The sequence below is a fragment of the Streptomyces sp. NPDC127190 genome (assembly GCF_042672505.1).
Taxonomy (GTDB): Bacteria; Actinomycetota; Actinomycetes; order Streptomycetales; family Streptomycetaceae; genus Streptomyces.
The window spans coordinates 1-94,987 of sequence record NZ_JBHXVE010000009.1; the positions used below are offsets into that span (position 1 = coordinate 1).

The 94,987-nt window shown below is 71.8% G+C and carries 84 protein-coding genes, 1 tRNA gene and 1 pseudogene; 47 read left to right on the plus strand and 39 right to left on the minus strand.

Annotated features, from left to right (window positions below; all coding sequences use genetic code 11):
- Positions 1 to 389: 389 nt before the first annotated feature.
- The gene (locus ACFVIU_RS15880; RefSeq protein ID WP_385843036.1) at positions 390 to 929 is read right to left on the minus strand and encodes a GNAT family N-acetyltransferase; all 540 of its coding nucleotides are present in this window, start codon (positions 927 to 929) and stop codon (positions 390 to 392) included.
- 169 nt (positions 930 to 1,098) lie between these two features.
- On the opposite strand from ACFVIU_RS15880, the gene ACFVIU_RS15885 reads away from it, so the two are divergent.
- The 4 genes from ACFVIU_RS15885 to pyk all read left to right on the plus strand — a co-directional run bounded on the left by ACFVIU_RS15885 (position 1,099) and on the right by pyk (position 6,710).
- Positions 1,099 to 2,529, plus strand: a complete 1,431-nt coding sequence (locus ACFVIU_RS15885) for a pyridoxal phosphate-dependent decarboxylase family protein (RefSeq protein ID WP_385843301.1) — start codon at positions 1,099 to 1,101, stop codon at positions 2,527 to 2,529.
- Entirely contained in the window at positions 2,526 to 3,935 is a 1,410-nt protein-coding gene (locus ACFVIU_RS15890; RefSeq protein WP_385843037.1) for a lysine N(6)-hydroxylase/L-ornithine N(5)-oxygenase family protein, read from the plus strand. Before ACFVIU_RS15885 ends, ACFVIU_RS15890 begins: the two co-directional genes overlap by 4 nt.
- A 52-nt stretch (positions 3,936 to 3,987) precedes the next feature.
- Positions 3,988 to 5,136: a GDSL-type esterase/lipase family protein gene (locus tag ACFVIU_RS15895; protein WP_385843038.1), complete on the plus strand. Its 1,149-nt coding sequence runs from the start codon at positions 3,988 to 3,990 to the stop codon at positions 5,134 to 5,136.
- Positions 5,137 to 5,273: 137 nt separating this feature from the next.
- Positions 5,274 to 6,710: a pyruvate kinase gene (pyk, locus tag ACFVIU_RS15900; RefSeq protein WP_385843039.1), complete on the plus strand. Its 1,437-nt coding sequence runs from the start codon at positions 5,274 to 5,276 to the stop codon at positions 6,708 to 6,710.
- Positions 6,711 to 6,776: 66 nt separating this feature from the next.
- On the opposite strand, the gene ACFVIU_RS15905 is transcribed toward pyk, so the two are convergent.
- Positions 6,777 to 6,851, minus strand: a tRNA-Leu gene (locus ACFVIU_RS15905).
- A 146-nt stretch (positions 6,852 to 6,997) separates the two neighbouring features.
- Here ACFVIU_RS15905 and ACFVIU_RS15910 point away from each other — a divergent pair.
- The gene (locus ACFVIU_RS15910; protein ID WP_385843302.1) at positions 6,998 to 7,609 is read left to right on the plus strand and encodes an ANTAR domain-containing response regulator; all 612 of its coding nucleotides are present in this window, start codon (positions 6,998 to 7,000) and stop codon (positions 7,607 to 7,609) included.
- A gap of 50 nt (positions 7,610 to 7,659) precedes the next feature.
- Here the strand turns inward: ACFVIU_RS15910 and ACFVIU_RS15915 are convergent, their stop codons facing one another.
- The 7 genes from ACFVIU_RS15915 to ACFVIU_RS15945 all read right to left on the minus strand — a co-directional run bounded on the left by ACFVIU_RS15915 (position 7,660) and on the right by ACFVIU_RS15945 (position 16,580).
- Positions 7,660 to 8,376 (minus strand): ABC transporter ATP-binding protein, encoded by a 717-nt coding sequence (locus tag ACFVIU_RS15915; RefSeq protein ID WP_385843041.1) that lies wholly within the window; start codon positions 8,374 to 8,376, stop codon positions 7,660 to 7,662.
- Positions 8,373 to 9,233, minus strand: coding sequence for an ABC transporter ATP-binding protein (locus ACFVIU_RS15920; protein ID WP_385843042.1), 861 nt, complete (start codon positions 9,231 to 9,233; stop codon positions 8,373 to 8,375). The genes ACFVIU_RS15915 and ACFVIU_RS15920 overlap by 4 nt, the downstream gene beginning before the upstream one ends.
- A 6-nt stretch (positions 9,234 to 9,239) precedes the next feature.
- Positions 9,240 to 11,012 (minus strand): branched-chain amino acid ABC transporter permease, encoded by a 1,773-nt coding sequence (locus ACFVIU_RS15925; RefSeq protein ID WP_385843303.1) that lies wholly within the window; start codon positions 11,010 to 11,012, stop codon positions 9,240 to 9,242.
- A gap of 5 nt (positions 11,013 to 11,017) precedes the next feature.
- A complete protein-coding gene (locus ACFVIU_RS15930; protein ID WP_385843043.1) occupies positions 11,018 to 11,947 on the minus strand; it encodes a branched-chain amino acid ABC transporter permease in 930 nt (309 codons plus the stop codon).
- Positions 11,948 to 12,075: 128 nt separating this feature from the next.
- Positions 12,076 to 13,302 (minus strand): branched-chain amino acid ABC transporter substrate-binding protein, encoded by a 1,227-nt coding sequence (locus ACFVIU_RS15935; protein ID WP_385843044.1) that lies wholly within the window; start codon positions 13,300 to 13,302, stop codon positions 12,076 to 12,078.
- Positions 13,303 to 13,689: 387 nt separating this feature from the next.
- A complete protein-coding gene (locus tag ACFVIU_RS15940; protein WP_385843046.1) occupies positions 13,690 to 14,178 on the minus strand; it encodes a hotdog fold thioesterase in 489 nt (162 codons plus the stop codon).
- A 53-nt stretch (positions 14,179 to 14,231) separates the two neighbouring features.
- The gene (locus ACFVIU_RS15945) at positions 14,232 to 16,580 is read right to left on the minus strand and encodes an FdhF/YdeP family oxidoreductase (RefSeq protein ID WP_385843047.1); all 2,349 of its coding nucleotides are present in this window, start codon (positions 16,578 to 16,580) and stop codon (positions 14,232 to 14,234) included.
- A gap of 221 nt (positions 16,581 to 16,801) precedes the next feature.
- Here ACFVIU_RS15945 and polA point away from each other — a divergent pair, with 221 nt between their 5' ends.
- The 5 genes from polA to ACFVIU_RS15970 all read left to right on the plus strand — a co-directional run bounded on the left by polA (position 16,802) and on the right by ACFVIU_RS15970 (position 23,535).
- Positions 16,802 to 19,528 carry a DNA polymerase I gene (gene polA, locus ACFVIU_RS15950; RefSeq protein WP_385843049.1) on the plus strand — a complete coding sequence of 909 codons (2,727 nt, stop codon included), beginning with the start codon at positions 16,802 to 16,804 and terminating at the stop codon, positions 19,526 to 19,528.
- Between the two features lie 271 nt (positions 19,529 to 19,799).
- Positions 19,800 to 20,165 (plus strand): hypothetical protein, encoded by a 366-nt coding sequence (locus ACFVIU_RS15955; RefSeq protein ID WP_385843050.1) that lies wholly within the window; start codon positions 19,800 to 19,802, stop codon positions 20,163 to 20,165.
- 303 nt (positions 20,166 to 20,468) lie between these two features.
- Complete coding sequence (locus ACFVIU_RS15960; RefSeq protein ID WP_385843051.1) at positions 20,469 to 22,235, plus strand: lytic transglycosylase domain-containing protein; 1,767 nt, start codon at positions 20,469 to 20,471, stop codon at positions 22,233 to 22,235.
- A gap of 142 nt (positions 22,236 to 22,377) precedes the next feature.
- Positions 22,378 to 22,512 carry an SPW_0924 family protein gene (locus tag ACFVIU_RS15965; protein ID WP_385843052.1) on the plus strand — a complete coding sequence of 45 codons (135 nt, stop codon included), beginning with the start codon at positions 22,378 to 22,380 and terminating at the stop codon, positions 22,510 to 22,512.
- A gap of 27 nt (positions 22,513 to 22,539) precedes the next feature.
- The gene (locus ACFVIU_RS15970) at positions 22,540 to 23,535 is read left to right on the plus strand and encodes a DUF3068 domain-containing protein (RefSeq protein WP_385843053.1); all 996 of its coding nucleotides are present in this window, start codon (positions 22,540 to 22,542) and stop codon (positions 23,533 to 23,535) included.
- Here ACFVIU_RS15970 and hrpB read toward each other — a convergent pair.
- Both hrpB and ACFVIU_RS15980 read right to left on the minus strand, forming a co-directional pair.
- The gene (gene hrpB / locus ACFVIU_RS15975) at positions 23,525 to 26,098 is read right to left on the minus strand and encodes an ATP-dependent helicase HrpB (protein WP_385843054.1); all 2,574 of its coding nucleotides are present in this window, start codon (positions 26,096 to 26,098) and stop codon (positions 23,525 to 23,527) included. The genes ACFVIU_RS15970 and hrpB overlap by 11 nt on opposite strands.
- A gap of 70 nt (positions 26,099 to 26,168) precedes the next feature.
- Positions 26,169 to 27,053 (minus strand): class I SAM-dependent methyltransferase, encoded by an 885-nt coding sequence (locus ACFVIU_RS15980; RefSeq protein WP_385843056.1) that lies wholly within the window; start codon positions 27,051 to 27,053, stop codon positions 26,169 to 26,171.
- A 320-nt stretch (positions 27,054 to 27,373) separates the two neighbouring features.
- On the opposite strand from ACFVIU_RS15980, the gene rpsA reads away from it, so the two are divergent.
- The 4 genes from rpsA (at position 27,374) to ACFVIU_RS16000 (ending at position 31,218) form a co-directional block, all read left to right on the plus strand.
- Entirely contained in the window at positions 27,374 to 28,864 is a 1,491-nt protein-coding gene (gene rpsA, locus ACFVIU_RS15985; protein WP_385843057.1) for a 30S ribosomal protein S1, read from the plus strand.
- Between the two features lie 195 nt (positions 28,865 to 29,059).
- On the plus strand, positions 29,060 to 29,998 hold the full coding sequence (locus ACFVIU_RS15990) for a PAC2 family protein (protein ID WP_385843058.1): 939 nt from the start codon (positions 29,060 to 29,062) through the stop codon (positions 29,996 to 29,998).
- 125 nt (positions 29,999 to 30,123) lie between these two features.
- On the plus strand, positions 30,124 to 30,735 hold the full coding sequence (coaE, locus tag ACFVIU_RS15995) for a dephospho-CoA kinase (RefSeq protein WP_385843059.1): 612 nt from the start codon (positions 30,124 to 30,126) through the stop codon (positions 30,733 to 30,735).
- Between the two features lie 102 nt (positions 30,736 to 30,837).
- On the plus strand, positions 30,838 to 31,218 hold the full coding sequence (locus ACFVIU_RS16000) for a tetratricopeptide repeat protein (RefSeq protein WP_385843061.1): 381 nt from the start codon (positions 30,838 to 30,840) through the stop codon (positions 31,216 to 31,218).
- Between the two features lie 26 nt (positions 31,219 to 31,244).
- Here the strand turns inward: ACFVIU_RS16000 and ACFVIU_RS16005 are convergent, their stop codons facing one another.
- Together ACFVIU_RS16005 and ACFVIU_RS16010 are read right to left on the minus strand one after the other, a co-directional pair.
- Positions 31,245 to 31,541, minus strand: coding sequence for a DUF6343 family protein (locus ACFVIU_RS16005; protein ID WP_385843062.1), 297 nt, complete (start codon positions 31,539 to 31,541; stop codon positions 31,245 to 31,247).
- 92 nt (positions 31,542 to 31,633) lie between these two features.
- Positions 31,634 to 32,254 (minus strand): RNA-binding S4 domain-containing protein, encoded by a 621-nt coding sequence (locus ACFVIU_RS16010; RefSeq protein WP_385843063.1) that lies wholly within the window; start codon positions 32,252 to 32,254, stop codon positions 31,634 to 31,636.
- A 159-nt stretch (positions 32,255 to 32,413) separates the two neighbouring features.
- Between ACFVIU_RS16010 and ACFVIU_RS16015 the strand changes: the two genes are divergently transcribed.
- Positions 32,414 to 33,109, plus strand: a complete 696-nt coding sequence (locus tag ACFVIU_RS16015; protein WP_385843065.1) for a uracil-DNA glycosylase — start codon at positions 32,414 to 32,416, stop codon at positions 33,107 to 33,109.
- A 44-nt stretch (positions 33,110 to 33,153) separates the two neighbouring features.
- Here ACFVIU_RS16015 and ACFVIU_RS16020 read toward each other — a convergent pair whose 3' ends face one another.
- Together ACFVIU_RS16020 and ACFVIU_RS16025 are read right to left on the minus strand one after the other, a co-directional pair.
- Positions 33,154 to 33,606: a GNAT family N-acetyltransferase gene (locus ACFVIU_RS16020; RefSeq protein WP_385843066.1), complete on the minus strand. Its 453-nt coding sequence runs from the start codon at positions 33,604 to 33,606 to the stop codon at positions 33,154 to 33,156.
- Positions 33,603 to 34,028: a RidA family protein gene (locus ACFVIU_RS16025; RefSeq protein ID WP_385843067.1), complete on the minus strand. Its 426-nt coding sequence runs from the start codon at positions 34,026 to 34,028 to the stop codon at positions 33,603 to 33,605. The genes ACFVIU_RS16020 and ACFVIU_RS16025 overlap by 4 nt, the downstream gene beginning before the upstream one ends.
- A gap of 207 nt (positions 34,029 to 34,235) precedes the next feature.
- Between ACFVIU_RS16025 and ACFVIU_RS16030 the strand changes: the two genes are divergently transcribed.
- Positions 34,236 to 35,036 (plus strand): nucleotidyltransferase domain-containing protein, encoded by an 801-nt coding sequence (locus ACFVIU_RS16030; protein WP_385843068.1) that lies wholly within the window; start codon positions 34,236 to 34,238, stop codon positions 35,034 to 35,036.
- A 13-nt stretch (positions 35,037 to 35,049) separates the two neighbouring features.
- Here the strand turns inward: ACFVIU_RS16030 and ACFVIU_RS16035 are convergent, their stop codons facing one another.
- Both ACFVIU_RS16035 and ACFVIU_RS16040 read right to left on the minus strand, forming a co-directional pair.
- On the minus strand, positions 35,050 to 35,217 hold the full coding sequence (locus tag ACFVIU_RS16035; RefSeq protein WP_385843069.1) for a hypothetical protein: 168 nt from the start codon (positions 35,215 to 35,217) through the stop codon (positions 35,050 to 35,052).
- The gene (locus ACFVIU_RS16040; protein WP_385843070.1) at positions 35,214 to 35,573 is read right to left on the minus strand and encodes a hypothetical protein; all 360 of its coding nucleotides are present in this window, start codon (positions 35,571 to 35,573) and stop codon (positions 35,214 to 35,216) included. Before ACFVIU_RS16040 ends, ACFVIU_RS16035 begins: the two co-directional genes overlap by 4 nt.
- A 287-nt stretch (positions 35,574 to 35,860) precedes the next feature.
- Between ACFVIU_RS16040 and ACFVIU_RS16045 the strand changes: the two genes are divergently transcribed.
- The 4 genes from ACFVIU_RS16045 to ACFVIU_RS16060 all read left to right on the plus strand — a co-directional run bounded on the left by ACFVIU_RS16045 (position 35,861) and on the right by ACFVIU_RS16060 (position 40,129).
- Entirely contained in the window at positions 35,861 to 37,744 is a 1,884-nt protein-coding gene (locus tag ACFVIU_RS16045; protein WP_385843071.1) for an FUSC family protein, read from the plus strand.
- A gap of 116 nt (positions 37,745 to 37,860) precedes the next feature.
- The gene (locus ACFVIU_RS16050; RefSeq protein WP_385843072.1) at positions 37,861 to 39,027 is read left to right on the plus strand and encodes a cytochrome P450; all 1,167 of its coding nucleotides are present in this window, start codon (positions 37,861 to 37,863) and stop codon (positions 39,025 to 39,027) included.
- A 130-nt stretch (positions 39,028 to 39,157) separates the two neighbouring features.
- Entirely contained in the window at positions 39,158 to 39,805 is a 648-nt protein-coding gene (locus ACFVIU_RS16055; protein ID WP_385843073.1) for a DUF899 family protein, read from the plus strand.
- 153 nt (positions 39,806 to 39,958) lie between these two features.
- Positions 39,959 to 40,129, plus strand: coding sequence for a hypothetical protein (locus ACFVIU_RS16060; RefSeq protein WP_385843074.1), 171 nt, complete (start codon positions 39,959 to 39,961; stop codon positions 40,127 to 40,129).
- Positions 40,130 to 40,219: 90 nt separating this feature from the next.
- Here ACFVIU_RS16060 and ACFVIU_RS16065 read toward each other — a convergent pair whose 3' ends face one another.
- The gene (locus tag ACFVIU_RS16065) at positions 40,220 to 40,618 is read right to left on the minus strand and encodes a hypothetical protein (protein ID WP_385843304.1); all 399 of its coding nucleotides are present in this window, start codon (positions 40,616 to 40,618) and stop codon (positions 40,220 to 40,222) included.
- Between the two features lie 317 nt (positions 40,619 to 40,935).
- Positions 40,936 to 41,526: pseudogene (locus ACFVIU_RS16070) on the minus strand (ATP-binding protein); the annotation flags it as partial.
- A 199-nt stretch (positions 41,527 to 41,725) separates the two neighbouring features.
- Here ACFVIU_RS16070 and ACFVIU_RS16075 point away from each other — a divergent pair.
- Both ACFVIU_RS16075 and ACFVIU_RS16080 read left to right on the plus strand, forming a co-directional pair.
- Positions 41,726 to 42,586 carry a helix-turn-helix domain-containing protein gene (locus tag ACFVIU_RS16075; protein WP_385843075.1) on the plus strand — a complete coding sequence of 287 codons (861 nt, stop codon included), beginning with the start codon at positions 41,726 to 41,728 and terminating at the stop codon, positions 42,584 to 42,586.
- A complete protein-coding gene (locus ACFVIU_RS16080) occupies positions 42,587 to 42,841 on the plus strand; it encodes a DUF397 domain-containing protein (protein WP_385843076.1) in 255 nt (84 codons plus the stop codon).
- Positions 42,842 to 42,877: 36 nt separating this feature from the next.
- Here the strand turns inward: ACFVIU_RS16080 and ACFVIU_RS16085 are convergent, their stop codons facing one another.
- The gene (locus ACFVIU_RS16085) at positions 42,878 to 44,365 is read right to left on the minus strand and encodes a glutamate synthase subunit beta (protein WP_385843077.1); all 1,488 of its coding nucleotides are present in this window, start codon (positions 44,363 to 44,365) and stop codon (positions 42,878 to 42,880) included.
- Between the two features lie 99 nt (positions 44,366 to 44,464).
- Entirely contained in the window at positions 44,465 to 45,160 is a 696-nt protein-coding gene (locus ACFVIU_RS16090) for a DUF2293 domain-containing protein (RefSeq protein WP_385843078.1), read from the minus strand.
- Between the two features lie 224 nt (positions 45,161 to 45,384).
- Here ACFVIU_RS16090 and ACFVIU_RS16095 point away from each other — a divergent pair, with 224 nt between their 5' ends.
- Entirely contained in the window at positions 45,385 to 46,017 is a 633-nt protein-coding gene (locus tag ACFVIU_RS16095) for a uridine kinase (RefSeq protein ID WP_385843079.1), read from the plus strand.
- 21 nt (positions 46,018 to 46,038) lie between these two features.
- Here ACFVIU_RS16095 and corA read toward each other — a convergent pair whose 3' ends face one another.
- The 3 genes from corA to ACFVIU_RS16110 all read right to left on the minus strand — a co-directional run bounded on the left by corA (position 46,039) and on the right by ACFVIU_RS16110 (position 49,251).
- Positions 46,039 to 47,166, minus strand: coding sequence for a magnesium/cobalt transporter CorA (gene corA / locus ACFVIU_RS16100; RefSeq protein ID WP_385843080.1), 1,128 nt, complete (start codon positions 47,164 to 47,166; stop codon positions 46,039 to 46,041).
- Between the two features lie 256 nt (positions 47,167 to 47,422).
- The gene (locus ACFVIU_RS16105; protein ID WP_385843082.1) at positions 47,423 to 48,346 is read right to left on the minus strand and encodes a carbohydrate kinase family protein; all 924 of its coding nucleotides are present in this window, start codon (positions 48,344 to 48,346) and stop codon (positions 47,423 to 47,425) included.
- Positions 48,343 to 49,251 carry a pseudouridine-5'-phosphate glycosidase gene (locus ACFVIU_RS16110; RefSeq protein ID WP_385843083.1) on the minus strand — a complete coding sequence of 303 codons (909 nt, stop codon included), beginning with the start codon at positions 49,249 to 49,251 and terminating at the stop codon, positions 48,343 to 48,345. The genes ACFVIU_RS16105 and ACFVIU_RS16110 overlap by 4 nt, the downstream gene beginning before the upstream one ends.
- A 99-nt stretch (positions 49,252 to 49,350) precedes the next feature.
- On the opposite strand from ACFVIU_RS16110, the gene ACFVIU_RS16115 reads away from it, so the two are divergent.
- Positions 49,351 to 49,782: a VOC family protein gene (locus ACFVIU_RS16115; protein WP_385843084.1), complete on the plus strand. Its 432-nt coding sequence runs from the start codon at positions 49,351 to 49,353 to the stop codon at positions 49,780 to 49,782.
- Between the two features lie 49 nt (positions 49,783 to 49,831).
- Here the strand turns inward: ACFVIU_RS16115 and ACFVIU_RS16120 are convergent, their stop codons facing one another.
- The gene (locus ACFVIU_RS16120) at positions 49,832 to 50,386 is read right to left on the minus strand and encodes a methylated-DNA--[protein]-cysteine S-methyltransferase (RefSeq protein WP_385843085.1); all 555 of its coding nucleotides are present in this window, start codon (positions 50,384 to 50,386) and stop codon (positions 49,832 to 49,834) included.
- Positions 50,317 to 51,300 (minus strand): glycerophosphodiester phosphodiesterase, encoded by a 984-nt coding sequence (locus ACFVIU_RS16125; protein WP_385843086.1) that lies wholly within the window; start codon positions 51,298 to 51,300, stop codon positions 50,317 to 50,319. Before ACFVIU_RS16125 ends, ACFVIU_RS16120 begins: the two co-directional genes overlap by 70 nt.
- A 279-nt stretch (positions 51,301 to 51,579) precedes the next feature.
- On the opposite strand from ACFVIU_RS16125, the gene ACFVIU_RS16130 reads away from it, so the two are divergent.
- The 5 genes from ACFVIU_RS16130 to ACFVIU_RS16150 all read left to right on the plus strand — a co-directional run bounded on the left by ACFVIU_RS16130 (position 51,580) and on the right by ACFVIU_RS16150 (position 58,632).
- On the plus strand, positions 51,580 to 52,458 hold the full coding sequence (locus ACFVIU_RS16130; protein ID WP_385843087.1) for an MHYT domain-containing protein: 879 nt from the start codon (positions 51,580 to 51,582) through the stop codon (positions 52,456 to 52,458).
- An 84-nt stretch (positions 52,459 to 52,542) separates the two neighbouring features.
- Positions 52,543 to 54,690 carry an excinuclease ABC subunit UvrB gene (gene uvrB / locus ACFVIU_RS16135; RefSeq protein WP_385843088.1) on the plus strand — a complete coding sequence of 716 codons (2,148 nt, stop codon included), beginning with the start codon at positions 52,543 to 52,545 and terminating at the stop codon, positions 54,688 to 54,690.
- Between the two features lie 168 nt (positions 54,691 to 54,858).
- Positions 54,859 to 55,437, plus strand: a complete 579-nt coding sequence (locus tag ACFVIU_RS16140) for a TerD family protein (RefSeq protein WP_385843089.1) — start codon at positions 54,859 to 54,861, stop codon at positions 55,435 to 55,437.
- A gap of 62 nt (positions 55,438 to 55,499) precedes the next feature.
- On the plus strand, positions 55,500 to 57,443 hold the full coding sequence (locus ACFVIU_RS16145) for a TerD family protein (protein WP_385843090.1): 1,944 nt from the start codon (positions 55,500 to 55,502) through the stop codon (positions 57,441 to 57,443).
- A gap of 199 nt (positions 57,444 to 57,642) precedes the next feature.
- Positions 57,643 to 58,632, plus strand: a complete 990-nt coding sequence (locus tag ACFVIU_RS16150) for a TerC/Alx family metal homeostasis membrane protein (RefSeq protein WP_385843091.1) — start codon at positions 57,643 to 57,645, stop codon at positions 58,630 to 58,632.
- A gap of 7 nt (positions 58,633 to 58,639) precedes the next feature.
- Here ACFVIU_RS16150 and ACFVIU_RS16155 read toward each other — a convergent pair whose 3' ends face one another.
- Positions 58,640 to 59,164, minus strand: a complete 525-nt coding sequence (locus tag ACFVIU_RS16155; RefSeq protein ID WP_385843092.1) for an EF-hand domain-containing protein — start codon at positions 59,162 to 59,164, stop codon at positions 58,640 to 58,642.
- Positions 59,165 to 59,357: 193 nt separating this feature from the next.
- Here ACFVIU_RS16155 and ACFVIU_RS16160 point away from each other — a divergent pair, with 193 nt between their 5' ends.
- Positions 59,358 to 60,458 carry a calcium:proton antiporter gene (locus tag ACFVIU_RS16160; RefSeq protein ID WP_385843093.1) on the plus strand — a complete coding sequence of 367 codons (1,101 nt, stop codon included), beginning with the start codon at positions 59,358 to 59,360 and terminating at the stop codon, positions 60,456 to 60,458.
- On the opposite strand, the gene ACFVIU_RS16165 is transcribed toward ACFVIU_RS16160, so the two are convergent.
- On the minus strand, positions 60,448 to 61,752 hold the full coding sequence (locus tag ACFVIU_RS16165; RefSeq protein ID WP_385843095.1) for an MFS transporter: 1,305 nt from the start codon (positions 61,750 to 61,752) through the stop codon (positions 60,448 to 60,450). The two genes, ACFVIU_RS16160 and ACFVIU_RS16165, sit on opposite strands and share 11 nt — an antisense overlap.
- A 176-nt stretch (positions 61,753 to 61,928) precedes the next feature.
- Here ACFVIU_RS16165 and aroQ point away from each other — a divergent pair, with 176 nt between their 5' ends.
- A complete protein-coding gene (aroQ, locus tag ACFVIU_RS16170; protein ID WP_385843096.1) occupies positions 61,929 to 62,402 on the plus strand; it encodes a type II 3-dehydroquinate dehydratase in 474 nt (157 codons plus the stop codon).
- An 8-nt stretch (positions 62,403 to 62,410) separates the two neighbouring features.
- On the opposite strand, the gene ACFVIU_RS16175 is transcribed toward aroQ, so the two are convergent.
- The 5 genes from ACFVIU_RS16175 to ACFVIU_RS16195 form a co-directional block, all read right to left on the minus strand.
- Positions 62,411 to 63,169, minus strand: coding sequence for an amino acid ABC transporter ATP-binding protein (locus tag ACFVIU_RS16175; protein WP_385843097.1), 759 nt, complete (start codon positions 63,167 to 63,169; stop codon positions 62,411 to 62,413).
- Positions 63,166 to 64,077 carry an amino acid ABC transporter permease gene (locus ACFVIU_RS16180; RefSeq protein ID WP_385843099.1) on the minus strand — a complete coding sequence of 304 codons (912 nt, stop codon included), beginning with the start codon at positions 64,075 to 64,077 and terminating at the stop codon, positions 63,166 to 63,168. Before ACFVIU_RS16180 ends, ACFVIU_RS16175 begins: the two co-directional genes overlap by 4 nt.
- Positions 64,074 to 64,958 (minus strand): ABC transporter substrate-binding protein, encoded by an 885-nt coding sequence (locus ACFVIU_RS16185; RefSeq protein ID WP_385843101.1) that lies wholly within the window; start codon positions 64,956 to 64,958, stop codon positions 64,074 to 64,076. The genes ACFVIU_RS16180 and ACFVIU_RS16185 overlap by 4 nt, the downstream gene beginning before the upstream one ends.
- Before the next feature lie 294 nt (positions 64,959 to 65,252).
- A complete protein-coding gene (locus ACFVIU_RS16190; protein WP_385843102.1) occupies positions 65,253 to 65,909 on the minus strand; it encodes an MBL fold metallo-hydrolase in 657 nt (218 codons plus the stop codon).
- 44 nt (positions 65,910 to 65,953) lie between these two features.
- A complete protein-coding gene (locus tag ACFVIU_RS16195; RefSeq protein WP_385843104.1) occupies positions 65,954 to 66,640 on the minus strand; it encodes a maleylpyruvate isomerase family mycothiol-dependent enzyme in 687 nt (228 codons plus the stop codon).
- A 225-nt stretch (positions 66,641 to 66,865) separates the two neighbouring features.
- On the opposite strand from ACFVIU_RS16195, the gene uvrA reads away from it, so the two are divergent.
- A complete protein-coding gene (gene uvrA, locus ACFVIU_RS16200; RefSeq protein ID WP_385843105.1) occupies positions 66,866 to 69,892 on the plus strand; it encodes an excinuclease ABC subunit UvrA in 3,027 nt (1,008 codons plus the stop codon).
- Between the two features lie 212 nt (positions 69,893 to 70,104).
- Here uvrA and ACFVIU_RS16205 read toward each other — a convergent pair whose 3' ends face one another.
- Both ACFVIU_RS16205 and ACFVIU_RS16210 read right to left on the minus strand, forming a co-directional pair.
- Positions 70,105 to 71,016 (minus strand): carbohydrate kinase, encoded by a 912-nt coding sequence (locus ACFVIU_RS16205; RefSeq protein WP_385843106.1) that lies wholly within the window; start codon positions 71,014 to 71,016, stop codon positions 70,105 to 70,107.
- Positions 70,997 to 72,100: a LacI family DNA-binding transcriptional regulator gene (locus ACFVIU_RS16210; RefSeq protein WP_385843108.1), complete on the minus strand. Its 1,104-nt coding sequence runs from the start codon at positions 72,098 to 72,100 to the stop codon at positions 70,997 to 70,999. The genes ACFVIU_RS16205 and ACFVIU_RS16210 overlap by 20 nt, the downstream gene beginning before the upstream one ends.
- Before the next feature lie 338 nt (positions 72,101 to 72,438).
- Here ACFVIU_RS16210 and ACFVIU_RS16215 point away from each other — a divergent pair, with 338 nt between their 5' ends.
- Positions 72,439 to 72,864, plus strand: coding sequence for a Rieske (2Fe-2S) protein (locus ACFVIU_RS16215; protein ID WP_385843109.1), 426 nt, complete (start codon positions 72,439 to 72,441; stop codon positions 72,862 to 72,864).
- A 78-nt stretch (positions 72,865 to 72,942) separates the two neighbouring features.
- Here the strand turns inward: ACFVIU_RS16215 and ACFVIU_RS16220 are convergent, their stop codons facing one another.
- A complete protein-coding gene (locus ACFVIU_RS16220) occupies positions 72,943 to 73,890 on the minus strand; it encodes a hypothetical protein (RefSeq protein ID WP_385843110.1) in 948 nt (315 codons plus the stop codon).
- A 413-nt stretch (positions 73,891 to 74,303) separates the two neighbouring features.
- Between ACFVIU_RS16220 and uvrC the strand changes: the two genes are divergently transcribed.
- The 11 genes from uvrC (at position 74,304) to ACFVIU_RS16275 (ending at position 86,744) form a co-directional block, all read left to right on the plus strand.
- Positions 74,304 to 76,397 carry an excinuclease ABC subunit UvrC gene (uvrC, locus tag ACFVIU_RS16225; protein ID WP_385843111.1) on the plus strand — a complete coding sequence of 698 codons (2,094 nt, stop codon included), beginning with the start codon at positions 74,304 to 74,306 and terminating at the stop codon, positions 76,395 to 76,397.
- Positions 76,394 to 77,458, plus strand: coding sequence for an RNase adapter RapZ (rapZ, locus tag ACFVIU_RS16230; RefSeq protein WP_385843112.1), 1,065 nt, complete (start codon positions 76,394 to 76,396; stop codon positions 77,456 to 77,458). Before uvrC ends, rapZ begins: the two co-directional genes overlap by 4 nt.
- Positions 77,455 to 78,546, plus strand: a complete 1,092-nt coding sequence (yvcK, locus tag ACFVIU_RS16235) for a uridine diphosphate-N-acetylglucosamine-binding protein YvcK (RefSeq protein ID WP_385843113.1) — start codon at positions 77,455 to 77,457, stop codon at positions 78,544 to 78,546. Before rapZ ends, yvcK begins: the two co-directional genes overlap by 4 nt.
- Positions 78,537 to 79,526, plus strand: coding sequence for a DNA-binding protein WhiA (gene whiA, locus ACFVIU_RS16240; protein WP_030605113.1), 990 nt, complete (start codon positions 78,537 to 78,539; stop codon positions 79,524 to 79,526). The genes yvcK and whiA overlap by 10 nt, the downstream gene beginning before the upstream one ends.
- A 405-nt stretch (positions 79,527 to 79,931) precedes the next feature.
- Entirely contained in the window at positions 79,932 to 80,939 is a 1,008-nt protein-coding gene (gene gap, locus ACFVIU_RS16245) for a type I glyceraldehyde-3-phosphate dehydrogenase (RefSeq protein ID WP_385843115.1), read from the plus strand.
- Between the two features lie 144 nt (positions 80,940 to 81,083).
- On the plus strand, positions 81,084 to 82,295 hold the full coding sequence (locus ACFVIU_RS16250; protein WP_385843116.1) for a phosphoglycerate kinase: 1,212 nt from the start codon (positions 81,084 to 81,086) through the stop codon (positions 82,293 to 82,295).
- Positions 82,296 to 82,301: 6 nt separating this feature from the next.
- Positions 82,302 to 83,078 (plus strand): triose-phosphate isomerase, encoded by a 777-nt coding sequence (tpiA, locus tag ACFVIU_RS16255; protein ID WP_385843117.1) that lies wholly within the window; start codon positions 82,302 to 82,304, stop codon positions 83,076 to 83,078.
- A 114-nt stretch (positions 83,079 to 83,192) separates the two neighbouring features.
- On the plus strand, positions 83,193 to 83,423 hold the full coding sequence (secG, locus tag ACFVIU_RS16260) for a preprotein translocase subunit SecG (protein WP_385843305.1): 231 nt from the start codon (positions 83,193 to 83,195) through the stop codon (positions 83,421 to 83,423).
- Positions 83,424 to 83,628: 205 nt separating this feature from the next.
- The gene (locus tag ACFVIU_RS16265; RefSeq protein ID WP_010352468.1) at positions 83,629 to 83,964 is read left to right on the plus strand and encodes an RNA polymerase-binding protein RbpA; all 336 of its coding nucleotides are present in this window, start codon (positions 83,629 to 83,631) and stop codon (positions 83,962 to 83,964) included.
- Between the two features lie 205 nt (positions 83,965 to 84,169).
- Positions 84,170 to 85,822 (plus strand): glucose-6-phosphate isomerase, encoded by a 1,653-nt coding sequence (gene pgi / locus ACFVIU_RS16270; RefSeq protein ID WP_385843119.1) that lies wholly within the window; start codon positions 84,170 to 84,172, stop codon positions 85,820 to 85,822.
- A gap of 91 nt (positions 85,823 to 85,913) precedes the next feature.
- The gene (locus tag ACFVIU_RS16275) at positions 85,914 to 86,744 is read left to right on the plus strand and encodes a hypothetical protein (protein WP_385843120.1); all 831 of its coding nucleotides are present in this window, start codon (positions 85,914 to 85,916) and stop codon (positions 86,742 to 86,744) included.
- A gap of 25 nt (positions 86,745 to 86,769) precedes the next feature.
- On the opposite strand, the gene ACFVIU_RS16280 is transcribed toward ACFVIU_RS16275, so the two are convergent.
- From ACFVIU_RS16280 to ACFVIU_RS16290, 3 genes are read right to left on the minus strand one after another with little or no spacing between them, the layout of a single operon-like run.
- Positions 86,770 to 89,064, minus strand: a complete 2,295-nt coding sequence (locus ACFVIU_RS16280) for an FtsX-like permease family protein (RefSeq protein WP_385843121.1) — start codon at positions 89,062 to 89,064, stop codon at positions 86,770 to 86,772.
- Between the two features lie 2 nt (positions 89,065 to 89,066).
- Positions 89,067 to 89,819: an ABC transporter ATP-binding protein gene (locus tag ACFVIU_RS16285; protein WP_385843122.1), complete on the minus strand. Its 753-nt coding sequence runs from the start codon at positions 89,817 to 89,819 to the stop codon at positions 89,067 to 89,069.
- The gene (locus tag ACFVIU_RS16290; RefSeq protein ID WP_385843123.1) at positions 89,816 to 90,322 is read right to left on the minus strand and encodes a PadR family transcriptional regulator; all 507 of its coding nucleotides are present in this window, start codon (positions 90,320 to 90,322) and stop codon (positions 89,816 to 89,818) included. The genes ACFVIU_RS16285 and ACFVIU_RS16290 overlap by 4 nt, the downstream gene beginning before the upstream one ends.
- 130 nt (positions 90,323 to 90,452) lie before the next feature.
- Between ACFVIU_RS16290 and ACFVIU_RS16295 the strand changes: the two genes are divergently transcribed.
- The 3 genes from ACFVIU_RS16295 (at position 90,453) to ACFVIU_RS16305 (ending at position 94,834) form a co-directional block, all read left to right on the plus strand.
- Positions 90,453 to 91,724: an ABC transporter substrate-binding protein gene (locus tag ACFVIU_RS16295; protein WP_385843124.1), complete on the plus strand. Its 1,272-nt coding sequence runs from the start codon at positions 90,453 to 90,455 to the stop codon at positions 91,722 to 91,724.
- A gap of 145 nt (positions 91,725 to 91,869) precedes the next feature.
- Positions 91,870 to 93,480 carry a glycoside hydrolase family 13 protein gene (locus ACFVIU_RS16300; RefSeq protein WP_385843125.1) on the plus strand — a complete coding sequence of 537 codons (1,611 nt, stop codon included), beginning with the start codon at positions 91,870 to 91,872 and terminating at the stop codon, positions 93,478 to 93,480.
- Positions 93,481 to 93,508: 28 nt separating this feature from the next.
- Positions 93,509 to 94,834, plus strand: a complete 1,326-nt coding sequence (locus ACFVIU_RS16305; RefSeq protein ID WP_385843127.1) for an ABC transporter substrate-binding protein — start codon at positions 93,509 to 93,511, stop codon at positions 94,832 to 94,834.
- Positions 94,835 to 94,987: the final 153 nt, after the last annotated feature.

Consider the following 94,987-nt stretch of genomic DNA (forward strand, 5'->3'; position numbering starts at 1 on the left):
GCCCGGCACGCCGCCCGGCCCGGCACGCCGCCCGGCCCGGCACGCCGCCCGGCCCGGCACGCCGCCCGGCCCGGCGCGTGGCCTGGCCGAGGCCGCGGCGGTGCAGCGGCAGGGCTCCGTCGTCGCGGCCCGCGAGCCAAGGCAGCAGTGAGCGGCCGTACTCCTGGAAGACCGCCCCTGCGCGCCCTCTCCCGGGGACGCCGCCCCGCTAGGGTGCCGCCCCCTGCGCGGCCTCTCCCGAGGGCGCCGTCCGGCGCAGTACCGCCCGGTGTACGCGCCCTTCGCACGGGGCCCGGGGGCGCTGCCCCGCTAGGGCCCCGCCCCGCTAGGGCACCGTCCCGCTAGGCCGTCGCCCCGCTAGGGCACCGCCCCGCTAGGGCACCGTCCCGCTAGGCCGCCGCCCGGCGCAGTACCGCCCGGCGTACGCGCCCCTCGCGCGGGCCTGGGCGGCGGTTGCCCGGCTCCTCCTGGGGTGGCGAGCCGGTGTCCAGGCTGAACCCCAGCCGCTCCAGGAAGCGTTCGCCGGAAGGCCAGCCGGGGGGCACCGTCGCCGTCACCGTCGTGGTGTCCCCGGCGCGGGCCAGCAGCGACGCGGCGAGCAGCCGGCCGAGCCCCCGGCCCCGCGCCCAGGGGGCCAGCAGGAACAGCCCCACCGCCACCGCGCCCGGCTCCGGATGGTTCCGTACGGCGTCCACCACGCCCGCCACCACCCCGTCCCGCTCCAGCACCAGCAGCACCTTGTCGTCGGGGCTCGCACCCTCCGGCAGCGCGTAGTACAGGCCCTGCACATCGCCCGGCCCGGACGGCAGCCCCGTCGCCGCCAGGAACCAGTCCTCGCACTCCTCGAACAGCCTCAGCAGCGGCCCCTCGTCCGCCGGGCCCAGCTCCCGCACCAGCACCCGCTCACCGGGCACGTCGATCGTCCACACGCACACCACCGCCCCAACGCGTTTTCCCCGTACGGGAATACCCACTTTCGGGTTCTGTTCGCCGGACTTTCGGGACGTGCGCTCCACTACCGGTACAAGCTGGAACTCCGGCCGTACGCCCAGAGCCCCGCACCCCGCCCGAGGAGGGTCCATGAGCGCAGGAGAGCCGTTGTCCATCCCGCCCCTCGCCGCAGGCCCCGGCGGCCCCGACGCACTGCGGCCGCTGCTCGGCACCGTGCTGGACGCGCTCGCCGCCGGCGGCCGGGCGCGCGGCGGGCCGCTGCCCGCGGGCGGACCGCAGGCCGTCGCCGCGCGCGTCGCCGACGCCCTCGGGGACGTCCTGCCGGACGACGGCGACCCCGACGCCCTGCGCACCCTGGTGCACGCCCTCGCCGAGGGCGCCGCCGACCCCGCCGACCCGCTGTGCGCGGCCCATCTGCACTGCCCGCCCCTCGCCGTGGCCACCGCCGCCGACCTCGCCGTCAGCGCCCTCAACCCCTCGCTGGACTCCTGGGACCAGGCCCCGGCCGCCTCCGTCCTGGAGGCCGAGGTCACCCGGGCCCTGGCGCGGCAGGCCGGGCTGGCCGACGCGGTGGTCACCACCGGCGGCACCGAGGCCAACCAGCTCGCCCTGCTGCTCGCCCGCGAGGCGCACGGCGGCAGCGTCCGGCTGGTCTGCGGGGCCGGCGCCCACCACTCGCTGCCGCGCGCCGCCTGGCTGCTCGGCCTGCCCGACCCGGTCGTCCTCCCGACTCCCGGCGGCACCCTGGACCCCGCCACCCTCGACGCCGCCCTCACCGTCCTCTCCGGCCCGCTGCTGGTCGCCGCGACCGCCGGCACCACCGACGCCGGCCTCATCGACCCGCTGCCCGAGATCGCCGGGCTGTGCACCGCGCACGGCGCCCGGCTGCACATCGACGCCGCCTACGGCGGAGGCCTCCTCTTCAGCGACCGGCACCGGGAGAAGCTCGCCGGGCTGGAGGCCGCCCACACCGTCACCCTCGATCTGCACAAGCTCGGCTGGCAGCCGGTCGCCGCCGGGCTCCTCGCCGTCGCCCGCCCCCGCGAACTCGCCGCCCTGCACCAGCGCGCCGACTATCTGAACGCGGACGACGACACCGAGGCCGGCCTCCCCGACCTGCTGGCCCGCTCCCCGCGCACCACCCGGCGCCCCGACATCCTCAAGATCGCCGTCACCCTGAGAACCCTGGGCCGCCGCGGACTCGGCGCCCTGGTCGACCAGGTCTGCGCCCGCGCCCGGGAGTTCGCCGCCCTGGTCCAGGACGACCCCGGCTTCGAGCTGTACGACCGGCCGGTGATCAGCACGGTCCTGTTCCGGCCGTACGCGGCCGCCGACGCCGACGTGGCCGCCGTACGCCGCACGCTGCTGCACGAGGGCCGGGCCGTCCTCGGCCGCGCCCGCCTCGACGGCCGGCTCTGGCTCAAGGCCACCTTCCTCAACCCCCACACCCGCCCGGCCGACCTCGCCCACCTCCTCGAACTCGTCGGGAAACACGCCGCAGAAGCCGCCGCAGAGCCCGTCGTAGAGCCCGCCGAAGACCTTGTGGAACCACCCGTCGAAGGAAGCCCCCTCAGATGACCCACCCCCCACGGCACGAGCCCGAGTCCCCCCGTGACCTGGTCGGCATCGGCATCGGGCCGTGCAACCTCTCCCTCGCCGCCCTCGCCCACCCGCTCGCCGAACTCGACGCCGTCTTCTACGAGCAGCGCCCCGGCTTCGACTGGCACCCCGGCCTGCTCATCGAGGGCGCCACCATCCAGGTGCCGTTCCTCGCCGACCTGGTGACCCTCGCCGACCCCACCAGCCCCTGGAGCTTCCTGAACTACCTGCGCGGCCGCGACCGGCTGTTCCCCTTCTACTTCGCGGAGCGCTTCCACATCCACCGTGCCGAGTACGACGGCTACTGCCGCTGGGTCGCGCAGCAGCTGCCCGGACTCCACTTCCGCCACCAGGTCGACGCCGTCCGCTGGAACCCCGAACGGGACGTCTTCGAGGTCGACTTCACCCAGCTCGACAGCGAGGGCGAGGCCGAGGCCCTGGGCCGTACCTACACCCGCAACGTCGTCCTGGGCGTGGGCACCGCACCCCATGTGCCCGACCCGCTCCAGCCCCTCGTGGACGCCCCCGGCGTCCCGGTGATCCACGCCGCCGACTATCTCGGCCACCGCGCCGCCCTGCTCGCCGCCGGGCATGTCACCGTCGTCGGCTCCGGCCAGTCCGGCGCCGAGATCTTCCTCGACCTGCTGCGCCACCGCCCGGCCGGCCGGGAGCAGCTGCACTGGATCGGCCGCAGCGAGGCGTTCGCACCGATGGAGTACTCCAAGCTCGGCCTGGAGCACTTCACCCCGGACTACACCCGCTACTTCCACGCCCTCGCCGAGCCCGTCCGGGACCGGCTGGTCGCCGCCCAGTGGCAGCTGCACAAGGGCATCGACGCCGACACCGTCGCCGCCATCCACGACGAGCTGTACCGGCGCACCCTGGACGGCGGCTGGCCCGACGCCGTGCTCACCCCGGGGGTCCGGGTCCGTACGGCCGGCCGGATCGCCACCACCCGGATCGAACTGCACCTGGAACACCTCCAGCAGAGCAGCCGCTCCCGGCTGACCACCGACGCCGTCGTCCTCGCCACCGGCTACCGCGAGCGCCCCCTCGGCCGCATCCTCGCCGGACTCGACCCCTACATGCGCCGGGACAGCAGCGAACGCCCGCGCATCGACGAGGAGTTCAGGATGGTCCTCGACCCCTCCGTGACCGGCGCGGTCTACGTCCAGAACGCCGAGCTGCACACCCACGGCATCGGCGCGCCCGACCTCGGCCTCGCCGCCTGGCGCAGCGCGAGCATCCTCAACTCGCTCACCGGCAAGGAGCCGTACCCGCTGCCGGTCCGAACCGCCTTCACCACCTTCGGACTTCACCAGGAACCCCGGGTTCCGCAGGCCCGGCAGGCGAAGCGGCTGACCCCGCTGACCGACGGGAGGTGAGAAAGCCGGCCATACCGGAAGAACGAGCCGCCCGGCGGTGTTGGGGGCTGCCATGAACACGACTTGGATCGCCGCCCGCCGTGCCGCCGCCGTCAGCCCGTACGAGAGTTCCGCGCTGGCCCCGAGTCGGGGATTCGCCGGACAGACCCTCCGTCAGTATCTGCGGCTCGCCGGGGGAGGGGAGGCGGTGCGGATCACGCTCAGCAACCGCTACGGCAAGGAGCCCCTGGAGATCGGCGCCGCCCGCCTCGCCACCCGCGCCGCCGGCCACGGCATCGACCCGGCGACCGACACCGCGCTCACCTTCGCCGGGTCCGCCACCGTCACGATCCCGGCGGGCGAGGACACCGTCAGCGACCCGGTCGAGCGTGCCGTCACCGCCGGCCAGGAACTCGCCGTCAGCCTCTATCTGCCCGGTGACACCGGCCTGACCACCTTCTCGATGGTGCCCTACGACACCGGCCACGCGGCCCCCGGCGACCAGGCGTCCGCCGCGCGGCTGCGCGACGCCGAGGAGGTGCCGACCGGCCACTTCGGCATCGGCGCCGATGTACGGGCGCCCGAGGGCACCCGGATCGCGGTGGCCTTCGGCGACTCCTGGATCGAGGGCACGGGCACCACGCCCGGCCGGGACGGCAGCTTCCCCGCGCAGCTCGGCCGCCGGCTCGGCCGCGGCTGGATCGTCAACCAGGGCATCGCCGGCAACCGCCTGCTCACCGACGAGATCGGCGAGCGCCTGCTCAGCCGCGTCGACCGAGATGTCCTCGCGGTGCCCGGGGTGAGCCATGTCCTGATCCACATCGGCCTCAACGACCTCGGCATGCCCGGCTTCCGCGCCTTCCCCGCACCCGCCGAGGGCGCCGGCGCGGCCGACCTCATCACCGGGCTCACCGCTCTCGCCGAGCGCCTGCGGGCCGCCGGCCTCACCGTGATCGGCTCCACCATCGGCCCGTACCGGGGCACGGTCTACGAGGGGTACGACACCGAAGCCGGCCAGGCCGCGCGGCGCGAGGTCAACGCCTGGCTGCTCAGCGACCGGAACCCGTTCGACGCGGTGGTGGACGTGGCCGCCGCCGTCGCCGACCCGGAGCAGCCCGAACGGATCCGCCCGGAATTCGACAGCGGCGACGGTCTGCACGTCAATGACGCCGGCGCGAAAGCGATCGCCGACGCCGTGGACGTCCGTCTGTTCGACCTCTAGAACGAGAAACCGGGAAATCGCTCAAAGGAGCGGGCTGTCGCCCAATTCAACACTTGTCAATAAGCCTTTACCCAGAGTCTGTTGAGTGGACATACGGTGCCGATTCTCTACCCGCGGGTAAGCCATAGGCTCGACTCATGCGCCGAGCAAAGATCGTTTGTACATTGGGGCCCGCCACCGACTCGTACGACCAGATCAAGGCACTGGTCGAAGCCGGAATGGACGTCGCCCGTTTCAACCTCAGCCACGGCACCTACGCCGAACACGAGGAGCGTTATCAGCGCGTACGGAAAGCGGCCGACGAAACCGGCCGCAGCGTGGGAATCCTCGCCGACCTTCAGGGTCCGAAGATCCGCCTCGGCCGCTTCCGCGAAGGACCGGTACTCCTTGAACGCGGGGACACCTTCACCATCACCGTCGAGGAGGGCGTCGAGGGCGACCGCCACCAGGTCGGCACCACCTACGCCGGTCTCGCCGCCGACGTCACCCCCGGCGAGCGCGTCCTCGTCGACGACGGCAAGGTCTGCCTGGAGGTGACCGCCGTCGACGGCCCCCGGGTGCGCACGGTGGTGGTCGAGGGCGGCATGGTCTCCGACCACAAGGGCCTCAACCTCCCCGGCGTCGCCGTCTCCGTCCCCGCCCTCTCCCCGAAGGACGAGGACGACCTGCGGTGGGCGCTGCGCACCGGCTTCGACGTCATCGCCCTCTCCTTCGTCCGCAGCGGCGACGACGCCAGGGACGTGCAGCGCATCATGGCCGAGGAGGGCCGCCGCCTCCCGGTGATCGCCAAGATCGAGAAGCCGCAGGCCGTCGCCGACCTCGACTCCATCGTGGCCGCCTTCGACGGGCTGATGGTCGCGCGCGGCGACCTCGGGGTGGAGATGCCGCTGGAGCAGGTGCCGATCGTGCAGAAGCGCGCGGTCAAGCTGGCCAGGCGCAATGCCAAGCCGGTCATCGTGGCCACCCAGATGCTCGACTCGATGATCGAGAACTCCCGGCCGACCCGCGCCGAGGCCTCCGACGTGGCCAACGCGGTCCTCGACGGCGCGGACGCGGTGATGCTGTCCGGCGAGACCAGCGTCGGCAAGTACCCGGTCGAGACCGTGCGCACCATGGCGAAGATCGTCGAAGCGGCCGAGGAGGACATGCTGGCGGCCGGTCTGCCCCCGCTGACCGAGCGGAACAAGCCCCGCACCCAGGGCGGCGCGGTCGCCCGGGCCGCCGCCGAGATGGGCGACTTCCTCGGGGCGCGGTTCCTGGTGGCCTTCACCCAGTCGGGAGACACGGCCCGCCGGCTGTCCCGGTACCGGTCGCCGATCCCGCTGCTCGCCTTCACCCCGGAGCCGGCCACCCGCTCCCAGCTCAGCCTGACCTGGGGCGCCGAGACCTTCCTCGGCCCCCATGTCGACTCCACGGACGCCATGGTGGCCCAGGTGGACGAGCTGCTGCTGCGCTACGGCCGGTGCCGCAAGGGCGATGTCGTGGTCATCACGGCGGGTTCACCGCCCGGGGTCTCCGGCTCGACCAACATGGTCCGGGTGCATCACATCGGCGAGGACGACAGCCCGAAGTGAACGCGAAAAGGGCCCCTCTTCGAGAGGGGCCCGCAAGAAGTGCTGACCTTGGGATCCAAGGAAAAGTGCCCCGGGTCGGACTCGAACCGACACTGTACGGGTTTTGAATCCGTTGCCTGCTGCCAATTGGGCTACCGGGGCTCGCAGAATCCAAGGTTTCCCCCGACCCTCCGCGCGTCCACCATACCGTAGCTAGGTAGGCTCTTGTCAGCAGTACCCCTGCCCCTGAACGAGGAGCCCCCGTGACCGCCGAGTCGCCCCAGCCCGCAGACGCGCCCGACGACGAGATGTCGCACGTGCCTCCGCTGACGACCCGTGTCGTCATCGCCGAGGACGAGGCCCTGATCCGGCTCGACCTCAAAGAGATGCTGGAGGAGGAGGGGTACACCGTCGTCGGCGAGGCCGGGGACGGTGAGCAGGCGGTCGAGCTGGCCCGTGAGCACCGGCCGGACCTGGTGATCATGGATGTGAAGATGCCCAAGCTGGACGGCATCTCCGCGGCCGAGAAGATCGCCGAGGAGTCCATCGCCCCGGTTCTGATGCTCACCGCGTTCTCGCAGCGCGACCTGGTGGAGCGGGCCCGCGACGCCGGCGCCATGGCCTACCTGGTCAAGCCGTTCAGCAAGAGCGACGTCGTCCCGGCCATCGAGATGGCCGTCTCCCGCTTCACCGAGCTGCGCCAGCTGGAGAAGGAGGTCGCCGACCTCACCCTGCGGCTGGAGACCCGCAAGCTGGTCGACCGCGCGAAGTCCGTCCTCCAGACCGAGTACGGCCTGACCGAGCCGGCCGCGTTCCGCTGGATCCAGAAGACCTCCATGGACCGCCGGATGTCGATGCAGCAGGTCGCCGAGGCGGTCATCGCGGACAGCCAGGAGAAGAAGGCCGCGAAGAAGGGCTGACCGATGATTCCCCGCGCCCCTGCCGAGGCGCGGGGAAGCCGGCGTTCTTCTCAGTCCTCGCCCAGGTACGCCTTGCGTACCGACTCGTCGTGCAGCAGGTCCTGGCCGCTGCCCGACAGGACGACCGAGCCCACCTCCATGACATGGCCCTGGTCGGCCAGGGAGAGCGCCGCCTGGGCGTTCTGCTCGACCAGCAGAATCGTCGTCCCCTGCGACTTCAGCTCCGCGATCGTCGCCATGATCTTCTGCATCATGATCGGCGACAGGCCCATGGACGGCTCGTCCAGCATCAGCAGCTTCGGCCGGGACATCAGTGCCCTGCCCATCGCCAGCATCTGCTGCTCACCGCCGGAGAGGGTGCCCGCGGCCTGCTTGCGCCGCTCGCCCAGGATCGGGAAGAGGTCGTAGGCCCGCTGGATGTCCTTCTCGATGCCGTCCTTGTCCTTGCGGAGGAAGGCGCCGAGCTGGAGGTTCTCGGCGATGGTCAGGCGCGGGAAGATGTGCCGGCCCTCGGGGGAGTGCGCGAGCCCCAGGGCGACGATCTTGTGCGCCGGGATGCCGGCGAGCGGCTTGCCGTCGAAGACGATCTTTCCGGAGACCGGCTTCAGCAGACCCGACAGGGTGCGCAGGGTCGTCGTCTTGCCGGCGCCGTTGGTGCCGATGAGGGTGACGACCTGGCCGGCCTCGACGCTGAACGAGATGCCCTTGACGGCCTCGATCTTGCCGTAGGCGACCCTGAGGTCCTCGACCTCGAGCAGTGCGGTCACGGGGCCTCTCCCTCGGTGGTGCTCGTGCTCTCCGTGGCGGCGTCGGCCTCCGCGGCCTCGACCTCGGCGGCCTCCGCCGTACCCGGGTCGCCCTCGAACGGTTCGCCCAGGTAGGCGGCGACGACCCGCTCGTCGGCCTGGACGACGTCCGAGGTGCCCTCGACCAGCTTCTCGCCCTGGACGAGGACGGCGACCCGGTCGCACAGGTTGAAGATGAAGCGCATGTCGTGCTCGATGACGAGGACGGCGATGCCCTTGTCCCGGATGGCGAAGACCAGTTCCTCGGTGGCCCGGGTCTCCTGCGGGTTCATGCCGGCCGTCGGCTCGTCGAGCAGCAGCAGCCCCGGCTCGCTGGCCAGCGCCCGGGCGATCTCCAGCTTGCGCTGCTCGCCGTAGGGCAGGTTGCGGGCGAGGTGCTCGCGCTTGCCGGCCAGGCCGACGAACTCCAGGAGTTCCATGGCCTTCGCCTCGGACTCCTTCTCCGCCTTGCGGAAGCCGGGGCCGCGCAGCAGCGCCGACCACAGCCCCTCCTTGGTGCGGGTGTGGCGGCCCACGAGGACGTTCTCCAGAACCGTCATGTTGGCGAAGAGCCGGATGTTCTGGAAGGTACGGGCGATGCCCGCCTGCGTCACCAGGTGCGGCTTGGGCGGCAGCACCTTGCCCTGGTAGGCGACCGTGCCCTCGGTGGGGACGTACAGACCGGTGAGGCAGTTGAAGAACGTCGTCTTGCCGGCGCCGTTGGGGCCGATCAGGCCGACGATCTCGCCGCTGTTGACCGTGAAGTCGACGGACCGGACGGCGGTCAGGCCGCCGAACCGCATGGTGACGTCACGGGCTTCGAGTACAGGTGTCGTCATGGTTCCTCACGCCCCTGCCTTGGTGACGGCCGCTTCGTCGGACAGCGTCGCCTGCTGGGGTACGTCGAGCTGGCCGGTCTCGTGGAACTCCAGCTGACGGCGGCGGTTGGCGATGATGCCCTCCGGCCGGAACCGCATGAGCAGGATCAGCGCGACACCGAAGGCCAGCAGCTCGTAGTTCTGCATGAACTGGAGCTTCTCCGGGATCAGATAGAGCAGGCTGGCGCCGAGCAGCGGGCCGCTGACGGTGCCCATGCCGCCGAGGACGACGGCGGCCAGCAGGAACGCCGAGTTGGGCGGGGCGGCACCGGCGAACTGGTAGGGCTGCGGGTTGACGCTGTAGTTCACGTGGGCCATCACGGTTCCGGCGAGACCCGCGAGGGAGGCGCCGAGGGCGAAGGCGATGAGCTTGACGCGGAAACCGTTGATGCCCATGGCGGTGGCGGCGGTCTCGTCCTCGCGGATGGCGATCCAGGACCGGCCGATCCGGGAGTCGGCGGCGCGGGTGAAGACGAGCACGACGACGGCCGTGATGATCAGCATCAGGAACAGGTAGTTGGCGAACCGGCCGAGCGTGAACGAGCCGATCTGGTGGGCGTCGCCCAGGTTGAACCCGAAGATGTTGATGTCGGGGATCTGGGTGATGCCGTTGGGGCCGCGGGTGACGTTCGGTCCGGAGTCGCCGTCCAGGCTGTTGACGGTGATCCGGAAGATCTCTCCGAAGCCCAGGGTCACGATGGCCAGGTAGTCGCCGCGCAGCCGCAGCGTGGGACCGCCGATCAGCACACCGAAGACCAGCGAGGCGGCCATGCCGGTGAGCGCGGCGGCCCAGAAGGGGAAGTGGACGTCGAACGGCGAGTACTCGGAGCCCGAGACCAGCGCGGCCGCGTAGGCGCCGACGCCGAGGAAGGCGACGTAGCCGAGGTCGAGCAGACCGGTGAGACCGACGACGATGTTCAGGCCGAGGGCCACGGTGGCGAAGATCAGGATGTTCACGCCGATGTTGGCGTTGTGGTCGTCGCTCTGGGTGAACGGGAAGATCACGGCGGCCACGAAGGCGAGCGTGGTGGCGAAGCTCCGGTGCCGGGCGGACATGGCCGCGTAGCGGTCGAGGAGACCCGCGTGCACCAGGCCCCAGGCGGCGAACACCAGGACCAGCAGGAAGCCGATGAAGGTCTCGCTGTCGTCGTCGTTGATGCCGATGCCGTAGGTGAAGACCACCAGGCCGAGGGCGGTGCCGACGGTGACGGCGGCGCGCTCCGCGAGCGGCGACAGGCTGCCGTGGTGCGGCTGGTCGGGCTTGGTGAGATAGCCCTTGATGCCGGTGCCCGGCGCCGGGTGGGGCAGGGCGAGGGCGCCGATGAGCGGGAGCGCGGAGGCCGCCATGGCCACGAAGCCGCCCGGCTCCAGGTTGACCAGACCGCCGAGGTCGACGGCGATGGCGAGGCCGGTGAACCAGCAGACCGCGAACGCGGAGAGGCTGGTCAGGACGACGGGGGTGGTGGCGCCCGAGGGGTTGAGCCAGCCCAGCCCCTTCACGTTCCACAGGGTGAGCCCGTACAGCAGGGTCAGCGCGCCGGCGACCAGGGCCAGGATTTGCAGACCGGCCGGATAGCCGTAGATGGTCAGGTCGCCGGGGAAGTCGGGCGTCCAGGTCCAGCTGAGGAAGGTGCTGGCGATGGTGCCGACGGCGCCGGCCGTGATCAGCAGCCGGGCGGCCAGGGGCGGCAGCGGTATCGGACCGCGCTCGGCGGGGGCCTGGGTGGTGGTGTCGGTCATGCTGCTCACGCCCTGTCCGCGACGCGTTCGCCGAGCAGGCCCTGTGGCCTGAAGAGGAGTACGAGAATCAGGAGGACGAAGGCCCACACCGGGGCCCAGCTCATGCCGCCCAGCTGGTGCATGCCCGGGACGTCGGAGATGTAGGCGGTGGCCATGGCCTCGGCGAGACCGAGCACGAGACCGCCGAGCATGGCGCCGTAGATGTTGCCGATGCCGCCGAGGACCGCCGCGGTGAAGGCCTTGAGGCCGGCGAGGAAGCCCATGTCGTAGGAGACCGAGCCGTACTTGAGGCCGTACGCCGTGCCCGCGACCGCCGCGAACAGGCCGCCGATGGCGAACGCGATCACGATGATGCGGTTGGTGTCGATGCCCATCAGCTGCGCGGTGTCCGGGTCCTGCGCGGTGGCCTGCATGGCGCGGCCGGTGCGGGAGAGGCGGACGAAGAAGGCGAGGATCGCCATGCAGACCGGCGCGGCGATGATCAGGAAGACGTCACCGCTCTGCACCGTGACCGAGCCGAGGTGGTACGGCCCGAACGGCAGCTGCGGGAACACCCGGGCGGTCTTCGCGTTCGGGTAGAGGTTGAACACGAGCTGCTGGAGGGCGAGCGAGAGGCCGATGGCCGTGATCAGCGGGGCGAGCCGTGGCGCGCCCCGCAGCGGCCGGTAGGCGAAGCGCTCGGCGCCCACGGCGATCAGTACGGCGATCAGCGCGCCGCCGAGGAGCATCGCGGGCAGGGCTATCCACATGGATATGCCGTCGGGCAGGGCGAGATAGACCGTGAGGGCGCCGAAGCCGCCCGTCATGAAGATCTCGCCGTGGGCGAAGTTGATGAGCTGGACGATGCCGTACACCATCGTGTAGCCGATGGCGATCAGCCCGTACATCGAGCCGAGGAACAGCCCGTTGGCCAGCTGCTGCGGCAGGGTGTTCACCGCATGGCCTCCATGTGGTGGGGAGAGTCAAGGGGAAGGGAACGGACGGGCCGCGCGGTGACGGTGGTCAGTGCCGCGCGGCCCTGGTGGTGCGGTGGTGCCGTCGGTGCCTCGGTCGGCCGGACCCGTTACTTCGGGTTGGCCAGGCCGCTCTTGACGGACTTCCACTCCCCGTTGGTGACCTGGTAGACGGTCAGCTGCTTGTTCGTGGTGTCGCCGAACTGGTCGAACGAGATCTTGCCGGAGATGCCGTCGAAGGAGGTGTTCTGGACGGCGTCGACGACCTTCGAGCGGGCGTCGTCCGGGAGCTTGCCGTCCTTCGCGACCTGGCCGACGGCCTTGATGATGGCGGTGGTGGCGTCGTAGGCGTACGAGCCGTAGGTGCCGTAGTCACCGGGGTACTTCTTGGCCTTGTAGGCGCTGACGAAGTCCTTGGCGGCGGGCAGGGTGTCGACCGGGACACCGATGGAGGTGACCAGGTCGCCCTCCGCGGCCTTGCCGGCGGTCTTGATGTAGGTCGGGGTGAACATGCCGTCGCCGCCGAACAGCGGGATCTTGGCCCCGGCGTCCTTGAGCTGCTTGGTCAGCACCTGGGACTCGTCGTACTGGCCGCCGTAGTACAGCAGGTCGGCACCCGAGTTCTTGATCTTGGTGACCAGGGTGGAGAAGTCGCGGTCGCCGACGCTGACGTGGTCGGTGCCGATGACCTTGCCGCCCTGCTTGGCGAACTGCTCCTTGAAGATCTTGGAGAGGCCGGCGCCGTAGGTCTGCTTGTCGTCGACGACGAACGCCTTCTTCTTGTGCAGGCCGTTGAAGGCGTAGTCCGCGGCGAACGCACCCTGGAGGGCGTCGGTGGTCGCGGTGCGGAAGTACGTCTTGAACGGACGGGACTTCTTGGTCTGCCAGTCCTTGCCCTGGGTCAGCTCCGGGGCGGTGTTGGACGGGGAGATCTGCACCAGGTTGGCGGTGGCGAAGACCTGCTGCATCTGCGTGGCCACACCGGAGTTGAGCGGGCCGACCACGCCGAGGACGCTCTTGTCGGAGACGAGCTGGGTGGCGTTCTGCTGGCCGGTGGCCGGGATTGCCTTGTCGTCCAGGGCCTTGATCTTGAAGGTGACGCCGGGGACGGTCTTGTTCTTGTTGGCGTCGTCCACGGCGATCTGCGCGCCGTACTGGATGCCGAGGCCCGTGGCGGAGTTCTGGCCGGTCAGCGGGGCGTCGACGCCGATCGTCACCGTCACGTTGCCGTTGTCGCCGCTGCCTTTGCCGTCGCTGTTGCGGGAGCCGCAGGCGGTGAGAGTCAGAGCTCCGGTGGTCAGCACGGAGGTAAGAATCACCAGAGAACGCTGTCGCACAATCGATCCTTTCCGCAGGCACACCAGTCCCCTGAAGGGTCAGCGGGTGCCGCGCCGGTACCGAACTCCCGTTGGAGCGGTGACTGGCCGTGACTCTAAGCCCGGTGTGGAGACCTGGGCAGCGCCGTGCGCTTCCTTGTGACTTTCTTGTTATGACGACGTGGACGCCTGACTTCCGGCCAGGAAGGTCTCGGCCGGTTTGGCGGAATTTCCGCGCGCTCCAGAAAGATCCATAAGGGCGCATCTTTGCAGAGGAGAAGGCCGTGTGTATTGCACGCACGTTACGGAGTGTTACACCCGGAAAAGAGAAATTCCCCAGCCAAAAGGGCCCGGTCCGGCTCCTGTTGGGGAGCGGTACCGGGCCCGTGCGGCGGGGTGCGGCGGGGGTCAGGCCGAGGCGCTCGCCCGGTCGCCGTCCTGCGGACGCACATCCCGCAACAGGCAGGTCAGCCGGGCCGTGCACACCCGGCGGCCCTCCTCGTCGCTGATCACGATCTCGTACGTCGCCGTGGACCGGCCCCGGTGCACGGGCGTGGCCACGCCGGTCACCAGGCCCGAGCGGACCCCGCGGTGGTGCGTGCAGTTGAGATCCACACCGACCGCGATCTTGGAGCTGCCGCCGTGCAGCATCGAGCCGACCGACCCCAGGGTCTCCGCCAGCACCGCGGAGGCGCCGCCGTGCAGCAGGCCGTACGGCTGGGTGTTGCCCTCTACCGGCATGGTCCCGACGACCTTCTCCGCCGAGGCCTCCAGGATCTGCACACCCATCCGGGTGCCCAGGTGCCCGGCCGAGAACAGGGCCGGGAGGTCGACGCCGAGCGCGGCGTACTCCTCGAGGACCTCCTGCGGGAACTTCACCTGCTGCTGCTCACCCATCGGCCCTGCTCCGTTCGTCGTACGGCTCTCACATCGCGGCGCTGAGCAAACGCTCAGTCGGTCGCTGATTGTTCCAGACGGCCCTCCGCGCGCGCCTGGCCGTCCTCCGCACGTGCCTCGCGGCCGTCCTCCGTGCGCGCCTCCAGGCGTACGACGACGGACTTGCTGGCCGGGGTGTTGCTGGTGTCGGCGGTCGCGTCCAGCGGCACCAGGACATTGGTCTCGGGGTAGTACGCCGCCGCGCATCCCCGGGCCGTCGGATAGAGCACGACCCGGAAACCGGGCGCACGCCGCTCCACCCCGTCCCGCCACTCGCTCACCAGGTCGACGTACGCCCCCTCGGCGACCCCGAGCGCCCGCGCGTCCTCCGGGTTCACCAGCACCACCCGGCGGCCGTTGCTGATGCCCCGGTAGCGGTCGTCGAGCCCGTAGATCGTGGTGTTGTACTGGTCGTGCGAGCGCAGCGTCTGCAACAGCAGCCGCCCCGCGGGCAGTTCGGGGAACTCCACCGGCGCTGCCGTGAAGTTGGCCTTGCCGGTCGCCGTCGGGAAACGGCGCTCGTCGCGCGGGGCGTGCGGCAGCGTGAAGCCGCCGGGCCGGGCCACGCGCGCGTTGAAGTCCTCGAAACCGGGGATCACCCGCGCGATGCGGTCGCGGATCGCCGCGTAGTCCTTCTCGAACTCCTCCCACGGCACCACACTCCGCTCGCCCAGCACCCGGCGGGCCATCCGGCACACGATCGCCGGCTCGGACAGCAGCCGCGGACCCGCCGGCGCCAGCCGGCCGCGCGAGGCGTGCACCATGCCCATGGAGTCCTCGACCGTCACGAACTGCTCGCCGCCGGCCTGCACATCCCGCTCGGTGCGCCCCAGCGTGGGCAGAATCAGCGCACGCGCGCCCGTGACGACGTGCGAGCGGTTCAGCTTGGTCGACACATGAACCGTCAGCCGCGCGCGCCGCATCGCGGCCTCGGTGACCTCCGTGTCGGGGGAGGCCGCGACGAAGTTGCCGCCCATCGCGAAGAACACCTTCGCCGTGCCGTCGCGCAGCGCGCGGATCGCCCGGACCACGTCGAAACCGTGCTCGCGCGGCGGGGCGAACCCGAACTCCTTCTCCAGCGCGTCCAGGAAGGCCGGCGCGGGCCGCTCGAAGATGCCCATCGTGCGGTCGCCCTGCACGTTCGAGTGGCCGCGCACTGGGCACACACCGGCACCCGGACGGCCGATGTTGCCGCGCAGCAGCAGGAAGTTGACCACCTCGCGGATGGTCGGCACGGCGTGCTTGTGCTGGGTGAGCCCCATCGCCCAGCAGACGATGGTCCGCTTCGAGGCGAGCACCATGGCGAGCGCCCGCTCGATCTCCGCGCGGGTGAGGCCGGTCGCGGTCAGCGTCTCGTCCCAGTCGGCGGCCCGGGCCGCCTCGGCGAACTCCTCGAAGCCATGGGTGTGGTCGCGGACGAACTCCTCGTCGACCGCGCCCTCCGTCTCCAGCACCAGCTTGTTGAGGAGCCGGAAGAGGGCCTGGTCGCCGCCGATGCGGATCTGGAGGAACAGATCGGTGAGCGCGGCACCCGTGAGGAGTCCCTGCGGGGTCTGCGGGTTCTTGAACCGCTCCAGGCCCGCCTCGGGCAGCGGGTTGACGCTGATGATCCGCGCCCCGTTCGCCTTGGCCTTCTCCAGCGCCGACAGCATGCGCGGATGGTTGGTGCCCGGGTTCTGGCCGGCGACGATGATCAGGTCGGCCTTGTACAGGTCCTCCAGCAGGACACTGCCCTTGCCGATGCCGATGGTCTCGCTCAGCGCCGAGCCGGACGACTCGTGGCACATGTTCGAGCAGTCCGGCAGGTTGTTCGTGCCCAGCTCGCGCGCGAAGAGCTGGTACAGGAACGCCGCCTCGTTGCTGGTGCGGCCCGAGGTGTAGAAGACGGCCTCGTCGGGGGAGCCGAGGGCGGCGATCTCCTCGGCGATGATGTCGAAGGCACGCTCCCAGGTGACGGGCTCGTAGTGCTCCCCGCCCTCGGGCAGATACATGGGGTGGGTCAGCCGGCCCTGCTGCCCCAGCCAGTACCCGCTCCGGCCGGCCAGGTCGGCGACGGGGTGCGCGGCGAAGAACTCGGGGGTGACCCGGCGCAGGGTGGCCTCCTCGGCCACCGCCTTCGCGCCGTTCTCGCAGAACTCCGCCTTGTGCCGGTGGTCCGGCTCCGGCCAGGCGCAGCCCGGGCAGTCGAAGCCGTCCTTCTGGTTCACGCGCAGCAGCGTCAGCGCGGTGCGCTTCACACCCATCTGCCGCTGGGCGATGCGCAGGGTGTGCCCGATGGCCGGCAGCCCGGCGGCCGCATGCTTCGGCTCCGCGACCTGCGGCGCGTCCTGAACCGGGTCTCCCTTGGGCGGCTTCGTCGCCATCGCCCGCTCCCCTTCGGCTGGGTGTGAGAAGTACGCCGACGATCCTCCCACGAGGCACCGACAACGGGCCCGGGCGGGCGTGCGGGGACCGGAACCCTTGCCCGCCGCACCGGTGGACTCGCGCTCCGGGCCGCCGCCGGTCCGCCGGTCCTGTGGCGCCCCTCACAGCCGCCGGAGCCGAGCGGCCCGGACTGTCAGTGCGGCGTGGCAGGATCGGGGACGTGGCAGAGACAGCACCGAAGCAGACCGACAAGACCCCCGGCGGCACCCGTCCCCGGCTGATGCTCATGGACGGGCACTCGCTGGCCTACCGCGCGTTCTTCGCGCTGCCCGCGGAGAACTTCACGACCGCGACCGGCCAGCCGACGAACGCGATCTACGGCTTCGCGTCGATGCTGGCCAACACCCTGCGTGACGAGGAGCCCACGCACTTCGCGGTGGCCTTCGACGTCTCCCGCAAGACCTGGCGCTCCGAGCGCTTCACCGAGTACAAGGCGAACCGCTCCAAGACCCCGGACGAGTTCAAGGGCCAGGTCGAGCTGATCGGCGAGCTGCTGGACGCCATGCACGCGCCGCGCTTCGCCGTCGACGGCTTCGAGGCGGACGACGTCATCGCCACCCTCGCCACCCAGGCCGAGGCCGCGGGCTTCGAGGTGCTGATCGTCACCGGTGACCGCGACTCCTTCCAGCTGGTCACCGACCACATCACCGTGCTGTACCCGACCAAGGGCGTCTCGGAGCTGACCCGGTTCACCCCGGAGAAGGTTTTCGAGAAGTACGGCTTGACGCCCGCCCAGTACCCGGACTTCGCGGCGCTGCGCGGCGACCCGTCCGACAACCTGCCGGGCATCCCCGGCGTCGGCGAGAAGACCGCCGCGAAGTGGATCAACCAGTTCGGGTCCTTCGCGGAGCTGGTCGAGCGGGTCGACGAGGTCAAGGGCAAGGCCGGGCAGAACCTCCGCGACCACCTGGAGGCCGTCAAGCTCAACCGCGTCCTCACCGAGCTGGAGCGCCAGGTCGAGCTGCCCAAGACCGTCGCCGACCTGGAGCGGGCGCCGTACGACCGCAAGGCCGTCGCGATGATCCTGGACACCCTGGAGATCCGCAACCCGTCGCTGCGCGAGCGCCTCTTCGCGGTCGACCCCAGCTCCGAGGAGGCGGAGACCACCCCGGTCGCCGCCGACGGCATCGAGCTGGACGGCGCGATCCTCGGCAGCGGCGAGCTGGCCGGCTGGCTCGCCGAGCACGGCACCGGCACCCTGGGCGTCGCCACCGTGGACACCTGGGCGCTGGGCGCCGGCTCGGTCGCCGAGGTCGCGCTCGCCGCGGCCGGGGGAGCGGCCGCCTGGTTCGACCCCGCCGAGCTGGACCAGACCGACGAGAACGCGTTCGCCGCCTGGCTGGCCGACGCCGGCCGCGCCAAGGTGTTCCACAACGCCAAGGGCGCCATGCGCGTCTTCGCCGAGCACGGCTGGAGCGTCGAGGGCGTGACCATGGACACCGCGCTCGCCGCGTACCTGGTCAAGCCGGGCCGCCGCTCCTTCGACCTGGACGCGCTCTCCCTGGAGTACCTGCACCGCGAGCTGGCCCCGGCCGCCGCGGCCGACGGCCAGCTCGCCTTCGGCACGGACGAGGGCGCGGAGGCCGAGGCCCTGATGATCCAGGCCCGCGCGGTGCTGGACCTCGGCGAGGCCTTCGAGGCCCGTCTGGAGGAGGTGGGCGCCGCGGACCTCCTGCGGGACATGGAGCTGCCCAGCTCCGCGCTGCTCGCCCGCATGGAGCGGCACGGCATCGCGGCCGACCGCGCGCACCTCGAGGCGATGGAGCAGATGTTCGCGGGCGCCGTGCAGCAGGCCGTGAAGGAGGCCCACGCGGCCGCCGGCCACGAGTTCAACCTGGGCTCGCCCAAGCAGCTCCAGGAGGTCCTCTTCGGCGAGCTGGCCCTGCCCAGGACGAAGAAGACCAAGACCGGCTACACCACCGACGCCGACGCCCTGGCCTGGCTCGCCACCCAGACCGACAACGAGCTGCCGGTGATCATGCTCCGGCACCGTGAGCAGGCGAAGCTGCGGGTCACCGTCGAGGGCCTGATCAAGACCATCGCGGGCGACGGCCGTATCCACACCACCTTCAACCAGACGGTGGCCGCGACCGGCCGTCTCTCCTCCACGGACCCGAACCTCCAGAACATCCCGGTCCGCACGGACGAGGGCCGGGCGATCCGCCGGGGCTTCGTGGTCGGCGAGGGCTTCGAGTCCCTGATGACGGCCGACTACAGCCAGATCGAGCTGCGCGTGATGGCCCACCTCTCCGAGGACGAGGGCCTGATCCGGGCGTTCACCTCCGGCGAGGACCTGCACACCACGGCCGCCTCCCAGGTGTTCGGCGTCGAGCCGGCCGCGGTCGACGCGGAGATGCGCCGCAAGATCAAGGCGATGTCGTACGGTCTGGCGTACGGCCTGTCCGCCTTCGGCCTCTCCCAGCAGCTGAACATCGAGGCGGCGGAGGCCCGCGCCCTGATGGACGCCTACTTCGAGCGCTTCGGCGGGGTCCGCGACTACCTGCGCCGGGCGGTCGACGAGGCCCGGGCCACGGGCTACACGGCGACGCTCTTCGGCCGCCGCCGGTACCTCCCCGACCTCAACAGCGACAACCGCCAGCGGCGGGAGGCGGCCGAGCGCATGGCCCTCAACGCGCCCATCCAGGGCACGGCGGCGGACATCGTCAAGATCGCCATGCTCAAGGTGGACAGCGCCCTGCGGGCGGCGGACCTGAAGTCCCGCATGCTCCTCCAGGTCCACGACGAAATCGTGCTGGAGATCGCCCCCGGCGAGCGGGCGGCCGCGGAGGAGATCGTCCGCCGCGAAATGGCGAACGCGGTCCAGCTCAGGGCCCCCTTGGACGTCTCGGTCGGCGTGGGCCCGGACTGGGAGTCCGCCGCACACTGACCTGCGGCGCCTCAGCCCGGGGGTGCGGGCCCCGCCTCCACCCCCGGGCCCCGGCCCCCGCGCGGGGCCCTTTGGTGCGTGGGCAAGCCCCCCGCCGAGCCCCCCGCCGAGCCCCGCCCGCACCCCACAACCGGCCGGACCCCTACCCGCACCACACAACCGCCCGGACTGCCACCCCCGCCTCCCAACCGGCCGGACCCGCGGAGGGGGCTTCACTCACGTGGCCCCCGTCAAAACGCCCCGGGGCGTCCGCAGCCGCAACACTGCGGGCATGGGTATACGCATGCTCCACCGCCGGACGCCCAAGGCAGTCACCCGGGCCTGGGCGGACACCGCCTCGGCGTGGGCCCTGCCGGCCTCGCCGGTGGCGGCCCTCGCGGCCGACGCGAGCACCGCCCGCATCCCGGCCGACCGCGCCGCGACCGTCCGCCGGGCCGCCGCCGGTCTGCGCCGCCCCCTCCGCGCGGTTCGCAGACCCGACTGGCAGCAGTGGGCCGACCTGGCCCGCGGCTATCTCGCGCTCGCCCTCACGCTCGTCCCGCGCTCCCGCCCCCGGCCCACCGTGACCGTCTTCGTCGCGTCGCTCGGCGAGCGGCCGGCCGCTGCCCGGCCGTCGGAACCGGACCCCGGAGCCTGACCCCGCGCCGGCGCACGGAAGCACCCCGCCCGCCAACGCGCCCCGCGCCCCCAACCGTTGATCATCGGGCCGTCCGGCATATGGGACGGCGGTCCACACACGCATGGCAACGACAAGTTGGCCAACTGGTGAAAATCGGGCAGGAATGGCTGTCCGTGTCAACCAAGTTGTCGTAGGGTCACCTGGGCCCCCGCGGGAGGCACGGAAACAGGGGCAACCACAGCACCACGTCAACCGTCACACCAGAGCGAGGCAGACAGGCGGAAGACGGACGCACGGACGTCCACGGGAGGGGTTCACTCTATGGCGGCGCACTTCGGCAGGCGGCTGCGCAAGGGAGCGGCGACCACAGCGGTGGCCGCGGCGGCGGTAGCGGCTCTCTCCGCGTCCCAGGCTCCGGGAGCGACCGGCGAGGACCACGGCAGACAGACGACCGCCGGCGCCTCCACCCCGGTACCGGACCGGACCTCCGACGACAACGCCACCGGCAACTCGCCGTACTACACGGACCTCCCCCCGCTGCACAGCCCCAAGCCGAGCCCCTCGCCGACCACCGGCCTGCCTCACGGCACCGGAACCGGCGAGGCGGGCATCCCGGCCACGGTCCTCGACGCGTACAAGAAGGCGGAGGCCGAACTGCGCACCGCCAAGCCCGGCTGCAACCTGCCCTGGCAACTCCTCGCCGCGATCGGCCAGGTGGAGTCGGGCCAGGCGCGCGGCGGGCGCGTGGACGCCGACGGCACGACGCTCCGCCCGATCCTCGGCCCGGTGCTCGACGGCAACGGCTTCGCGCTCATCAAGGACACCGACCACGGCGCGTACGACGGCAACAGCCAGTACGACCAGGCCATCGGCCCCATGCAGTTCATCCCGTCCACCTGGGCCTGGGCCGGCCGCGACGGCAACGGTGACGGCAAGAAGGACCCCAACAACGTCTACGACGCCGCCCTCGCCGCCGGCCACTACCTGTGCCGCAACGACTGGGACCTGTCCAGCACGGCCGGCCTGCACAGCGCGATCCTCAGCTACAACAACTCGCAGGACTACCTGAACACCGTCCTGTCGTGGATGGAGTACTACCGCAAGGGCACCCACTCCGTGCCCGACGGCACCGGCGACGTCCCGTCCCACCGCAGCGACAGCGGCAGCGGCACCCCGCACACGAAGTCCCCGAAGTCCTCGGAGCCGCACGGCGGGAAGCCGGCCCCCAAGCCGCATCCCAAGCCGGACCCGAAGCCGGCGCCGGACCCGAAGCCGGATCCCAAGCCGGACCCGAAGCCGGTCCCGACGCCCCCGCAGACCCCCACCGACACGGTGGACCACCTGACGGACGCGGGCACCGGCAAGCTCACCGCGCGGACCGGCGACGCCTTCACCGAGCAGATCGCCACCCGTGCCGAGACCAAGGCCGGCGCGTCCGTCGGCAAGGTCAGGGTCAGGTTCACCATCGCCGGGGACACGGACGCGACCTTCACCGGCGGCGAGACCGTCGCCACGGTTGTCACCGACGCCCACGGGGTGGCCAAGGCTCCGGCGCTCCAAGCGGGCCGGAAGACCGGCGACTTCAAGGTCGTCGCCACCGTCGTGGGCCGCGCGGTCAGGGGCGTCGCCTACACCGCCACCGTCACCGAGCGGGTCGCCGACACCCTGGCCCGCACCAGCGACACCGACCTGACCTGCACCCCGGGCGGCGAGTTCGCCGACCAGGTCCAGGTGAAGGCGACGTACAAGGGCGCCGTCGCGGACCGGGTGGCGGCCACCGCCACCCTGATCAAGTCCACCGACGACCCCACGGAGAACGACAAGGGCCCGTACTTCAAGGACGCCCACGGCAAGCCCGTTCGCACCCTGACCGGCCTGACGACCGACGCCAAGGGCCTGCTGACCCTGCCGAAGCTGTACGCGGACGACACCACCGGCACCTTCCTGCTCCGCATCACCACCCCCGGCGGCGGCACGCTCACCGTCGAGCTGAAGGTCTCCGCGGACGACACCTCGGCGAGCCCGAGCCCGAGCCCGAGCCCGACTCCGACTCCGACCGCGTCCCCGTCTCCCTCCGCCTCGTCCTGACCGGCGGCTCCAGGGCGCCCTCTCCGCACCGGCGGGGAGGGCGCCCTCGCTCGTGCGTGCAGCGCTGTTCTCATCTCGCCCGCCCGTTGCTACGGTGCCGGATCTGACACACCATCAGGAACGCTCCGCCGGGAGGCCCCGCATGCGCGCCCTCATCGCCGCCGCGACCGGTCTCGCCCTCGCGTTCGCCCTGGTCCTCACGATCTGCGCGACGGGCGCGCCGACGGGCCCCACATCCCCCAAGCCGCTGCTGACGACCGTGCCCGCGCACCCGTGACCGGGCCCGTCCGGGAGGGAGGCCGGAATGCGCCGCAAGGCCAGCCTGGTCCTGCTCGCCTGTGCCGTGTTCTGCGCGGCGCTGTCCCCGCTGCTGCGCTGGTACGCCTTCCCGCGCCTGGCCAGGATCCCCGCGAACCAGTACCAGGACATGGTCCTGGAGGCGAAGGACGCCACCCTGCTCGACTACGGCACCATGCGCGCGAAGAAGGTCTCCAAGGTCACCATCGTGCAGACCCTCAAGGGCGACACGGCGGCCGCGCGCAGGATCGGGAAGGCGGCGGGCCGGCCGGTCGTCGTCTGGGACGGCCTCTCCTACGTCCAGGGCCCCGACGGCAGGATGGTCTCCCGGATACCCGAGCGCTACATCTTCGACGCCCACAGCCAGGACCCGGTGCACGCCACCGGCGAGATGGTCGACGGCGACCCGGTCAGGCGGGACGGCATCGAGTTCAAATGGCCCTTCCTCACCCGGAAACGGGACTACGAGTACTTCGACGCGCAGACCCGCACCACCCGCCCCATCCACTACGAGGGCACCCGGACCTTCCGCGGACTGACCGTCTACGTCTTCGAGCAGACCGTCCCCTGGACCAAGGTGCCCTTCCCGAAGGCCATGCCCGTGCAGGGCATCACCCCCGAGTCGGTGGCGAGGACGGGCACCACCCGCTGGTACACCACCGTCCGCCGGTTCTGGGTCGAGCCGGTCACCGGGGCGCCCGTCTACGGCGAGGAGATCCACCGGGAGGAGCTGCGCGGCGGCACCCTGCTCGGCGGCCGGGACCGGGTCACCGCGTTCGCCGGGCACGTGAAGATGCGCGAGGACTACATCGAGCACACGGTCGCGCTGGTCAGGCACAACCGCACCCTCGTCCTGACGCTCACCGCGTACGTCCCCCGGGGCTCGCTGCTCCTCGGCCTGCTGCTGTTGTCCCTGTCCCTCTACCTGGAGGCACGCGGCCGGCGCCCCCGGGACCCGGCGGACTCCGCACCGCGCGCGGAAGCCGAACCGGTCAGCGCCTGAGCCGCGCGTTGGTGTGCCGCGTGGGTTCCGCGGTCGCCGGGTCCTCCGGCCAAGGGTGCTTGGGATACCGGCCGCGCAGCTCCGCCCGTACGCCCTTGTAACCGTCCTTCCAGAAGGACGCGAGATCGGCCGTCACGGCGACCGGCCGCCCGGCGGGCGAGAGCAGGTGCACGAGCAGCGGCACACCCGCGACGACCGGCGTCTCCTCCAGGCCGAACATCTCCTGGAGCTTCACCGCGAGCACCGGGCGCTCGGGGTCCGCGTAGTCGATCCGGATCCTGGACCCGCTCGGTACGGCGATCCGTTCGGGCGCCAGCTCCTCCAGCCGCGCGGCGTCCCCGCTCGCCCACGGAAGCAGCCGCGCCAGCCCCTGCCCGGCGTCGATCCGCCCGAGATCGGCCCGCCGCCGGGCCCGGCCCAGCTCCGGCTCCAGCCACTCGTCCACGCGCGCGTGCAGCGCCTCGTCCGACACGTCCGGCCAGGGCGCACCGAGATGCCGGTGCAGAAACGCCAGCCGCTGCCGCAGCCCGACCGCCTCCGGCGCCCAGCGCAACAGCCCGAGCCCGTCCTGCCGGAGCCCGTCCAGCAGAGCGGCGCGCACCAGACCGGGCTCGACCTCCTTCAGGGGGCGTACGGCCAGCTCCACGGCGCCCAGCCGTTCGACGCGCCGGGCCACGACGTCCCCGTCGGCCCAGTGCACCTCGTCCCGCTCCGTCAGCAGCGCCCCGGCCGCGGCCCGGGCGACGTCCTCGGACACCGCGGCGCCGATCCGCACGCGCGCGTGGCCTTTCCCGGCGGGCCGGTCGGCGACGGCGACGACGATCCAGGGCGCCCCGCGCAACGCCGACCCGTCCACCGGCTCGGCCCGTGTCCCGGACACCATGAGGTACGACCCTCCGTCGAGCCTGGCGACCCGCTCGGGAAAGGCCAGCGCAGCCACGACTCCGACAAGCCGCTCCTCACCACCACCCGCCACCCCGACGGCTCCGGCCGGGCCGGCGCCGTCCCGCCGACGGTCCCGCGTGGGCGAGTGGGAAAGCCCGACCGGATGGGAAGGCTCCGCCGGGTGGGAAAGCTCCCTCGACAGGGCCCGCAGCCGCCGCACCTCAGCGGCCCAGCGCTCCGCGTACGCGTCACCCCCACGCCGCGCCCGCCGCAGGGCCCCCGCGAGATCATCGCCGTACTCCCGGGGCACTTCCTCGGAGAGCAGGGCGACCACCTCGGCACCCGCGCCGGAGGTGTCGAGCAGCGCCCGCCCGAGCCGAGGGTGCACCCCCAGCCGGGCCAACCGCCCCCCGACCTCCGTGGCCCGTCCGGCGGAGTCCACCGCCCCCACCGCCGCCAGCGCGGCGCGCGCCGCCGCCATCGCCCCGCCCGGCGGTGGATCCAGCAGGGCCAGCCCCGAGGCGTCCGGATCGCCCCAGCACGCCGCCTGAAGGGCGAACGCGGTCAGATCGGCCACCTTGATCTCCGGCGCCGGAAACGCCGGCAGCCGCCCGTCCTCGGCCTCCGACCAGCACCGGTACACCGCCCCCGGCGCCTCACGCCCGGCCCGGCCCGCCCGCTGCCGCCCGGCCGCCCGCGACGCCCGTACCGTCGTCAGACCGCTCAGCCCGCGCGCGTGGTCCACCCGCGGCTCCCGCGCGAGCCCCGAGTCGACCACCACCCGCACCCCCGGCACGGTCAGCGACGACTCCGCCACCGACGTGGCCAGCACCACCCGGCGCCGCTCCCCGGGTGCGAGCACCGCGTCCTGCACGGCGGCCGGCGCCCGCCCGTGCACCTGGAGCACGTCGACGTCGCCCAGCCCGCCCAGCTGTCCCGCCACGCGCGCGATCTCCCCGACCCCGGGCAGGAAGCACAGCACGTCCCCGTCCCGCTCCGCGAGCGCCCGCCGCACCACCGACGCCACATGGGCCAGCAGCGCCGGATCCACGCGCATCCCGTGCGGCGGCCGCACCGGACGGGCGGGCGGGGCCCACACCACCTCCACCGGATGGGCGACCCCCGCCGCCTCCACCACCGGAGCCCCGCCGAGCAGCCGCGCCCAGCCCTCCGCGTCCGTGGTCGCCGACGCGGCCACCAGACGCAGCTCCGGCCGCAGCGCCTGCCGTACGTCCCACAGGAAGGCGGCCGCCGTGTCCGCGTCCAGATGCCGTTCGTGGCACTCGTCGAGCACGACGACGTCCACCCCGGCCAGTTCCTGGTCCCGCTGCAACCGCTGGAGCAGCACGCCGGTCGTCACGACCTCCACGCGCGTGCACCGGCCGGCGACCCGCTCCCCGCGCACCGTGAAGCCCACGCTCTCGCCGGGCCGCTCGCCCAGCAGCCACGCCATCCGCCGGGCCGCCGCACGCGCCGCGATCCGCCGCGGCTCGGCCACCACGACCCGTCGCGCCGGACCGTCCCCGACCAGCCCGGCCAGCACCAGCGGCACCAGCGTCGTCTTGCCGGTGCCGGGCGGCGCCACGAGCACGGCGGTGCCGGCGCCGTCCAGGGCGTCGGTCAGGGCGGGCAGGGCGGAGCGCACGGGCAGCGCGTCCAGGGCGTCGTAACGGATCACGCCCCCAGTGTCGTACGACGGCGGAAACGGCCCCTACGCGCGTGTGCCCCCGATGATCCGCAGAGGCCGGTCAGTCCCGCTCGCACACGAAGATCGCCGTCCCCGGGATCAGCCGGCCGCGCAGCGGGGACCAGCCGCCCCACTCCGCGGTGTTCCAGGCCGGCCACTCCGGCTCCACCAGGTCCACCAGCCGGAACCCGGACGCCACGACGTCCCGGACCCGGTCGCCGACCGTCCTGTGGTGCTCCACGTAGACCGCGCGGCCCTGCTCGTCCTGCTCGACGTAGGGCGTGCGGTCGAAGTAGGAGGCGGCCACCGACAGACCCTCGGGGCCCGGCTCGTCCGGGAAGGCCCACCGGATCGGGTGCGTCACCGAGAACACGAACCGGCCGCCCGGCCGCAGCACCCGGCGCACCTCGCGCAGCACCAGCCGCGGGTCGGCGACGAAGGGCAGCGCCCCGTACGCCGAGCAGGCCAGGTCGAAGGTGCCGTCCGCGAAGGGCAGCGCGGACGCGTCCGCGCAGACGAGCGGAAACGATCCGCCGATGCGCAGCGCGTGCTGCAACTGGCGGTGCGAGAGGTCCAGGGCCACCGGGCGGGCGCCCTGCGCGGCCAGCCAGCGCGAGCACTGCGCCGCACCCGCGCCGATCTCCAGGACCGCCCGGTCCTTCAGCTCCTCCGGCGGGCCGAGCAGCTCGGCCTCCACCTCGTCCAGCCCCTCCGGGCCCCACACGAAGCGGTCGTCCCCGAGAAACGTGCCGTGCTCGACCTGGTACTCGTCCGCGTTCCGGTCCCACCAGCCCCGATTGGCCCGCGCGCTCTCCGTCACACCGGCGTCACGCCGGGTGGCCTCCGGTTCGGACCCCTCGGGCCCGCCGTGCTGTTCCGTCTCCGACTCTTGGATGATCGGCTCCCTCGTCGTACTCTTCCGTCCAACCCGCCGGGGGTGTCTCACGGAAGGGTTGCCCAGGCCTGCGCGGCCAGTTGGGACGTTTTTTCCGCCGGGAATGCGGCGATCCGCCCTGGGGTGCGCTGTCGCGCATTGACCCTGTCCGGCTGCCCCCGTATGCTACAAGTTGCGCTGCGGGCCTGCGCACCTCAGACCTAGCAGGCTGCGCTCGCATCTGTTGTATGTCCCCTCGGTTCTCGAGGCGCCACCGGGCACCCGGTGCTCAAGTGGCGCTTCCTTGGCTGTCCGGCTTCATCAGAGCGAAACGGGCTCCCGGCGTAAGCAGTACCTACGACTTCAATGTCCGTACCGGAGCCCTTTCCCACATGACGAGCAGCACCGAGACCACCGCCACCACCCCGCAGGTAGCGGTCAACGACATCGGTAACGAGGAAGCCTTCCTCGCCGCGATCGACGAGACGATCAAGTACTTCAACGACGGCGACATCGTCGACGGCGTCATCGTGAAGGTCGACCGGGACGAGGTCCTGCTCGACATCGGTTACAAGACCGAAGGTGTCATCCCGAGCCGCGAGCTCTCGATCAAGCACGACGTCGACCCGAACGAGGTCGTCGCCGTGGGCGACGAGATCGAGGCCCTGGTCCTCCAGAAGGAGGACAAGGAAGGCCGCCTGATCCTCTCGAAGAAGCGCGCCCAGTACGAGCGTGCCTGGGGCACCATCGAGAAGATCAAGGAAGAGGACGGGATCGTCACCGGTACCGTCATCGAGGTCGTCAAGGGTGGTCTCATCCTCGACATCGGCCTCCGTGGCTTCCTTCCGGCCTCCCTGGTCGAGATGCGCCGTGTCCGCGACCTTCAGCCGTACGTCGGCAAGGAGCTCGAGGCCAAGATCATCGAGCTGGACAAGAACCGCAACAACGTGGTCCTGTCCCGCCGTGCCTGGCTCGAGCAGACCCAGTCCGAGGTCCGCCAGACGTTCCTCACGACCCTCCAGAAGGGTCAGGTCCGCTCCGGCGTCGTCTCCTCGATCGTCAACTTCGGTGCCTTCGTGGACCTGGGTGGCGTCGACGGTCTGGTCCACGTCTCCGAGCTGTCCTGGAAGCACATCGACCACCCGTCCGAGGTTGTCGAGGTCGGCCAGGAGGTCACCGTCGAGGTTCTCGACGTCGACATGGACCGCGAGCGTGTCTCCCTGTCGCTGAAGGCGACCCAGGAAGACCCGTGGCAGCAGTTCGCCCGCACCCACCAGATCGGCCAGGTCGTGCCCGGTAAGGTCACGAAGCTGGTTCCGTTCGGTGCGTTCGTCCGCGTGGACGAGGGCATCGAGGGTCTGGTCCACATCTCCGAGCTGGCCGAGCGCCACGTGGAGATCCCGGAGCAGGTCGTCCAGGTCAACGACGAGATCTTCGTCAAGGTCATCGACATCGACCTCGAGCGTCGTCGCATCAGCCTCTCGCTGAAGCAGGCCAACGAGTCCTTCGGTGCCGACCCGATGGCGGTCGAGTTCGACCCGACCCTGTACGGCATGGCCGCGTCCTACGACGACCAGGGCAACTACATCTACCCCGAGGGCTTCGACCCGGAGACCAACGACTGGCTGCCGGGCTACGAGAAGCAGCGCGAGGAGTGGGAGCGCCAGTACGCCGAGGCGCAGACCCGCTTCGAGCAGCACCAGCAGCAGGTCGTCAAGTCCCGCGAGGCGGACGCTGCCGCTGCCGCCGAGGGTGGCGAGGCTGCCGCTCCGGCCGCGACCGGCGGTTCGTACTCCTCCGAGGGTGCGGACACCTCCGGCGCGCTGGCCTCGGACGAGGCGCTGGCCGCGCTGCGCGAGAAGCTGGCGGGCGGCCAGAGCTGAGCGCCTGCCGCTCGGCCTAGCCGATAGCTGGTCCTGAGGGGCCGCACCTTTCGAGGTGCGGCCCCTCGGTCTTTTCCGCCCGCGCAGCTCTCCGTGGACCGGGGACCACCGCTCCCTGATCAAGAGGGCGTCCGCGGGAATGTCTGCTCCCGAAGCCGTGTTGTCGATGAACGGACACGAGGAGGAGCGGTCACAGTGCTTGATCCGCAGGGTTTGTACGCATGGGAGCCGAAGGGCCTCGCCGTGGTCGACATGGCGCTCGCCCAGGAGTCGGCCGGCCTGGTCATGCTCTACCACTTCGACGGATACATCGACGCGGGCGACACCGGCGAACTGATCGTCGACCGGCTGCTCGACTCACTGCCCCACCAGCTCGTCGCGCGCTTCGACCACGACCGGCTCGTGGACTACCGGGCCCGCCGGCCCCTGCTGACCTTCAAGCGCGACCGCTGGACCGACTACGAGGTCCCGGCCATCGAGGTCCACGTCGTCCAGGACGCCACCGGCGCCCCCTTCCTGCTGCTGTCCGGTCCCGAGCCGGACGTGGAGTGGGAGCGGTTCGCCGTGGCGGTACGGCAGATCGTGGAGCGGCTCGGGGTGCGTCTCTCGGTCAACTTCCACGGCATCCCCATGGGCGTCCCGCACACCCGCCCCGTGGGCCTCACCCCGCACGGCAACCGCACCGACCTCGTCCCCGGCCACCGCAGCCCCTTCGAGGAGGCCCAGGTACCGGGCAGCGCCGAGTCGCTGATCGAGTACCGGCTGATGGAGGCCGGACACGATGTCCTGGGCGTCGCCGCGCACGTCCCGCACTACGTCGCGCGTTCTCCGTACCCGGACGCCGCACTGACCGCCCTGGAAGCGATCACGGCCGCCACCGGACTGGTCCTGCCCGGCGTCGCCCACGCCCTGCGCACCGACGCGCACCGCACACAGACCGAGATCGACCGGCAGGTCCGGCAGGGCGAGGAGGAACTCACCGCCCTCGTCCAGGGCCTCGAGCACCAGTACGACGCCGCGGCGGGCGCCGAGACCCGGGGCAACATGCTCGCCGAGCCGGCGGACCTCCCGTCGGCGGACGAGATCGGGCGCGAGTTCGAGCGGTTCCTGGCGGAGCGCGAGGGCGAGAACTGACCGCCGCCGGTTCGGCCGCCGGCGGCAGGGCCTAGGGTCCTTCTTTCGGATCAGGTCGGCTGCCGCGCCGGCGCCTTCTGGGCGACGCCGGCAAGATCCGAAAGAAAGGGCCTAAGCTTCCGCTCATGCTGACAGTGGGTCTGACCGGTGGGATCGGCGCCGGCAAGAGCGAGGTGTCGCGGCTGCTCGTGGAGCACGGGGCCGTGCTGATCGACGCGGACCGCATCGCGCGCGAGGTCGTGGCGCCCGGCACCCCGGGCCTCGCGGCCGTGGTCGACGCCTTCGGGACGGACGTCCTCGCCGCCGACGGCAGCCTGGACCGCCCCCGGCTCGGCTCGATCGTCTTCGCCGACCCCGACAAGCTCGCGGTCCTCAACTCGATCGTGCACCCCCTGGTGGGCGCCCGCTCCCGCGAGCTGGAGGCCGCCGCGGCCGATGACGCCGTGGTCGTCCACGACGTACCCCTGCTCACCGAGAACGGTCTCGCGTCGCTCTACGACCTGGTGGTCGTCGTGGACGTGAGCCCCGCGACCCAGCTCGACCGGCTCGTCCGGCTGCGCGGGATGACCGAGGAGGACGCACGCGCGCGCATGGCGGCGCAGGCGACCCGGGAACAGCGCCGGGAGATCGCGGACATCGTGATCGACAACGACGTGCCGCTGGACGCGCTGGAGAAGCGGGTCGCCGAGGTGTGGGACACGCTCGTCCGCCGGGCACACGAGGGCGCCGCGCGGTAGGCCCGCAGAGGTCCGGGGCGAAGGTCCGGGGCAGAGGTCCGGGGCGGAATACCCGTTCCCGCTGGGGCGTTGAACCGGCGCAGCGAGGGAAGGATCTCTGCCGTGCCCGAGACCAGCGGTTCCACCGGAAGCAGTCCGGAGACGCATGTCATCGACTTCCGTGCCGCCGAGCAGTTGCTCAACGCACGGGACCCGCGGGGTGCGGTGAAACTGCTCGACGGCGTCATCGCCGCGCACCCCGAGAACACCGCGGCCCGCCTCCTGCGCGCGCGTGCCTTCTTCGCCGCCGCGCAACTGCGGCCGGCGGAGCTCGAGTTCACCATCGTGCTGGAGCGCGAGCCGGACAACGCCTTCGCGCACTTCGCGCTGGCCCGCACCTATGAACGGCAGGGCCGCCCCGACCAGGCCAGACGGCACTTCCGGCTGGCGGCCGCGCTGGACCCCAACCCGGACTACCTCAAGGCGGCCCGTTTCGAGGACTGAGCGGGTCTGTCGGACATGCGGGGCGGTCAGGGGTGCCGGTGTCGTGGCGGTCCGGGATACGGAGGTCCGCTGTCCGGCGGCCGGTACGGCGGGATGTCCCGGCCCGGCTGGTAGTGCGGGCCCTGCCGGATATGTCTGACGATCATGGTCAGGTCGACGGTGGCCACCAGCCACAGCACCCCGCAGGCCGCGGCCCAGCCCGGGCGGCCGGCCAGCGCGAACGCCGTTGTCCCGAAGATCGCCCAGGTCACACCCCATACGCTCAGCCAGAACCGGGCCCGCAGAGCACTGCGCGCGGTCGCCGGTTCACTGCCTGTACGCATCGGATCACCACTCCTCCCTGCAACGTACTCTTCGAGAACGCGGCGCAGCAACGGGCTGCGGGAGGACTGGGAGCGAGGCGTGCCGGGCCGGCTCAGCGGCCCCGGCGTGTTCCCTCGCCGCCACCGGATCCGCCCGGACCGTCGGGGCCGGCGGCGCCGGTGAACCCGGTCGTGCGGCCGAAGGCGGCGAGGCCACGGAGGCGTTCCATGTCGCGGCGGTCCCGCTTGGTGGGGCGGCCGGCACCGCGGTCGCGCAGACCGGCGGGGGCGACGGCCTCCCGGGGCGGCGGCGGAGGCGAGTTGTCGACATAGCACTGGGTGGCCACGGGCGCCCCGACCCGCTTGCGGATCAGGCGCTTGACGATCACGACCCGTTCCCGGCCCTCGTGGCGCAGCCGGACCTCGTCCCCGATGCGCACCGAGTAGGCGGGCTTCACCCGCTCGCCGTTCACATGCACATGCCCGCCCCGGCAGGCGGCGGCGCCCAGGGAACGCGTCTTGATCAGGCGTACCGCCCAGATCCAGCTGTCGATCCGGACCGTCTCACCGGCTGCGGGTCCCGCGGCCTCGGCGGCGGCCACCGCCGCGGCGATCTTGGGGTCGAGCGGCTGCCCGTCGGAGGCACCGGGGGCCGCGGCGTCCGGGGCGGCCTTCACCTCGCCCGGTGTGCCGGTCCCACGGTTGTCGTTCTCGTCCGCGTTCTCGGAAGCCATGGTCCGACCTTAACGCGCCGAGCCCGGCGACCCGGACGGGTTTTCCGGCGACCCGAGTTGAAGAAGGGGCCCCTGCCGGAGAAGAGAAAGGGGCCGGTGCCGGGGAAAGGCATCGGTGCCAGGGAAGGGACCGGCGGAGATCGGGCATACCGTGGCCGTATGGACGACAGCAGCGCCCTTGCCCGGCTCGATCGGCGCATCGCGGGCTGCCGGGCCTGTCCCCGGCTGGTCGAGTGGCGGGAGGAGGTGGCCAGGACCAAGCGCGCCGCGTTCGCCGACTGGACGTACTGGGGGCGCCCGGTGCCGGGCTTCGGCCCCGCCGACGCCCGGCTGGCGATCATCGGGCTGGCCCCGGCCGCGCACGGCGGCAACCGCACCGGCCGGATGTTCACCGGCGACCGCTCCGGAGACGTGCTCTACCAGGCGCTGTACGACGTGGGGCTGGCCTCGCAGCCCACCTCGGTCCGCGTCGGCGACGGCCTGGAACTGTACGGCGTCCGCGTCACCGCCCCCGTGCACTGCGCCCCGCCGGCGAACAAGCCGACCCCCGGCGAACGCGACACCTGCCGGTCCTGGCTGGTGCAGGAGCTGACCCTGCTGCGTCCGACGCTCCAAGCCGTGGTCGTGCTCGGCGCCTTCGGCTGGCAGGCCGCGCTGCCCGCGCTCGCCGAGGCGGGCTGGACCGTGCCCCGGCCCCGCCCGGCGTTCGCGCACGGCACCCGGGTCGCGCTCGACGGGCTGGACCTCTTCGGCTGCTTCCATGTCAGCCAGCGCAACACCTTCACCGGCCGGCTCACCGCCGAGATGCTGCGCGAGGTGCTGCGTACGGCGGCGGGCGCGGCGGGGCTGCCGTAGCCCGCCGGTTGCAGGGCACAGCGGGCGGTTCGCCGGGGGAGCGCTCAGGGCCGCCAGACGTAGCGCACGTCCGGCTCGCGCTCCTCGTTGCCGCTCCCGTCGGTGGACTCGACGGCCGTGAAGCCGTGCCGCTCGTAGAAGCGGTGGGCGGGCTTGTTGACCTGGAAGGTCCACAGGGTCAGCCCGCCCGGGGAGCGCTCCTTGGCCAGCGTGACGAACCGGTCCCCGAGACCCCGCCCCCGCCACTCGGGAGCAAGGTACAGCTGGGACAGCAGCTCGCCGTCCAGCACCAGCACACCGACGATCCCCGCGCCGGCCGCCTCCGCCACCCAGGTCTCCCGCAGCGGCACCACGACCCGACGGAAGTGCTCGCGCACCTCGTCGTCGGTGCGCGGCCGGACGACCGTCGGCAGGGCCGCGGCGAAGGACCGCAGCCAGACATCGGCGGCGGCGGGCGCGTCGGCCGCGACGGCCCGCCGGAGTACGGCCTCGGTCATGACGGCGTCCCCTGTTCCCGTTCCTCCGGCACCACGGCCGTCGCCGTGATCTCCACCAGCTGCTCCGGGTAGCCGAGACAGCTGACGCCGAGCAGCGTGGAGGAGTGTGGTCCCGTGCTCAGGCCCGAGGCCTCGACCACCTCCCAGACCGAGGACAGCACCGCGGGCTGGTCGGTGACGACGTAGACATCGGTCGTGACCACGTGCGCCAGGTCGCTGCCGACGGCGCGCAGCTGCTCCGTCAGATTGGCGATCACCTGCCCGGCCTGGACCACCGGGTCACCGGGGCCGACGATCTCCCCCTTCTCGTCGAGTGGCACGGCCCCCGCCAGGAACGCGAGCTTCGTCCCCGCCGCGACGACCGAGGCATGGGAGTAGACGGGGGGCGGGAACAGAGCGGGGGCGGTGACGCGTCGGATCACTGGGCTGCTCCTCGAACGGACGGCGGGCAACCGTCCGAGGATCGCCTTCATCGCCCGCGACCGCATCCGGATTTCCTGCGCACCCGGCCCGCTGCGAGCGGCCCCCGTGCCCCCGTTCCGTCGGGCTCGCCGCCCGGAAAATGCCCGCCGGCACCGCTGACAGGGGCGTACGCTCCGGCGGGAATCCGACCGACCCGCGGAGTGTCCATGCCGTCCCTGCCGTGCACGCCGTCCGATCCGTCCGACCCCGACCGGGACTTCCTGGCCGCCACCGCCGACCGCCTCGCCGCCCTGCCCACCGTCCGCGCGGTCGCCCTCGGCGGCTCCCGTGCCCAGGGCACCCACCGCCCGGACAGCGACTGGGACCTGGCCGTCTACTACCGCGGCCCCTTCGACCCGGACGACCTGCGCGCCCTCGGCTGGGCGGGCGAGGTCTTTGAGGTCGGCGGCTGGGGCGGTGGCGTCTTCAACGGCGGGGCCTGGCTGAGCATCGACGGCCGGCGGGTCGATGTGCACTACCGCGACCTCGACGTGGTCGAGCACGAGCTGGCCGAGGCCGAGCAGGGCCGCTTCCGGGTCGAACCGCTGCTCTTCCATCTCGCCGGGATCCCCACCTACCTGCTCGTCGCCGAACTCGCCCTCAACCGGACCCTCACCGGCGATCTGCCCCGCCCGGCGGCCTATCCGGAGAGGCTGCGCCGGACCGCGAGCGAGCGCTGGCACGGCACCGCCCGTGCCACCCTCGCCTACGCGAAGGCGAACCACGCCCCCTACGGCCGCCTCACGGAAACCGCCGGCGCCATCGCCACCGCCGCCGCCCAGACCGCCCATGGTGTCCTCGCCGCCCGCGGGGAGTGGGTGACGAACGAGAAGCGGCTGCTGGAACGCGCCGGCCTGCGCACCGTGGACGGCATCCTCGCGGCACTCTCCCAGGGACCGGAGCCGGACACCCTGACCGAGGCGGTCGCCCGGGCCGAGGCACTCGTCGAGCGGGCCGACCGCCCGTGAGCAGGGGATGAGGTCAGGCGGGGGAGGACGCCTGCGGTGTCCGCGGTCCGACGACGCCCCGGACCGCCGTACCCCGCGCCGGTTCCTCGCCGCCGGTCGCCATCGCGGCCGTGATGTGGTGCACCGCCGCCAGGACGTGCGACGGCTCCTCGTCCAGCTCCAGGGCGTGCTGGACGATCACCGTGCCGGTGCCGGTGCCGGTGCCGGTGCCGGTGCCGGTGCCGCGGACCGTGTGCCGGGTCTCGGGCGCGCCGCCCCGGGCGTGGACCAGATGGCCGCATAGGCGTAACCCAGCTGGTGCGCCCGCCAGTAGGTGAAGGCCTGTCTGCCCCTGGCGAAGAACCCCTCGGGGTCGGAGTGGGTCTTCAGGCGCTGCCGGGCGAGGCCGGTCGCCGACCGGATGCCGTTGCGTTTGACGAGCATTCCGGCGAGCACACAGTCGGAGGTCTGCCACACCCAGGTGTTCTGCCCCTTGGTCTCGTTCGCCGTCGGGCGGACCTCCAACTCGTCGGGATCGAGCGGGAAGTCGGCGACCACGCGCTGCCGGAGTTCGCTGAAGTGCTGGCGGGCCGGGCGGGCGCGATGAGCCGGCTCACCGCTGACCGCGTCCGATTGCGTTCAGGATTGCGTTCATAAAGAAACCACCCCGTCCCGCCACCTTTCACGCCTCCGAAACATGATCGCCCCGTTCCCGCCGGGTAGGGGACCTACCGTGGAAGCACGGCCCGCCGGCCACCGTCGTCCGAAGGCCCCGCCCGCCCTCGTACGACCTGAACCGTGCCCCTCGTACGACCCCGAGCCCCGACGCTCGTACGACCCCAACCGTGAACAGGAGCCCCGTGTCCCGGCCCGCCGCACCCCTCTGGCTCACCCATGCCCTCCGTGCCCAGCGCGGACCCGTGCCATGGAACGCGGTGACCCGGGGTGCGCTCGCCGCCGGGCCGCTGGCGCTCGCCGGAGTGCTCACCGGCCGCGTCTCCCACGGCGTCATCGCCGCCATCGCCGCGATGCTCGCCGGCATCAACGACCGTCCCGGCAGCAGGCGTGCCTCCGTCAAGCGGCTCGGCGTGCCCGCGCTGGCCGGTGCGCTGGGGCTGCTCGTCGGCTCGTACGCCGGTCAGCTGCTCGGCGCCGTACCGCTCACCCTGGTGCTCACCGGGCTCGGGCTGCTCGCCGGCGGCATCAGCGCCGTCGGGCCGGTCGCCTCCGCCGCCGGCACCCAGCTGCTGGTCACCGCGGCCATCGGCGCCGGGACTCCGGCGGCCGACAGCGGCTGGCAACGGGCCCTCGCCTTCACCGCCGGGGCCGGCTGGCTGCTCCTGCTGCGGCTCGCCCTGCCCACGCCCGGTTCGCTCGCCGGGGACTTCCGGTTCGACGGGGAGCGGTCGGCGGTCGCCGCCGTGTACGACGCGATCGCCGCGTTGCTCGACGCGGCCGGCGGTCCGCAGGCCACCGCCCGGCGGGCCGCGCTCACCGCCGCCCTCGACCACGCCCAGGACGCCCTCGCCGGACCCCGGCTGCGCCGGTACGCCAGTTCCGCCGCCGAGCGCCGGCTGCGCGCCCAGTACACCGCCGCGCTGCCCCTCGCCGAGGCCGCCACCGCCCTGTTCTGGGCCGGGGAGCCCGTCACGCCCCGCGCCGCCGAGGGACCACGCCGGCTCGCCGCGGCCGTGCGCGGCAACACCGGCACCGGCCCGCTGCCCGCGCCGCACCGGTCCGCACCCGCCCTGCGCGCCCTGGACGACGCCCTGTTGCACGCCGCCGAGGCCTTCGACGGGGGCACGGCCGCCGATCGCGAACCGGTCGGCCGCCCGCGCGGTCTCCGGGACGCCGCGCGGGCCGCGTACGGAGTCGGCGGACGCGAGTACGGGCTGCGCGTCGCCCTGTGCTTCGGCGCCAGTGCCGCCATCGCCCAGGCGCTGCACCACACCGGCTGGTACGGCCACCACCAGCACTGGTACTGGCTTCCGGCCACCACCGTCTTCCTCGTCAAGCCCGACCTCGGGCCGCTCGTCTCCCGGGTGCTGTGCCGGGCCGCCGGGACCGTGCTGGGCGCCCTGGTGTTCGCCGGGTTCGCCGCGCTGCTGCCCCGCCCGGCCGGGCTGATCGCGCTGGTCGCGGTGTGCGGAGCGCTCGTACCGGTGGCCACCCGGCACTTCGCCGCGCTGACCGCCGTCGTCACCGTCCTGGTGCTCGCCCTCGTCATGGTCGGCGGTGAGCCGCAGGCCTCCGCCGGCCGGATCGGCGAGACGCTGCTCGCCTGCGCGCTCGTCCTGGTCGTCGGACATCTGCCGATGCCGGGCGAGCGGGGCGCCCAGGTCCGGGCCCGCCTCACGACGGCCCGGAACGCCGCGCACGCCTATCTCACCCATGTCCTCGGCGAGTACGAGTCCGGAGCACCCGCCGAGGACGGCGGGTCCGGCGACACCCGCACCGAACGCTGGGCGCTGCGCCGCGAGGCCTACCGCACCCTCGGCGAGGCCCGCACCGCCATCGCCCTCGCCGCCGCCGAACTGCCCGCCCTCGCCCGGCACACCGAGGGAACGGAGACGGTGGCCGACGCCCTGGAACGGCTCGTGGACACCACCACGGCCTGCGCGGTCCATCTCGACGACACCGGCCGCCTCACCCCCCGCCACCTCCGGCAACTGCGCCAGGCACTCGAGGCGTTGGGGGAGCGGGAGGTGCCGCTGCCGATCGCGGCCTAGCCCGGGCACGGTCTGCGCACCGCCGATGTGGCCGCCGCCGCAGGGGAGTTGGCGGCCGACGACGGCCCGGGCGGCGTGGTCGGAAGCGCGCCACCCGAGCCCGTAGGCTCCCTGCCATGGACCTCACGGACGGCCTCATCGAGCACCCCTACGACGCCTACCGGCGCCTGCGCGACACCGCGCCCGTCCACCGCATCACCGGACCCGACGGCACCCCCGCCTGGCTCGTCACCCGGTACGAGGACGTCCGGACCGCGCTCGCCGACCCCCGTCTCTCCCTGGACAAGCGGCACGCCGCACCCGGCACCTACAAGGGCTTCGCGCTGCCTCCCGCCCTCGACGCCAACCTCCTCACCATGGACCCGCCGGACCACACCCGCATCCGGCGCCTGGTCGGCCGCGCCTTCACCACGCGCCGGGTCCAGCAGTTGCGTGCGCCCATCCGCCGTACCGCCGACCGGCTCCTCGACGGGCTCGGCCCCCACGGCAGCGCCGATCTCATCACCTCCTACGCCGCCCCGCTGCCCATCACCGTCATCTGCGACCTGCTCGGCGTGCCCGAGGAACACCGGCTGGACTTCCGGATCTGGACCGACACCCTCGTCGCCCCCGACCCGGCACGCCCCGAGGCGGCCCGCGAGTCGGTCGGCGCCATGCTCGACTTCTTCACCCACCTGCTCGCCGCCAAGCGGGCCGCCCCCGCCGACGACCTGCTCTCCGACCTGATCGCGGTACGCGACGAGGGCGACCGGCTCAGCGAGGACGAGCTGATGTCGCTGGCCTTCCTCATCCTCTTCGCCGGGTACGAGAACACGGTCCAGCTCATCGGCAACGCCGTCCTCGCCCTCCTCGACCACCCCGGCCAGCTCGCCGCCCTGCGCAAGGACCCGGCGGGCGTCCCGGCCGCCGTGGAGGAACTGATCCGCTACGAGGGCCCGGTCCTGCTCGCCATCCGCCGCTTCCCCGTCGAGGACGTGACCATCGCCGGGGTCACCATCCCGGCGGGGGAGACGGTCTGGGTGTCACCGTCCGCCGCCAACCGCGACCCCCACCGCTTCCCCGACCCCGACCGGCTCGACCTTTCCCGCGACGCCGCCGGCCATCTCGCCCTCGGCCACGGCATCCACTACTGCGTCGGCGCGCCCCTGGCCCGCGCCGAGACGGAGATCGCACTGGCCGCCCTGCTGGAGCGGTTCCCCCGACTGGCACCGGCCGAAGGGGAGGCGCGGTGGCGCCCCTCGATGCGCGCGCGGGGGCTGATGGCTCTGCCGGTGACGTACTGATCATTCCCGCAGGGCGACCGGAAAAACTCCGCGCGGCGACCGGAAAAACTCCGCGCGCGCCGATGAGTTCCCCGCCCGCCGACGGTCACCACCTCGGTCCGACCGTCGGACAGAGGGCACAGGAGGGCTCATGGCGCTTCCGGGGATCGTCTCGCGTGAGCAGTGGCGCGCGGCGCGCGAGGAGTTGCGGCGCAGGGAGGAGGCGGTCAGACGGGCGCGGGCGGCGCTGAGCGGCGAGCGGCGGCGGCTTCCCATGGTCGAGGTCGACCCGGAGTACGTCTTCGAGGGCGGCGACGGCAAGGCGACCCTCCTCGACCTCTTCGAGGAGCGGGCCCAGCTCGTGGTGCACCACTTCATGTTCGCGCCGGAGTGGGAGACCGGCTGCCCCTGCTGCGCCGGCTTTCTGGACCAGGTCGGGCATCTCGCCCATCTGCGCGCCCGGAACACCTCCTTCGCCGTGGTCTCCCGGGCGCCGTTCACCCGGATCCTGCCGTTCAAGGCACGGATGGGCTGGGCGGTGCCCTGGTACTCCTCGTACCACAGCGACTTCAACCGCGATTTCGAGGCGACCGTCGAGGCCGACGGCGGCGGCCCGGCCGAGCGGCCGGGCCTGAGCTGCTTCCTGCGCGACCGCGACCGCGTCTTCCACACCAACTCCGTGTACGACGACGCGCTGGACGAGCTGGGCACCACCGCCGGGCTGCTCGACCTGACCGTGCTCGGCCGCAACCCGGCCGGGAGCGACCGGCTGCGCCTTCACGACGAGTACGACTTCTGATACGGATGGTGCCATCGGTGTCGTAACGTGACCGGATTATCACGGTCCGCGCCGATTCGGTGTCGGCATTGTCTCAGTCCCGTCATCCGGCGAGCCGTTCGTCTTCTCCAGGGCGTTCACTCCTATGAGAACGACGTTTCCTGGAGGTGCGAGATGGTGAGCGGGCGAACGGTGCTCGAACGCTTTCCCGCCGGTGGTCCGCGCGGATCCTGGCCCGCCGAGGAGTTCGCGCACGCGCGGCGCCTGGAGGGCATGCCCGCCGAGGTCGTCATGGACCTCGCGACGGACACGTTCCTGGTGATCGTGCGCGAAGCCGCCGACTGAGCCGCCCGGGTGCGCGGCGGCAAGGGCCTTTCTTTCGGATCAGGTCGGCTGCGGGGTCGGCGCCTTCTCGGCCGACCCGAGAGAGAGGCCCTAGGCCGGCATCGCCCTCGACCAGTCCGGGGCGGTCCCGGTCGCCCGGCACAGCGCCAGGTACAGCGGGATCGGCGGGGTGTACGGGACTGTGCCGTCCGGGCGATGGATGAGCCGCGCGGTGCCGCTGACCAGGGCGCCGGGGGCGTAGTGGGCCGGCTCCGGCCAGGGGAGCGCGTAGTCGGAGTCCGACGGCACGATCCACCACCAGCGGGAGCCGTCGGCGTACACACAGCCCAGCCGGGGCAGCCGGGGCACGACAAGAGGCCCCAGTCGGTCGGGCACGGCCACGGCGTCGAAGCCGAGCGGAGCCGTCATGCCGTCCGGGATCCGCAGCCGTCGGGCGTTCTCCGCGGCGGGCCGCCGACGCTGCAAGCGCACCAGGGTGTCCAGCCCGATCGACTGCTCGGACCCGGCCGCACCCGGCCGCTCGGCGCGTACGACGTCAGGCCGGCCGGTGCCGCTGGTGCCGGTCACGACTGCTCCCGCGGCCGGTGCTGTCCCGGAGTGCGGTGCAGCGGCTGCCCGGACGTCCCGAACCGCGGCCGGCCGGCGCCGCCATGCGTACGGTGCTCCGGGCCGTCGTGCGCGGGGTGCACGGGCTCGCCGTGCGTGGGGTGCGCGGAGTCGCCGTGGGTGGGGTGCTCCGGGCCGTCGTGACCGTGGCGCTCTTCGCCGGCGCACCCGGGACGGCGCTGTCGCGCTGTTCCGTCCGGGGTCTCGGTGGCCCCCTCCTCGCCGGAGTCCTGCGGGCGGCCCGGCTTGGGACGCGCGCCCCAGCCGAGGTCGGCGCGGGGTGCGGCATCCTCCTGGGCCGGGTCGGCCTGCCGGGCCAGCTCGGCCCAGACCAGCAGTCCGGTCCCCTGCTCCTGGGCGCCCCAGGCCTGGCACAGCGCGTCGACGAGAAACAGCCCCCTGCCGTGCTCGTCATCGGGGCGCTGCGGCGACGGATGCGGTTCGCCGGGGGAGCAGCCCTCGTCGCGTACGGCTATGCGCACCATGTCGTCGTGGTCGTGCAGCTCGCACACCACACGGCTGCTCGCCGTGTGCACGATCGCGTTGGTGACCAGCTCGGAAATGACCAGGGCCGCGTTGTCGCAGGTGTCCGCGCCCACCGCCCAGCCGGCGAGCCGGGCGTGCGCCAGGCGTCTCGCCCGGGCCACGGAACCCGGATGCGCGGCCAGTTCGAAGCGGAACCGGCGCTCGGCAGCGTCCCGTGCAAGGGGGGCTCCCGGTGCGGCGCCGAGGCCGGGAAGGCCTGTGGCGGCGTCTGTTCCTAAGGGCGCGGACGGAATCACGCTTGCCACTATCTCCCTGCCCGGAACACTTGGCAAGTGTCACTCTGAAAATTGCAGAGTGCTGTGTGACTCGGTGGGAGGCCGTGGCACACTGCTCGCAACAGCATGTTGAGCGGCGCCAATTGGGACCACCGGAGTCCGACCCGGTCTTCGAATGAGTCTTCGAACGGCGCCGCAGGGCTGTCCGGATACTTGTGGAGGTGGGAGCGTGAGCGAACCGCGGTCCGCGCCGACCGTTGGCCAGGTGGTCCTCGGCCGGCGCCTGATGGACCTGCGGGAGCGCGCCGGGCTGAAGCGTGAGGAGGCCGCCCGTGTCCTCCATGTCGCTCCCGCCACCGTCCGCCGCATGGAGACGGCCGAGGTCGCTCTCAAGATCCCCTATGTGCAGCTGCTGCTGAAGGCGTACGGCGTCCCCGCCGACGAGGCCGAACTCTTCGTCCGGCTCGCCGAGGAGGCCAACAGGCCCGGCTGGTGGCAGCGGTTCCACGACATCCTGCCGGGCTGGTTCTCGATGTACGTCAGCCTGGAGGGCGCGGCCTCCCTCATCCGCTCCTACGAACCGCACTTCGTCCCCGGCCTGCTCCAGACCGAGGACTACGCACGCGCGGTGCTGAAGTCCGGTGCCGTCGGCCAGACCAGCCCGGACGACATCGAGCGCCATGTCGCGCTGCGCATGCAACGCCAGGAGCTGCTCAACCGCCCTGACGCGCCCCGCTTCTGGGCGGTGATCGACGAGACCGTCCTGCGCCGCCCGGTCGGTGGTCCGGAGGTGATGCGCGCGCAGATCGACAAGTTGCTCGAGGCCACGAAGCTGCCCCATGTGACGCTCCAGGTCGCCCCGTTCGCCAACGGACCGCACCCGGGGACCTACGGGCCCTTCGTGCTGTTCCGATTCGCCATGCCGGAACTGCCGGACATGGTCTACAGCGAGTACCTGACCGGCGCGGTCTACCTGGACGCGCGCATCGAGGTGGCGACCCACCTGGAGGTCATGGACCGCATGGCGGCACAGGCCGCTACGGCACAACGCACGAAGGAGATCCTCGGCGATCTCCGCAAGGAGCTGTGAATGGATCGCATAGAGCCCCGCGGTCACGTCTACAACGGCATGCCCGCGCGGGAGTTGGGCAGCGAGGGCTGGCACAAGCCCTGGAGCGGCGGCAACGGCGGAAACTGCCTGGAGGCGATGAAGCTGGCCGACGGCCGGATCGCCGTACGCCAGTCCACCGATCCGGACGGGCCCGCACTGATCTACACCACGGACGAGATGACCGCGTTCATCGAGGGCGCCAAGGCGGGGGTGGCCGACTTCCTGCTGTCCTGACCCCCTGCCGGTGGGCGCCCGCCGTCCACCCGTCTCTCACACCCGCATCGGGCGGTCCGTCGGTGCGATCGGAGCGGGCAGCCGGCTGCTTCCCATGAGGAAACCGTCCACGGCCGCCGCCACCGCACGCCCCTCCGCGATCGCCCAGACGACGAGCGACTGTCCCCGCGCCGCGTCCCCGGCGGCGAACACCCCCGGGACGTTCGTCGCGAAGCCGCCGTCCCGGCTGATCGTGCCCCGCTCCTCCAGCGCCAGCCCCAGCTGCTCGATCAGCCCGTCCTCCCGGTCGGGGCCGGTGAAGCCGAGGGCGAGCAGCACCAGGTCGGCGGGCAGCTCCCGCTCGGTCCCCGGCACCGGAAGCCGCCGCTCGTCGACCTCCTCCAGGTGCAGGGAACGCACCCACCCCCTCTCGTCTCCGGTGAAGCGGAGCGTGGACGCCGCGAACAGCCGCGCGTCCGCGTCCGCCTCCGGTGCCGTCCGCAGCTCCCGCGCCTCCTCGTGCGCCGCCGACAGCCGATAGATCTTCGGGTACGTCGGCCACGGGTCGGTGTCCTCGTCCCGCTCGGCGCCCGGCTGCGCGTAGATGTCCAGCTGGGTCACGGACGCGGCCCCCTCGCGCACCGCCGTCCCCAGACAGTCGGCACCGGTGTCCCCGCCGCCGACGATCACCACATGCCGGCCGGCGGCCGACAGCGGCGAGACCTCCAGATCGCCCTCGCACACCCGGTTGGCCAGCGGCAGATACTCCATCGCCTGGTGTATCCCGTCCAACGTCCGGCCCGGCACCGTGAGTTCCCGCCAGGCGGTGGCGCCGGTGGCGATCACCACCGCGTCGTACCGGGACCGCAGCTCCGCCGCGGAGACGTCCCGCCCGACGGATGTCGAGGTGCGGAACTTCGTCCCCTCGGCCCGCATCTGCGCCAGCCGCCGTTCCAGATGGTGCTTCTCCATCTTGAACTCCGGGATGCCGTACCGCAGCAGCCCGCCGAGCCGGTCGTCCTTCTCGTACACCGCGACCGTGTGACCGGCCCGGGTCAGCTGCTGTGCCGCGGCGAGTCCGGTGGGCCCGGAGCCGATGACCGCGACCGTCTTCCCGGACAGCCGGTCGGGCGGCAGCGCCGGTGTGAAACCCTCCTCCCAGGCCCGGTCGGCGATGGCACACTCGACGTTCTTGATGGTGACGGCCGGCTGGTTGATCGCCAGCACACACCCCGCCTCGCAGGGCGCCGGACACAGCCGCCCGGTGAACTCCGGGAAGTTGTTGGTGGCGTGCAGCCGGTCGCTCGCGGCCCGCCAGTCCTCCCGTGACACCAGGTCGTTCCACTCGGGGATGAGATTGCCCAGCGGGCACGCGTCATGGCAGAACGGCACGCCGCAGTCCATGCAGCGATCGGCCTGCTTGCTGATGATGGGCAGCAGCGCGCCCGGGACGTACACCTCGTCCCAGTCCCGCACCCGCTCCTCCACGGGCCGCCGCGGCCACTCCTGGCGCGGCGTCGTCATGAACCCCTTGGGATCGGCCATGAGCGTCTTCCTCGCGTACCGGTACCCGCGCTCTTCCGGCCACGATACGTCTCCCCCGACGGCCGCGCAGCACGTCGGAGAGCGCTTTCTCCCCCGCCTTCAGCCCACCTCCTCCCCGGCCCCCTGCCAGGTCCGCAGCACGCTCTCCACGGCCGGCGCGATCCGGCGCCGCGCCTCGAACCGGTGCACCCCGCTCATCAGCAGCTGGTCGTACGCCGTGTCCACATGCCGTACGGCCGCCACGACCGCCGAGATCACCGCCCCCTCGGACAGCGCCCGCCCGGCCGCACTGCGCCCGACCCGCCCGCTGCCGCGCACGGAGGCATGACCGGCGATCGCCCGCGCCCGCTCGGCCGGACAGCCCGGGAACAGCCGGAGGATCTCGCCCGCGAACGCCGCCGCGAACCGCTCGTCCTCCGCGGCCCTTCGCCGCGCGTCCCGGGCCCGCCGCCGGCGCCGTGCCTCCGCGTCGGCCAGGCACCGCGCCTCGGCCCGGGCCAGCGCCGCCTCCTCCACGAGCACGCCCTGCCGTTCGTAGCGGCTCTTGCGCCGGTTGAACCGCACGACCACCACCGACAGCCCACTCTCCTCCCGCGATCTGCGGGTGAGCGCCGTGTCCCCGCGCGGCAGGAACACCAGGTGCCCGAGGTCGGCGCACTCCAGACAGCGGGGCGCTCCGTCCTCCAGCACCAGCAGCGACAGCGGCCCCCGCCGGCACGCGGCACAGCGCTTGGCCTTCAGCGGCTGGATGGCGACAAGGCGGCCGGGGGAGTGGGGAGTTGCGGGAAGCGCCATACGCGTTTCTTTCCCACCGCCGCGGGCCTGTCCCCTTCCCCGGGTCTCTTCAGAGCATATTTCCGCACTCCTCCCATGAGCTGATCATCGACACCTTCTCCTCACCGAAGGCATGGCCCGCCTATGTGCCTGTCCGGCCGCTTCCCCCTCTCCCCGCTCTGGTGACCTCCTCTCCCGGCAGCCGCCGTCGCCGCTCGGCCACGGCACCCGGCATCATGGGCCCTGTGCGACTCGAAGCGATCACCTGGGACCGGCTCGCCGAGCAGCTCGCCGACCGGCTGACCGACCTGAAGCCGGCCGACGGCGGAGCCTGGCCGCGGGTCGGCTTCGACGGGGCTCCGGCCGCCCGGCCCGGCGATCTCGCCGAGCGCGTGGGCGAGGCGCTGCGGGTGCGTGGCCGGCCTTCGCTCGTGGTCGGTGCCGAGGGCTTTCTGCGCCCGGCCTCGCTGCGCCTGGAACACGGGCGGCGGGACGAGGAGTCGTACTACAACGGATGGTTCGACACGGGTGCCCTGTGGCGCGAGGTCTTCGGACCGCTCGATCCCGGCGGCAGCGGGCGCGTCCTGCCCGACCTGTGGGATCCGGTCACCGACCGGGCCACCCGCAGCCCCTACGTCCAACTCCCGCCAGGCGGACTGCTGTTGCTGCACGGCCCGCTACTGCTGCGGCACTGGTTCCCGTTCGACCTGACCGTCCACGTCCTCCTCTCCCCGGGCGCCCTGCGCCGCCGTACCCCTGAGTCCGACCACTGGACGCTCCCGGCCTTCGAGCGCTACGCCTCCGAGGCCGATCCGGCCGGCACGGCGGACGTCCTGGTCCGTGCCGACGACCCACGCCATCCCGCCTGGAGCGGCTGACCCCCGGCGCGACCGTCCCGCTCAGAGCCAGCCGTTGCGCCTGAAGCCCCGGTACAGCGCCACGCAGGCCCCGGCCATCACGGCCATGACCAGCGGATATCCGAACCGCCAGTGCAGCTCCGGCATATGGTCGAAGTTCATGCCGTACACCCCGCACACCATCGTGGGTACGGCGATCACCGCGGCCCATGCCGTGATCTTCCGCATGTCCTCGTTCTGCGCGACGGTCACCTGCGCGAGATGGGCCTGGAGGATGGAGTTGAGCAGTTCGTCGAACGCGGCGATCTGGTCCTTGGCCCGTATGAGGTGGTCGAGCACATCCCGGAAGTAGGCCTGTATCTCCGGGGCGATGACGCGTATGGGCCGGGTGGCCAGGTCCTCCACCGGGCGGCCCAGTGGCACCACCGCCCGCTTCAGTTCGAGCAGCTCGCGCTTCATCTGGTAGATCCGCCCCGGATCGAGCCGCGCGCCCTCCTCGGAGAACACCTCGGTCTCGACCTGGTCGATGTCCGCCTGCACCGCGTCGGTGACGTTCAGGTAGTCGTCGACGACATGGTCGGCGATCGCGTGCAGCACCGCCGCCGGGCCCTTGGCGAGCTGCTGCGGATCCGACTCCAGCTCCTCGCGCAGCGGTCCCAGAGAACCGTGCCGGCCGTGCCGCACCGTGATGACGAAGTCCTTGCCGACGAACACCATGATCTCGCCGGTGTTCACCACTTCGCTGGTCGCGGTCAGTCGTTCGTGCTCCACGTAGCAGACCGTCTTGAACACCGCGAAGAGCGTGTCCCCGTAGTGCTCCAGCTTCGGACGCTGATGGGCCTCGACCGCGTCCTCCACCGCCAGCGGGTGCAGGTTGAAGAGCTCGGCGATGCCGGCGAACTCACGGTCCGTCGGCTCGTGCAGTCCCAGCCAGACGAATCCCTCACCGCTCTTGCGTACGAGCCTCACCGCGTCCACCAGATCGGCGCTCCCCTGCACCCGTACGCCGTCCTGATAGGTCACGCAGTTGACCACCGACGAGCCCAGCGGCGACCTGGCGGGATGGCTCAGGTCCACTCGCGGCCGGCGCCGGCCGAGCCGTGCCACCCTGCGCAGGCCGCCGACCCTGCCCAGCTCCGTGACCTTCCGCAGATTCCCCGCCATGGACATCCGGATCCCCCTCGCATGGACCTCGTGCGCGACGCTTTCGCGCCTTGCCCGGCAAGTCTGCCAGGCCCCGGCACAGTGCGGGCGAGCCTGTGGGAACACGAAGTTCCGCTTGGTTCCCGCCTGTGGACGAGCGTCGGACGAGCCAAGGGAACCGGCAGTTGGGGCCTGCCCCGACGAGCACGTCCCGGTGCAACGGCTCGCCAACCGGCTACGCCAGGGCCTGCGCCCCGGCCTTCCGCAGACGCGTATCCACGTCCTACCCGCCGCTCTGTGCCCGCGGTGGTCTGCCGCCCACCCTGGCCACCGCCTCCGCACCCGCTCGGCACCCGCCGGCCGCCGCCTCCTCCGCGGATGCGCCCGCGAGCAGGGCGGCGAGGAACGCGCCGGTGAAGGCGTCCCCCGCGCCCGTGGTGTCCCGAGGGGTGGCCGGCACGGCCGGGACCCGTGCCGGTGCGGCGCCGGCCCGGGCCACGAGGGCTCCGTCGGCACCCGCCTTGGCCACCACCAGCGGCACCAGCCGGCTCAGCTTGGCCGCGGCGTCCGCCAGGTCCGGCAGCCCCGTGAGCAGGCACGCCTCGTCCCGGCTCGGCAGCAGCACGTCCAGCCCGCCCGCGAACGACAGGAACCGGTCCAGCCCCAGCTCCACCAGAAACCCCGCCGACGCCGGATCGAGGCTCACCGGCACCTCACGCGCCCGGGCGGCCGCGAGCGCCACCCGCGCAAGCGCCAGGCTCGGCTCGGTGAACAGCAGATAGCCTGACAGATGCAGCCAGGCCACGCCGTCGAGCAGCGCGTCCGACCAGTCTCCGGGTTCGAGCCGCAGCGAGGCCCCACTGTCCGTGAGGAACGTACGCTCGGCCGCCGCCCCCGTGTCGACCAGGCAGATCACCGTGCCGGTCGCCGCCTCCGGGTCCACCACCAGCCGCGGTCGCACCCCGGCCGCGAGCAGCTCCCGCTCGTGCCACGCCGCCGCGTCCGCGCCCACCCGGCCGAGCAGCCGTACGTCCGCGCAGCCGGCGTGAGCGGCCCAGCAGGCGACATTGGCGCCCGCGCCGCCCGGCACCGTCCGGATCGCCGCGGCCGTGTCGGTGCCGCCCGCGAGCGGACCCCGGTGCCGGGCCACCACGTCGGTGACGACGTCCCCGACGACCAGCAGCGCCCCGGTCCGCCCGGTGGTCACTCCCGGGCCCACGAGGTGGCGATCCGCGCCGCCAGCCGTACGTTGCCGCGCACCGCCGCCAGATTGGCGCTCAGCGAGGCGCCGTCCGTGTGCCGGACCAGGTAGTCCAGCAGGAACGGGGTCACTGCCTGCCCTGTGATGCCCTGCTCCGCGCAGGCGGTGAGCGCGTCGGCGAGCACACGGGCGTGCAGCTCCGGATCGAGCTGCTCCGCTTCCGGCACGGGGTTGGCGACGATCAGCGCCGAAGGCGGTGCGCCCAGCGCGTCCTGGGCCCGCATGACGTCCGCGGCCTGCTCCGGAGAGTCCAGGGTCCAGTCCACCGGATGCCCCGAGTCGGACAGATAGAAGCCGGGGAACCGGTCCGTGCGGTACCCGGCGACGGCCACGCCGAGCGTCTCCAGTCGTTGCAGGGTCGCCGGCACGTCCAGAATCGACTTCACGCCCGCGCATACGACCGTGATCCGGGTGTGCGCCAGCAGCCCCAGGTCGGCCGACTCGTCCTGCGTCACCGTCCACTCCCGGTGCACGCCGCCCAGCCCGCCGGTGGCGAACACCCGGACCCCCGCCAGCGCGGCGAGCCGGGCCGTCGCGGACACGGTCGTCGCCCCGCTCGCTCCGCTTGCCACGGCGAGCGGCAGATCCCGGTGGCTCAGCTTGCGGATGCCGTCCTCGTTCGCGATCCGCTCGACCTGTTCCTTGTCCAGCCCGACACAGGGCCGTCCGTCGAGCACGGCGACGGTCGCCGGCACCGCCCCCTCGTGCCGTACCGCGTCCTCCAGCTCCAGCGCCACCTGAAGGTTGCGCGGGCGCGGCAGCCCGTGCGCGATGATCGTGGACTCCAGGGCCACCACCGGCCGCCGCGCCGCGATCGCCTCCCGGACCTCTTCCGACACCACCAGCACCATGTGCCCGCCTCCCGTCCGTCGGCCCTTCCTCATCTCTGGCGGGCGCCGGACGCGGCTAAACGCTTGCGGCCTGTGGGGGACGCCACCAGCCTGGGCCGCATGACGAAGAACACCATGCGCCTCGACCATGTCGTCCTCTGGGTCGCCGACCCGGTCGCCGCGGCCCGCTTCTACGAGACGGCCGTCGGCCTGGAGCCCATGGGAGTCGGCGAGTTCACCGAGGGCAAGCTCTCCTTCCCCTCGGTCCGCATCAACGAGGAGACCATCCTGGATCTCGCGCCCCACACCCTCGCGGAACGGATGCGGATGCTGCCCGGCTCCGCGGACCGCGCCGGCCATCCCGTCAACCACATCTGTCTGGCCCTGCCGACGGACGCGTTCGACGCCCTGCACGCCCGGCTGACCGAGCACGGTGTCCCGCTGAGCGGCATCGGCCACGACTCCTCCGGAGCCCGCGGGAACGCCGTCCGGAACTTCTACTTCCAGGACCCGGACGGCAATGTGTTCGAGGCCCGGCACTACGACGACTAGGGCCTCTCTTTCGGATCCTGCCGGCGTCGCGGGCCCTCCCCAGCGGAGGTCAGAACAACGGCTCGGGCAGCACGCCTTCCAGGGCGAGCAGCTTCCGCTTGGTCTCCAGACCGCCCCCGAAGCCGCCGATGCCGCCGTCGCTCTCCACCACCCGGTGGCACGGCACGACCACCGGCAGGGGATTGGCGCCCATGGCCGCGCCGACCGCCTGCGCCGCACCGGGCTGCCCGACCCGGCCGGCGAGATCCCCGTACCCCACCACGGTGCCGTACGGGACGCCCGAGGCCAGCTCCCGCAGCACCTGCCGGTTGAAGCCGGAGATCAGCGACCAGTCCAGCGGCAGGTCGAAGTCGTGCCGCTCGCCCGCGAAGTACGCCCGCAGCTGGCCTATGGCCTCGGCCAGCAGGGGTGCGTCCGGGTCCTCCACGGGGTCGGCGCCCAGCCGGGCCGCCAGCCGCTCCAGGGTCCGCTCGCGCACCGCCTCGGTGGCATGGAAGACGACGTTGACCAGGCCGTCCCGGGTCGCGGCCAGCATCAGCGGGCCGATGTCGGTACCGGCCACCGCCCATACGATCCGCTGCTCATCCTGCCCATGGCTGTCCATGCGCCCACGGTACGGCCCCCCACCGACAACGCCTGCGCGGCCCGGTCCGCCAGCGCCGCACGGACCACGTCGGGCTCGTTGGTGATCACCCCGTCGACACCCAGGCCCGCGGCCTTGCGGGCGGTGGCCGCGTCGTTCACCGTCCACGCGAAGACCCGAAGCGGCCTGCCGTGCGGCCCGTCGAAGGCGTGCACCGCCGCCACGTACCCCCTCGAGAGCGAGGTGTACGACGGATTGATCAGATCCGTGAAGCGCGCGTACCCGTGCAGCTGTGCCGAGGTGGGTGCGCCGAGGTAGGCGGTGGTCACCTCGGGATCAAGCCGGTGGACCGTGCGCACGCTGTCGGCGCTGAAGCTCTGCACGATGAGCCGCCGCAGGTGCGCGCGGTCCAGCCAGCCCTCGTCCCCGAGGAGCTTGAGGATCTGCTGCTCGATGCCCGGGTAGAGCTCCGGGTTCTTGACCTCCAGGAGCAGCTTCTCGTGGTTGTGCTCGATCCGGCGCATGTACTGCCGGAGCGTCGGCACGCGCGTGCCCGCGTAGGCGGACGAGAACCAGCTGCCCGCGTCCAGCCGGGCGATCTCCGCGGCGGTGAAGTCCTTCACCTTCCACGGCGCCCGGCCGGGAAAGACCTGCTCGACATCGGTGGTCCGGGCGAGGCCGGCGTCGTGGATCACGACCAGCTCGCCGTCCTTGGTGCGCTGCACGTCGTTCTCGACCCAGGAGAAGCCCATCTCCGCGGCCTTGTCGATCGAGGCCAGCGTGTTCTCCGGCGCGTAGGCGGAAGCGCCCCGATGGGCGATCACCGTCGGCTCGCCGACCTCGCCCGCCCGGGCGTCGGATCCGGCGACGGAGGCCAGCAGGGCCACCGTGCCGAGGACCGCCGCGACCGTGGCGGCAACTACGCGCGCGTGCATCCGTACTCCTCGCGTCGAGCAAACACCGACAGCACCAGACTGACAGCAGTGGGTCAACGGCACCTGGGCGCACGACCGCCACAGATCGCACGAAGATGTCCAGGTCCGCTCACCGCTGCCGCACATCTGGGGCAAGGGCGTGTTTCTTTGCCGGAAAATCGTTCGACCATTCTGGTGGGGGTCATACTCTCTGCGACAACCCTGGCCGCCGACGCGGTCCTGGGACGGGGGGCGTTTTCGGGTATTCCGGGACAGAAGAGGGCGGAAGGGCAGCCGCGGATGCAAGGCACGGTCGACGGATTCAGCTACGGGGCCGTCACCCCATTGGTGGCCTATCTGATGGCCTGCCTCGGCGGTGCCCTCGGCCTGCGCTGCACCACCCGGTCCCTGCTGGTCACACACGCCCGGCGGCCCGCCTGGCTGGCCCTCGGCTCGGCCGCGATCGGCTCCGGCATATGGACCATGCACTTCGTCGCGATGATGGGCTTCTCCATCAAGGAAGCGCCGATCCACTACGACAAACCGATCACCTATGCGAGCCTCGGCCTGGCCATCGTGATGGTCGGCGTCGGGATCTTCATCGTCGGTTACCGCGGCGCCACCGGCACCGCCCTCTTCACCGGAGGCACGATCACCGGTCTGGGCGTCGCCTCGATGCACTACCTGGGCATGGCCGGAGTGCGCTTCCACGGGCGGTTCACCTACAACACCGTCACCGTCGCCATCTCCGTCGTCATAGCCGTCGTCGCCGCCACCGCCGCGCTGTGGGCCGCCGGCCGCGTCCGCGGCTTCCTGTGGAGCGTGGGAGCGAGCCTGGTCATGGGGCTCGCGGTCAGCGGCATGCACTACACCGGAATGGCGGCCCTCGGCGTCCATCTCGACGGCGTCTCCCACGGCACCGCCGGTGCACCGGAGCCGTCCGTGCTCGCGCCCATGCTGATCGGACCGCTCGCCTTCCTGCTGCTCGCCGGAGTCGTCGTGATCTTCGATCCGTCGATGGTCGCGGGCCGGCCGGGCCTCCGGCCCGTCGAACACAAGCCCGGCGTTCCGGCCGCCGCCGTCGCCTCCCACCCGGACCGCCGCCCGGCGCCGCCCGAAGGTGCCAGGCCGGTCCGCCACCCAGAGCACCACGGCTCCCGCACCCCGCAGAACCGCTGATCCGGACCCGCGGAACCGGGGCCGGACCCGAGCGGAACCGCTGATCGGAACCCGTTGTCAGTGCGGGGTCGTACGGTGGATGGCATGCGGCCCGTTTCCCACATCGAACGCACGGTGGCGCCCTTCGAGGTCGTCAGCCCCTACCAGCCCAGCGGCGATCAGCCGACAGCCATCGCCGACCTGGCCAAGCGCATCGAGGCCGGTGAGAAGGACGTCGTCCTGCTGGGCGCGACCGGCACCGGCAAGTCCGCCACCACCGCGTGGATGATCGAGAAGCTCCAGCGCCCCACCCTGGTGATGGCACCGAACAAGACCCTGGCCGCCCAGCTGGCCAACGAGTTCCGCGAGCTGTTGCCGAACAACGCGGTCGAGTACTTCGTCTCGTACTACGACTACTACCAGCCCGAGGCCTACGTGCCGCAGTCGGACACCTACATCGAGAAGGACTCCTCGATCAACGAGGAGGTCGAGCGCCTGCGCCACTCGGCGACCAACTCGCTGCTCACCCGCCGCGATGTCATCGTCGTCGCCTCGGTGTCCTGCATCTACGGCCTCGGCACTCCGCAGGAGTACGTGGACCGGATGGTCCCGCTGAGGGTGGGCGACGAGATCGACCGGGACGAACTGCTGCGGCGCTTCGTCGACATCCAGTACACGCGCAACGACGTGGCCTTCGCCCGGGGCACCTTCCGGGTCCGCGGCGACACCATCGAGATCTTCCCGGTCTACGAGGAGCTGGCCGTCCGCATCGAGATGTTCGGCGACGAGATCGAGGCGCTGTCCACGCTGCACCCGCTCACCGGCGAGATCATCAGCGACGACCAGCAGCTCTACGTCTTCCCCGCCTCCCACTACGTGGCCGGTCCCGAGCGCATGGAGCGGGCCGTCAACGACATCGAGAAGGAACTGGGGGAGCGCCTGGCCGAGCTGGAGAAGCAGGGCAAGCTGCTGGAGGCCCAGCGGCTGCGGATGCGCACCACCTACGACATCGAGATGCTCCGCCAGATCGGCACCTGCTCCGGCGTGGAGAACTACTCGATGCACTTCGACGGCCGCTCGCCCGGCTCCCCGCCCAACACCCTGCTGGACTACTTCCCGGACGACTTCCTGCTCGTCATCGACGAGTCGCATGTCACCGTGCCGCAGATCGGCGCCATGTACGAAGGCGACGCCTCCCGTAAGCGCACCCTTGTGGATCACGGTTTCCGACTGCCCTCCGCACTGGACAACCGCCCCCTGAAGTGGGAGGAGTTCCAGGAGCGCATCGGGCAGACCGTCTACCTCTCGGCCACCCCGGGCGCCTACGAGCTCTCGCGCTCCGACGGCGTCGTCGAGCAGATCATCCGCCCGACCGGCCTGGTCGACCCCGAGGTCGTGGTCAAGCCCACCGAGGGCCAGATCGACGACCTGGTGCACGAGATCCGCAAGCGCACCGAGAAGGACGAGCGCGTCCTGGTCACCACGCTGACCAAGAAGATGGCCGAGGACCTCACCGACTACTTCCTGGAACTCGGCATCCAGGTGCGCTACCTGCACAGCGACGTCGACACCCTGCGCCGGATCGAGCTGCTGCGCGAACTGCGCTCCGGTGAGTACGACGTCCTGGTCGGCATCAACCTCCTGCGCGAGGGCCTCGACCTGCCCGAGGTGTCCCTCGTGGCCATCCTCGACGCCGACAAGGAGGGCTTCCTGCGCTCCGGCACCTCGCTGATCCAGACCATCGGCCGCGCGGCGCGCAATGTCTCGGGCCAGGTCCATATGTACGCCGACAAGATCACCCCGGCGATGGAGCGGGCCATCGAGGAGACCAACCGCCGCCGGGAGAAGCAGATCGCCTACAACAAGGCCAACGGCATCGACCCGCAGCCCCTGCGGAAGAAGATCAACGACATCGTCGCGCAGATCGCGCGCGAGGAGGTCGACACCGAGCAGCTCCTCGGCTCCGGCTACCGCAAGTCCAAGGACGGCAAGGGCGCCAAGGCACCCGTACCGTCGCTGGGCGACAAGGCGGCAAAGGGAGCGAAGGCCACAAAGGCCGCCACGTCGGCCCAGGGCAAGACGGTGCCCACGGACCGTCCGGCGGCCGAACTCGCCGAGCAGATCGAGGCGATGACCGAGCGGATGCGCGCCGCGGCGGCGGAGCTCCAGTTCGAGATCGCCGCCCGGCTGCGCGACGAGGTGTCGGAGATGAAGAAGGAGCTGCGCCAGATGCGGGAGGCGGGCATCGCCTGACCCCTGCCACCGTGCCGGACCTCGGGCGTTTGCGTATGTCAGGTGTCAAGTGTTGCAACACCGACACAAAGCGCGGGCCGGGGTTCGGCACTGTCGGTGCCCCTGCGTAGGGTTCTGGACAACCGCGCAGTGCGCGGCAACAGGGGACCATCGAGAGGGGATTCAGCCGTGTCCGTCAACTTGACCAAGGGTCAGGCCATCAGCCTGGAGAAGAAGGACGGAGGCTCCCTGACCGCGGTCCGCATGGGACTCGGCTGGCAGGCGGCGAAGCGGCGCGGTCTGTTCGGTTCGCGGACCAAGGAGATCGACCTGGACGCCTCCGCGGTGCTCTTCGCCGAGAAGCAGCCGGTCGACGTCGTCTTCTTCCGTCACCTGGTGAGCGATGACGGTTCCGTGCGCCACACCGGTGACAACCTGGTCGGCGGCGTCGGCCAGGGCGGGGACGACGAGGCGATCCTGGTGGACCTCCAGCGGGTTCCGGTCCACGTCGACCAGATCGTCTTCACCGTGAACTCCTTCACGGGCCAGACCTTCCAGGAGGTGCAGAACGCGTTCTGCCGCCTCGTGGACGAGACCACCGGTCAGGAGCTGGCCCGCTACACGCTGGACGGCGGCGGCGACTACACCGCCCAGATCATGGCCAAGGTGCACCGTGCCGGCACGGGCTGGACGATGACCGCGCTCGGCAACCCGGCCCAGGGCCGCACGTTCCAGGACCTGATGCCGGCGATTCTGCCGCTTCTCTGACACCACACCGTCCGCACCGGCGGGCAGGCGCGACGACAACACGAGACAGGGGGGCCACGGCGATGACGGCCGAGCTGGTGCGGGGGCAGAACCACCCGCTGTCCCAGAACCGGCTGGAGATCCGGATCTCGGCCGGAGTACCGGTCCTGGCCGGAGCGACGCTCGGCGACGAGAACGGCACGGTGCACGGTCCCCAATGGGTGGCCCACCCCGGCGCCCCCGCGCTGCCCGGGGTGGCGGTGTCCCACCGGATCGCCGCCGAGCACCGCCTGGCCGTCGACCTGACCGCCGTAGCCGAGGCCGTGCACCGCGTCGACGTGTTCCTCGCCCTGCCCACCGGGACCGGCGGCCCGCTCCGGTTCGGTGCCGCGCCCGCCCCGCACACCACGGTCAACGGGCCCGAAGGCATTGAACTCGCCTGCTTCACCCTCACCGGCCTCGACACCGAGACGGCCGTGCTCGCCCTGGAGCTGTACCGCAGGCAGGGCAGCTGGAAGGTGCGCGCCACGGGCCAGGGCTATGCCGGCGGTCTCCCGGCGCTCTTCACCGACCGGGGACTGCCCGAGGCGGACCGGCTCGCGGCCACCGTCCAGACCGCCCCCGCGGCACCCGCACCGTCCACCGTGCCCACGCCTCAGGACGTTCCGTCGGTGGGGACGACAGCCGCAGTGCCGACGCCGTCGTACGACTCCCGGCCCGCGCAGCACCCGTACGACACCGGCCGGAGCCCCCGCGACACCGAGGCGCCGGGCACCGGTGGGCCCGCGACGGGCGTGCCGGTCGACTACACGCACCCCGGCCGCCGTCTCCCCACCACCCCGCCGCCTGCCGCCCCGGACAGCGACGCGCAGCCCGGCGCGCCCGTCGCGGGCGATGCCGTGGGCTGGTCGATGGAGGAGCGGCTGTACAACCAGGTGTGGGGCATGTTCGAGGACCTGGCCCGCACCACGGCTGCGTACCGCAGCGCCGTCGAGTTCGCCGACTCCCGTCTGGACAAGGAGCTGGAGCAGGCCCTCGCGGACCCGGCCGGCCGGCTCGGCGCCGGGGGCGACACCGTACGCGAGGCGGCCCATGCCCGCCGGGCCCGGCTCGTCGACCAGGCGCGCGCTGCCCTCGACCGTGACCTCGCCCAGCTCACCGCGGAGTCCGAGGTGGTCGAGCCCGCGCTTCCGCCCGCCTACGCCCGCTGGGACAACCCGGTCTGGCACGGTTACCGGGTGCCCACCGAGCCGCCGATGGCCCTCCGGCTCGGCGATCTCCACCTCCCGGAGAGCGCCCCGCTGCGCATTCCCATGCTGGTGCGGCTGCCGCTGGAGCGCGGCCTGTGGATCGACAGCGGCCCGGCGGCCTTCAGCGGCTCCGTCCCGGACTCGGCCGAGCTGCGGCATCTGGCCATGGAGGCGGCGGTGTCGGTCGCGGCGCGGCTGCTCGCCGTTCATCCGGCGGGTGAGTTCGGTGTACAGGTCGTCGACCCGGCCGGCGCCGGAGCGCGGGCGCTGTTCCCGCTGGCCCGGGCGGGGGTGCTGGCCGCCCCGCCCGCGGCCGGGGCGGCCGGCGTCACCGCCGCGCTGGAGAGGCTCACCCGGCGGGTCGACCTGGTGCAGATGGCGGTGCGGGGCGGCGCGCCGGAGGCACTGCCCGACGATCTCGACACCGCCCGGCAGCTGCTGATCGTCAATGACTTCCCGCACGGCTTCGACGACCGGGCCGTGACCCGGCTGCGCTATCTCGCCGACGAGGGTCCGGCCGTCGGTGTGCACCTGCTGCTGGTGGCGGACCGGGAGGACTCCGCTGCCTACGGCCCGTTGCTCGACCCGCTGTGGCGTTCGCCGATGCGACTCACCCCCGTCCCCGACGACCACCTCGCCGACCCCTGGGTCGGCCATGCGTGGACCTACGAACCCGCTCTGGTGCCGAGGGGCAGCCGGATCCTGGATCAGGTGCTGACTGAGGTCGCCACAGCGAGAATCAAGGACAGGCAAAGCGGCCCTGACCAGCAAGCTTGAATTTTCCTTTGCCTTCCTCTTTACCTTTTCTTGGTGATTGGGGTACTGTCTTCCGTACGGAGGGGAGTACTCCCTGACTGCGGCGCACCCGTCAGTACGGACCGGTTCCGGTCCCGGGGCGCCGGCCCCGCGCGGGTGGAAGAGACCTCCGGCAGCGACAACGCTGACGTGTTTGCCGTGACGCACTGCCGGAGGTGCCGTGGAAGTCTCCCTGACCCTGTGGGTCCTTACCGTTGTGGGCCTCGCCGCCCTGATCGCCGTCGACTTCCTCATCGGCCGCAAGCCGCATGAGGTGTCCGTCAAGGAAGCCGGAATCTGGACCGTCGTCTGGGTCGTCCTCGCCGGGCTCTTCGGCCTCGGGCTGCTCGTCTTCGGCGGCGGACGACCGGCCGGCGAGTTCTTCGCGGGCTTCATCACCGAGAAGTCGCTGAGCGTCGACAACCTCTTCGTCTTCGTGCTGATCATGGCGAAGTTCGCCGTGCCGACCCGGTATCAGCAGCGGGTCCTGCTCGTCGGCGTCCTCATAGCCCTGGTCCTGCGGGCCGTCTTCATCGCCGCCGGAGCCGCGATCATCGCGAGCTTCTCCTGGGTGTTCTACCTCTTCGGCGCCTTCCTCGTCTGGACCGCCTGGAAGCTCGTCCAGGAGGCCCGCGCGGATAAGGAGAACGAGGAGTTCGAGGAGAACAAGCTGCTGAAGGCCGCCGAGCGCAGGTTCGGCGTGGCGGACCGGTACCACGGCACCAGGCTGTGGATCCGGCAGAACAGCAAGCGGGTCATGACCCCGATGCTGGTCGTGATGCTCGCCATCGGCACCACCGACGTCCTGTTCGCCCTCGACTCCATACCCGCGATCTTCGGCCTGACCCAGGACCCGTACATCGTCTTCACCGCCAACGCCTTCGCCCTGATGGGTCTGCGACAGCTGTACTTCCTCATCGGCGGCCTGCTGAAGAAGCTGGTCCACCTCTCCTACGGCCTGTCGATCATCCTGGGCTTCATCGGCGTCAAGCTGGTGCTGCACGCACTGCACGAGTCCGGGGTCCCCGTCCCCGAGATCAGCATCCCGGTCTCGCTCGGCGTGATCTGCGCCGTCCTGGTGGTCACGACGATCACCAGCCTGCTGGCCTCCCGGAAACAGGCGGCCGCCGAGGAGGAGCCCCTCGTCCGCGACCGGGCTTCAGCGGGCTGAGCGCCGGTCAGCCGTCGCCGTACACGGCGGCCATCGGGGAGACACCCGTCGTGACGAACTCCCGGATGCCCGCCAGGTAGGTGTCGCGGTCGACGAATCCGTCGCCGTCGGTGTCGAGATCGTCGAAGGCGGCGTCGGCGTGCGTCCCCGTGTTCCCGGCCGCCACCCGCAGACGGGTGAACTCCTCCCGGTTCAACCGCCCGTCGTCATCGAGGTCGGCGAGGTCGAACAGCGAACCCAGGGCGGGCCGGCAAGAGCGCTCGAACGCGTCGTGACCCGCCCACGTCCGGTACTCCTCGAAGCTCACCCGGCCGTCGCCGTCGGCATCCATGTCCTGCCAGACCGCTTCGTGAGCGGCGCGTGCGGCCGTGACGACCGGATGACCGGCGTCGCGGCCCGTGGCCGCGGCCACGCGGTCCACCCTGGCGAGGTACTCCGCCGTGGTGATCAGGCCGTCACCGTCCACGTCCAGCATGGCGAAGATGCGGTGCTTGGCGGAGTCGGACACCGAAACGGTGCTTGCTTCAGTCATGCGTCTCACCTCTGTCAGCCCTGCAACACAGCCGAGTCGATCATGCGGAGCCGTCCATGAGGCCGAACGCGCCGAAGCTTCACTCCGAGGAGTTACCCGGTGGGTGGACCGGACCGGTCGAGCGCCCCGCCCACCGAAGACCGCCCGAAACGAGCGACATGCGAACCCCGCACGGCTCTGCGACGATCACCACATGATCACTCGGCCGCGATCGCCCGCCGTGCAGTGGACGACCCTCGCGCCGGTGCTCGCCGTCGTCCTGCTGGCCTTCACCTGGGGCCGTGCTCTGCCCGACGCCGTCGTCGCCCTGGTGAGCGTGGTGCTCGCCGGCTCGGTCCTGGCGGCTGTGCACCACGCCGAGGTGGTCGCCCACCGCGTCGGCGAACCCTTCGGTTCCCTGGTTCTCGCGATCGCCGTCACGATCATCGAGGTGGCCCTGATCGTCACCCTGATGGCCGACGGCGGACCCAAGAGTGCCACCCTGGCCAGGGACACCGTCTTCGCCGCCGTGATGATCACCTGCAACGGCATCCTCGGGCTGAGCCTGCTCTTCGCCTCCCTGCGGCACGGCATCGCCGTCTTCAACCCCGAGGGCACCGGCGCCGCCCTGGCCACCGTGGCCACGCTCGCCACCCTCAGCCTGGTGCTGCCGACCTTCACCACCAGCAGGCCCGGCCCCGAGTTCTCCGCCGGCCAGCTGACGTTCGCCGCGGTGTCGTCACTCGCCCTGTACGGCCTGTTCGTGGCCACCGAGACCGTGCGCCACCGCGACTACTTCCTGCCCGTCACCCGCCAGGGCGAGGTCATCACCGCCGACGACCACGCCCAACCCCCCTCCGCGCGCACCGCCCGGACCAGCCTCGGGCTGCTCGCGCTCGCACTCGTCGGCGTGGTGGGCCTGGCCAAGGGCGTCTCGCCCGCCCTCGAGTCCGGGGTGAAGGCGGCGGGCCTGCCGCACGCCGTGGTGGGCGTGATCATCGCCCTGCTCGTCCTGCTGCCCGAGACGATCGCCGCACTGCGCGCGGCCCGGCGCGATCGCGTGCAGACCAGTCTCAATCTCGCCCTCGGCTCCGCGATGGCCAGCATCGGCCTCACCATCCCGGCCGTGGCGCTCGCCACCGTCTGGCTGTCCGGACCCCTCGTCCTCGGGCTCGGTGCCAGCCATATGCTGCTGCTCGCGCTCACCATGGTGGTCGGCACGCTGACCGTGGTGCCGGGGCGCGCCACGCCCCTCCAGGGCGGCGTCCACCTGATCGTTTTCGCGGCCTATCTGGAACTGGCGGTCAGCCCATGACCGGTTCCGCCGCCGGCACCGGCGCCGGCCTGGTCTCCGGCAGCAACGCGAAGCACCCCAGGCTGAACAGCGCGACCCCCGTCAGATAGAGGCCCACCCCCCACGGCACACGGCCGCCGTGCGCCGCGAGAGCGGTGGCCACGATCGGGGTGAGCGCGCCACCGAGGACCCCGCCCAGGTTGTAGCTGACCGCCGCGCCGGTGCAGCGCACCCGCGCCTCGAACAGCTCCGGCAGATAGGCGGCGATCACCGCCACGATGGTGACGAAGGCCAGCAGCGCGCCCAGGATGCCGAGGAACATGGGCAGCGGCCTGCCGGTCGCGAGCAGCGCGACCATCGGCAGCATCCACACGGCACACGCGGCGCACCCCGTCAGACACATGATCCGGCGCCCGTACCGGTCGCCGAGCACGGCCGCGACGGGCGTGCACGCGCCGTTCACGACCACCGCGGCCATGACGCAGCCCAGCATGACCCCGCGGCCCACCCCGAGCTGCTCCGTCGCGTAGGCCAGGGACCAGGTCGTCACCGCGTAGAACACCGCGTACCCGACCGACAGCGCCCCGGCCGCCAGCAGCACCAGCCGCCCGTGACGCCGTACGACCTCCACCAGCGGCACGCGCGCGTGGTCGTCGATCTCCAGGAACCGGGGGCTCTCCGCGAGCGACGAGCGCAGCCACAGCCCGGCCACCGCCAGCACCCCGGCCACCCAGAACGGCACCCGCCAGCCCCACCGCGCGAACTCCGCGTCGGACAGCGCCGCCGACAGCGCGAGCATCACCCCGTTGGCCAGGAGGAAGCCCACCGCGGACCCCATCTGCGGGATGCTCGACCACAGCACGCGCCGCCCGGCCGGCGCGTGCTCCCCGGCCAGCAGTACGGCACCGCCCCACTCGCCGCCCAGCCCCAGCCCTTGCAGGAAGCGCAGCACGAGCAGCAGCAAGGGCGCCACGAGACCGATCGACCGGTACGAGGGCACACAGCCCACCGCCACCGTCGAGGCACCGGTGAGCAGCAGCGAGGCCACGAGCACCGGCCGCCGTCCACGCCGGTCCCCGATGTGCCCGAACAGCACCGAGCCCAACGGCCGGGCCACGAAACCCACCCCGAACGTCCCGAACGCCGCCAGTGTCCCCGCGAGCGGCGAGAACGTCGGAAAGAACAGCGGCCCCAGCACCAGGGCCGCCGCGGTGCTGTAGACGAAGAAGTCGTAGTACTCGATCGCGGTGCCGACGAGCGAGGCGGCGGCGAGCCGCGGCAAGGACGGGGTGCTCACGGTAAGTGCATCGGCCATGCTCTGTTCAACCACACGCTGTAATCGCGGGTTACGGGGGCGCTCGGGGGTGATCGGCGGGTGCGGTGCGCGCCGTGGCCACCGGCGCACCGGGCCCGGTACCCGCCGCCGGTCACCGTGATACACCGGGTGCGAGCAGCGGTCGTAGACAACCGCCCCGACGGACCGGAGGAACCGTGCCCCGCACCCTGGCCAACGCCCCGATCATGATCCTCAACGGGCCCAACCTGAACCTGCTCGGGCAGCGCCAGCCCGAGATCTACGGCAGGGACACACTGGCCGACGTGGAGGCGATGTGCGCCAAGGCGGCGGCCGCGCACGGCGGCACGGTGGACCTCCGGCAGTCCAACCACGAGGGCGAGCTGGTCGACTGGATCCACGAGGCCCGGCTGAACCACTGCGGGATCGTCATCAACCCCGGCGCCTACTCGCACACGTCGGTCGCGATCCTGGACGCGCTCAACACCTGCGACGGCATGCCCGTGCTGGAGGTGCACATCTCCAACATCCACCAGCGCGAGTCGTTCCGGCACCACTCGTACGTCTCACTCCGTGCCGACGGCGTGATCGCGGGCTGTGGAGTGCAGGGATACGTGTTCGGCGTGGAGCGGGTCGCCGCCCTGGTCGGCGCCGCGCAGGCCGACGCGTAGCCGCGCGGCTAGAGGCGGCCGGCCTCCACGATCCGCCGCAGGAACCGCCGGGTGCGCTCCTGCTGCGGGTCGCCGAAGATCTGCTCCGCGGTGCCGTGCTCCAGGACGACCCCGCCGTCCAGAAAACAGACCTGGTCGGCGACGTCCCGCGCGAAGCCCATCTCGTGGGTGGCCAGCACCATGGTCATCCCCTCGTCCTTCAGTCCCCGGACCACCTCCAGCACCTCGCCCACCAGCTCGGGGTCGAGCGCCGCGGTGATCTCGTCCAGCAGCAACAGCCGGGGCCGTACGGCAAGGGCCCGCACGATCGCCACACGCTGCTGCTGACCGCCGCTGAGCCGGTCCGGATAGGCATCGGCCTTCGCGGCCAGTCCGAGGCGCTCCAGCAGCTCCCTGGCCCGTTCCTCGGCCTCCGCGCGGGAGACGCCGTGCACCCGGCGCGGCGCGAGCGTGATGTTCTCCAGCACCGTCATGTGCGGGAAGAGGTTGTACGCCTGGAAGACCACACCGATCCGGCGCCGCACCGCGTCCTGGTCGGCGCGCGGATCCGTGATCTCCTCGCCGTCCAGCCAGATCGCGCCGTCGTCGATCTCCTCCAGGAGGTTGGCGCAGCGCAGCAGCGTGGACTTGCCGGAGCCGGAGGCGCCGATCAGCGCGGTCACCGTGTGCGGCGCGACCTCCAGATCGACGTCCCGCAGCACGACCGAGCCGCCGAAGGTCTTCCGGACGGACTCCATGCGCAGGACCGGCGTGTGTGCGTCGCTCATAGCGATCCTCCCTGGGCCCGCTGCCGGTCCATCCGGGCCGTCACCCAGTCGGTGAAACGGGTCATCGGGATGGTCAGCGCCACGAACACCAGCCCCGCGACGATGTACGGCGTGTAGTTGAGACTGCGGCCCACGATGATGTCGGCCGCGCGTACGGCGTCCACGGCGCCGCCGATCGACACCAGGCCGGTGTCCTTCTGCAACGACACCAGGTCGTTGAGGAGCGGCGGCACCTGGCGCCGTACCGCCTGCGGCAGCACCACGTAGCGCAGTGCCTGCCGGTTCGTCAGCCCGAGCGAGCGGGCCGCCGCGCGCTGCGAGGGGTGGATCGACTCGATGCCGGCCCGGAACACCTCGGCCACGTACGCCGAGTACGTCAGCGTCAGCGCCGTACCGCCCAGCAGCACCGGATCCACCGTCACGCCCTGCAACCGCAGCGCCGGCACGCCCAGGACCACGATCATCAGGTTGATGATCAGCGGAAGGCCGCGGAAGAAGTCCGTGTAGGCGGCCGCCAGGACCCGCAGCGGGAAGAACACCGGGCCGCGCAGCGTCCGCGCGACGGCGATCACCATGCCGAGGACCAGGACGGCGACTCCGCACACCACCAGCAGCCGGACGTTCAGCCACAGCCCTTCGAGCACCTTAGGGAACGCCTCGCGCGCGTACCGGGCGCTGAAGAACGTCTCCTTGGTGCGCGGCCAGCCGGGCGCGCTGACCACGACCAGGTACAGCACGACGGCCGTCACCAGGGTGGACAGCGCCGCGATCGCCGTGGCACGCCGGGCCCGCGCCCGCTTGTAGCGCTCGCGTTCCAGCCGCCGTGCGGAGGGCACATAGCCGCCGCCGGGCATGCCACTCTTGTCGTCCGCCTCCTCCCGCGCGGACTCGCCCTTGGTGACGGTCACTTGAGCACCGGAGCGTCGACGGCGTCGGAGAGCCACTGCTTCTCGAGCTTCGCCAGGGTGCCGTCCTTGCGCAGGGCGTCGACGGCGCCGCTCACGCACGGGGTCAGCGCGCTGCCCTTGTCCAGCACGAGCCCGAACTGCTCCGGCGTGCCGCCCTGGTTCTGGAACTGGCCGACGATCTTCGCGTCCGTCACCTCGGCGGCGGTGATGTAGAAGGCGGTCGGCAGGTCGGTGACGATGGCGTCCACCTGGCCGTTCTTCAGGGCCGACTTGGCCTGGTCGTTCTTGGCGTAGACGGCGGCCTCCTGCTTGGGCTTCACCACGTCGGTGATGTAGTCCAGGCTGGTCGTACCCACCTGGGCGCCCAGTTTCAGGTTCCTCAGGTCGGCGATGCCCGCCGCCTTCGCGGCCTTGCTGCCCTTGAGCGCGATGACGGCCTGCCGCACGTCGTAGTAGCCCGAGGAGAAGTCCACGGCCTTCTTGCGCTCGGCGCTGATCGACACCTGGTTGATGTCGAAGTCGAAGGTCTTCGCACCAGGCGCGAACGCCTTGTTGAACGGCACGCTCTGCCACACGACCGCGCTCTTGTCGTACCCCAGCTGACGGGCCACGGCGTAGGCGACCGCCGACTCGAAGCCCTTGCCGTTCGCGGGCTTGTCGTCCTTGAACCAGGGCTCGTACGCCGGTTCGTCCGTCGCGATGGTCAGCTTCCCGGACGTCTGGGTGGCCAGCTTGCCCTTGGCGCAGCTCTTGGCGGCCGCACCGGACGAGGTGGCCGACGCCTTCTCCTCGGGCTGCGGAGCACAGCCGACGGCGGTGGCGAGCAGAGCGATCGTGACGGCCGCTACCGCGCGGCGCAGGATGTGAGGAGCAGGGTTCATGGCGGGAGAGTGGCAGCGAACGCCGCGTTTGTCGACGTCACAGCGGTGTTTGTCCGCATGGTGGGAACGAGTGTTGCGGTGATGTGAACGCCGGCCGCACAGCCCGCCCGCGAAGACCGGCCCGGGCCGGGCCGCCGGCCGAGGGCAGGGTTGCGGACCGGCGGCCACAGCCGCGCGGGAGCCGTCGTCCCGCGCGGGGCCACCAGCAGTTGACTGCACGACAGGAGGGCGGGGCCAGCGTGCGCACGCCCTCGGCACGTGCGAACGGTTCACACGGGGTGCGTGCCCGGCCCCCTACCACCCGCGCGCGTGCCACTCCGGAAGATGCGGCCTCTCCGCGCCGAGCGTGGTGTCGTTGCCGTGCCCGGGATAGACCCACGTCTCGTCCGGCAGCACATCGAAGATCTTCGTCTCCACGTCGTGGATCAGGCTGGCGAACGCCTGGGGGTCCTTGCGCGTGTTGCCGACCCCGCCGGGGAACAGGCAGTCGCCGGTGAAGACGTGCGGATGGCCGTGCGGGTCGTCGTAGACCAGCGCGATCGAACCGGGGGTGTGCCCGACGAGGTGGCGTGCGGTGAGTTCCACCCGGCCCACGCGGATGACATCGCCGTCGTCGACGAGGACGTCCGTGGGCACCGGGATGCCGGGCGCGTCCGCACGGCCGGCATAGGTACGCGCGCCCGTGGCGGCGACGACCTCGGCGAGCGCCTGCCAGTGGTCGCCGTGCTGGTGGGTGGTGACGACGGACGCGATGCCGTCGTCACCGATCATGCCGAGGAGCGTTCCCGCCTCGTTCGCGGCGTCGACCAGCAGCTGCTCGTCGGTGGCCCGGCAGCGCAGCAGGTAGGCGTTGTTGTCCATCGGGCCGACCGCGATCTTGGTGATCATCAGGTCTTTCAGCTCGTGCACGTCCGCCGGTCCGCCGACCTTGACCTGTCCGCTGTACGTCATGCCGATCAGCCTATAGCGGGAAGCCCTGCGGGGCCCGTACGGCCTTACAGCGGGGGCAGCTTCGGCAGCGCCCCGCCCTGGACCTTCAGGGCCGCGCCGTCACGGCGTCCGGCGAGCCAGCCCACCAGGTCCGCCGGCGCGCCGCTGACGGCGACCTCCGGCTGGTCCGCCGCCCGTCCGGTGCTCCACGCGCGCGTGCCGTCCGTGATCCGGGTCGCGGGGACGTCCGGGTGCCCGGAGAACCGCTGGGTGAGGAAGTCGGTCTCCCGCTCCAGGAACTCCGCCGGAAGATCCTCGAGGTCGTACCCGGTCCCGAGATCGACGTGGTGCAGGTCCACCTCGACCCACCGGCGGAACGGCACGCCGGCCGCGGAGTCGGTGACGCCGTTGCGCAGCTCGACCGTGCGCGTCCAGTCCGCCGGCGCGTCCCCCGCCGCCTGGAAGCGGGCCGCGCTCTCGCGCAGGTCGGTGAGCTGCTCCTCCAGGGACCGCCGGGCGTCCCGCTCGATGTCGGCGTCGCGTGCCTCCGCGCTCGCGTACATGGGCCGGCCTTCGAGGACGTTCACGAGGGCGTCCGCGTTCCGGGAGACATGGGCGAGGACGTGGCCCCGGGTCCAGCCGGGAAGCCGTGACGGCTCGGCGAGCGCGGCGTTGTCCAGTGCGGCGACCGCGGTGAGGAGCCGTTCGGTCGCTTCACGTACACAGGCCAGGTCATGCGCGTGATCAGTCATGGGCCTGACCCTAGTGCCGTCACACCTTTGGGTGAAGGTGGTGAAGCGCGTCCGCAAATCGAAAGCACGTGCTATATCGTCGAAGGCGGCGTCGGGCATGCTGGAGGGCCGGGGGTTGTTATGCAACCGGGGCAATCCGACCGGCGTTGTCAGTGGCTCCCCCTAGTCTGAAGAAGGACGGGGGCCCCGCCCCTGTCACTTCTCTCAAGAAAGGTGCGGACCGGCGTGGCCGACCGTCTCATCGTCCGTGGCGCGCGCGAGCACAACCTCAAGAATGTCTCGCTCGACCTGCCTCGTGACTCGCTCATCGTCTTCACGGGCCTGTCCGGGTCGGGCAAGTCCTCCCTGGCCTTCGACACGATCTTCGCGGAGGGCCAGCGCCGCTACGTGGAGTCGCTCTCCTCGTACGCCCGGCAGTTCCTCGGCCAGATGGACAAGCCGGACGTCGACTTCATCGAAGGTCTCTCGCCCGCGGTCTCCATCGACCAGAAGTCGACCTCGCGCAACCCGCGCTCGACGGTCGGCACCATCACCGAGGTCTACGACTACCTGCGACTGCTGTTCGCGCGGATCGGCAAGCCGCACTGCCCCGAGTGCGGCCGCCCCATCTCGCGCCAGTCGCCGCAGGCCATCGTGGACAAGGTCCTGGAGCTGCCGGAGGGGAGCCGCTTCCAGGTGCTGTCCCCGCTGGTCCGCGAGCGCAAGGGCGAGTTCGTCGATCTCTTCGCCGACCTCCAGACCAAGGGCTACTCCCGCGCGCGTGTGGACGGCCAGACCATCCAGCTCTCCGAGCCGCCCACGCTGAAGAAGCAGGAGAAGCACACCATCGAGGTGGTCGTCGACCGCCTCACGGTGAAGGACTCCGCCAAGCGCCGCCTCACCGACTCCGTCGAGACGGCCCTCGGGCTCTCCGGCGGCATGGTCGTGCTCGACTTCGTCGACCTCCCCGAGGACGACCCCGAGCGCGAGCGCATGTACTCGGAGCACCTGTACTGCCCGTACGACGACCTGTCCTTCGAGGAGCTGGAGCCGCGCTCCTTCTCCTTCAACTCGCCCTTCGGCGCCTGCCCCGAGTGCACCGGCATCGGCACGCGCATGGAGGTCGACGCCGAGCTGATCGTCCCGGACCCCGACAAGTCCCTGGACGAGGGCGCCATCCACCCCTGGTCGCACGGACACACCAAGGACTACTTCGGCCGTCTCATCGGCGCCCTCGCCGACGCCCTCGGCTTCCGCACGGACATCCCGTTCGCGGGCCTGCCGCAGCGCGCGAAGAAGGCCCTGCTGTACGGCCACAAGACCCAGATCGAGGTGCGGTACCGCAACCGCTACGGCCGCGAGCGTGTGTACACCACGCCCTTCGAGGGTGCGGTGCCCTTCGTCAAGCGCCGGCACAGCGAGGCCGAGAGCGATGCCAGCCGCGAGCGCTTCGAGGGCTACATGCGCGAGGTGCCCTGCCCCACCTGCCAGGGCACGCGCCTGAAGCCGATCGTCCTCGCCGTCACCATCATGGAGAAGTCGATCGCCGAGGTCTCCGCGATGTCGATCAGCGACTGCGCGGACTTCCTGGGCAAGCTGAAGCTGAACGCCCGCGACAAGAAGATCGCCGAGCGGGTGCTGAAGGAGGTCAACGAGCGACTGCGCTTCCTGGTCGACGTCGGCCTGGACTACCTCTCGCTCAACCGCGCGGCCGGCACCCTCTCCGGCGGCGAGGCGCAGCGCATCCGGCTGGCCACCCAGATCGGCTCGGGCCTCGTCGGCGTGCTGTACGTGCTGGACGAGCCGTCCATCGGTCTGCACCAGCGGGACAACCACCGGCTGATCGAGACCCTGGTCCGGCTGCGTGACATGGGCAACACGCTCATCGTCGTGGAGCACGACGAGGACACCATCAAGGTCGCCGACTGGGTGGTCGACATCGGCCCCGGCGCCGGCGAGCACGGCGGCAAGGTCGTGCACAGCGGCTCCCTGAAGGAGCTGCTCGCCAATACCGAGTCGCAGACCGGTGCCTACCTCTCGGGCCGCAAGTCGATCCCGCTCCCGGACGTACGCCGGCCCCGTGACCCGTCCCGGCAGCTCACCGTGCACGGCGCCCGTGAGAACAACCTGCGGGACATCGACGTGTCCTTCCCGCTGGGCGTCTTCACGGCCGTCACCGGCGTCTCCGGCTCCGGCAAGTCGACGCTGGTCAACGACATCCTCTACACGCACCTGGCCCGCGAGCTGAACGGCGCCCGGGCCGTCCCCGGCCGGCACACGCGCGTGGCGGGCGACGACCTGGTCGACAAGGTCGTGCACGTGGACCAGTCGCCGATCGGCCGCACCCCGCGGTCCAACCCGGCGACCTACACCGGCGTCTTCGACCACATCCGCAAGCTGTTCGCCGAGACCACCGAGGCGAAGGTCCGCGGCTATCTGCCCGGCCGCTTCTCCTTCAACGTCAAGGGCGGCCGCTGCGAGAACTGCGCGGGCGACGGCACCATCAAGATCGAGATGAACTTCCTCCCGGACGTGTACGTCCCGTGCGAGGTCTGCCACGGCGCCCGGTACAACCGGGAGACCCTGGAGGTCCACTACAAGGGCAAGTCCATCGCCGAGGTGCTGAACATGCCGATCGAGGAGGCCATGCACTTCTTCGAGGCGGTCCCGGCGATCTCGCGTCACCTGAAGACGCTCCATGACGTCGGCCTCGGCTATGTCCGCCTCGGCCAGTCGGCCACCACCCTCTCCGGCGGCGAGGCCCAGCGGGTCAAGCTCGCCAGCGAGCTCCAGAAGCGGTCCACCGGACGCACCGTCTACGTGCTGGACGAGCCGACCACCGGTCTGCACTTCGAGGACATCAGCAAGCTGCTGACCGTCCTCGGCGGCCTGGTCGACAAGGGCAACACGGTCATCGTCATCGAGCACAACCTCGACGTGATCAAGACCGCCGACTGGATCGTGGACATGGGCCCGGAGGGCGGCGCCGGCGGTGGCCTCGTGGTCGCCGAAGGCACCCCCGAGGACGTCGCCGGGGTGCCGGCCAGCCACACCGGCAAGTTCCTGCGCGAGATCCTCGGCGCCGACCGCATCAGCGACGCCGAGCCGGTGCAGGCGCCCCGCGCCACCGCTGCCCGCAAGACGGCCGCGGCCAGGTCGACGGCGAAGAAGACGGTGACGGCCAAGGCCAACGACACGGCCACCAAGAAGGCCGCCACCGCCGCGAAGAAGGCGACGCCCGCGAAGAAGACGACGCGGGCCCGGAAGGCCTGAGCGCCCTCACCGGACAAGGCCTGACAGCTCATCAAAAAACCGGCGCCCCGCGGGAACTCCCCGCGGGGCGCCGCTCGTTCCACCATCAGCCACCCAGGCCCTGCGGTTCGACCGGTCCCCGCAGTCCGGGCCCGGCCGCACCTTGACAAGAGCACAGGGAAACGGATGGAGAAGTAAGGCTCCAGAGAAGGATCACCAGGGAAGCGGCCGGCTCACAGCGCACCCAGCTCGGCCGCGTACGGCGGCTCCGCCCCCGCCCGTGAGCAGGTGATCGCCGCCGCGCGTGCCGCGAAGCGCAACAGCCGCGTCCAGCCCTGAGTCCCCAGGGCGGCGAGCGCTTCCTCCGACAGCGCGTCCAGGGCGGACAGCCCGTGCAGCAACGCCGCGTTCACCGTGTCACCGGCGCCGATGGTGTCCACGACATCGACCTCCTCACCCGGCACGGAGCACTCCCCGCCGTCCCGGGTGAACACGGTCAGGCCGTCACCGCCCCGGGTGACCACCACCGCCGACGGTCCCGCGGCCAGCCACTCGCCCGGCGTGCCGCCCAGCCACGCGGCATCCTCCGCGGACAGCTTCAGCAGCGTCACCGAGGGCAGCCAGCTCTTGAAACGCGCCCGGTAGGCGTCCGCGTCCGGGATCAGTCCCGCCCGGACGTTGGGGTCGAGCGCGGTGAACAGCCCCTGGGCGGACGCCGTGCGCATCAGCTCCTCATAGGCGCTCGCCCCCGGCTCCAGGACGAGCGAGCAGGTGCCGAAGGACACCGCGCGTGTTCCCACCGGGAGCTCGGCGGGCGCGGTGAACAGACGGTCGGCGGTGCCGTCCACATAGAAGGAGTAGGCGGCCGAACCGGTCCCGTCGACGGTGGCCACCGCGAGGGTCGTCGGCTCCGGCCCACGCTGTACGCCCGACACCTCGACCCCGGCCCGCCGCAGCCCGTCGAGCAGGGCCTCACCGAAGGCGTCGGTCGACGTGCGGGAGCAGAAGGCGGTGCGCGAGCCGAGACGCCCGAGGGCCACGGCGGTGTTGTAGGGGCCGCCGCCGGGCGCGGGCTTCAGCGCCGCGAGGGCCCCGGGGCCCTGCGGTACCAGGTCGATCAGTGCCTCACCGGCGACGACGATCACGGGCGGTTCCCTTCTCGTACTGCGTGGATGGCGGGGTGCGCTCGGACTCCTCGGGCGCGCCCGGTTCCTCCGGGCACCCGCAGGACGTGCGGTGGACGAACGCGCACGGCAGGCGCAGCGTCCGGGCCGGCCGGTGCGGCTCGGCCAGGCGGTCCAGGAGCACCCGGACCGCCTGGGCGCCCAGTTCCCTGCTGGGCTGGGCGATGGCGGTGAGCCGGGGCGAGAAGAGATCGGCCCAGGCGAAGTCGTCGAAGCAGCACAGCGCGATGTCGTCCGGCACCGACCGGCCGAGCCGGCGCAGGGCCCGCAGGGCTCCGATGGTCATCGCGTTGTTGGCGGTGACCAGTGCCGTGGGCGGATCCGGCAGGGCGAGCAGGGCGGCGGTGGCCTGCTCGGCACCGGCAGACTCGGAGTTGCCGGACACCAGGAGGCCGTCGTCCTGGGCCAGACCGGCTGCGGTCAGTCCGTCCCGGTAGCCGGCGATGCGCTCGCTGGTCGTGCTGAGCCCGGGCAGCCCCGCGACCAGGCCGATCCGGCGGTGGCCCAGCCCGGCGAGGTGGGAGACGAGCCGGGCCGTCGGTGCGGCACTCTCGGCGCAGACCTGGTCGAAGCGCGCCGCGCCGTCCATCGCGAGCGGGTCGATCAACCGGTCCAGGAACACCGTCGGTACGGCGTGGCGGTGCAGGTAGGCGACCAGGTCGTGCGGGTGCGCGGAGGGGGCCACGATCATGCCGTCCACCCGGCGCTCGTGGAGGAGCTGTACGACCGTGCGTTCATGCCCGGGGTCGTCGTGCGGATCGGCGATGAGCAGGCTGTAGCCGGCTTCCAGCGCGGCGGCCTCGACACCCTGGAGGATCTCCGTGAAGTACGGGTTGCTGATCGCCGACACCGCGAGGCCGATGGAGCGGGTCCGTGACGTCACCAGGGAGCGGGCCAGGGTGTTGGGGGTGTAGCCGAGAGCGTCGACCGCGTCCAGCACGGCCTGGCGGGTGTGGGGCAGGACCGGGCGGGTCCCGTTGAGGACATGGGACACTGTCGCCACGGAGACCCCGGCGCTGCGGGCGACGTCCGCCATGGTGGGCATCGCGTTCCCTTCCCGAGCCGAGCCCCTTCCGCGCCGAGCCGCCGCGGTCTTCCGGCCGGGAAGGTATCCCATCGGCCACCCGTACGTAAACGCTTACGCAAGCGTTTACGTCCTCCACGCACCCCCACCCACCCCTGACCGCACCCGCACCCGCACCCGCACCCGCACCCGCACCCGCGCGGCGCTCCCCGCGACTGCGCACCGACCCCTGCCCACCCGTGTCGCGCACCGCCGGCCCACCCCTCGCACCGTCCCGCCGGGTGAGCCCCCGCCCCGGGCCCGGTCGTTCTGCCCGGGTATCGTGCGCCCTGCACCGCCCCTTGACCAGTGGAGTCCAGATGTCCGCCCGACCGTCCGCGAGTCGTCGTACCGTCCTTCGAGGGGCCGCCGTGGCACCGGTCGCCGGGCTCGGCCTGGCCGCGTGCGCGGCGCCGGGAGGCGGGGGCGCGGCCGCCGCCCCGACCGCGCCTGTCGATCTCGGCGCCGAGAGCGAGGTCGCCAAGGGCGGCGCCAAGCTCTACCGCGATCACAACGTGGTCGTCAGCCGTGACCGGGACGGCACGCTGAAGGCGTACAGCACGATCTGCACGCACGCGGGCTGCCCGATCAACAAGCTGGAGGGGACGACCCTGATCTGCCCCTGCCATGGCAGCCAGTTCGACGCCGTGACGGGCAAGGTGGTCCAGTCTCCGGCCACCGCGCCGCTGACGGAGCTGTCGGTGAAGGACGCGAACGGCAGGATCGTCGCGGGCCCGGCCGCCTGACGGGATGCTGGGGGGCGGCTGTCCCGGGGCGTGCCCGCGGGCGAGCGCTCGCCGGTGGGTTACGTCAGTCCCGTTACGTCAGTCCCACTCCCACGCCATGCCGATGAGACCGGGCCGGATACGGGGCTCGACGACATGGACGCAGTGGTGCGGTCCGGTGACGGACAGTTCCCGGCGGCTGGCGCGTGGGGCCGCGGGGGAGTGCTGGGTGAAGCGGTGGCAGCGCGCGGGCAGGGCGGTGGGGTCGAACCGCACCTGGAGGGCGTACTGGCCGCCGGGGGAGTCGAAGCGGTGCAGGTACTCGCGGGAGGGCCCGGCCGTGCCGTCCTCGAAGCCGTACCGGAAGAGGAAGGTGTCGCCGGAGCGCAGCCGGGTGCCGAAGAGCAGCTCGGCCGACAGCACCCCGGTGTCCTGGTCCCACCGGACCCGGCCCGTGCGGCAGTTCTCCAGGGCCCGCACCCTGATGTCGCGCGGGCTGCAACCGGGGTCGCCGTGGTGCACGGCCACGAAGCGGTCGACGCCGTCGCGATGGGCCCGCACGATGTGGTGGGCCTCGCGGACCGCCAGCTCGCGCCGGGCGCCGATGCGGACGCACTCGTGGTGGCCCAGGGTGTGCAGCCCGCCGTCGAGGGACCAGCCCAGTTCGGCCCGGAGCCGGTCGGAGGCGTCCGAGGCCGCGAGCAGGGAGCGGTAGGAGCGGCCCGCCGGGCGTCCGGTTCCCTGGTGTTCGCCGGTCTCGGCGAGCAGCCGGATCAGCGACTCGTCCGGCAGTCGGAGGATCTCCTCCAGCGCCCGTACGGCGCGCAAGGACTCCGGGCGCTGCGGCCGGCGGGCGCCCTGCTGCCAGTAACTCAGGCTGGTGACGCCGACTTTGACCCCGTGACGCGACAGATGGTGCTGGACGCGCTGGAGGGGCAGGCCGCGTGCGGCGATCGCGGCGCGCAGCGCCACATGGAAGGGGCCGCCCCGGAGGACCACGTCCAGTTCCGCGGTGGGGACGTCCGCGTGCTCTGTGACATGCAGCATGCCGAGGCGCCTTTCTGTGTGGTGTCACTACGGCTGGTCAGGCCGCTGCGCGGGTGTGCGGGGCCACCCCCCGTGGGCGTCGTCGACGCCGTGGCTGCGCATGCCGCTGCCCTGAGGCGGGCGTGCGCGGCCCCGAGTTCCCCCGCATTGAAGCGTGTTGACCAGACCCCGACAACACCTCGGACTCGGCCGCCGTCCGTTCCTGGCCGGACGTCGTCCCTCCGGAGCGGGGGAAGCGGTGCGAAAGCGGGCGCAGCGCGACGGGCCGGAGCCCGGGCGCGCCGGGCGGGGGTGGGCAGCATGACCGGAAACCCGCCCCGGGCACGGGGTCCGGGAAAGCCGGCGGCGCGCGCGGCGGCGGCGTTGTCCACAGGCCCGACGCGGTGTCGGTGCTCGCCAGTAGGGTGTGAGACATGGCCGACCCCTCCAGCTACCGCCCCAGGCCGGGAGACATCCCGGACTCTCCGGGGGTGTACCGGTTCCGTGACGAGCACCGCCGGGTGATCTACGTCGGAAAGGCGAAGAGCCTGCGCCAGCGCCTGGCGAACTACTTCCAGGACCTGGCGAACCTGCACCCCCGGACCCGGACGATGGTGACCACCGCCGCCTCCGTGGAGTGGACCGTGGTGTCCACGGAGGTCGAGGCGCTCCAGCTGGAGTACTCCTGGATCAAGGAGTACGACCCCCGGTTCAACGTCAAGTACCGGGACGACAAGAGCTACCCGTACCTCGCGGTGACGATGAACGAGGAGTTCCCGCGGGTACAGGTGATGCGCGGTCACAAGAAGAAGGGCGTGCGCTACTTCGGGCCGTACGGGCACGCGTGGGCCATCCGGGACACCGTCGACCTGATGCTGCGGGTCTTCCCGGTGCGCACCTGCTCGGCCGGCGTCTTCAAGAACGCCGCCCGCACCGGCCGGCCCTGCCTGCTCGGGTACATCGGCAAGTGCTCCGCGCCCTGCGTCGGCCGGATCACCGCCGAGGACCACCAGGACCTGGCCGAGGAGTTCTGCGACTTCATGGCGGGGCGCACCGGCACCTACCTCCGCCGTCTGGAGAAGCAGATGACGGAGGCGGCCGAGGAGATGGAGTACGAGCGGGCCGCCCGCCTGCGCGACGACATCGAGGCCCTGAGAAAGGCCATGGAGAAGAACGCGGTCGTGCTCGCCGACGCGACCGACGCCGATCTCATCGCCGTCGCCGAGGACGAGCTGGAGGCGGCCGTGCAGATCTTCCATGTGCGCGGCGGCCGGGTGCGCGGCCAGCGCGGCTGGGTGACCGACAAGGTCGAGGAGGTCACCACCGGCGCCCTGGTCGAGCACGCGCTCCAGCAGCTGTACGGCGAGGAGACGGGGGACGCCGTCCCCAAGGAGGTGCTCGTCCCGGCCCTGCCCGAGCCGGTCGAGCCGGTCCAGGAGTGGTTGGCCGGCCGCCGCGGGGCGAACGTGTCGCTGCGCATCCCGCAGCGCGGCGACAAGAAGGCGCTCATGGAGACCGTGCAGCGCAACGCCCAGCAGGCGCTCGTCCTGCACAAGACGAAGCGCGCCTCCGACCTCACCACGCGCTCCCGTGCGCTGGAGGAGATCGCCGAGGCCCTCGACCTGGACAGCGCCCCGCTGCGCATCGAGTGCTACGACATCTCGCACCTCCAGGGTGACGACGTGGTCGCCTCGATGGTGGTCTTCGAGGACGGCCTCCAGCGCAAGAGCGAGTACCGCCGCTTCCAGATCAGGGGCTTCGCCGGACAGGACGACGTGCGCTCCATGCACGAGGTGATCACCCGCCGCTTCAAGCGGTACCTCGCGGAGAAGGAGCGGACGGGGGAGTGGACCGACGGGGACGGGGAGGAGAGCGCCCCGGACGGCGGGAGCGCGCTGCCCGACGGCGAGCCGATCACCACCTCCCTGAAGGACGACGACGGCCGGCCCAGGAAGTTCGCCTACCCGCCCCAGCTGGTCGTGGTCGACGGCGGGCAGCCGCAGGTCGCGGCGGCCCGGCGGGCCCTGGACGAGCTGGGCATCGACGACATCGCCGTGTGCGGTCTGGCCAAGCGCCTGGAGGAGGTCTGGCTCCCCGGCGATGACGACCCGGTGGTCCTGCCCCGCACCAGCGAGGGCCTCTATCTGCTCCAGCGCGTCCGGGACGAGGCCCACCGGTTCGCGATCACCTACCAGCGCGTCAAGCGGGCCAAGCGCTTCCGCTCCGGGGTGCTGGACGACGTCCCCGGCCTCGGCGACACCCGCAAACAGGCGCTGATCAAGCATTTCGGCTCGGTGAAGAAGCTTCGGTCCGCCACAATCGAGCAGATCCAGGAAGTGCCCGGCATAGGCCGGAAGACGGCCGAGACCATCGCCGCGGCCCTCGCCCAGGCGGCCCCGGCCGCACCCGCCGTGAACACGGCGACCGGAGAGATCATTGAAGACGAGGAACCCGATACGACGGCGGGTTCCTCGGGGGAGCCCGTCACCGCGGGCCCCCCGGACGAACGACGGGGGCAGGAGACATGAGCGAGCACGAGGCACAGCCCACAGCGGGGCGAGATCAGACGCACAGCGCCCCGGGCGACGCAGCCGTCCGGCGCGACACGGACCAGGACAGAGTCCTGGACGCGGGCCAGGACACCGGTCAGGCCACCGGCCAGGACGCGGGTCAGGACAACGGAGCACAGGTGAGTACGGGCAGCGAGGCAGCCGGGACCGCGGACGCGGCCATTCCCGAGCTGGTGATCATCTCCGGCATGTCCGGGGCGGGGCGGTCGACGGCCGCGAAGTGTCTGGAGGACCTCGGCTGGTTCGTCGTGGACAACCTCCCGCCCGCCCTGATCCCCACCATGGTGGAGCTGGGCGCCCGCTCCCAGGGCAACGTGGCGCGGATCGCGGTCGTCGTCGACGTGCGCGGCCGGCGCTTCTTCGACAACCTGCGCGAGTCCCTCGCCGACCTCGACACCCGGGGCGTCACCCGGCGGATCGTCTTCCTGGAGTCCTCCGACGACGCCCTGGTGCGCCGGTTCGAGTCGGTGCGCCGGCCGCACCCGCTCCAGGGCGACGGCCGCATCGTGGACGGCATCGCCGCCGAGCGTGAGCTGCTGCGCGAGCTGCGCGGCGACGCCGACCTGGTGATCGACACCTCCAGCCTCAACGTGCACGAGCTGCGCGCCAAGATGGACGCCCAGTTCGCCGGCGAGGAGGAGCCCGAGCTGCGGGCCACCGTGATGTCCTTCGGCTTCAAGTACGGCCTGCCGGTCGACGCCGACCTGGTCGCGGACATGCGGTTCCTGCCCAACCCGCACTGGGTCCCGGAGCTGCGCCCGTACACCGGCGTCAACGAGGAGGTCGCCGCGTACGTCTTCAACCAGCCCGGCGCCAAGGAGTTCCTCGACCGGTACGCGGAGCTGCTGCGGCTGATCGCGGCCGGCTACCGCCGGGAGGGCAAGCGCTATGTGACCATCGCCATCGGCTGTACCGGCGGCAAGCACCGCTCGGTCGCGATGTCGGAGAAGCTCGCCGCACGGCTCGCGGCCGAGGGCGTGGAGACGGTGGTCGTGCACCGGGACATGGGACGGGAATGACGGAACGTACACCGCGGCTGAGCAGGCTGCGCCGGATGGTGCCGGAAGCGCGCGCCGGCCGTCCCGCCGAGAGCCGCTCCGGCCGCCCTGCCGAGTCCCGCGGCGGGCGGCCGCGCCGCCGGGGCACACAGCCCAAGGTGGTCGCACTCGGCGGCGGCATGGGCCTGTCCGCCTCGCTCGCCGCGCTGCGCCGGATCACCGGCGATCTGACCGCCGTGGTCACGGTGGCCGACGACGGCGGCTCCAGCGGCCGGCTGCGCGACGAGCTGGGCGTGCTGCCGCCCGGGGACCTGCGCAAGGCGCTGGCCGCGCTGTGCGGGGACGACGAGTGGGGACAGACCTGGGCCCGCGTCATCCAGCACCGCTTCCAGTCCCAGGGCGACCTGCACGAGCACGCGGTCGGCAATCTGCTGATCGTGGCCCTGTGGGAGCAGCTCGGCGACCATGTCCAGGCCCTGGACCTGGTCGGCAAGCTGCTGGGCGCGCACGGGCGGGTGCTGCCGATGTCCGCCGTACCGCTGGAGCTCCAGGCCCTGGTCAAGGGGCATGATCCGGCGCGCCCGGAGGACGTGGACACCGTGCGCGGGCAGGCGACGGTCGCGCTCACCCCCGGCGAGGTGCAGTCGGTGCACCTCGTACCGCACGACCCGCCCGCGGTGCCGGAGGCCGTCGCGGCGGTGCTGGACGCGGACTGGGTGGTGCTGGGCCCCGGTTCCTGGTTCTCCTCGGTGATCCCGCATCTGCTCGTCCCCGACCTGCTGGACGCGCTCACCGAGACCAAGGCGCGCAAGGTCCTGTCGCTGAACCTCGCCCCGCAGCCGGGAGAAACCGAGGGCTTCTCACCGCAGCGTCATTTGGAGGTTTTGGGGCGACACGCCCCTAAACTCGCCCTGGACGTGGTGCTGGCCGACGAGGCCGCGGTGCCCGACCGCGACTCGCTCACCGAGGCCGCCAAGCGGCTGGGAGCCGCGGTCGAGCTGGCGCCGGTGGCCCGGACCGACGGATCGCCCCGGCACGACCCGGAGCTGTTGGCCGCCGCGTACGACCGTATTTTTCGGATGCATGGAAGGATCGGCCCATGGCGATGACGGCAGCGGTGAAGGACGAGATCTCCCGGCTCCCCGTCACCCGGACCTGCTGCAGGAAGGCGGAGGTCTCCGCCATTCTGCGGTTCGCCGGCGGCCTCCACCTGGTGAGCGGGCGCATCGTGATCGAGGCGGAGCTGGACACCGCGATGGCGGCCCGCCGTCTCAAGCGGGACATCCTGGAGATCTTCGGCCACAGCTCCGAGCTGATCGTGATGGCGCCCGGCGGGCTGCGCCGCGGCTCGCGCTATGTCGTACGGGTCGTCGCGGGCGGTGACCAGCTGGCCCGCCAGACCGGTCTGGTCGACGGCCGGGGCCGCCCGATCCGCGGTCTGCCGCCGCAGGTGGTCTCCGGGGCCACCTGTGACGCGGAGGCGGCCTGGCGCGGTGCCTTCCTGGCGCACGGCTCGCTGACCGAGCCCGGCCGCTCCTCCTCCCTGGAGGTGACCTGCCCCGGCCCGGAGGCCGCGCTCGCACTGGTCGGTGCCGCGCGCAGACTGTCCATCGCCGCCAAGGCGCGCGAGGTGCGCGGGGTGGACCGGGTGGTCGTCCGGGACGGGGACGCGATCGGCGCGCTGCTGACCCGGCTCGGCGCACACGAGTCGGTGCTGGCGTGGGAGGAGCGCCGGATGCGCCGCGAGGTGCGGGCGACGGCCAACCGGCTCGCCAACTTCGACGACGCCAACCTGCGCCGCTCGGCACGCGCCGCCGTGGCCGCCGGGGCCCGGGTGCAGCGCGCTCTGGAGATCCTGGGCGACGAGGTCCCCGAGCATCTCGCCGCGGCCGGCCGGCTGCGGATGGAGCACAAGCAGGCCTCGCTGGAGGAGCTGGGCGCGCTCGCCGACCCGCCGCTGACCAAGGACGCGGTCGCGGGCCGTATCCGTCGGCTGCTGGCCATGGCCGACAAGCGCGCCGCCGATCTGGGCATTCCGGGCACGGAAGCCAATCTCACCGAGGAGCTGGCGGAGAATCTGGCCGGCTGACGGCCTGTCCGACACGGAAAACGCGAAAAAACATCGGTGCCGAGATCCGCCACGGGTCTCGGCACCGGCGTTTTTCACACCTTTCGGCAGCTGAATTTGGCAGGTGAGCGGAACCCCCTCTCAAGGGTGCAGGAATGGGGTAGTCATCAAGTGAGCCAACCGGCTCACGAACGAGTGAAAAAGGCGCCAAGAGTGCCCCGCATTCCGTACCAAAAACGGGTGAACCCATTGCCGATCCGGGACGGTCCGTACCTCTACTGACGGGTACGGAACGCCTGCCCGTGTATGGGCCATCTCGATGTCACCTCGGGGCCCTCAGAGAGGTAGGGTCGGTGGTGGTCGGGGACATCCCAAACAGAGCTCGCCGGCACCGCATAGCCGGCGTACCAACGAGGAGATCGGTTCGTGACGATCCGCGTAGGCATCAACGGCTTCGGCCGCATCGGGCGTAACTACTTCCGCGCGCTGCTGGAGCAGGGTGCGGACATCGAGGTTGTGGCTGTCAACGACCTGGGTGACACCGCGACCACGGCTCACCTGCTCAAGTACGACACGATCCTGGGTCGCCTCAAGCAGGAGGTCACCCACACCGCCGACACGATCACCGTCGACGGTCACACCATCAAGGTGCTGTCCGAGCGCAACCCGGCCGACATCCCCTGGGGTGAGCTGGGCGTCGACATCGTCATCGAGTCGACCGGCATCTTCACCAGCAAGGCGGACGCCGCCAAGCACATCGCCGGTGGCGCCAAGAAGGTCCTCATCTCGGCTCCGGCCAAGGACGAGGACATCACCATCGTCATGGGTGTCAACCAGGACAAGTACGACGCGGCCAACCACCACGTCATCTCCAACGCCTCCTGCACCACCAACTGTGTGGCGCCGATGGCGAAGGTCCTGGACGAGAACTTCGGCATCGTCAAGGGTCTGATGACCACGGTGCACGCGTACACGAACGACCAGCGCATCCTGGACTTCCCGCACAAGGACCTGCGCCGCGCCCGTGCCGCCGCCGAGAACATCATCCCGACCACCACCGGTGCCGCGAAGGCCACCGCTCTGGTGCTGCCGCAGCTCAAGGGCAAGCTGGACGGCATCGCCATGCGCGTCCCGGTCCCGACCGGCTCGGTCACCGACCTGGTCGTCGAGCTCTCCCGCGAGGTCACCAAGGAAGAGGTCAACGCCGCCTTCCAGAAGGCCGCCGAGGGCGAGCTGAAGGGCCTCCTCGACTACACCGAGGACCCGATCGTCTCCTCCGACATCGTCAACGCCCCGGCGTCCTGCACCTTCGACTCCTCCCTGACCATGGTCCAGGAGGGCAAGAACGTGAAGGTCATCGGCTGGTACGACAACGAGTGGGGCTACTCCAACCGCCTCGTGGACCTCACGGTCTTCGTCGGCGGCCAGCTCTGATCGCCGTAGAACACCGCAGCAGGACCTTGAAGTGAGTGCAGGGCTCGGGCAGCGCGCCGTCGCGCTGTCCGGGCCCTGTCTCGCGTACGGACCACGTCCTTTTACGATCAGGTGCACCACGAGCCCTCCCCAGGAGTCCACTCAATGAAGACGATCGACGAACTTCTCGCCGCCGGTGTGCGCGGCAAGCGGGTCTTCGTCCGCGCCGACCTCAACGTGCCGCTGGACGGTACGACCATCACCGACGACGGCCGTATCCGCGCCGTCGCGCCCACCGTCAAGGCCCTCACGGAGGCGGGCGCCAAGGTGGTCGTGGCCTCGCACCTGGGCCGTCCCAAGGGCGCCCCGGACCCCGCCTTCTCCCTCGCCCCGGCCGCCTCGCGACTGGGCGAGATCATCGGCTCCGCCGTCGCCTTCGCGGCCGACACCGTCGGACAGTCCGCCAAGGACGCGGTCGCCGGCCTGACGGAGGGCCAGGTCGCCGTCCTGGAGAACCTCCGCTTCAACCCCGGCGAGACGTCCAAGGACGACGCCGAGCGCGCCGCCTTCGCCGAGCAGCTCGCCGCCCTCGCCGATGTGTACGTCGGTGACGGCTTCGGCGCGGTGCACCGCAAGCACGCCTCCGTCTACGACCTCCCGGCCAAGCTGCCGCACTACGCCGGCTACCTCATCGCCACCGAGGTCGGCGTCCTGAAGAAGCTCACCGACGAGGTGCAGCGCCCGTACGTGGTCGTGCTGGGCGGCGCCAAGGTCTCCGACAAGCTGGGCGTCATCGACAACCTGCTCAAGAAGGCCGACCGCATCCTGATCGGCGGCGGCATGGCGTACACCTTCCTCGCCGCCAAGGGTCTCGAGGTGGGCATCTCGCTGCTCCAGGAGGACCAGAAGGACCGGTGCCTGGAGTACCTGGCGGAGGCGGAGAAGCGCGGCGTGGAGTTCGTGCTCCCCGTCGACGTCCTGGTCGCGTCCGAGTTCCCGGACCTGAAGACCAAGGCGCCCGCCCACCCCGACACCGTCTCCGCGGACGCCATCCCGGCGGACAAGGAGGGTCTCGACATCGGTCCGAAGACCCGGGAGCTGTACGCCGCGAAGCTGGCCGACGCCGGTACGGTCTTCTGGAACGGCCCCATGGGTGTCTTCGAGCACCCCGACTACGCGAACGGCACCAAGGCCGTCGCGCAGGCACTGCTGGACTCGCCGGGCTTCACCGTCGTCGGCGGCGGTGACTCGGCCGCGGCCGTGCGCACGCTCGGCTTCGACGAGAACGCGTTCGGCCACATCTCGACCGGTGGCGGCGCCTCCCTCGAATACCTCGAGGGCAAGACGCTCCCCGGCCTCGCCGCACTGGAGGACTGACCCCGCATGACCACTCGCACGCCGCTGATGGCGGGCAACTGGAAGATGAACCTCAACCACCTGGAGGCCATCGCCCACGTCCAGAAGCTCGCCTTCGCCCTGGCCGACAAGGACTACGAGGCCGTAGAGGTCGCCGTCCTGCCGCCCTTCACCGACCTGCGCTCCGTGCAGACCCTGGTCGACGGCGACAAGCTCAAGATCAAGTACGGCGCCCAGGACATCTCGCAGCACGACTCCGGTGCCTACACCGGCGAGATCTCCGGCTCGATGCTGGCCAAGCTCAAGTGCACGTTCGTGGCCATCGGCCACTCCGAGCGCCGCCAGTACCACAACGAGACCGACGAGCTGGTCAACGCCAAGGTCAAGGCCGCCTACAAGCACGGCCTGACCCCGATCCTGTGCGTCGGCGAGGAGCTGGAGGTCCGTGAGGCGGGCAACCACGTCGCCCACACCCTCGCCCAGGTCGAGGGCGGTCTCAAGGACCTGCCCGCCGAGCAGGCCGAGACCGTGGTGATCGCCTACGAGCCCGTGTGGGCCATCGGCACCGGCAAGGTCTGCGGCGCCGAGGACGCGCAGGAGGTCTGCGCCGCCATCCGCGCCAAGCTCGCGGAGCTGTACTCGCAGGATCTGGCCGACAAGGTGCGCATCCAGTACGGCGGCTCCGTCAAGTCGGGCAACGTCGCCGAGATCATGGCGCAGGCCGACATCGACGGCGCTCTGGTCGGCGGCGCCTCGCTGGACGCCGACGAGTTCGTCAAGATCGTGCGATTCCGCGACCAGTGATCCGAGCTGTGAGTATGCGGTAGGCGCGATCCGTCGTACCCTTGCGGGGTCCAGCGCTGTGTGCTGGGCCCCGTCGTCCCATCCGAATCCGAGGAAGTTGGTCCAGCCGTGGTTTTGGGGTTCTCGATCGCCCTGATCATCTTCAGCCTGCTGCTGATGCTGCTGGTCTTGATGCACAAGGGGAAGGGCGGCGGCCTCTCCGACATGTTCGGCGGCGGCATGCAGTCCTCCGTCGGCGGCTCCTCGGTCGCCGAGCGCAACCTTGACCGGATCACCATCGTGATCGGCGTGCTGTGGTTCGCGTGCATCATCGTCCTCGGCATCCTGATGAAGACGAACAGCTGACGCGGACGATCCGCACATTCCGTACGTAACGCCCCATGTTCGGTACGCGCTCGTGAGCGCGGCCTATCATGGGGCTTGCGTCTAGGTGTGGGGTCTTGTAACTCCAATCACTGGACGCGCGTTGGGCCTTACGTAGACTGAGGCGCTCGCAGCGAAGCGAAACGCCGACTCGCTTCGCGGCACCATCACGCAGGGAGTTACGACCGTGGCAAGTGGCAACGCGATCCGGGGAAGCCGGGTCGGGGCGGGGCCGATGGGCGAGGCCGAGCGCGGCGAGTCCGCGCCGCGTCTGCGCATCTCCTTCTGGTGCTCCAACGGGCATGAGACGCAGCCCAGCTTCGCCAGCGACGCACAGGTCCCCGACACCTGGGACTGCCCGCGCTGCGGCTTCCCGGCCGGCCAGGACCGGGACAATCCGCCGGCCCCGCCGCGCACCGAGCCCTACAAGACGCACCTCGCGTATGTACGGGAGCGGCGCAGCGACGCGGACGGCGAGGCGATCCTCGCCGAGGCGCTCGCCAAACTGCGGGGCGAGATCTAGGAGTTCGAGACCGGCCGGGCGCCTGTGGGTGCCGGGCCGGAGTCGTCTTCCGGCCCGTGCGGCCGACCGCTGCTCATCGTGCCGGCCTTCACCCCGGCAGCCCTTCGGATCCTCCTCGACACCGCTGACACCGCCCTGATACCGGCGGGGTGATCAATTAGGTTGGAACCGCTGGGACAGGCACGAAAGAAGGCTGAAGTCGGACATGAACGCAGACGGCCGTACCAGGCTCCACCAGATGCCCGAGTGGACCGCGCTCGCCAAGCACCGGGAGGAGCTGGCCGACACCGGTCTGAGGGAGCTGTTCGCCTCCGACCCCGGGCGGGGCAGCGGGTACACGCTCCAGGTCGGCGATCTCCACATCGACTACTCCAAGCACCTGGTCACCGAGGAGACGCTCCGGCTGCTGCGCGAGCTGGCCGCGGCGACCGACGTGTTCGGGCTGCGGGACGCCATGTTCCGCGGTGAGAAGATCAATGTCACCGAGGACCGGGCGGTGCTGCACACCGCGCTGCGCGCGCCGCGGGACGCGGTGATCGAGGTCGACGGCGAGAACGTCGTACCGAAGGTGCACGCGGTGCTGGACAGGATGAGCGACTTCGCCGACCGGGTCCGCTCCGGTGCCTGGACCGGCCACACCGGCAAGCGCATCAGGAACGTCGTCAACATCGGCATCGGCGGCTCCGACCTCGGCCCCGCGATGGCCTACGAGGTGCTGCGCAGCTTCACCGACCGCGAGCTGACGGTCCGTTTCGTCTCCAACGTGGACGGCGCCGACCTGCACGAGGCCACCCGCGACCTGGACCCGGCGGAGACGCTGTTCATCATCGCGTCCAAGACCTTCACCACCATCGAGACCATCACCAACGCGACCTCCGCCCGGACGTGGCTGCTGGACGCGCTCGGTGACCAGGCCGCGGTCGCCCGGCACTTCGTGGCGCTGTCGACCAACGCCGAGAAGGTCGCCGAGTTCGGGATCGACACGGCCAACATGTTCGAGTTCTGGGACTGGGTCGGCGGCCGCTACTCGTACGACTCCGCGATCGGCCTGTCCCTGATGATCGCCATCGGGCCGGACCGCTTCCGGGAGATGCTCGACGGCTTCCGGATCGTCGACGACCACTTCCGCACCGCCCCGGCCGAGGCCAACGCCCCGCTGCTGCTGGGCCTGCTGGGCATCTGGTACGGCAACTTCCACGACGCCCAGTCGCACGCGGTGCTGCCGTACAGCCACTACCTGTCCAAGTTCACCGCCTACCTCCAGCAGCTGGACATGGAGTCCAACGGCAAGTCGGTGCAGCGGGACGGGGAGCCCGTGGACTGGCAGACCGGGCCGGTCGTCTGGGGCACCCCGGGCACCAACGGCCAGCACGCCTACTACCAGTTGATCCACCAGGGCACCAAGCTGATCCCGGCCGACTTCATCGGCTTCGCCCGCCCGGTCGCCGAGCTGAGCGGGGAACTCAAGGCGCAGCACGACCTGCTGATGGCCAACTTCTTCGCCCAGACCCAGGCGCTCGCCTTCGGCAAGACCGCCGACGAGGTCCGCGCGGAGGGGGTGCCGGAGGAGCTGGTCCCGCACAAGACGTTCCAGGGGAACCGGCCGACGACCACCATCCTGGCGAAGGAACTCACCCCGTCCGTGCTCGGCCAGCTCGTCGCGCTCTACGAGCACAAGGTGTTCGTGCAGGGCGCGGTGTGGAACATCGACTCCTTCGACCAGTGGGGCGTGGAGCTGGGCAAGGTGCTGGCCAAGCGGGTCGAGCCGGCGCTGACCGAGGGGGCGGAGGTGGCAGGCCTCGACGCGTCGACCACGGCGCTGGTCGCCAAGTACCGGGAACTGCGCGGCCGTAGCTGACCCAGGACCGCGGGAGCCGGGCGCGGCGCACACCGCCCGGCTCCCGTACACTCCCGGTGATCATGTGAGTCATGACGCGGGGGAGTGTGTGGTGGCCCGTGGGCGGGGGAGACGTACGGGGTCCGGTCCGGCCGGCCGGAACTATCTGAAGGCGCATCACGCGGCCTCGGCGGTGTTCCATCCGGGATGGATACCCGAGCCGCTGGATCCGGCGGTCGAGCAGCTCAAGCGGATCCGCGTCGCCGCCGGCACGGTCGCGGCGGTGGGTGTCTACACCTTCGTGGAGGGCGGCTTCGCTCCCCAGGAGATGCTGGAGAACCTGCTGATCGCCTCGCTCGTCCTGCTGGTCGTCACCCCGCTCACGGTCGGGGTGATGCTCTGGATCTGGCGGCGCGGCGGAAGCCTGCGCCCGCTGCGGCCGGCACTGCTGCGGGCGCTGGGCCTGCTGGTGACCTTCGTCGGCTCGGCCGTCGTGACCGTCCTGCTGCTCCAGAACGGCACCGCGCTGAGCGGGGGTCTGCTGGTGATCCCGGTGGGTGTGCTGACGCTGTGGCTGGTGTGGTTCGTCGGTGCCGGAGCCCTGCGGATCACCGGCAACTTCTTCGGCACGGCGGCCGTACACCGCTGTCTGCCGCCGCTGCTCGCCATCGTCACCAGCTGGCTGATGGCCCTGCCCGATCTGCTCACCGGTGATCTGCACGGTCTCGGACTGACGCTGGGCATCGTCTTCATTCTCGGCGCCCCGGTCACGGTCACGGCCATCGCGCTGTACGAGATGGCCCGGCTCAAGCGGAGGCATGGCATCCGGCTGGCCGCCCACCCGTCGCTGCGCACCCCGCGCCAGGCGCCGTACACCAGCGGCCACGGGCCCTACACCAGCGGCTACGGGCCGTACAACAGCAGTAATCCATACGGCCGTTGACGCCCGGCGGCCCAGCCCCCCGCCCTCAGGCCACCGCGCTCAGCGTGTCCGCCAGGCGGCGGCGGGTCGCTCGGGCCGCGGGCAGGGCGGCGAGCGCGGCCGAGCCCAGGACGGCCGCCGAGCCCAGCAGAAGCAGCAGCCCGGCGGACGGGGACTGGGCGATCCCCGCGCCGATGCCGCTGGAGGCGCCCTGGGCGTCGATCAGCCGGTGGGCCAGCGGCAGCCCCAGGGCGGTGGCGAGAAGCATCGCGGCCAGCGCCGTACCGCTCGTGGCCGTGACGGTGATCGCGGTGATCTGGCGCGGGGACATGCCGATCGCCCTGAGCGCGAGCAGGTCCCGCTCGCCCTCGCGGACGCTGCCGCCGATCGCGGTCAGCAGCTCCACCAGCCCGATCAGGGCCAGTACGGCGATCAGTCCGGCGACGACTCCGCGCAGCGGGGACAGCCCGTCGGCCGGATTGGTCACGGTGTGCACGTCCAGACGGCCGTGACCGGCCGCGGTGAGCGCGGCGGCCACCCGGTGCGGGTCGGCGCCGGGCCGCAGCCGCAGCTGGTAGAAGGCGGGAGCGAGCCCCGGGGCGTTCTCCCGGAGGGTGTCCAGGGAGGCCGTGACGACCCGGCCGGCGTTCTGCGGTTCGATGCTGCGGCCGACGATGTGCAGGATCTGCGGCCGGTCGCCGACCGTCAGCCGCACCCAGTCGCCGACCTGCGCGTGCAGCAGGTCCAGCAGGCCCTGGCCGGCCACCGCCTCGTCCGGCCCGTGTGCGGCGCGGCCCTCGGCGAGGGCGCAGGGGTAGGGCCGCGCGTCGGTGCCGAGGCCGCGCAGCGCGATGGTCCCGGTCTGCCCGGGCACCAGCGCGGCCAGTTCGACGCCCGGATAGGCGGCGGCCACCCGGGAGTCGTGTGCCAGCAGGGCGCGGACGGTGTCCGGTCGCCCGTCCGAGCGGACGGTGAGGGAGGTGGGCAGCCCGACCCGGTCCGGGCTGCTGTGGAAGCGGTCGATCGTGGTCCAGGCGCTGAGCGCCACCACGATCAGCAGCAGCGGCAGCGTCAGCCGGGCCACCGTGGCCAGTGACCGGCCGCGCCCCGCGCACAGCTTGTGGCAGCCGAGGACCAGCGCGGCCGGCAGCCGCAGCCCCAGCGCCCGCCGGGCCGGACCGGAGAGCCGTCCGCCCGCCGGTGCGTCGGGGCGCGGCACCGGAACCGGCGGCACCCGGCCCGCCCGCCAGGCCGCGAGGCCCGTGGTCAGGCCGATGAAGAGCACCGCGGCCACGGGCACCGCGCACAGCGCCACGGTGTGCCCGGGCAGCCCCTGCCACACGCCCACCGCGTCGCCGAGCCGCCCGGGGATCCGGCTGCCCAGCGTCTCGGTGAGCGCGGCGGCGGCCAGGGCGCCGAGCAGGGCGTAGGCGAGATGCTGGAGCAGGAAGACCCGGACGACCTGGCCGGGGGTGAAGCCGATCGCCTTCAGTACCGACAGGTCCCGCAGGTGTCCGCGGATCCGGGTGGCGATCGCCCCGTGCACCGCGAGACCGGCGGCGATCAGCGCGCCCAGCCCGAACAGGCCGAGCACCTGGCCCAGCAGCCGGTTGTCGCCCTGGGCCGCGGCCCGCGCCTGCTGCCAGGTGGACACCTCGCCGACCGCGCCCGCGCCCAGCGCGGTGACGGCGCGCTGCACCGCGTAGTCGGTGTCGGCCGGATCGCCGAGCCGCAGCCCGATGACCTGGCCGCCGGGTGCCCGCACCGCGGAGGGCAGCGCCCAGACCAGGCCCGGCTGCTCGCCCGGGGTGTACGGGACCTCGGCGCTGTCGGCGACGCCCTCGACGGTCAGGGTGCGGGCGGTGCCGGGCAGGCTGAGGGTGTCGCCGGGTTCGGCCAGCAGGGCGCGGGCCAGGCTGCTCTCCAGCACGACCCCGTCCGGCCGGGCCGGATCCAGCCAGTGCCCGCTGGTGAGCAGCGGCCGGCCCACGGCGGGCGGCCGGGGGGTGCCGCGCAGCTCCACGGAGGCACGGGTGCCGCGTACGGCGACGGTGACGGACTCGGTGCGGTAGGGACCGGCGACGGCGGTGACGCCGTCCAGCCGGGCGAGCCGGCCGGCGTCCGCGGTCGGCATGGTGTGCAGCCAGACATGCGCCCCGCGCGCCGCGGCGAAGGTGCGCTGCCAGGGGTTGGTGGCATAGCCGAACAGGGCGGTGGCCAGCAGCAGCGAGACGACGATGCCGGCGGTGGCCAGCACCAGGAACAGCGCCTCGCCGCGGTGGGTGCGCAGATCGGAGTGGGCCCAGCGCAGGGTGGCCCGTACGTCCCTCAGATCCAGCACGGTCAGTCCCTCAGCTCCAGCACCCCGGAGATGCCACCGCGGCGGGGCGGCGGGGCGGTGTCCAGCGCCGCGTCGTCCGCGATCCGGCCGTCGAAGAAGCTGATCACCCGGTCGGCCGCGCTCGCCAGCCGGGCGTCATGCGTGACCAGGACGATCGTCTGGCCGCGCCCGTGGAAGCGGGACAGCAGCCGCATCACCTCGCGGGTGCCCTTGCTGTCCAGGCTCCCGGCGGGTTCGTCCGCCAGCAGCAGCGGCGGATGGTTGACCAGGGCCCGGGCGAGGGCGACCCGCTGCTGCTCGCCGCCGGACAGCTCGCCCGGCATGCTGCGCTCCTTGCCGGCGAGGCCCAGCTCGGCCAGGAGCGCCTCGCGCTCGGCGCGGGCCTGCTTCGGCGGGACCCCGGCGAGCAGGGCGGGCAGTTCCACGTTGTCGGCGACGGACAGGTTGGACACCAGGTTGAAGAACTGGAAGACGATGCCGATGGCCCTGCGCCGCTCCACCGCCCAGCGGGCCTCACCGAAGGAGTCGGTGCACCGGCCGTCCAGCCAGATGCTGCCCTCGTCCGGCCGTTGCAGCCCGCCCAGCAGGTGCAGCAGGGTCGACTTCCCGGCGCCGGACGGGCCGGTGATCGCCACGAACTCGCCGCGGGCCACGCTCAGGTCGACCCCGCGGACGGCATGCGCGGGCGCGCCCTCCCCGTGATGGGTCTTGACCAGCCCCTCGGCGCGCAGCACCGGAACACTGTCCTCGCTCATTCCAGTTCCTCCTGGCACCGCTCCAGCCAGTCGAGGTCGGCTTGCAGGTGCAGCATCGCGCCCTCGATCAGCAGATGGGCGATTCTGTTGTCCCGGTCCTCGGCCGCGGCCAGTTTCGACAGGCTGCGCATGGTGTTGAGGTACTGGCGCCGCTGCCGGTTGATGAGGGTGATCTGGTCGGCGAGACCGGTCTGCGGGGCGAGGGCGAGCTTCATGAAGAACTCGTCCCGTACCCGCGGCTCGTCCTCGGTCTCCTCGAACCAGACGTGCAGCGCCTCCCGACCGGCGTCGGTGAGGTGGTAGACCTTCTTGTTGGGCCGGCTGGACTGCTCGACGTCCTCGCCCTCGATCAGCCCGGACTTCTCCAGGCGGCCGAGGGTGACGTAGACCTGGCCGACGTTCGGCTGAGGGTACGCGGAGCCCAGCAGTTGCTCAAGGTCCTGCTTCAGTTCATAGCCGTGGGCCGGGCCGCGGGCCAGGAGTGCCAGGAGAGCCAGGCGCACGCGTGCTGTCCTCCTGTCCTCTCACAATGTGCTCCAGGCTCTAGTATCGCCCATACCTAACAGGTATACATGGCCTCTGACTCCCGGCGAGGGCGCCCGGAGCCATGTGTACGTGTGCAAGGAGGAACCTATGCGGTGGATACGCGCCGCCGGTAGGGGCCTCCTCGTTCTCGTGGTGATCGTCACCGGGTACGTCGCCTCCGGGGTCCGGTCCGACGGGGGCGCGCACAGCGGGCGCGGCCCGCTGACCCTGGCCACCGCCGGCGATCTCACCGGTTATCTCGGACCGCTGCTCCAGGGCTGGAACCGCACCCATCCCGGCGAGAAGGTCACGCTCGTCGAGCTGCCGGACTCCGCCGACGAGACCCATGCGCAGATGACCACCGACCTGCGCGGCGGCGACCGGGGCCGCTTCGACGTCCTCAACATCGACGTCAACTGGACCTCGGAGTTCGCGGCGGCCGGCTGGATCCGCCCGCTGCCCCGCAGCCGCTTCCCGCTGCGCAGCTTCCTGCCGCCGGTGGTGGACACGGCGACCTACGAGGGACGGCTGTACGCGGTCCCGTACGTCACCAACGCCGGACTTCTCCTCTACCGCAGGGACGTCCTCGCCAAGGAGGGCGTGCCCCCGCCGCGCACCTGGGCCGAGCTGGAGCACGACGCGCGGACGATCGCGCCGAAGTACCACCTCGGCGGCTACGCGGGCCAGTTCCTGCCCTACGAGGGCCTCACCGTCAACGCGGCCGAGGCCGTCTACTCGGCGGGCGGCACGATCCTCGGCGACGAGGGCACCCGGGTCACCGTCGACTCGGCGGCCGCCCGCGAGGGCATCGGCTTCCTCGCCCGGGGGCTGCGCGAGGGGTGGATACCGAAGCAGGCGCTGACGTACAAGGAGGAGGAGTCCAAACAGGCCTTCCAGGACGGCAGGCTGCTCTTCCTGCGCAACTGGCCCTACGCCTACGCCGTCGCCTCCGCCCGCGGCTCCGAGGTCGCCGGGAAGATCGGCGCCGTACCGCTGCCCGGACCCGACGGGCCGGGGACGAGCGTCCTCGGGGGCTCCAACCTGGCGGTCAACTCCCATGCGCGGCACCCCGATTCGGCCGCGCGGCTGATCGCCTACCTCACCAGCGCACCGGTCCAGCGCCAGGTGCTCGTCCGGGGCGCGCTGCCTCCCGTACGCGCCGCGCTCTACCAGGACCCCGGGCTGATCCGGCGGTTCCCCTATCTGCCGACCCTGCGCACCGCCGTGCTCACCGCCGCGCCGCGCCCGAAGAGCGCGCACTACGACCAGGTCAGCCTGGTGGTGCAGGCGGTGGTGTACGGCGCCCTGACCGGCCGGCAGACGCCCGAGCAGGCGGTGCGGCGGCTGGCGCACGAGCTGGACGCGATCGCCCACCGCTGACCTCTTCTAGTTACTTGTTAGGTAACGCGGACATCTCATCTGGCTTCGGATTGTCCTAATGCATCCCGCTTCGCCACCCCAACTCTGCGGTAGCTTCCGTTCTTTTCATTGACACCTCTGCGACACGCCTACCTAACATGCATGCATGTTGAGTAAGTACGGCTGGTGGCGCGACGCGGTGATCTACCAGGTCTATGTCCGCAGCTTTCTGGACAGCACCGGCGACGGCGTCGGCGATCTCGCCGGGGTCCGCGCGGGGCTGCCGTATCTGAAGAAGCTCGGCGTCGACGGCATCTGGCTGAGCCCGTTCTACCCCTCGCCGCAGGCCGACCACGGCTACGACGTGGCCGACTACTGCGACGTCGACCCGCTCTTCGGCGACCTCGCCGAGTTCGACCTGCTGATGGCGGCCGCCCACCGGCTCGGCATCAAGGTCCTCCTCGACATCGTCCCCAACCACTGCTCCAGCGAGCACCCGTGGTTCCGCGAGGCGCTGGCGAGCGAGCCGGGCAGCCCGGCCCGCGCCCGCTTCCACTTCGCCGACGGCCGCGGCCCGGACGGCTCGCAGCCGCCCAACAACTGGCACGCGATGTTCGGCGGCCCCGCCTGGAGCAGGGTCGACGACGGCCAGTGGTACCTGCACATGTTCACCCCCGAACAGCCCGACTGGAACTGGCGCGAGCCCGCCGTCACCGCCGAGTTCGACCGCGTACTGCGCTTCTGGCTCGACCGCGGAGTCGACGGCTTCCGCATCGACGTCGCCGCCGGACTGTTCAAACACCCCGAGCTGCCCGACTCCGACGACCCGGAGGCCGACGCCCGCACCCGCGACTCGGTCAACCCGCTCGCCTGGAACCAGCCCGAGGTGCACGGCATATGGCGGCGGTGGCGCGCGATATGCGAGGAGTACACGGCCCATGACGGCCGGGAACGGCTCCTGGTCGGCGAGGTCTCCGTGCCCACCGCCCGTGAACACGCCCTCTACGTCCGCCCCGACGAACTCCACCAGGCCTTCTTCTTCGACCTGCTCGGCGCCCCCTGGGACGCCGACGCCTTCCGCAAGGTCGTCTCCGAGGCCATGCAGGACATCGCGGGCACCGGCTCCACCGTCACCTGGGTCCTCAACAACCACGACCAGGTCCGCACCGTCACCCGCTACGGGGAACCCGCCCCGCACGGCAGCGGCCTCGGCGCCGCCCGCGCCCGCGCCGCCGCGCTGCTGATGCTGGCGCTGCCCGGAGCCGCGTACATCTACCAGGGCGAGGAGCTGGGCCTGCCCGAGGTCGTCGACCTGCCCGACGACGTCCTCACCGACCCGATCTTCCGCCGCACCGGCAGCCGCGCCCGGATCCGCGACGGCTGCCGGGTGCCGCTGCCCTGGTCCGGACAGGCCTCCCCGTTCGGCTTCACCTCCGGCGCCGAGGGCGCCAGGCCCTGGCTGCCGCAGCCCGACTACTTCGCCGAGTACGCCACCGACCGCGCGCTCGCCGACACCCGCTCCTTCTGGCACCTGTACCGGGAGGGCCTGCACCTGCGCAGGCAACTGCCCCAGCTGGGCGAGGGCTCGCTGCACTGGCTGGACACCCCGCCCGGTGTGCTCGCCTTCGTCCGGGGCGACGGCCTGGTCTGCGCCGTCAACTTCACCACCGCACCCACCCCGGCGCCGGTCTCCGGCACCCCCCTGCTCTCCAGCGGCCCCTGCCCGCCCGGCGTCCTGCCCGGCTCCACGGCGGCCTGGTGGCTCAGCGACCTCTGATCAACCGGTTCTCGAAGGGACATCGACGATGATGCGACGCCGTACCACCCTGCTCACCAGCTGTACCGCCCTCACCCTCGCCCTCGGCGCCACCGCCTGCGGCGGCGGGCCCGTCTCGGCCGGCGGCGGGGACAAGGCGCTCAGCGGCCAGACCGTCACCGTGGCCGGTGTCTGGTCCGGGGCCGAGCAGAAGAACTTCCAGAAGGTGCTGGACGCGTTCACCGCGAAGACCGGCGCCAAGACCCAGTTCGTGTCCACCGGCGACAATGTCTCGACCGTCGTCGGCAGCAAGATCGAGGGCGGCAACGCGCCCGACGTCGTGATGGTCCCGCAGGTCGGCGTGCTCCAGCAGTTCGCGAAGAAGGGCTGGCTGAAGCCGCTGTCCCCGGCCGCGCGAGCGACGGTCACCGCCGACTACGCCCCCGTGTGGAAGAAGTACGGCAGCGTCGACGGCACCCTGTACGGCCTCTACTTCAAGGCCGCCCACAAGTCCACCGTCTGGTACAGCCCCGAGGCCCTCACCCAGGCCGGGGTCAAGCCGCCGAAGACGTACGACGAGATGCTCAAGGACGGGCACACCGTCTCCGACTCCGGGCTCGCCGCGTTCGCGGTCGGCGGCGAGGACGGCTGGACGCTCACCGACTGGTTCGAGAACGTCTACCTCTCCCAGGCCGGTCCGCAGAAGTACGACGCCCTCGCCGCCCACAAGCTGAAGTGGACCGACGCGAGCGTGGTCAAGGCGCTGGGGACGCTCGGCAAGCTGTTCAAGGACAAGCAGCTGATCGCGGGCGGCCGGAAGGAGGCCCTGAACACCGACTTCCCCGGCTCGGTGGAGAAGGTGTTCGGGCCCAAGCCCGAGGCCGGCATGGTCTTCGAGGGCGACTTCGTGGCCGGCGTCGCGCACGACCAGTTCGGCAGGACCATCGGCAAGGACGCGGACTTCTTCCCCTTCCCCGCGGTCGACGGCGGCACGGCACCGGTGGTCAGCGGCGGTGACGCGGCGGTCGTCCTCAAGGACGGCAAGAACGCCACGGCCGGGATGAAGCTCCTGGAGTACCTGGCCACGCCCGAGGCCGCGGCCGTATGGGCGAAGGCGGGCGGCTTCCTGTCCCCCAACAAGAAGCTCGCCCTCACGGCGTACGCCGACGACGTCACCCGCGCCACCGCCAGGTCCCTGGTCTCGGCCGGCGACTCGGTCCGCTTCGACATGTCCGACCAGGCGCCCGCCGCCTTCGGCGGCACCAAGGGCGCGGGGGAGTGGAAGCTGCTCCAGGACTTCCTGCGCGACCCCTCCGACCCCAAGGCGACCGCGGCGAAGCTGGAGTCCGCGGCGGCCAAGGCCTACCAGGACTGAGCGGCCGACCCCATGACCGCCACCGCACTCGTGAAACAGCAGGCGGGCCCGCGGCCCCGGGGGGGGGGGCCCCGCCCCCCGCGGCCGCCGCGCGCGGGGCGCGCGCGGGGGCCGGCGGGGGGGGGGCGCGCCCCGCGCCGCCGCCGGCGGCGG

Excerpts from the sequence above, each read along its gene's own strand:
- ACFVIU_RS16130 (WP_385843087.1), top strand. The coding sequence starts at position 51,580 with ATGCAAGGCACGGTCGACGGATTCAGCTACGGGGCCGTCACCCCATTG.
- ACFVIU_RS15895 (WP_385843038.1), top strand. The coding sequence starts at position 3,988 with ATGAACACGACTTGGATCGCCGCCCGCCGTGCCGCCGCCGTCAGCCCG.
- uvrB (WP_385843088.1), top strand. The coding sequence starts at position 52,543 with ATGCGGCCCGTTTCCCACATCGAACGCACGGTGGCGCCCTTCGAGGTC.
- rpsA (WP_385843057.1), top strand. The coding sequence starts at position 27,374 with ATGACGAGCAGCACCGAGACCACCGCCACCACCCCGCAGGTAGCGGTC.
- yvcK (WP_385843113.1), top strand. The coding sequence starts at position 77,455 with ATGACGGAACGTACACCGCGGCTGAGCAGGCTGCGCCGGATGGTGCCG.
- uvrC (WP_385843111.1), top strand. The coding sequence starts at position 74,304 with ATGGCCGACCCCTCCAGCTACCGCCCCAGGCCGGGAGACATCCCGGAC.
- whiA (WP_030605113.1), top strand. The coding sequence starts at position 78,537 with ATGGCGATGACGGCAGCGGTGAAGGACGAGATCTCCCGGCTCCCCGTC.
- ACFVIU_RS16145 (WP_385843090.1), top strand. The coding sequence starts at position 55,500 with ATGACGGCCGAGCTGGTGCGGGGGCAGAACCACCCGCTGTCCCAGAAC.
- ACFVIU_RS16175 (WP_385843097.1), bottom strand. The coding sequence starts at position 63,169 with ATGAGCGACGCACACACGCCGGTCCTGCGCATGGAGTCCGTCCGGAAG.
- ACFVIU_RS16160 (WP_385843093.1), top strand. The coding sequence starts at position 59,358 with ATGATCACTCGGCCGCGATCGCCCGCCGTGCAGTGGACGACCCTCGCG.
- ACFVIU_RS16190 (WP_385843102.1), bottom strand. The coding sequence starts at position 65,909 with ATGACGTACAGCGGACAGGTCAAGGTCGGCGGACCGGCGGACGTGCAC.
- ACFVIU_RS15945 (WP_385843047.1), bottom strand. The coding sequence starts at position 16,580 with ATGGCGACGAAGCCGCCCAAGGGAGACCCGGTTCAGGACGCGCCGCAG.
- ACFVIU_RS15940 (WP_385843046.1), bottom strand. The coding sequence starts at position 14,178 with ATGGGTGAGCAGCAGCAGGTGAAGTTCCCGCAGGAGGTCCTCGAGGAG.
- ACFVIU_RS16050 (WP_385843072.1), top strand. The coding sequence starts at position 37,861 with ATGGACCTCACGGACGGCCTCATCGAGCACCCCTACGACGCCTACCGG.
- ACFVIU_RS15920 (WP_385843042.1), bottom strand. The coding sequence starts at position 9,233 with ATGACGACACCTGTACTCGAAGCCCGTGACGTCACCATGCGGTTCGGC.
- ACFVIU_RS16165 (WP_385843095.1), bottom strand. The coding sequence starts at position 61,752 with ATGGCCGATGCACTTACCGTGAGCACCCCGTCCTTGCCGCGGCTCGCC.
- corA (WP_385843080.1), bottom strand. The coding sequence starts at position 47,166 with ATGTCCATGGCGGGGAATCTGCGGAAGGTCACGGAGCTGGGCAGGGTC.
- ACFVIU_RS16005 (WP_385843062.1), bottom strand. The coding sequence starts at position 31,541 with ATGCGTACAGGCAGTGAACCGGCGACCGCGCGCAGTGCTCTGCGGGCC.
- ACFVIU_RS16090 (WP_385843078.1), bottom strand. The coding sequence starts at position 45,160 with ATGGCGCTTCCCGCAACTCCCCACTCCCCCGGCCGCCTTGTCGCCATC.
- ACFVIU_RS16295 (WP_385843124.1), top strand. The coding sequence starts at position 90,453 with ATGCGGTGGATACGCGCCGCCGGTAGGGGCCTCCTCGTTCTCGTGGTG.
- pyk (WP_385843039.1), top strand. The coding sequence starts at position 5,274 with ATGCGCCGAGCAAAGATCGTTTGTACATTGGGGCCCGCCACCGACTCG.
- ACFVIU_RS16055 (WP_385843073.1), top strand. The coding sequence starts at position 39,158 with ATGGCGCTTCCGGGGATCGTCTCGCGTGAGCAGTGGCGCGCGGCGCGC.
- ACFVIU_RS16285 (WP_385843122.1), bottom strand. The coding sequence starts at position 89,819 with ATGAGCGAGGACAGTGTTCCGGTGCTGCGCGCCGAGGGGCTGGTCAAG.
- ACFVIU_RS16125 (WP_385843086.1), bottom strand. The coding sequence starts at position 51,300 with ATGCACGCGCGCGTAGTTGCCGCCACGGTCGCGGCGGTCCTCGGCACG.
- ACFVIU_RS16120 (WP_385843085.1), bottom strand. The coding sequence starts at position 50,386 with ATGGACAGCCATGGGCAGGATGAGCAGCGGATCGTATGGGCGGTGGCC.
- tpiA (WP_385843117.1), top strand. The coding sequence starts at position 82,302 with ATGACCACTCGCACGCCGCTGATGGCGGGCAACTGGAAGATGAACCTC.
- ACFVIU_RS15955 (WP_385843050.1), top strand. The coding sequence starts at position 19,800 with ATGGGTATACGCATGCTCCACCGCCGGACGCCCAAGGCAGTCACCCGG.
- ACFVIU_RS16305 (WP_385843127.1), top strand. The coding sequence starts at position 93,509 with ATGATGCGACGCCGTACCACCCTGCTCACCAGCTGTACCGCCCTCACC.
- ACFVIU_RS16110 (WP_385843083.1), bottom strand. The coding sequence starts at position 49,251 with ATGGTGCTGGTGGTGTCGGAAGAGGTCCGGGAGGCGATCGCGGCGCGG.
- ACFVIU_RS16195 (WP_385843104.1), bottom strand. The coding sequence starts at position 66,640 with ATGACTGATCACGCGCATGACCTGGCCTGTGTACGTGAAGCGACCGAA.
- ACFVIU_RS16300 (WP_385843125.1), top strand. The coding sequence starts at position 91,870 with ATGTTGAGTAAGTACGGCTGGTGGCGCGACGCGGTGATCTACCAGGTC.
- ACFVIU_RS16185 (WP_385843101.1), bottom strand. The coding sequence starts at position 64,958 with ATGAACCCTGCTCCTCACATCCTGCGCCGCGCGGTAGCGGCCGTCACG.
- pgi (WP_385843119.1), top strand. The coding sequence starts at position 84,170 with ATGAACGCAGACGGCCGTACCAGGCTCCACCAGATGCCCGAGTGGACC.
- ACFVIU_RS16085 (WP_385843077.1), bottom strand. The coding sequence starts at position 44,365 with ATGGCCGATCCCAAGGGGTTCATGACGACGCCGCGCCAGGAGTGGCCG.
- ACFVIU_RS15925 (WP_385843303.1), bottom strand. The coding sequence starts at position 11,012 with ATGACCGACACCACCACCCAGGCCCCCGCCGAGCGCGGTCCGATACCG.
- ACFVIU_RS16030 (WP_385843068.1), top strand. The coding sequence starts at position 34,236 with ATGCCGTCCCTGCCGTGCACGCCGTCCGATCCGTCCGACCCCGACCGG.
- ACFVIU_RS16015 (WP_385843065.1), top strand. The coding sequence starts at position 32,414 with ATGGACGACAGCAGCGCCCTTGCCCGGCTCGATCGGCGCATCGCGGGC.
- ACFVIU_RS16155 (WP_385843092.1), bottom strand. The coding sequence starts at position 59,164 with ATGACTGAAGCAAGCACCGTTTCGGTGTCCGACTCCGCCAAGCACCGC.
- ACFVIU_RS16020 (WP_385843066.1), bottom strand. The coding sequence starts at position 33,606 with ATGACCGAGGCCGTACTCCGGCGGGCCGTCGCGGCCGACGCGCCCGCC.
- ACFVIU_RS16060 (WP_385843074.1), top strand. The coding sequence starts at position 39,959 with ATGGTGAGCGGGCGAACGGTGCTCGAACGCTTTCCCGCCGGTGGTCCG.
- rapZ (WP_385843112.1), top strand. The coding sequence starts at position 76,394 with ATGAGCGAGCACGAGGCACAGCCCACAGCGGGGCGAGATCAGACGCAC.
- ACFVIU_RS15965 (WP_385843052.1), top strand. The coding sequence starts at position 22,378 with ATGCGCGCCCTCATCGCCGCCGCGACCGGTCTCGCCCTCGCGTTCGCC.
- ACFVIU_RS16080 (WP_385843076.1), top strand. The coding sequence starts at position 42,587 with ATGGATCGCATAGAGCCCCGCGGTCACGTCTACAACGGCATGCCCGCG.
- ACFVIU_RS15910 (WP_385843302.1), top strand. The coding sequence starts at position 6,998 with ATGTCGCACGTGCCTCCGCTGACGACCCGTGTCGTCATCGCCGAGGAC.
- ACFVIU_RS15960 (WP_385843051.1), top strand. The coding sequence starts at position 20,469 with ATGGCGGCGCACTTCGGCAGGCGGCTGCGCAAGGGAGCGGCGACCACA.
- ACFVIU_RS16215 (WP_385843109.1), top strand. The coding sequence starts at position 72,439 with ATGTCCGCCCGACCGTCCGCGAGTCGTCGTACCGTCCTTCGAGGGGCC.
- ACFVIU_RS16210 (WP_385843108.1), bottom strand. The coding sequence starts at position 72,100 with ATGCCCACCATGGCGGACGTCGCCCGCAGCGCCGGGGTCTCCGTGGCG.
- ACFVIU_RS16220 (WP_385843110.1), bottom strand. The coding sequence starts at position 73,890 with ATGCTGCATGTCACAGAGCACGCGGACGTCCCCACCGCGGAACTGGAC.
- coaE (WP_385843059.1), top strand. The coding sequence starts at position 30,124 with ATGCTGACAGTGGGTCTGACCGGTGGGATCGGCGCCGGCAAGAGCGAG.
- ACFVIU_RS15970 (WP_385843053.1), top strand. The coding sequence starts at position 22,540 with ATGCGCCGCAAGGCCAGCCTGGTCCTGCTCGCCTGTGCCGTGTTCTGC.
- ACFVIU_RS16010 (WP_385843063.1), bottom strand. The coding sequence starts at position 32,254 with ATGGCTTCCGAGAACGCGGACGAGAACGACAACCGTGGGACCGGCACA.
- ACFVIU_RS15890 (WP_385843037.1), top strand. The coding sequence starts at position 2,526 with ATGACCCACCCCCCACGGCACGAGCCCGAGTCCCCCCGTGACCTGGTC.
- ACFVIU_RS16115 (WP_385843084.1), top strand. The coding sequence starts at position 49,351 with ATGACGAAGAACACCATGCGCCTCGACCATGTCGTCCTCTGGGTCGCC.
- ACFVIU_RS16250 (WP_385843116.1), top strand. The coding sequence starts at position 81,084 with ATGAAGACGATCGACGAACTTCTCGCCGCCGGTGTGCGCGGCAAGCGG.